Genomic DNA, 112,156 nt, shown 5'->3' on the forward strand with positions numbered 1-112,156 from the left:
CCAAACATAAAACACGCCAGACGGTGTTTTAGTTTTTGGTTTCCCAGAAACGATATCTGTATCTAAAACAGTTTCCCCGTCTTTATAATACCACATATGTTGATTTTTTAAGTCGACCTCTACATAAGTATCATCAACTAAGGGTTCACTTGGATCAGCACTACCTTCAACAATAGGGGAGCGTTCAAAATCTTCGCCTGCTAAGACATTTTCACTTAATGCTTCTGTTTCTTGATCTGTAGCAATCGTCCAACTTAAAGTTCCCGGTTCGACTGTTACTTCATCTTGTTTCGTACTATCAAATTCTGTGTCATTTTCGCTTGTATTGTAATTATCGCCTAGTTCTTCCACATATGCTTGAACTTTTTCTTGGTTTACATCAACTTTTCCGTCTTCGTCGTTGTATTCAACCCAATCCATAATTTTTTCTTGCGGAATTTCAACGTCTTCCCCGTTAATTTTATAGGTACCCTTTATTTGAGCTACACTATTTAACTGATCGAGTTTTTTGTTTAAATCTTCGTCATTTGAAGTGACCTCAGGTTCTTTTTGATAGCTGTTCAATTCTAGCTCGTTTTTACCTTCTAAAACATCTTTTTGAAGATTTTCGCTAGCTTGTTTGCTATCGATCTCATCTCCTTGTTTTTCCGGCTCGATGACAAAACCGTCGTCGTCTTTATCAATTTTAGCATTTTCAGTTTGTGTTCGGTTCTCATTGACCGCAGCCAATTCTTGTTCAATTGATTTTGTTTGCTGGTTAAGTGTTTGTTTATCAAAGGCGGCTGTATTAAGAGATAATTTTTGTTTGTTAGTTGATAAAGAAGAAAGGCCCCACTGCCAGTTGTTTTGCTTATTGATCATGGATTCTAGCTCATCAGAAAAATCCGTTTCTAGTCCTAAATCGACTTTTTTCAGTGTTTTCCATTCTTTGCCATCTTGTTCTATTGTAAATTCTTGGGCATCATAGCGTTCATGTAATACATCATTGGCCTGTTGGGCCGTTAAATTACTTACTTTTGTGCCATTAATGAAGGTATCAGGTAAAAAGTGGTCGGAATAATGCATACTACGATAAGCATACCCCCCAATTGCCACAATGAGTACTACAAGTAAACCAATGAGAATCGTACGGGTCGACTTTTTCATCTTCGAACGTTTATCTAAACGTGACATGCAGTTTGTCAGCTCCTTAAACTAAATAAATTCTTTTTCATACCATAGCATATTTGTAAGAAAAATCGAACCAATTCTTATTAAAACTAATAATAATTTAATACTTAAAGTAAGGATACTACGCCTCGCTTTTGCTCGCCCTAGTACTGTTCATCAACTACTCTTCGCTCCTCTTAGTCGCTAAATCGTAGTGATTCACAGCAAAAAAGGGAACGGCTCGAAATAGAGCCGTTCCCGATGAGATGAATTGTTTGTTAAAAGAACGAAAATTAATTTTCTTCGAATTGTTCAAATGCTTTGCTTAAAATATTGCTTAACTGTTCAGCAGAGGCTGCCATACGATCTTTTTCACCATCTGTTAAAGGAATTTCGATAATTTGTTTAACGCCTGCTTTGTTAACAACAGCAGGAGAACCAATATATAGGTCGTTTAGACCGTATTCACCATCCATATGAACAGAAAGTGGTAGTACAGCATTTTCATCATTTAAAATGGCTCTTGTGATCCGTGCTAATGCAGCAGCAACGCCGTAGAAAGTAGCGCCTTTTTTCTCTATGATCGTATAAGCGGCATCGCGTACACTAAAGAACAAGTTAACCATTGCTTCTTCATCAATCTCAGGATTGTTTTTTACCCACTCATAAATTTGTAGTCCAGCTACATTAGCGTGAGACCAAACAGGAAATTCTGAATCACCATGTTCGCCTAAGATATATGCGTGTACGTTTCTAGCATCAACATCCATTAAGCCTGCCAATGCTTGACGGAAACGTGCCGAATCTAAGGAAGTACCGGTACCCAAAACTTTTTCTTTTGGAAAACCAGAAAATTTCCAGGTGGCATAAGTTAAAATATCAACAGGATTTGCAGCGACTAAAAAGATACCATTAAAGCCAGAATCAACAATCTGAGTCACAACGTCATGATTGATTTTTAAATTTTTATTTACTAGATCTAAACGTGTTTCGCCAGATTTTTGTGGTGCACCTGCTGTAATAACTACTAGGTCAGCGTCATGAGCGTCTTCATAAGAAGCTGAATAGATTTTTTTAGGTGCGTTAAAAGCAAGCGCATCTGATAGATCTATGGCATCTCCTTCTGTTCTATTGCTATCAATATCGACAATTCCAACTTCTTGGGCAATGTCTTGCGTAACTAGAGCAAAGGCATAACTTGAACCTACAGCACCATCTCCAACGAGAATAACTTTTTGGTGTCCTTTTTTATTTGTTTGTGCAACCATAGGTGTATCATTCCTTCCAAATTTTTGTTGTAAAAAACTTAACTATGTATTTATACTAACATTTTATGACATTTTTGTCATTCAATTTATAAAACATTATAACAAGTTTGTTTATCTGTACTAGTTTTTGAGAGACTTGTGATTGCTGTGTGATAAGTGTTTCAAGCGGTTACGTTAAATATTTAAAAAAATGTCAAAGAAATTTGATTCTAAGCGAAAAAGCTTTGTTTATGTTATAATTTATACAATAATTCTGAAACTGGACAATGAAATATTTGTCCAGCATTTTGTTGTCTTAAAAATCTTTTAGTAATGGAGTCTCATCAATGAAAATGATTGTAGGACTGGGGAACCCAGGGAAAAAATACGAAAACACAAAACATAATGTCGGTTTTATGACAGTAGAGCGCTTAGCAAAAACACATGAGGTTACTTTTAAGAAAAATCCTTTTGAGGCAGAAGTAGCTGATTTTTTTGTGAACGGTGAAAAGATATTGCTCGTTAAACCGCAGACTTATATGAATGATTCAGGAAGGGCTGTAGGACCTTTGATGACCTATTTTGGTATATATAAAGAAGAACTTATAGTAGTTCATGATGATTTGGATTTGACGGTAGGAAAAATTCGCTTACGACAAAAAGGAAGCGCTGGTGGTCATAATGGTATAAAAAGCATTATTTCACATTTAGGCTCTAATGAATTTGGCCGTTTGAAAATAGGAATAGGACATCCACAAGAACACACCACAGTTGTTAACCATGTCTTACAGCCGTTTAATAAACAACAACAAGCGGTCATGACTGAAAGTATTGATAAAGCGAAAGAAGCAATAGATTATTTTATCGAAACGAATAATTTTACTCAGGTGATGAATCGCTTTAATTAAATGAGAATTAGATATAAAAGGAGTAAAGGGAACTTATGGATTTAATTGAATTAGTCACTCAAATGCCGCTCGTTAAAGATTGGCATCAAGCAATCAAAGAACATCGTCAGCGACAATTGCTCACCGGACTAGCAAATTCGGCGAAAACATTAGCTATTGCTAGTGCTTATCGTAAATTTAAGCAACAAATCATCGTCGCTTCACCTAACCTTTACTATGCTAACCAACTAGCAGAAGATTTGATGCAAGTAACAGAAGACGTATATATATTTCCGGTAGATGAAGTTCTTTCAGCTGAAATGGCATTTTCATCACCAGAGACAAGGGCACAGCGAGTGACGACACTAAATGCACTTGCGGCGAATAAAACAGGTATTTACATATTACCTGCAGCTGCCTTGCGTAAATATCTGCCTACACCCGAGTTATGGGAAAGCTATCGTTTTCATTGGCAAATTGGCTCAGAAATTAATTGGCAACAACTAGCGCAACAACTTGTTTTGATGGGCTATCAACGAGAATCGATGATCGCAAAACCAGGTGAATTTAGTATTCGTGGTAGTATTTTAGATATTTATCCTCTGACTACACCTCATCCGGTAAGAATTGAACTGTTTGATGTGGAAATTGATTCAATTCGTTATTTTGACGTGGCAACGCAACGTTCCTTAGAAAATCTAGAAGAAGTTACGATTTTACCGACGACTGAACTTATTTTTTCAAAAAAAGATTTGGAAAATGGGAGTATACAATTACAGGAATTATTGGATAAGCGTTTGTCTGTGACTACAGAACAAACCAATATAGACTTTTTAAATGATTACTTTGGACAATTGATTGCTTCTTGGAAACAAGGTGTTCCTGGAGAAGCCCCTGGGATGTATGCGGATATTTTGTATCCAGAACAAACAAATATACTATCCTATTTCCAAAATGATGCGCTTCTTTTTGTTGATGATTACGCTCGTATTTTAGAAACGAATCGTCAGATTGAACAAGAAGAAGCAGAATGGCAGACGCAAAAGATAGAGGAGTTACGTGTATTTCCTGAACAGACTTTTGGACAAAAGCTGCAACCTATTTTTCAACAAACGAAGTTTGCTGCGACATTTTTCTCTTTATTTCAAAAGGGAATGGGAAATATCCGGTTTGAAGCAATTCATAACTTTCAATATCGACCAATGCAACAATTTTTTGGTCAAATGGGTCTTCTTAAAGCAGAAATGGATCGTTGGGAAAAACAAAATCAAACGGTTGTGTTTTTGGTCAGCGATGAACAACGTGCGCAAAAATTAGCGCAAGATTTTCGCGACTACGAAATTTACGCAGTGGAAACACAGCCAGATGAGTTGCTTTTACAAGGTACGCAAATCGTACAAGGGAGTTTGCAAAGCGGTTTTGAATTGCCACAAGACCAGCTTGTCGTCGTAACGGAAAAAGAGATCTTCCAAAAAGTAAAGAAAAAACGAGCGAAAAAGCAAACTTTGTCCAATGCTGAACGCTTGAAAAGCTACAATGAGTTAAATCCCGGGGACTATGTTGTTCACGCAAATCACGGGATTGGTAAATATTTGGGTATTGAAACCTTAGAAGTTGATGGTATACATCAAGACTACATGACGATTTTATACCAAAATGATGACAAGCTGTTTATTCCTGTGTCACAGTTAAACTTAATACAAAAATATGTTGCTTCAGAAAATGCGTCGCCTAAAATTAATAAATTAGGTGGAAGCTCTTGGGAAAAAACGAAGCAAAAAGTTTCGAACCAAATTGAAGATATTGCTGACGATTTGATTCAATTATATGCACAAAGAGAAGCTGAAAAAGGCTACGCTTTTGCCCCCGATGATGCCTACCAGAAAGAGTTTGAAGATGCTTTTGCTTATACAGAGACTGATGACCAATTGCGTAGTGCCGAAGAAATTAAGCGTGATATGGAAAAAGAAAAATCAATGGATCGCCTGTTAGTGGGCGATGTTGGTTTTGGTAAGACAGAAGTTGCATTGCGGGCGGCATTTAAAGCCATTAAGGAAAGTAAGCAAGTTGCTATTTTAGTTCCAACGACTATATTGGCTCAACAGCACTATGAGACTATGATCGATCGTTTTGCAGGTCTTCCAGTAAATGTAGGATTATTAAGTCGCTTCCGTACTAAAAAACAGCAAGACGAAACAATTAGACAATTAAATACGGGACAAGTTGATATTGTTGTAGGGACACACCGTCTTTTATCTAAGGATGTTCAGTTTAGTGATCTAGGTTTATTAGTGATTGATGAAGAACAGCGCTTTGGCGTGAAGCATAAAGAACGGTTGAAACAACTAAGAGCACAAGTTGATGTGCTAACTTTGACAGCAACACCGATCCCTAGGACGTTGCATATGTCGATGTTAGGTGTACGAGATTTATCGGTAATTGAAACACCTCCAGAAAACCGTTATCCTATCCAAACTTATGTTATGGAAGCCAATCCAGGAGCTATCAGAGAAGCTATCCAGAGAGAAATCGCTCGGGGTGGCCAGGTCTTTTATTTGTATAATCGAGTTGAAAGTATTGAAAGAAAAGTTGATGAAATTCAACAATTAGTACCTGACGCTAGAATTGGTTATGCTCATGGTCAAATGACAGAAATTCAACTGGAAAATACGCTGTTTGATTTTATCAATGGACAATATGATGTGTTAATCACTACTACGATTATTGAAACAGGGGTAGATATTCCTAATGTCAATACATTATTTGTTGAAAACGCGGACTATATGGGGCTTTCCACGCTTTATCAATTAAGAGGACGCGTAGGACGAACGAACCGAGTGGCTTATGCCTATTTCATGTATGAACCACAAAAGATATTAAATGAGGTAAGTGAAAAACGGCTACAGGCGATCAAAGACTTTACTGAATTAGGTTCAGGTTTTAAAATTGCTATGCGTGATTTATCCATTCGCGGCGCTGGAAATCTTTTAGGTGCTCAGCAACATGGCTTCATCAACTCTGTTGGTTTTGATATGTATACACAGATGTTAGAAGAAGCTGTGACAAGAAAACAAGGGAAAAATACCCAAATGCAAAAAACAGCAGCTGAAATCGATCTTGCAATTGATGCTTATATTCCTGCTGATTATATTGCTGATGAAAGACAAAAAATCGAAATTTATAAACGTGTACGTGAATTGGACAGTACAGATAGTCTTGATGAATTACAAGATGATTTATTAGATCGTTTTGGAGAATTTCCTGATGAAGTCGCTCATTTATTATCAATAGGCGAAATGAAGATGAACGCTGATCGTGCTTTAGTTGAGAAAATAACTAAAGTCGATCAAACTTTGGTAGTTAGTTTAAGTAAAATTGGTACGAATAAGTTTTCTGTAGAACAATTATTTTCTGCACTTTCTTCGACTAAACTGAAAGCTACAATGGGTGTTGAAAAAGAACAAATGCAAATTAAACTGACTATACCTGCACAAACACAAGAAATGGTTTGGATACAAGAATTACAGTCATTTATTAAAGCTTTACGTGAAGAAGGATACCAGACTCAATTACAAAGCCAAAACCAATAAGTTAGTAGAAAGGGGGATTAGCGATTCGCAACCAGATGAAAACAATGATGGAAGGAGCACTTATTTTAACCATTGCTTCTTTTATCGCAAAAGTACTCAGTGCGATTTATCGCATTCCCTTTCAGAATATAGTTGGTGATGAAGGATTCTATGTTTATCAGCAAGTGTATCCTATTTATGGTATTGCCATGACTTTTGCGTTGACGGGTTTCCCACAATTTTTATCAAAATTAGTAGCTGAACAAACAGGTCCGCAAGAAAAACGGCGTATTTTGGATGAAAGTTATTCTTTGCTGTGGTGGAGCGCTTTTATTTTATGGGCGATAACTTTTTTATTTAGCCGTGGTCTTGCCAGTTCAATGGGAGATCCAGAACTGGCAATGGTCATCCGAGTCGCTTCTTTCACCTTTTTATTGATGCCAGCTTTATCTTTATATCGTGGACTATTTCAAGGAGATTTGTTAATGGTACCTACAGCAGTTTCGCAAGTAATCGAACAACTGTTACGAGTAGGGATTATTTTATTGTCGGCGGTTGGTTTTATTCGTTTTTCTTTGTCCATTTATCAAACAGGCGCTTTTGCAATGTCAGGTGCTTTTGTAGGTGGTTTGGTGGCGTGGCTTATCTTGATTTATTACGATCGAAAAATTTATGGTATTCATTTACGTCCACAATTATTTCTACCACGTATTCCTAAAAAGAGTAGGTTGATTAGACGCTTTTTTGTTGAAGGCGGTTTGGTGTCTGTTTACAGTGGTATGTTAATTTTGTTTCAGTTGGTTGACTCATTTTTAATCGTTAATTCATTAACCAGCAGTGGTTTAGCTGAACAAAGCGCTAAAGTAGCAAAAGGAATCTATGATCGCGGGCAACCGCTTGTTCAACTAGGTTTAGTTGTTGCAACAGCTTTAAGTGCTACTTTTTTACCGGCATTAACAAAATTGATCATACAAAATAACCAAAAGAAGTTTGTCATGTCTGCTAAAATATATCTACGTTTTACCTCGGCGATAGCTGGCGCAGCTTCCTGTGGGCTAGCGGTATTAGTTCCGTATTTAAACTTTGCTTTATTTAAAGATTCTTTGGGAAATACGACATTAATGGCATTTGTTTTGGCTGTAGGACTGATGGCAGAAGTTCAGGCTTATCAAAGCATTGCACAAAGCCAAGGTGTATATTTTCAAGCACTAAAAGCAGCCGCTAAGGGTTTTGTAGTAAAACTTTTAGCTACTGGCATACTGGTGTTTTATTTAGGGACGTTGGGCGCCAGTTTAGCAACACTTTTAGGATTATTTACGGTTTTGTGGTCTTTAACAAAAGCGGAAAAAAAGAGTATCAATCGTTTTAAAAAAGAACGGCATTTTGCTTGGAAATTAATCAGTTGTCTTTTTTTAATGCTCATTACTTTACTGTTATTTTTTAGTGTCATTCGTTTAACTTTTGGGGCATTGGACACTCGCTTATTTGCTTTTATTTTAAGCTTGTTGGCTGTTTTATTAGGAGCGGGTGTATTTATAAAAGCTGCTGTTATGCTTGATTTGTTTACTGTACGGGAGTGGTTGTTGTTACCTTTTGGGAAAAAGATTTTACGTATCGGAGGAAAAAATAAATGAGAATAGATAAATTTTTAAAGATTTCCAGATTGATCAAACGACGTTCGGTTGCCAAAGAGGTGGCCGATAAAGGTCGCGTTCAGGTCAATGGAAATTTAGCAAAGTCAAGTAGCAATGTTCAAATCGGTGATATAGTAAAAATTCAATTTGGTAATCGAACGATTGAATTGAAGGTCAATGCTTTGCATGAATCAACGAAAAAAGAAGATGCACAAGAAATGTATGAGATCGTTTCTGACGAAAGAAAAATTTAACTAATTTGCGTTAGACAAGCATAGAGGATGTTGGTATAATAAAGGTCAACTAAGGAGAAGACTGGAGCGGTTTGAGTGGACAAGCAAGAAAAATCAAAAGTAAAAGTCTTAGACAATGAATATGCCAAAAAACAATATGCAAAATATGCAAAAGAACAACGCCAAATTATCTTTAGACGACGTCGTTTAATGGCGATTTTTGTTGTCGCTGCTATTATTTTCTTAAGTGTGGGCATATCTTTGTTTAATGACTACCTTCGTTTGCAAAAACTAGAAGATTATAAAGAAGAAACAGTAGTTAAGCAAAAAAAAGTGGCTAAACAAAAAGAGGATTTAAAAAGTGATGTCTCTTTGCTAAAAGATGAAGATTATGTTGCAAAAATCGCCAGAAGTCGCTTTTTATACTCAGACGATGATGAAATCGTTTTTCCGCTTCCAGGAAATGAGTCTGGTGTAGCCAATGAAAGTGATGAGGAAACGGATGAATCCAATTAGCTTTTAAAGCATAGACATATCTACATAAAAGACAAAAAACGTGCCAACGGCAAGGAGTATATGCTAAAATGTAAGTAGAGGGAACTTAGGTTTGCATATCCTTAAATAAGATATAGGCTACAAATAGCGAAGCCTTAGTGCTTTTTAAGTATGAGATAAGTGATAATTATTTTAGAAATGGTAAATTTTAGGAGGAACAATTTTTTTATGTCAATCGAAGTTGGAGAAAAAGTAAAGGGAAAAGTGTCGGGGATTACAAATTTTGGTGCATTTATTGATTTAGGGGATAAAAAAACAGGCCTTGTTCATATCAGTGAGATCTCAAATGGATTTGTTAAAGATATTCATGACGTGTTATCAGTAGGTGATGAAGTTACTGTGCTTGTGACTTCCATTGGAGATGATGGGAAAATTGGTTTATCTATTCGTAAAGCAGAAGATAAGCCAAAAGAAGACAAAGGCGAACGGGGGCATTCTTCAAACCGTCCTGCTCAGAAAAAAACACAAACACGTAAACAAGATACTGGAAATGAAAAAGAAGACTTCGATGCATTAATGAATTCGTTCCTAAAAGAAAGTGACGATCGTCTGTCTTCTTTAAGAAGAAACACAGAAGGAAAACGCGGGGGTCGTGGTGGTCGCAGAAACTAAATAGTATAGCAGACTAAAATTCACTGCTTAAAAGTAGTGGATTTTATGTCTGTTTTCTTTTTTCAGGAGATTTTTGAGTTGAAGTGAGGTGGTTTAAATGCTTTTATCACAAGTTGAGTCCTTTATTGAAGAAAATCAACTTTTAAAAGCTAACGAACGGATCTTGGTTGCAGTATCTACAGGTGTTGATTCTATGGTGCTGCTACATATCTTAGAAAGATTGCAGAAAAAAAGCGACTTCACTATCGGGGTAGCTCATGTGAATCATAAATTACGTAAGGCTTCTGATGAAGAAGAAAGTTTTTTAAGGACCTACTGTCAAAAACATCAGCTTTTGTTTTATACTACTTCTTGGAAACATTCACCAACTAGTGGTATGGAGGAAAAAGCTCGAGCTTTTCGTTATAATTTTTTTAGAGAAATTATGGATGATTACCATTACCAAGTGCTTGCTACAGCACATCATAGTGACGATCAGATGGAAACTATGATTATGAAAATGGTAAGAGACGGGAATTTATTTTCAGCTAAAGGCATATTGGCAAATCAATCCTTTGGTAAAAGTCAAGCATTGATCAGACCTCTATTACACATTTCAAAAGAGGAAATTTTAAATTACAGTCAACAAGAAGGAATTGACTATTTTGAAGACCAAACAAATACTTCTTTTGACATGCAAAGAAATCGAATTAGACATCAAGTCATACCACTGTTAAAAAAAGAGAATAAGCAAACTTTACAACACTTTCAGCGACTCTCTTGCCAGATCGAGGCTGCGCAAGAAGTTATTACTGATCAGCAAAAACAATGGTATCAAACGATTACGACAGAAAATCATAATGAATTTGAAATCAATTTGCATGCTTACTTGAAGTTTTCGACAGCTCAGCAAAGTTTTTTCTGGCAAGAATTGGCGAAAAAAGCACGACAATATTATAATTTAACTATTAGCGCTAAACAAATAGAACAACTGATGAAACTTTTAGTAAAAGAAAAAGCGAACTGGGAAATTGATATTGATCAAACTTGGCAATTTCAAAAAAATTATGACCAATTATTTTTGCGTAAAAGCCAAGTTGTTTTTGATAAGAATGAGTCTTATAAGTTGTCTGTTGGTGAATCCTTATTTTTATCAGAAAACGAGTGGCTGGGTTTTTTTCCTAAAGATGAAGTGAAAATTCCCGAAAAAGTCAAATTTTGGTTAGAATATCGCCAAAATTTAACGTTAGAATTTCCTACTAGAGTGCAATTGCGCAGACGACAAGCAGGCGATCGTATTCAGTTGAACGAACAGTTGAATAAAAAGCTTTCTCGCTTTTTTATTGATAAAAAAGTTTCGCCAGCTTCACGTGAAAAAGCATGGGTTGTAACTGACTTTGAAGGAAAAGTTTTAGGCGTATTACCTCATGTATTTTCTTATTTGTGTATTGCAAAAGAAACTGCTAAAATACACTACGTACTTCTTTATAGGTACCAAAAGCTAAAGCTGGAAGGAGAAGCAAATGCTGGAAAAAGATATTGAGACAATCTTGATTACACAAGAAGAGATCCATAATCGTTGTGAAGAACTAGGCAAGGAGCTTACAGCAGCATATAAAAATACACAACCGCTTGTAGTGGGTGTATTAAAGGGTGCCATTCCTTTTATGGCTGATATTGTACGTCAAATGGATACATATATAGAACTTGATTTTATGGATGTGTCAAGTTACGGTAATGCGACGGTTTCATCTGGAGAGGTGAAAATCGTAAAAGACCTAGACACAAACGTAAAGGGACGCGATATGTTGATTGTAGAAGATATTATTGACAGCGGACGTACGCTTCGTTACTTGGTGGATTTATTTAAATATCGTCAAGCGAATTCTGTTGCAATTGTTACGCTTTTGGATAAACCTAAGGGTCGTGTTGTGGATATTGAAGCGGATTATATTGGATTTGATGTTCCTGATGAATTTGTGGTAGGCTATGGTTTGGATTTTGCAGAACAGTACCGCAATCTACCTTACGTGGGAGTATTAAAACCAAGTATATATGAAACAAAAGTTTGACCAAAACAAAGAAAGATATGCTACAATATAAAAGGTCAAAATAAGACAAACTGGCAAGGAGGGGCCGCATGAACAAGAATAATAAAGGGACAGCAAGAAACACCTTATACTATGTGCTGATTATTTTGGCCATGGTGATGGTTGTTTACTTCTTCCTAGGCGATGGTAACGATGAAACGCCGGAAATACAATATTCTACTTTTTCTGAACAATTAGAAGCTGGCGATGTTAAATCTTTTAATGTTCAACCAACAAATGGTGTTTACCAAATTACAGGAGAGTATGAAGAAGAAAAAACGGTTAATAATAATGGTGGATTAGCTGTATTAGGTTCAACAGAGTCAACGACCACACAGTTTTCCACAGTTGTTTTGCCGAATGATTCCACTTTGAGTGAAATCACTAATTTAGCAGATGAAAATGATGTACAAACTTCTATTGAAGAAGAATCAAGTAGTGGCATTTGGATGTCGCTTCTCTTTAGTTTCTTACCGGTAATAGCTATTTTTGGCTTATTTTATTTGATGATGGGCCAACAAGGTGGCGGAGGCGGTGGAGGCGGTGGAGGCGGCCGAATGATGAATTTCGGCAAATCCAAAGCCAAAGAAGCTGATAAATCAGCGAATAAGATTCGTTTTTCTGATGTAGCTGGCGCTGAAGAAGAAAAGCAAGAATTAGTTGAAGTTGTTGAATTTCTAAAAGATCCAAGACGTTTTTCTAACTTAGGCGCACGTATCCCTGCAGGGGTTCTTTTAGAAGGCCCTCCAGGAACTGGGAAAACACTTCTAGCTAAAGCAGTAGCTGGTGAAGCAGGCGTACCATTTTATTCTATTTCTGGTTCAGACTTTGTTGAAATGTTTGTAGGTGTCGGGGCAAGCCGTGTTCGGGACTTATTTGAAACAGCGAAGAAAAATGCGCCAGCTATTATCTTTATCGATGAAATCGATGCGGTCGCTCGTCAACGTGGTGCTGGCATGGGCGGTGGCCATGATGAACGAGAACAAACGTTGAACCAATTGTTAGTTGAAATGGATGGTTTTGAAGGAAATGAAGGAGTTATTGTCATTTCTGCCACCAACCGTTCTGATGTATTGGATCCAGCGCTATTACGTCCAGGTCGTTTCGACCGTCAAATTTTAGTTGGACGTCCAGATGTTAAAGGCCGTGAAGCTATTTTACGTGTTCACGCCCGCAATAAACCGATAACTGACGATGTTGATTTGAAAGTTGTAGCACAACAAACGCCTGGTTTTTCAGGTGCAGATTTAGAAAATGTATTGAATGAAGCAGCGCTTGTTGCAGCAAGGCGCGGTAAGAAGAAAATCGATGCTTCGGATATTGATGAAGCTGAAGACCGTGTTATTGCAGGACCCGCTAAAGAAGATCATGTCGTTAATAAAAAAGAACGCGAAATGGTGGCCTTCCACGAAGCAGGACACACCATCGTTGGTCTAGTATTGAGTCGAGCACGGGTCGTTCACAAAGTAACGATTATTCCACGTGGTCGTGCGGGTGGTTATATGATTGCCTTGCCCAAAGAAGATCAGAACTTAATGACAAAAGACGATTTGACTGAACAAATTGCAGGCCTATTAGGTGGTCGTGCTGCTGAAGAAATTGTTTTTGACTCTCAATCAACGGGGGCTTCTAATGACTTTGAGCAGGCGACAAATATCGCTCGTAGTATGGTTACCCAATACGGTATGAGTGACAAACTTGGTCCGATTCAATATGAAGGAGGCAATCAAGTATTTGTTGGTCGTGACTATGGGCAAACGAAGTCTTACTCTGAACAATTTGCTTATGAAATCGATGATGAAGTGCGTAAAATCGTAAATGATGGTCATGATAAAGCACGTGAAATTATCGAATCTCATCGCAATAAGCATAAGTTGATAGCAGAAAAACTGTTAGAATATGAAACACTTGATGCTAAAGCTATCAAATCATTATTTGAATCAGGCGAAATGCCAAAATCTTATGAGGAAGAAAGCGAATTTCCAAGTGAAAACGGCCGATCTTATGAAGAAGCAAAACGTACTTTGGAAAAGAAAGAAGAACAAGGTCGGGTGAATGATAAAGAGGAAGATTCTACAGCGGCTAATGAAGACAATAGCCAAGGATCAAATGAATCTTCATCAAAAGAACAAGATGATCATTCAGATAAGACAGATGAATAATTGTACAATAAAAGCTGTGGTGTTAGCATCACAGCTTTTCCCTTGTGCAAACATAAAAATTGCGTCTTGTAATATTTATTAGTAAGATACTTAAATAAACATAAGGAATGATTGTGTGCAATTGAACCAAAAGGAGAAAGGAACAATGGAAGATTATTTAGTAAAAGCAATGGCTTACGATGGTTTTGTCCGGGCTTATGCGATGAATGCTACTCAAACTGTGGATCAGGCGCAAAGGAATCATGATACTTGGAATACATCCTCAGCTGCGTTAGGACGTACTTTAGTTGGTGCCCTATTATTAGGGAGTACAGTTAAAGGTGAGGACACCATAACTGTTCGTGTTGAGGGAGATGGACCAGCAGGCGCGATCATTGTAACAAGTGATGGTAGCGGAAGCGTCAAAGGCTATATCCAAAATCCTCATGTTAGTTTGCCTTTAAATGAACAAGGTAAACTCGACGTTAGTGGTGCGGTAGGCACGCGGGGGATGTTTTCAGTAACTAAAGACCTTGGCTTAAAAGAACCGTTTTCTGGGCAAACGCCGATCGTATCAGGAGAAATTGGGGCGGATTTCACTTATTATCTTGCTGTATCAGAACAAATTCCTTCTTCTGTGGGATTGAGTGTATTGGTTGATACTGATGACTCTATTAAAACAGCGGGAGGCTTTATGATACAAATGATGCCCGGTGCATCCGAGGAAGTAGTGAATGCTTTAGAAGAACGTTTACAACATCTGCCCAATATTTCTGCTATGTTGGACGAAGGAAAAGCGCCAGAAGAAATTTTAGATTTTATTTTTGCAGACGAAACGGTAGCTATTCTTGATGAAATGCCAGTTCAATTTCAATGTGATTGTTCTAAAGAACGTTTTGCAGCAGGATTGATTTCATTAGGTGCACAAGAAATTCAAGAAATGATTGAAGAAGACCATGGGGCAGAAGCTGTTTGTTCGTTTTGTGGTAATAAGTATTACTTTAGCGAACAAGATTTGGTAGAACTTAAAAAAGAAGCAGCAGAAGAATCCTAAAGAATTATTGTTCGAATCAACGTTAGAAATTAATGAAAAATAGCTAATTTGTGAAAAAATCAAGCCATGTTTCTTTTTCGGCTTGCTTTTTTTTCTTATCATTGGCATTATAAAAAGGAAAGCTATCAGAGAATGGAGGAAGACTTTTGGCAGGAGAACATGAAAACCAAGATGAATTAAATGATCAAATGCTGGTTCGCCGGCAAAAAATGGAAGAACTACAAGAAAAAGGGATAGATCCATTTGGCCATCGTTTCGACCGCACCCACAGTTCAAATGAAATTCATGAAGAATTTGATGATAAAACGAAAGAAGAACTGAATGAGATAGGACTTGCAGCTAGCGTTGCAGGGCGGATGGTTTCAAAAAGAGGCAAGGGTAAGGTTGGCTTCGCCCATTTGCAAGACCGAGAAGGTCAGATCCAGATTTATGTCCGCAAAGATGAAGTCGGCGAAGATAACTATGATATCTTTAAAAAAGCCGATTTGGGCGACTTTTTAGGTGTTACTGGTGAAATAATGAAAACAAACACGGGTGAGGTTTCAGTTAAGGCTGAAAAAGTTACACTTTTAACGAAAGCCTTACGTCCCTTACCAGAAAAATATCATGGGTTGACAAATGTTGAACAACGTTATCGCCAAAGATATTTAGATTTAATCAGTAATCGCGATAGTTTCGAGCGGTTTAAAAAACGTAGTCAAATTATTAGTGAGATTCGACGCTATTTAGATCATCGTGGATATTTAGAAGTTGAAACACCTGTATTACACAATCAGGCAGGAGGCGCTGCAGCACGTCCATTTGTGACACACCATAATGCTTTAGATATAGACTTATATCTTCGTATTGCTTTAGAGTTGCATTTGAAACGCTTGATTGTAGGCGGAATGGAAAAAGTTTATGAAATCGGACGTGTCTTCCGTAATGAAGGGATCGATACAACCCATAATCCGGAATTTACTATGTTGGAGTGCTATACAGCTTATGCAAATTTTGGTGATGTTATGGACCTAACAGAAGGTATTATCCGAAATGTTACTAAAAACGTACTAGGAACAACGCAACTTTCTTACGATGGGCAAACTGTGGACTTAGGGACAGATTTTGCCCGACTTCACATAGTCGATGCGATTAAGGAATATACAGGAGTTGACTTCTGGCAAGATATTTCATTGGAACAAGCAAGAGAACTTGCTAAAAAACATAAAGTGGCGATTACAGACGCAATGGGCGTAGGTCATATTATCAATGAATTTTTTGAAACATTCGTAGAAGATAACTTGCAACAACCGACCTTTGTTTATGGCCACCCGGTAGAAGTCTCTCCACTAGCTAAGAAGAGCCAAGATGATCCTCGCTTTACTGATCGTTTTGAACTGTTTATAGTAAATCATGAATTTGCTAATGCTTTTACTGAATTAAATGATCCAATCGATCAACGTAAACGTTTTGAAGAACAAGAAAAAGAACGTATTGCTGGTAATGAGGAAGCACATGGCGTGGACGAAGATTTCTTAGAATCATTGGAATATGGTATGCCCCCTACTGGAGGTTTGGGCATTGGAATTGATCGTTTAATTATGTTGTTAACAGACGCGCAGTCGATTCGGGATGTTTTGCTTTTCCCAACCATGCGATAATAAAAAATGCGGCTTTTATAGCCGTATTTTTTTATGATGGAAACATGTGAGAAACAAAAAAGCTTTGCACGGGATTTATCTTGATTATAAAGAAAATTATAGGCTATAATGATTGACCTAAAGGGTAGTTATTGATATATTATTAGTTGGCTGTGATAGTGAAAAACTTTTTCATTTTTTTACAAAAATGATTGACGCACGTTTGCAGTTTTGATAAGATTATCAAGTCGTCGAAAAAAGCAATGTTGTTTTATTTGATTAATGAAAAGAGAGTTTCAAATCAATAAATAGAAAGTTAAGATAAAAATTAGCTAACTTGCAAAAAGATATTGACAAACACTTGTCGAATTGATAAGATATAAAAGTTGCTACGGCAACAAGCAGTAGACCTTTGAAAACTGAACAAAGCAAGCAAACGAACCAATGTGTCGGGCGCTTCTTTGAAAGAAGAAGCAACCAAGCAATAAACGCGAACAACACGCGAGCAAAAAGTTGAAGACCTAAGTAAGATCAACGGTGTTGATCGATCAAATTCAAGATGAGAGTTTGATCCTGGCTCAGGACGAACGCTGGCGGCGTGCCTAATACATGCAAGTCGAACGCTGCTTAAGAAGAAACTTCGGTTTTTTCTTAAGCGGAGTGGCGGACGGGTGAGTAACACGTGGGGAACCTATCTATCAGCGGGGGATAACACTTGGAAACAGGTGCTAATACCGCATATGGCTTTTTTTCACCTGAAAGAAAGCTCAAAGGCGCTTTACAGCGTCACTGATGGCTGGTCCCGCGGTGCATTAGCCAGTTGGTGAGGTAACGGCTCACCAAAGCAACGATGCATAGCCGACCTGAGAGGGTGATCGGCCACACCGGGACTGAGACACGGCCCAGACTCCTACGGGAGGCAGCAGTAGGGAATCTTCGGCAATGGACGCAAGTCTGACCGAGCAACGCCGCGTGAGTGAAGAAGGTTTTCGGATCGTAAAGCTCTGTTGTCAGCAAAGAACAGGAGAAAGAGGAAATGCTTTTTCTATGACGGTAGCTGACCAGAAAGCCACGGCTAACTACGTGCCAGCAGCCGCGGTAATACGTAGGTGGCAAGCGTTGTCCGGATTTATTGGGCGTAAAGCGAGCGCAGGCGGTGATTTAAGTCTGATGTGAAAGCCCCAGCTCAACTGGGAGGGTCATTGGAAACTGGATCACTTGAGTGCAGAAGAGGAGAGTGGAATTCCATGTGTAGCGGTGAAATGCGTAGATATATGGAGGAACACCAGTGGCGAAGGCGGCTCTCTGGTCTGTAACTGACGCTGAGACTCGAAAGCGTGGGTAGCAAACAGGATTAGATACCCTGGTAGTCCACGCCGTAAACGATGAGTGCTAAGTGTTGGAGGGTTTCCGCCCTTCAGTGCTGCAGTTAACGCATTAAGCACTCCGCCTGGGGAGTACGACCGCAAGGTTGAAACTCAAAGGAATTGACGGGGCCCGCACAAGCGGTGGAGCATGTGGTTTAATTCGAAGCAACGCGAAGAACCTTACCAGGTCTTGACATCCTTTGACCGCCCTAGAGATAGGGTTTCCCTTCGGGGGCAAAGTGACAGGTGGTGCATGGTTGTCGTCAGCTCGTGTCGTGAGATGTTGGGTTAAGTCCCGTAACGAGCGCAACCCTTATTGTTAGTTGCCAGCATTGAGTTGGGCACTCTAGCAAGACTGCCGGTGACAAACCGGAGGAAGGCGGGGATGACGTCAAATCATCATGCCCCTTATGACCTGGGCTACACACGTGCTACAATGGGAAGTACAACGAGCAAGCCAAGCCGCAAGGCCTAGCGAATCTCTGAAAGCTTCTCTCAGTTCGGATTGCAGGCTGCAACTCGCCTGCATGAAGCCGGAATCGCTAGTAATCGCGGATCAGCATGCCGCGGTGAATCCGTTCCCGGGCCTTGTACACACCGCCCGTCACACCACGAGAGTTTGTAACACCCAAAGTCGGTGCGGCAACCCTTCGGGGAGCCAGCCGCCTAAGGTGGGACGAATGATTGGGGTGAAGTCGTAACAAGGTAGCCGTATCGGAAGGTGCGGCTGGATCACCTCCTTTCTAAGGAAAAATACGGAAGGTCGACACATCGTTTGCGCTTTGTTCAGTTTTGAGAGGTCTACCCGTAGGGGGCCTTAGCTCAGCTGGGAGAGCGCCTGCTTTGCACGCAGGAGGTCAGCGGTTCGATCCCGCTAGGCTCCATAAACGATCGATTTTGGGTCGTTTGTTTGGTTCTTTGAAAACTGGATAGAAAAACAACAATCAACACCAACCGAGAATCCGCGTTGAACACGTTTTTTAACGAAGTTTACGCACATGTTCGAAGGGCTTTGATCGCTCAAAGCAAGAACCTTCGAGAAACCCTTGACCGCAAGGTCAAGTCAGGTTAAGTAAGAAAGGGCGCACGGCGGATGCCTTGGCACTAGGAGCCGATGAAGGACGGGACCAACACCGATATGCTCTGGGGAGCTGTAAGTAAGCTAGGATCCAGAGATTTCCGAATGGGGAAACCTCGCATTTTTCATCGAATGCGGCTTGTTCTGTGAATAGATAGCAGGCAAGCGGAAGACGCAGTGAACTGAAACATCTTAGTAACTGCAGGAAGAAAAAGAAAAATCGATTCCCTGAGTAGCGGCGAGCGAAACGGGAATAGCCCAAACCAGGATGCTTGCATTCTGGGGTTGTAGGACGTTTATGAACGGATGGGAATGTTAGCCGAAGGCTTTGGGAAAAGCCGCCGGAGCGGGTAAGAGCCCCGTAGGCGAAAACAGTTTTGTCCGTAAACGGATCCTGAGTACGACGGGACACGTGAAATGCCGTCGGAAACCGGGAGGACCATCTCCCAAGGCTAAATACTCCCTAGTGACCGATAGTGAACCAGTACCGTGAGGGAAAGGTGAAAAGCACCCCGGAAGGGGAGTGAAAGAGATCCTGAAACCGTGTGCTTACAAGGAGTTAGAGCCCGTTAATGGGTGATAGCGTGCCTTTTGCAGAATGAACCGGCGAGTTGCGCTGGCTGGCGAGGTTAAGTCTGAAAAGACGGAGCCGCAGCGAAAGCGAGTCTGAAATGGGCGTTGAGTCAGACGGCGCAGACCCGAAACCAGGTGATCTACCCATGTCCAGGTTGAAGGTGCGGTAAAACGCACTGGAGGACCGAACCCACGTACGTTGAAAAGTGCGGGGATGAGATGTGGGTAGCGGAGAAATTCCAAACGAACTTGGAGATAGCTGGTTCTCTCCGAAATAGCTTTAGGGCTAGCGTCAAGGAAGCAATGATGGAGGTAGAGCACTGTTTGGACGAGGGGCCCGTCTTGGGTTACCGAATCCAGATAAACTCCGAATGCCATTGATTGACCCTTGGCAGTCAGACGGTGAGTGATAAGATCCATCGTCGAAAGGGAAACAGCCCAGACCACCAGCTAAGGCCCCTAAATGTATGTTAAGTGGAAAAGGAGGTGGGGTTGCTTAGACAACTAGGATGTTGGCTTAGAAGCAGCCATCATTGAAAGAGTGCGTAATAGCTCACTAGTCGAGTGACCCTGCGCCGAAAATGTACCGGGGCTAAACATACTGCCGAAGCTGTGGAAAACACCTTAGGTGTTTTGGTAGGAGAGCGTTCTAAGGGCGGTGAAGGTCGACTGAAAAGACGGCTGGAGCGCTTAGAAGTGAGAATGCCGGTATGAGTAGCGAAAGACAGGTGAGAATCCTGTCCACCGTAAGACGAAGGTTTCCTGGGGAAGGCTCGTCCGCCCAGGGTTAGTCGGGACCTAAGCTGAGGCCGAAAGGCGTAAGCGATGGCCAACAGGTTGATATTCCTGTACCTGTTATCTTCATTTGAGTGATGGAGGGACGCAGGAGGCAAAAGAAAGCAGACGAATGGAAAGGTCTGTCCAAGCAGTACGTCGGAGAAAGAGTCAAAGGCTTTTTCTTATTAACGATAAGCTGTGACGGGGAGGGAAATTTAAGTACCGAAGTTCTGGCGTCACACTGCCAAGAAAAACTTCTAGCAAGAAGGTAATGGCCCGTACCGCAAACCGACACAGGTCGTCGAGGAGAGTATCCTCAGGTGAGCGAGCGAACTCTCGTTAAGGAACTCGGCAAAATGACCCCGTAACTTCGGGAGAAGGGGTGCTGCTCTAACGAGCAGCCGCAGTGAATAGGCCCAAGCGACTGTTTATCAAAAACACAGGTCTCTGCAAAATCGTAAGATGACGTATAGGGGCTGACGCCTGCCCGGTGCTGGAAGGTTAAGAGGAGTGCTTAGTGTAAGCGAAGGTACGAATTGAAGCCCCAGTAAACGGCGGCCGTAACTATAACGGTCCTAAGGTAGCGAAATTCCTTGTCGGGTAAGTTCCGACCCGCACGAAAGGCGCAACGATTTGGGCACTGTCTCAACGAGAGACTCGGTGAAATTTTAGTACCTGTGAAAATGCAGGTTACCCGCGACAGGACGGAAAGACCCCATGGAGCTTTACTGTAATTTGATATTGGGTGTCTGTGATGCATGTACAGCATAGGTAGGAGCCGTAGAATTCGGGACGCGAGTCTCGAAGGAGGCATCCGTGGGATACTACCCTTGCATTATGGCCACTCTAACCCGCGCCACTGATCGTGGCGGGAGACAGTGTCAGATGGGCAGTTTGACTGGGGCGGTCGCCTCCTAAAAAGTAACGGAGGCGCCCAAGGTTCCCTCAGAATGGTTGGAAATCATTCAAAGAGTGTAAAGGCAGAAGGGAGCTTGACTGTGAGAGCAACAACTCGAGCAGGGACGAAAGTCGGGCTTAGTGATCCGGTGGTTCCGCATGGAAGGGCCATCGCTCAACGGATAAAAGCTACCCTGGGATAACAGGCTTATCTCCCCCAAGAGTCCACATCGACGGGGAGGTTTGGCACCTCGATGTCGGCTCGTCGCATCCTGGGCTGTAGTCGGTCCCAAGGGTTGGGCTGTTCGCCCATTAAAGCGGCACGCGAGCTGGGTTCAGAACGTCGTGAGACAGTTCGGTCCCTATCCGTCGCGGGCGTAGGAAATTTGCGAGGCGCTGTCCTTAGTACGAGAGGACCGGGATGGACCTACCGCTGGTGGACCAGTTGTCGTGCCAACGGCATCGCTGGGTAGCTAAGTAGGGCAGGAATAAACGCTGAAAGCATCTAAGCGTGAAGTCCCCCTCAAGATGAGATTTCCCCTTTCTAAAAGAAAGTAAGATCCCTGAGAGAAGATCAGGTAGATAGGTTCGAAGTGGAAGACCCGTGAGGGTTGGAGCGGACGAATACTAATCGATCGAGGACTTAACCACAAAGGTTTGGATTTTCGGTGAAGCGAAGCAGTTGTTTTTCATCCAGTTTTGAGGGAACCAAAAGGTTCACTCAACGTCAAGTTGTGTGGTGATGATGGCAAGAAGGAGACACCTGTTCCCATGCCGAACACAGTCGTTAAGCTTCTTAGCGCCAATTGTAGTGAGGGGCTTCCCCTTGTGAGAGTAGGACATCGCCACGCAGCAAGCGGAGGTTTAGCTCAGCTGGGAGAGCATCTGCCTTACAAGCAGAGGGTCATAGGTTCGAGCCCTATAACCTCCATTGAGTCGTTAGCTCAGTTGGTAGAGCATCTGACTTTTAATCAGAGGGTCACAGGTTCGAATCCTGTACGACTCATTTCACAAAATCAGCGGGTGTGGCGGAATTGGCAGACGCACTAGATTTAGGATCTAGCGCCGCAAGGCGTGGGGGTTCAAGTCCCTTCACCCGCATGTAGGAAAAAGCCGGCTTAGCTCAGTTGGTAGAGCATCTGATTTGTAATCAGAGGGTCGAGGGTTCAAGTCCTTTAGCCGGCATCCGACAAGTTGCGGAAATAGCTCAGCGGTAGAGCACCACCTTGCCAAGGTGGGGGTCGCGGGTTCGAATCCCGTTTTCCGCTTGATGCCAAAACCACGCCGGGGTGGCGGAACTGGCAGACGCACAGGACTTAAAATCCTGGGGTAAGTAATTACCGTACCGGTTCGATTCCGGTCCTCGGCATTGAACAAAATATGCGCCCATAGCTCAACTGGATAGAGTGTCTGACTACGGATCAGAAGGTTGAGGGTTCAAATCCTTCTGGGCGCGTAACGGGAAGTAGCTCAGCTTGGTAGAGCACTTGGTTTGGGACCAAGGGGTCGTAGGTTCGAATCCTGTCTTCCCGATGGATTTTAATGAAGGGGCCTTAGCTCAGCTGGGAGAGTGCCTGCTTTGCACGCAGGAGGTCAGCGGTTCGATCCCGCTAGGCTCCATGTCATTTGATAAAATGGTTTTCGCGGTGTAGCTCAGCTGGCTAGAGCGTCCGGTTCATACCCGGGAGGTCGTGGGTTCGATCCCCTCCACCGCGATTTTGATTAAGAGCTTGGACCTTTAGCTCAGTTGGTTAGAGCAGACGGCTCATAACCGTCAGGTCGTAGGTTCGAGTCCTACAAGGTCCATTGCGTCATTATCATTTTATTTATTTGATGGAGGATTACCCAAGTCCGGCTGAAGGGAACGGTCTTGAAAACCGTCAGGCGGGTAAAACCGTGCAAGGGTTCGAATCCCTTATCCTCCTTTGCTAAAATTATTTATAGATATTATAATAATATTTAGTTTTATTATCGCGGGATGGAGCAGTCTGGTAGCTCGTCGGGCTCATAACCCGAAGGTCGCAAGTTCAAATCTTGCTCCCGCAATTATACTTGTTTTTCAAGTATTGAAGATACAACAAAAATTGGTCTGGTAGTTCAGCTGGTTAGAATGCCTGCCTGTCACGCAGGAGGTCGCGGGTTCGAGTCCCGTCCAGACCGTCATGCGGGTGTAGTTTAGTGGTAAAACCACAGCCTTCCAAGCTGTTGTCGCGAGTTCGATTCTCGTCACCCGCTTGTTGTGTTTATTGCTTGGGCCTATAGCTCAGTTGGTTAGAGCGCACGCCTGATAAGCGTGAGGTCGATGGTTCGAGTCCATTTAGGCCCATTTATTAAATAAAGGTCCGTTGGTCAAGAGGTTAAGACACCGCCCTTTCACGGCGGTATCACGGGTTCGAATCCCGTACGGACCATGCGTCTTGGGGTTATGGAGGATTACCCAAGTCCGGCTGAAGGGAACGGTCTTGAAAACCGTCAGGCGGGTAAAACCGTGCAAGGGTTCGAATCCCTTATCCTCCTTTGCTAAAATTATTTACAAATATTATAATAATATTTAGTTTTATTATCGCGGGATGGAGCAGTCTGGTAGCTCGTCGGGCTCATAACCCGAAGGTCGCAAGTTCAAATCTTGCTCCCGCAATTGTACTTTGTATGCAAGTACTTATTATATTTACAACAAAGCGGGTCTGGTAGTTCAGCTGGTTAGAATGCCTGCCTGTCACGCAGGAGGTCGCGGGTTCGAGTCCCGTCCAGACCGTTTTGGATCGATAGCTCAGTCGGTAGAGCAACGGATTGAAGCTCCGTGTGTCGGCAGTTCGATTCTGTCTCGATCCATCAATATATAAGGCGGGTGTAGTTTAGTGGTAAAACCACAGCCTTCCAAGCTGTTGTCGCGAGTTCGATTCTCGTCACCCGCTTTTGTTGTAGTTATAATAAGGGCCTATAGCTCAGTTGGTTAGAGCGCACGCCTGATAAGCGTGAGGTCGATGGTTCGAGTCCATTTAGGCCCATGAAAATCAATATTTTTTGGTTTTGGGGAAGTACTCAAGTGGCTGAAGAGGCGCCCCTGCTAAGGGTGTAGGTCGTTTACGCGACGCGAGGGTTCGAATCCCTCCTTCTCCGTATCAGCGATCCGTTGGTCAAGAGGTTAAGACACCGCCCTTTCACGGCGGTAACACGGGTTCGAATCCCGTACGGATCATCGAAGCATTCAGTAATGGATGCTTTTTTTTAAGTTAATTTGAGGACTTTTGCTGACAGTTTCGGTTTCAACTCATTTTGGCAAAAAGTGAGGATAGATCGTTCTTATTATCTATTAGAATCAGACCGTTGCAAGTTCCCGAAAGGATTCATTTGAAAATCAAGTGAAGATGCCTTGTAACCGAAAAATTATTTTAGGGGGAATCATCGTGAAAGAAAGGCGTTTGTTTACTTCTGAATCTGTTTCAGAAGGACATCCAGACAAGATTGCTGATCAGATCAGTGATGCTATTTTAGATGCACTTTTAGCGCAGGATCCAATGGCACGCGTTGCTTGTGAAACATCTGTTACAACAGGTTTGGTATTGGTCTTTGGGGAAGTTTCTACATCGGCATATGTTGATATGCAAAAGGTTGTACGTCAAACAATCAAAGATATTGGTTATAATCGTCCAGAATATGGCTTTGATGGCGATAATGTAGCGGTCTTAGTTGCAATTGATGAACAATCACAAGATATCGCACAAGGTGTGGATACATCTTTAGAAGCAAGAGAAGATAGAGAAAAACGTATTAATGCAATCGGAGCTGGTGACCAGGGCTTAATGTTTGGCTTTGCGACTAACGAAACTGACGAGTTGATGCCTTTACCTATTTCATTAAGTCATAAAATCGTCGCTCATTTAGCAAAATTAAGAAAAAAAGCAGAAATTAGCTACTTACGTCCGGATGCAAAATCACAAGTTACTGTGGAATATGATGAAAATGATCAACCCAAAAGAGTAGATACGATTATTATTAGTACACAACATGATGACGAAGTTGCAAATGAAACAATTAGACGTGATATGATTGAAAAAGTCATTAAAGAAGTCGTTCCTAATGAACTTTTAGACGAACAAACGAAGTATTTCATTAACCCTACCGGTCGTTTTGTCATTGGTGGACCACAGGGTGACGCTGGTTTGACCGGAAGAAAAATTATTGTAGACACTTATGGTGGCTATGCGCGTCATGGTGGCGGTGCATTTTCCGGTAAAGATGCTACAAAGGTGGATCGTTCGGCAAGTTATGCTGCCCGTTATATTGCAAAAAATATTGTTGCAGCAAAATTAGCTGATAAAGCTGAGGTGCAACTGGCATATGCTATTGGGGTGGCTGAACCTGTATCTATTTCAATTGATACTTTTGGAACCTCTAAAGTTAGTCAAGAAAAATTAATTGAAGTTGTACGGCAGAATTTTGATTTAAGACCAGCTGGCATTATTGAGATGTTGGATTTACGATGTCCTATTTATAAGGATACAGCTGCTTATGGACATTTCGGCAGAACCGATATTGATTTGCCTTGGGAAAAAACAGATAAAGTTAAAGCTTTGCAAGAAAATACAAAATGATCAAAAGATCCTATTGGTTTTATTCAATAGGATCTTTTTGATTTTAGGCAAAGTCTGCTACAATGAATGATAAATAATAAAGGACGTGAAAAAATAATGGCTCTTTTACAAGTAAATGCTTTTTCCAATGTGTTAGAAATGGAAGTGATGTTGGATGTCATTTTACCACAAGAAACCAAAAAAACCTTTGGAACAAGTACTAAAGGAACAACTGAGGATGTAGCAGTACTTTATTTACTGCATGGTATGAATGGTAATCATAGTGTATGGCAAAGACGAACAGCAATTGAGCGTTACGTATCTGATAAGGGCTTAGCTGTGATTATGCCTTCTACTGATTTAGGGTGGTATACAGATACTACCTATGATATGAAGTATTGGACATTTATTGCTGAAGAGTTACCTAATATTTGTCATGAATTATTCCCTCAACTAACGAAAAAAAGAGCCAAAACATTTGCAGCGGGTTTATCAATGGGTGGCTATGGCGCTGTAAAATTGGGTTTAAAAAAACCTGAAAATTTTGCAGCAATTGCTTCACTTTCAGGCGGTTTAACGATTGCTGAAGGAATAAACCAATTACTAGAAATAAGAAGTAAAGCATACTGGGAAGGAATTTTTGGTCCTTTAGAGGAAATCAAAGGCTCGGAAAATGACTTGATACATTTGATTGAGACATTAGATGGATCACAAGCGCCTAAATTTTATCTTACATGTGGTACTGAAGATTTAATATATCAAGCAAGTGCTTATACCACTAAGAAAATGAGAGAGAGCGGCTATGATGTGGTTTTTGAAGATGGCCCTGGTGAACATGATTGGTTATTTTGGGACGATTGGATTCAACGGGTTTTAAATTGGTTACCCCTTTAAAGTATTTTATCAACCAGTTAAACAGAAGTGTTGTTTAGCTGGTTTTTTTGTTTGATTAATGATTATTTTACTAATTTTCAAGAAACAATATTTCGAAATAACACAATTACTGTTTTATTTATTGAAATATTGTTTCTTTTAAGATATAATGAAAGCGAATTAATAAGGATGGTGTAAATGATGCTAGGATTTTCGGTTTTCTTGGGAGAAGGGTTATCAAAAAATAAGCAACAGTATATTGAAGCCATGAATCGTGCAGGCTTTACACGTATTTTTACTTCTTTGCATATTCCAGAGGATGACCCAGAAGAAATTATTTATACTTTAAAACAACTTGGTGAATTAACTCAGCAATTTCAAATGGAATTAATGGCGGATGTATCAAGTGATGGCTTACAGTATTTAGCGACCGATTTTAATCAAGTGGAAGCTTTTGACCAGTTAAAAGAATTAGGCGTTACAGGCGTACGTATGGATTATGGCGTTGATAATCAAACGATTGCAGCTATTTCAAGACACATGCAGGTGGGATTGAATGCATCAACTTTAACAGACGAAGATGTAGCCGAATTAAGTTCTCTTCAAGCGGATTTTACGAATATGGAGTTATGGCATAATTATTATCCACGTCCGGAGACAGGCTTATCAAGAGACTATTTACAAAGAGTAAACCATAAATGGCGTGCTTACGGTTTTAAGATCGTTGCTTTTGTTCCAGGGGATGAAAATCTGCGGGGGCCATTACATGACCACCTTCCTAGCTTAGAAATCCATCGACGGCAACATCCATTGGCAGCAACCCTTGATTTGTTTTACAACTATGATTGTGATGCAGTTTATATTGGAGATGGTGGACTTACAAAAAAAGCAAGGGAACAGTTTATTGCTTATTTCCAACATAAAAAAATGTTACTTGAAATTGATTTGCTGACGAAAAATTATCACTCCTTATTCTTGGGTGAACATACAAATCGGATCGATGAAGCGGAGTATGTGGTGCGAAGTCAAGAGGCGCGGAAAAATAATCAAGAAATCATTGAAACTGAAAATATTCAATCACGAGAAAAAGGTAGCATAACTGTGGATAATAAAAAGTATCTGCGTTATATGGGAGAATTACAAATTACTAAAGATGATTTACCTGCTGATGAGAAGGTAAATGTGCTAGCTAAGGTAATAGAAAAAGACCGTAACTTAATTGATTATATCGACTCAGGATGTCGGTTTGAACTAAAGGAAGGGAGAAAAATCTAGTGAGTGAATTAGAAAAATTAGCGACAGAAACTAGAAATCAAAAAACGATGGCTTTGGATGATATGGATATCATGGAAGTTTTACAAACGATGAATGATGAAGATAGAAAAGTTCCTTTGGCTATTGAAGAAGCACTACCACAAATTAAAAAGGTTGTCGAACAAATTATCCAAGCATTCAATAAAAAAGGAAGACTATTTTATATTGGTGCTGGTACAAGTGGACGCCTAGGCGTTTTAGATGCAGCAGAGTGTGTCCCAACATTTGGAACAACCCCCGAAATGGTACAAGGGTTGATCGCCGGTGGAATAAAAGCTATGACTGTTGCCGTTGAAGGAGCAGAAGATTCCAAAGAACTTGCAAAAAAAGATTTAAGCCAAGCTTCGTTATCACAAAATGATCTTGTAGTGGGAATCGCTGCCAGCGGAAGGACACCTTATGTCATTGGTGGTTTGGATTACGCAAAAGAAATTGGTGCGACCACAGCTTCAATAGCTTGTAATAATAAAGCGCAAATTAGTCAGCATGCGCAGTTTCCTATCGAAGTTGAAGTCGGTCCAGAAGTTTTAACCGGATCTACTCGTTTGAAATCAGGTACAGCGCAAAAATTAGTATTAAATATGCTTTCAACAGCATCGATGATTGGTATTGGCAAGGTCTATAAGAATTTAATGGTAGATGTCCGGGCGACCAATGAAAAATTAGTTGAAAGATCTAAAAGGATTATTATGCAAGCAACAGAGTGTAGCTATGAACAAGCAGATAAAGCTTTTTATCAAGCAGATGAAAATGTCAAACTTGCTATTGTTATGATTTTAACTGGGGTAAAAAAAGATGAAGCTGCAGAAAAATTAGTTGCGGGTAATGGGTTTGTAAGAAATACACTTTAAAAAGGAGGAAGAAAAAGTGGCAGATAAAGTAACAAAGTTAGCAGAAGAAATTTATGAATATGTCGGCGGTGTAAATAATGTGAATAAAATTGTTAACTGTATGACACGTATTCGTATGGGTGTGATCGATGGCAGCAAGGTAGACCTTGATGGCTTAAGAGCTGTTGACGGTGTAATGGGTGTTGTCGAAGACGAAACGCTACAAATTGTACTTGGACCAGGTACTGTAAGTAAAGTTGCCCAAAAAATGGCTGATATGGCTGGTGTGGAACTGGGAGAAGAACGTCCGGATGGCACAGCTGTGGAAGAGCCCCCAACTAGTACAAGCGGGAAAGAAGATGTTAACGCCAAAGCAGAAGAAGTTCATGCGGAAGTAAAAAAGAAAAATCAAAAGCCTTGGTCAAAGGTTTTAAAGTCAATTGCTAATATTTTCGTACCTTTAATTCCAGCTTTTGTTGGTGCTGGGATCATCGGTGGAATTGCTTCGGTTTTAACAAATATGCTAGAAGCTGGAACAGTTTCTGGTGATGCTTGGGTCAATATCGTAAGTGTTGGTTCGATTATTCAAAGTGGTGTATTTACTTATCTAGTGATTTATGTAGGGATTAATGCTGCGCGCGAATTTGGCGCTTCACCCAGCTTGGGTGGTGTTATTGGCGGTGTCACCATGCTAACTGGAATGAGTGAAGACATGCCACTTCCTAACATTTTTACTGGTGAACCTTTAGCAGAAGGTCAAGGTGGCGTAATCGGCGTTATTATAGCGGTTTTTTTGATGGCGCAAGTGGAAAAATGGTTGCATAAAGTAGTGCCAGATACAGTTGACATTATTGTCACACCAGTACTTACCTTAGCTGCTATGGGTATCGTTACAATCTTCTTTATTATGCCTCTAGCAGGATGGATTTCTGATGGACTTGTAGGTGGTATTACTTGGGTTCTAGGCGTAGGTGGTGGCTTTGCTGGTTTTGTATTGGGTACTTTATTCTTACCAATGGTTATGTTTGGCCTTCACCAAATATTGACACCGATCCATTTATCATTGATTGAGACCTATGGTAGTACCTCTTTATTACCCATTTTAGCAATGGCTGGTGCAGGACAAGTTGGGGCAGCATTTGCTTTGTGGTTACGTTGTCGTAATAATAAAAAGTTGACTGAGATGATAAAAGGTGCGTTACCAGTCGGCATTCTAGGTATTGGTGAACCCTTAATTTATGGTGTTACTTTGCCTTTAGGCCGTCCATTTATCACTGCTTGTTTAGGTGGTGGGATTGGCGGCGCCGTTGTTGGTTTGCTTGGCGGTGTTGGCTCAATTTCCATTGGGCCAAGTGGCTTAGCTTTGATTCCTTTGATTGCTGAAGGTGGATGGTTTGTTTATGTCATCAGTTTAATTGCAGGTTATATTGGTGGTTTTGTATTGACTTACTTCTTTGGTACTAATGAAGATATTCGGGAAGGTAGAATTATATGAGAAGAGCAGTTATTTTTGATGTAGATGGTGTTATTGTTTTCTCAGAGAAAGCTTATCAGAAACGACGTGCGGCTTTCTTTGAACAAAATAACGTGTCGGTTGCCCAAGAAGTGCAAGACTATTTCGTAGGTTCCAATGCCTACGATATGTTTGAACAGTTATTTCCAGAAGATATTGATAAGCGTACAGAGTTATTACAAGCTTACAAAGAATTTCGTCAGCATTATCCGATGGACTATCAAGAAATGTTTAATCCTGATATTTTACCTACTCTGGATAAGTTGGCCAGTAAAAATATTCGTATGGCTGTGGCATCCTCTGGTCCTTTGGAAAATATTTATCGAATTTTAGAAGTCAACCAAATAAAAGAATATTTTGAATTGATTACCAGTGGTGATATGTTTGCTCGTAGCAAACCTAACCCTGAAATTTATCAATATACACTTTCTCGTCTTAAACTGCGCCCTAGTGATTGTTTAGTTATCGAAGATTCGACATTTGGTATTGAAGCTGCTCGTCGAGCAAATTTGACTGTAGCAGCTTTAAAGAGCCCACAATTTAATATCGATCAATCACAAGCTAACTATCAAATCGAATCGTCTCAGCAATTATTGGATTTAGTTTAAATAAAAGCAATCGTTTTGATTTAACGAAACGATTGCTTCACTTTTATCACTTTTGAAATCGGATACGAAAACGAAGGAAGGTATCTAAATATGAAAAAGTGTTGGAAAAAATTATGATGTCTAGTGTAATGTTTTGTATCTTATTTTTTATGAGTGCATGCGTACTAGAAGACAAAACGGATGTGAGAGAAATTAGTAGTCCTAAAGGTTCGTATCAACTTAGTCAAAGCTATCCAATCCCAGCAACTGATGAAGCCTTTGATAGTTCTCTTTTAACAAATCAAATGGAGACATTTTATGGATATAAAGGGCAAGGACAGTTATTAATAAAAACAAACGATAAAGAAGCCTTCAAGATTTATGTCAATGGCCAGGAAATATTTGCTGATTTGTCGAATAAAAAATGGCAGCAGATCGATATCTCAGATTTTACTAAAAATGGAGATAACAATTTACAAGTCAGCCGAGTTGCTAGCAATAATAAGGCAACAATGAATATAAAAATTCCTTACCCTGTTTTAAAGGATAATACAAAAGAATACACTGATGATGATAATTTTAAGTTGATCGATCAACTGATTAATGCTGAAATAAAAAATGGTTTTACCTCGGCTCAATTAGTGGTGGCAAAAAATGGAAATATCATTAAATCAAGTGCTTATGGCAATGTAAATGCCTATGATCAACAAGATAGACCACAAAAGGATAGTCAACAAGTTACGAAAAACACCTTATATGATTTGGCCAGTAATACGAAGATGTATGCAACGAATTACGCTATCCAAAAATTAGTTTCAGATGGAAAATTAAACATTGAGCAAAAGGTTAGTGAAATTTTCCCAGATTTTAAAGACAAAAGGTCAGATGAAATTAAAGGAAAAGATGATTTGACGATTAAAGAAATACTACAGCACCAAGCAGGATTTCCAGCAGATCCACAGTATCATAATAAAAACTATGACCCGGATGCAGAGGATCAAACGACTCCGGATGCTAATAAAGAACTGTATACACAAGATAGAAATGAAGTTATGGAAAAAATCATTGCTACGCCTTTGGAGTATACACCAGGTACAGAAACAATGTATTCAGATGTGGACTATATGTTACTTGGGTTTATTATTGAAGAAGTAACAGGGCAACGCTTGGATGAATATATGAAGCAAAATTATTATCAACCGTTAAACTTGCAGCATACGACTTTTAAGCCTTTGGAACATCATTTTTCAAAAGAACAAATCGCTGCAACCGAATTACATGGAAATACGCGAGATGGGGCGGTTGATTTTGATAATATTAGAAAAAACACAGTGCAAGGAGAAGTGCATGACGAAAAGGCTTTTTATTCAATGGATGGTATCAGTGGACATGCCGGCCTGTTTTCTAATGCAAAAGATTTGGCAGTATTAACTCAAATTACTTTGAATAAAGGCGGTTATGGAAATCAACAGTTCTTTTCTGAAGATACAATGGATCAATTTATTAAAGCTAAAGATACTGATCCAAGTTTTGGTTTAGGTTGGCGTCGTAAAGGGCAACAGTTATATTCTTGGGCCTTTTCTCCTTTAGCTAATTCAAGTACTATCGGTCATACTGGTTGGACTGGGACATTAACTGTGATCGATCCAGTTAATCACACTTCTGTTGTACTACTGACGAATACAAAGAATTCTCCAGTTGTTGATAAAAAGAAAGACCCTAATGATTTTATAGGGGATCACTTTTTAACAGGACAATATGGGCTGATAGCAACGCTAGCTTTTGATAGTCAAAAGGATGATCAAGCAGCTAATAATAGTAAATTAGTGGATATGGTCGATTCGAAATACCGTTATATGAAAGCAAATCAAAAAGCACAAACTTCAGCAGATTACGCGCAGCTACAATCCTTACTTGATGTAGTAGATGAACGTAAAAACGGTAAGGAAATTACTGATTTTATGAAGACTAAACGTTTTAAAGAAATTACAGCGTTTGTGGCTAATGATTAACCAATCAAAGGCATTACTAAGGTGTAAATTTAGCAGGATAAGTTGAGGGATAAAGAGATGAATATTTTGTTTACAATGCAATATCATTTGAATAAATTGTCAAAAGCAGAAAGAAAATTAGCAGAATGGATCCTTGAGCAACCAGAAAAGGTCATTTATATGAGCGCTAAAGCTTTATCACAAGCTTCTAATACAAGCCCGGCGACCGTTGTACGATTATGTTATTCACTAGGTTTAGAAGGATTCACAGACCTGAAATTAAAACTTTCTGCGAATCAAACAACTATCGAAGAAGATTTATATACAGATATTGTTCCCAATGAAGATGTTGGTACAATTAAACAAAAATTATTGTTAAAAATGACTGATGGTCTAGAAAAAAATTGTGAGGATCTTGAAGTGAATCCGATCGAACAAGTAATTAATTTGCTCGAATCAACAGACGCTATATTTACTTATGGAATTGGTGCTTCGGGCATCGTGGCTGATGATTTTGCCCAGAAATTTTTACGGATTGGAAAAAAAGTGATTTATAGTAAAGACTATCATTTGCTTACAACAGTGATCGTAACCAATGAAGCCCCCAGCTGGGTTTTTCTAGTTTCTAATTCCGGGGAAAAGCAAGAAGTTATCAATTTAGCTTTACTAGCAAAAGACAAAGGGATTTCAGTAGTATGTATGACAAGTAAAGCACATTCAACATTGGCCACGATTTCTGATGTATTGTTACATACAGCTGATGGTGGTGAAGCTCCTTTAAGAAGTTCGGCAACAAACTCTTTACTGGTACAATTATATACTGTTGATGTGTTATTTTCTGCCTACGCAAGTAAGCACTATGATGAAATACTAGGGAAATTAGAACAGACAAAAACGATGGTACAAATTATTGAACAAAATGATTAAAATGCAAGCTCATGTATTTTATTTTTTCATTGCTAATAAATAGCTGTTAAAAATAAGATACATGGCGCTTGCTTTTTGTTATACTTATAAAAAAATACATATAGTCTCAGTTTAAAGCTTTGTTGAACTAAAAAACATGTATTAGGCTATATTAAGGAGAAATAAATGAAGACACAAAAATTAGCGATTATTGGGGTGGGGCATGTAGGGTCTAGCGTGTTAGCAACTGCTTTACAAACAGAGCTCTTTGGAGAGATTGTTTTGCTTGATCCTAAAGATAAAGTTGCTTGGGGAGAAGGGTTAGATCAAATGCATGCTGCTGGTCTATTGTCTCGAAAAAACATTGCAGTTCATATAGGAGATTATACAGATTTAGCGGATGCAGATATTGTTATTGTTGCCGCTACCCATGTCTATCCAAACGGTGAAATTCCCGCAGATCGCCAAGAGTTACTTACTGAAAACCTCCCGATCATTCATGAGATTATGACAAATATTGTACAAAATACGCAATCAGCGATGTTAATTTTTATTACAAATCCGGCTGATACAATCGTTTATATTGCAGCGACTTATGACTATCCTAGAAATTTACTTTTAAGCACTGGAACTATGCTAGACTCTTCAAGGCTACGCCAGCTGCTTGGTCAGCGCTATCAGGTAGATCCTAAGTCTGTTTCGGGTTATATGATGGGTGAACACGGGTTTGCTGCTTTTCCTGTACTTAGCCATTTAACAATTGCTGGCATTTCTTATGATAAACTGAGTACTTATTTTCCTGAGGTAGCCTTACTTACAGCTGAAGAGATAAAAGAAAAGGTAGTGCAAGCGGCTTATGATGTTTTTGCTGCCAAAAACGGGGTGACCAACGTTGCTGTTGCACAAGCGGCAATTGATATTGCACGTTGTATTTTATTGGATGAAAAAAGTATTTTTCCTGTGAGTGTACCAATGACTGGACATGAATATCATTTTGCAAAGCCTTGTGCCTATAGCATTCCGTGTGTGTTGGGAAAAGAGGGTGTAGAAAAGAAATTACTTGTTTCCTTGAATTCTTGGGAAAAGGAAAAACTAGCAGAGTCAGTCGCTAGCATACGAAAATCAATTATACTAACAGAATAAGAAGTTTATCTTTAAGTTAACTTTTATAAAAACAGCTTAGTCATTGATTAACCTTGACTAAGCTGCCTATTTATAAAATTGTGTCTATCGATTAATTTGCAAACGAGTAATAAATTCGGCGATCTCTTCTATCGACATATCATCAATCTGTACTGTTTTTGCGTCTAATTGATTATAAATATTTTGCGCATAATCCATTTCTTCTTTAATATGTGTAACATCGGTATAAGACGTACTACCACCTAAGCCAAGTGAGTTTAAGCGCTTCTGACGTGTGCGTTGGATGATCTCAGGTGTTGCTACTAAGCCAATTAGCTTTTCTTTTGGAACATCAAAAATCTCTTTAGGTAAGGGGATTTCTGGTATTAAAGGCAGATTGGCTACTTTATATGATTTGTTAGCTAAATACATGCTTAAAGGTGTTTTTGACGTACGTGAAGGGCCTAAAATAATATAGTCTGCTTTAAAAAAGCCTTTTGGATCTTGTCCATCATCATATTTCACAGCAAAGTCAATGGCCTCTATTTTTTCAAAATAATCAGGCGTTAATTTATGCTGGGCGCGAGCTTCACCTTTAGGCACAAGACCTGTCTTACCTTGGATCAATTCCATCATAGGAGTCATGAAATCGACATAGCTTAAAGAAGTGCGTCTTACAAATTCTTGTGCGGTTTCATTAAAAGAATCTTTGACTAAAGTACTAACAACAATTGCGTGCTCCTGCAGAGCGTCTCCTAAGATTTTAATCAGTTCTTCTTTAGAGTCGATAAAAGCAAAACGTTGCGTTTCGATATTGGTTAATTCTGGAAATTGGGCAAGGACAGCGTTAGTGACTTTTTGGGCTGTATCTCCGATGGAATCTGAGATAATAAATAATTTTAGTGAATGTTTGTTATTCATTGTGTGCTTTCACCTTAATCCCTTCTTCGATAAAATGGTTCATGATACGTGTTTTGGTAATTTTACCAATGATTTTATCGTTTGTTCCTTTCTCAACAACAGGAAGCGAGTCAATTTGCTGTTGCATTAGCTTACTACCAGCAGACAAAATCGTCTTATCTGGTGTGATCGTGACAATATTTGGCATTCGGCTCATTACAACCGCTACTGGAATACTCTCTTCACTGTTTGTCAAAACACTGCGTAAAAGGTCTTTTCTTGAAAGAAGGCCGACCAATCGTTTACCTTCATTAACGACATACAAAGAACCTACGTCATACATAAATAAATCAGTAATCGCTTCTTTTAATGATGTGTCTTGCTTAATAAATACGGCTGGAATCATAATATCATCGACTTTTTTGGTATATAATTTTTCAAATAGTAATGGCTCAATTGTTTGTCCTGAATAAATGTAACCGACTTTGGGACGGGCATCTAATACACCTGTCATCGTTAATAACGATAAATCATTACGTAATGTGGGCTTAGTGAGATTGAGCTTTGCAGCGATGTTATCTCCGGTGATTGGCTCATTCTCCTTAACAATGTCGATAATCAACTTTTGTCGAGCAGAAAATTCCAAGGCAACACCTCCCTTGTTTTTTTACCTACTCTTATCATAGCGTAACTTTAGCGAATCGGCAATCATTGAGCGTTGCTTGGGCGCAAGCTAAGCGAGCAGCAGGGATTCGATAAGCTGAACAGGAAACATAATCTATGCCAATTTGTTGAAAAAAGGCGATTGATTGAGGATCTCCGCCAACTTCTCCGCATACACCGATCTTCATGTCAGATTTTGTTTGACGAGCTTTTGTTACGGCTGTTTGAATCAACTGGCCAACACCTGTTTGATCTAAGCTTTGGAAAGGATCTTCTGGTAAAATTCCTTTTTCTTTATATATAGACAAAAATTTACCAATATCATCACGTGAGAAACCATAGGTCATTTGTGTGAGATCATTTGTACCAAAACTGAAAAAATCTGCTTCTTTAGCTAATTGATCGGCTGTCATGCAAGCTCTAGGTAATTCAATCATCGTACCGATTTCAAAAGGAAAGGGTGTTACATCATATTTTTTAAATAAATCTTCAATCGTTTGCAGCAAAGATCGTTTCACTTCAATTAGTTCTTTTTCTTCTGCAATCAACGGAATCATTATTTCGGGTTTCACATTGTAACCATTTTGATTTAATTGAATAGCACTTGTAAAAATTGCTTCAACCTGCATTTGATAAATTCTCGCTTCTGTAATACCTAAACGACAGCCACGATGACCTAACATAGGATTGGTTTCGTGTAGTTGGTTGATTTGTTTGTTTATTTTTGTTGGAGACTTATTAAGACTAGCAGCCAATTCGGCGATCGTTTGTTCATCTTTTGGTAAAAATTCGTGCATAGGTGGATCTAAAAGTCGGACGATCATAGGTTTTTCATTTGTTATTTCTAACATATGATAAAAATCATCTTGCTGAAAATGAAGTAATCGTTGTAGAGCTACTTCGAATTCCTGATCATCTTCAGCTAAAATTAGACGACGCATCTCTAAAATTCGGTTTTCCCCAAAGAACATATGCTCCGTGCGTGCTAGACCTATTCCAGAGGCGCCAAAATCGATCGCCGCTGTTAAGTCTTGTAATGTTTCAGCATTAGTACGTACTGACAAATCAGCTTGTTCATCTGCCCAACTTAATAAAAGTTGTAATTTTTGATTGCTTATAGGAGTAACGGTTTGAAGTTTACTTTGATAGATCCTACCTGTAGAACCATCTACAGAAATAATATCGCCTTCTGTCAATACTTGATTATCACAAGTAATCATTAGATTTTCTTCGTTTACAGTTAATGCTTCACATCCGGCTACACAGCAAGTGCCCATGCCACGAGCAACCACAGCAGCATGGGAAGTCATTCCGCCCCTGGAAGTAACGATTGCTTCACTTACAACCATTCCTTCAATATCTTCTGGAGAAGTTTCTTGACGTACTAAAACAACTTTTCTCCCTTTTTCATGAAATTCTTTAGCTTTTTCTGCTGTAAATACAATTTGACCGCTTGCAGCTCCTGGACTTGCGGGGAGTCCCTCAGCTAACAAGCTAGCTTCTTCTAGTGCTTTTGGATCGAATACAGGATGGATTAACTGTTCTACCATAGTAGGTGTCACTTGTAAAAGAGCTTCTTTTTTAGTTATGACCTTGTCTTCAACTAGTGCTAAGGCGATAGATAAAGCTGCCTGTGCAGTACGCTTCCCATTTCTTGTTTGCAGAATAAATAACTGTCCTTTGTCAATTGTAAATTCAATATTTTGCATATCTCTATAGCGTGATTCTAATATTTCTGCATAATGAATAAAATCTGTATAAGCATTTGGTTGTAACTTTTTTAGTTCACTTAGCGGTTGCGGTGTGCGTATTCCTGCAACGACATCTTCACCTTGAGCATTACGTAAAAATTCACCAAATAATTTCTTTTCACCAGTGGCCGGATTCCGAGTAAAAGCTACACCTGTCGCACTTTCTTCCCCACTGTTACCAAAAACCATCGTTTGTATATTTACAGCGGTTCCTAGGTTAAACGGGATGTCGTGTAATTGCCGATAAACTTTTGCTCGTGGGTTTTCCCATGAGTGAAAAACCGCTTTGATTGCAATAAAGAGTTGTTCTATAGGATCTTGCGGGAATTCCTTTTGTTGAATATAGTAAAGGTCTTTATAAGCTTCTATTACTCTTTCTTGTTCTATGATGGAAAAATCTGTCGCATTCTTAGAAAATGACGCTTCATATTTTGCTAAGATTTTATCAAAACTTTCCTTAGCTATGCCATAGACTACATCTCCAAACATTTGTATGAGACGGCGATAACAATCATAAGCAAAGGAAGAATCCGTTAATTTGGCAAAAGCTTTTACTTTAATATCGTTTAAACCCAAATTAAGAATAGTATCCATCATTCCCGGCATAGAAAACTTCGCACCACTACGCACAGAGACTAACAGTATAGGTTCATTCGTTAAAAATGATTTTCCAGTTTCGTTTTCCAGCTGATGAATCGCTTCCAAAATATCTTTTTTCAAATTTTGTTCAAAATAATTTTCTTGCTTTAAAAATTGTACACAGGCCGTGGTCGTAATGGTAAACCCCGCGGGAACAGGTAAACCTAAGCTGGTCATTTCTGCTAGATTTGCTCCTTTTCCTCCTAAAAGATCTTTCATGTCAGCATTACCTTCGTTAAAACGATAGATTTGTTTCAATTAATACACACCTTTCTTTATTTATTACGTATCATATGATATAAATAAAATATATATGACTCATATATATTTGTCAATAAATAAAATAAAGCGTGTTAAATTTATTTATTATTTTATTAGAGTAAAAAGGCTTTTTAATTTAATTTTTTCGAGCTTTGTTTTATTATAAATATGTAAGGTTGTTTTTTAACAACGAATAAAAATTAGGAGGAAAAAGCATATGGCAGATCAAAAAGGTACAAACGTTCCAACTAGTGAAGTAAAAGAAACAAACGGACAAGTTTCAGGGGAGTTAACATTTGAAGATAAAGTAATCCAAAAGATCATTGGTATTGCTTTGGAAAAAGTTGACGGTTTGTTACAAGTTGACGGTTTGTTACAAGTTGACGGTGGCTTTTTCTCAAATATGGCTGAGCGTATTTCAAATTCAGACAATGTAACAAACGGTATCGAGACTGAGGTCGGCAAAGAACAAGTTGCTGTAGATTTAGATGTTGTTGTTGAATATCGTAAAGACGCTCAAAAAATTTATGAACAAATTAAAAAAGTGGCTGCAGAACAAGTCAAAAAAATGACTCATCTAGATGTAGTTGAAGTAAATGTTCATATAGAAGATATCAAAACAAAAGAAGAAATTGAACAAGATAAAAAATCTGATGAAAAACAATCGGATAACTCAGATGAATCAGATAACTAAAATAAAGGTCGATTTATCACTGAATTCAACGAGCGTGTGTAGCTAGGAAGTTTTAGTATTCTTTTTGCTAAGTTCGTATCGTTGGTAGAGAGGGTGAAGCTATGGGTAAGCTAGGTAAAAGCTTAATCAGCATCCTGTTGTTGCTTTTGGTTTTCATATCTTTTTTTGTGTTGATAGAAAATCAAGATGCTGTGCAACTACCGATACGTTTTATTTCAATGTATGACTATCCATGGATTGGTATGTATATGCAGCAAACGTTATTCTGGTTAAGTATCTTATTGTCTGTGTTAGCGATCTTGTTATTAATTATCACAATTTTTTATCCTAAAAAGAAAAATAATTTAATTTTAGAACAAGAACAAGGTTCATTAAAAATTCAAAGAAAGGCAGTAGAAAATTTCGTACTGCAAATTGTGAATAAAGAACCTTTTGTTGAAAACCCCAGCATAAAAGTGAAGATGTATAAGAAAAAGATTCGGATCAAAGTTGCAGGTTATATGAGAAAAGCGATGGCGATTCCGGAAAAGCAAAATGAATTAGTGGATGAGATTCAAACAGAAGTATCTTCACTGTTGGGAACAACCGAAAACATCAAGACAGATGTATATCTTGAAAATTATCGAAAACCTGAAGAAAAAAAAGAAGCGCGTGTAACATAAAGGAGGTTGCCAAATGCAAGAATTTTTACAGCGGTATCGTGATGGAATCATTGGCGGTGGAATTGGATTGATTTTGGCAATTCTTCTGCTAACGATTGGTTTTGCAAAAACATTGTTAGTTATTGTGTGTACGATTATAGGAGCATTTATTGGCCTTTATCTGAACCAAATTGGTTTTTTTGATCGTTTCAAAGGGCCTAGAAGATAGAAGATTAGGGGGATGTCAAGATGGAAAAACAAGAAAATAAAGTAAATATAAACGATATTTCTGGAGAGTTAACTTTTGCAGAAAAAGTCGTTAAAAAAATTATTGGTTACGCGATGGATAATATTGATGGTTTGTTAACAATTAATGGTGGTTTTTTCTCAAATATTGCTGAAAAACTAGTGAATACTAATGACGTTACCACAGGAATCAATGCGGAAGTAGGGAAAAAACAAGTCGCTGTTGATATGGATGTGGTTGTTGAATACGGCAAAGACAGTCGTCATATTTATGAAGAAATCAAACGTATAATTGCAAAAGACATTCGCGAAATGACTCATTTAGAAGTGGTTGAAGTTAATGTAAATGTTGTAGATATTAAAACCCAAGAACAATATGAAGAAGAAAGCGAAACTGTGCAAGATAAAGTAACAAGCGCTGGAAAAACGACTGGACATTATATTTCACAACAAACTAGTAAAGCCACTCAAAGTGTCAATGAAAGTGTTGAAAACATTGAAGAAAATCGCGAACCTAGAGTGGAATAACAAAAAAGTAAAAGAGGCTGGGATTGTTCATCCCAGCCTCTTTTTAAGGTTGCAATAATTCAGTGGGGGAAGTATCTCGAGCATAATTAATATAAGTTAAAAGCAGCTCTGGAGATTCTTCACCTCCTTTTTTCATCCATAGCAAAAGAATAGAAATTGTACTTGATAGTAAAATCTCTTCGGCATAATCATTTGGAATCTTTTCAATCATTAATTGATCTTTTTCATGAGCTATGTACTTTTTTACAGTGTTGGTTAATAATTTTTTAAAAGTAGAGACAAATTTAGGGTCCCCATTTTCCTCTACTAAAGCTTTAATAAAAGCTAAATCATCTTTTACATAATAGAGCGCATTGAGAATCAATCTATCCGGAATTAAGGGATTTTCTTCTCCTTTTTCAACAGGCTGATCAAATATTTGCTGAATATTTGTTAAAATGTCTTCTTCTAGTTTTTCAATTAAATCATATTTATCTAGGTAATGGAGGTAAAAAGTTCCTCGATTAATTTGTGAATGACGAGTAATATCACTTACGGTAATTTCTTCTAATTTTTTTTTATTAAGCAGTTGGACCAGTGCTTGTTTAATTTTATTCTTTGTTTGTGTATTGCGTTGCATAGCTATCTCCTTCTTTTGATTATAGTGTACAATGGAAATGGAACTAAAATCAACATCATGTATAATTAATTACTTAAATCGACAAAAAAATACAAGTTGTTTATAGAAAATTTTCTGTAAGCATACTATAATACTATATGGAACTCAACAAGTTGTTCATATAAGGAGGAGCTTTTAGATGTCTTACATTGAAATAAAAGACAGTACGAAAAAATTTAAAACAGGTGCTACAGAAATTATTGCCAACGATGCTTTAACTTTTTCGATTGAAAAAGGAGAGTTGGTAGTGATTTTAGGCGCCTCTGGAGCAGGAAAATCTACACTGTTGAATATCTTAGGGGGTATGGACACCAATACTAGCGGCCAAGTGATGATTGACGGAAAAGATATTTCTGCGTATTCTGACAAAGATTTGATCACTTATCGTCGTCATGAGGTGGGTTTTGTTTTTCAATTTTATAATTTGGTGCAAAATTTAACCACTAAAGAAAATGTAGAGTTAGCTTCAGAAATTGCAAAGGATCCTCTGGAGGCTGTAGATGTTTTAAAAGAGGTCGGTTTGAATGACCGTATCGATAATTTTCCTGCACAACTTTCTGGTGGTGAACAACAACGGGTCTCAATTGCTCGAGCAATTGCCAAAAACCCCAAAATCCTACTTTGCGATGAGCCTACCGGAGCACTAGACTCACAAACAGGAAAACAAATATTACAGATCTTGCAAGATCGCAGTAGAAAACAAGGCGCAACAGTTATTATTGTCACGCACAATTCGGCAATTGCACCTATTGCTGATCGTGTTGTTCGTATGAGCGACGCTAAGATCAACGAAGTTGAAACAAATGAACAACCAAGCGATATTGCCGCTATTGAATGGTAGGTGAAAAGGATGCACAAGAAAAAACTTTGGAAAGACATTAGGCGATCAGTTACCGGTTCTTGGGGAAGATTTTTTTCCATTTTAAGTTTAATGGCTTTGGGAACATTTGCCTTTGTAGGCTTAAAAGTTACGGGTCCTGATATGCGAGCTACAGCTGAGAATTTTTACGATCAAACGAATTTAGCTGATATGACGCTGACTTCGACCTGGGGGTTAGATGATTCTGATCAAGATCTTTTAGCTAAAGCTGATAAACTAGACGAGGTAGAATACGGTTATCTAGAAGATGTGACAGTTAAAGATACGGATACAAGTATGCGCATCTTTTCGGCACCAGAAGATCTTTCACAATATGAAGTTGTCAAAGGAAACATGCCCCAAAATAAAAACGAAATTGTTTTAGACTACCAACAACAAGGGAATTATAAAATAGGGGATGAAATCAAGCTCAGTCAAGAGGAATCAGAAGACTCCGATGATAACGAAGAATCTGCACAAGATATTCTAGATAGAACTTCTTATAAAGTTGTAGGTTTTGTTAAATCCAGTGAAATCACAGAAACATCAAACATTGGGCAAACCACAGTTGGTACAGGACAGTTAGACAGTTATGGTGTGGTACCAGAAGAAAACTTTGATTCTGATGTTTATATGATCGCTCGAATGGATTTTTCTGATACACAAAATTTAAATGCCTATAGCGATAATTATGATCGATTGATTCGTAAGCATCAAAAATCTGTGGAAGAGTTATTTGCAGATCAAGATGAAAAACGTTTAAATGACGTTAAAGAAGATCAACAAAAAGAAATAGATGACGGCTGGGACGAAATAAATGATACAAAACAAGAATTAGCAGACGCCCAATCACAATTAGAAGATGCCAAAGACCAGATCCAAGACGCACAAGCCGAAATCGATGATAATCAAGCAGAACTAGATGAAGAGGTTACACAAGCGCAAAGCCAAATTGACGATAGTCAACAACAACTTGAGCAAGGAAGATCGTCTGTTGCCACAGCACAAAACCCAGCGGTTGCAGAAGAAGAACTCAGAAATAAAGAAGCAGAATTGACGCAAGCCAAAAATAATTTGGCGAATGAACAAGCTCAAGGCCAACAACAACTTGACCAAGCGCAAGAAGAATTAGCTGATCAACAAGAAGAATACGAAGAAAACAAAGCAGACTATGAAGATCAAAAACAAGAAGCAGATGAAGAGATACCTGATAAAGAGCAAGACTTAAGAGACGCTCAAGATGAACTTGATGACTTAGAAGCACCGGATTATACTTTTGAAGACCGTAAAGATGGGAATCCAGGTTATAAGCAATATCTAGAAAACTCTCAACGGGTGGACATTTTATCTAATATATTCCCAGTATTCTTATTTGCTATTGCAGTTTTAGTAAGTTTAACGACAATGACGCGTTTTGTAGATGAGGAGCGCATTAATTCAGGAACATTAAAAGCGCTAGGTTATAGTAATTGGGATGTTAAGAAGAAATTTGTTGTGTATGGCATCGTTTCTAGTGCCCTTGGTGCATTAATAGGAACAGCTTTAGGTCATACATTACTACCGACAGTTATTTTTGAAGCATATGCAGCTTCTTCTACTTTTGACCAAGTCACACTAAACTTTTCACCCTTTTATACATTCATCGGTTTTGGAATTGCGATAATATGTACGACTTTACCGGCATATCTAGTGGCAAATCGGGAACTAAAAGAAAAGACAGCACAGTTATTAGTCGCTAAACCACCTAAAAAAGGCTCTAGAATTTTATTGGAACGTATTACACCCATTTGGAATCGTATGAGCTTTACTTATAAAGTGACGGCTCGTAATTTATTCCGGTACAAAAAACGTATGTTTATGACGATCTTTGGCGTAGCTGGGTGTGCCGCATTATTGGTCACGGGTTTTGGAATCAGGGATTCTTTAACAGGTATTGTGGATCATCAATTTGATGATTTAGTTAAATACGATTTAATTGTTAGCAAAACTGATGATTTATCTGATGATGAACAAGAACAATTAGATGAAAAATTAGATCAATCTGACATCAGTAATGATACTGACGTGCATTATGAGGAATTAAATGTACGGGCTGGCGAAAATAATGACACACAAGATATTACAATGTTAGTTCCTGATGATGAAAAAGCCTTTAATCAAGATGTTGAAATAATTAATCGTCAGTCACAAAAACAATTATCCTTGCCTGATGATGGGGCCATTTTCTCTGAAAAACTGGCCGATTTACTAGGGGCCGAAAAAGGTGATACTGTAAGCTTGGATGATGAAGACGGACAAAGTCATAGCGTAAAAGTCGCCGGTGTTACTGAAATGTATATGGGACATTATATATATATGAATCAAGAAGCTTATCAAAACTCTTTTGATTCTGCTGGTGATCCTAATGGTTATCTGGTAACCTTAAATAATACGACACAAGATAACATTGATGAACAATCATCCTCATTTATGGATTTAGATGGTGTTCAAGGTGTAGTTCAATCTAGTGCGATTAGCGAACAGATAGATAATGTGATCGATGGTTTGAATAACGTGATATTAGTATTGATCACTTGTGCTACTTTACTTGCTTTGGTGGTTATTTATAATTTAACAAATATCAATGTTTCCGAACGTATCCGTGAATTATCCACGATCAAAGTATTAGGATTTTACGATCGAGAAGTTACGATGTATATTTATCGGGAGACTATCCTACTTTCTATCTTAGGGATTCTAGCCGGCTATGTTGTGGGTTATTACTTACATGGCTTTATTATGCAGACACTACCTCCAGATGAAGCAATGTTTAGTTCTGGCTTACAGCTTTCTAACTTCATTTTATCTGCCGGTATTACACTATTGATTACTTTCATTCTAATGTTTGTTATCCATAGGAAATTAAAAAATATCGACATGTTAGAAGCACTGCAATCCGCAGATTAAATATGAAAAATGCCGCATTCTCGAAATTGAGAATGCGGCATTTTTTTAAAATAATCCCCAAGGATGTAATTGCTTACTATATTTTTTATATAGTTTGTCATTAAATTTACCTTCTACTAAGTAGCTATAAATCAATACATTGGGGAAATAAATACCTAAATTAAGTAATTTTTGATAATCTTCAGGGGCTAATTCTTTGGCAATCGCTAAAGCTGTAGCAGAGCTGCGGCTTACGCCGGCATCGCAATGAACCACAAAATGACTATCTTTGTACTTTTCGATAAAATCATGTGTTTTTTTGAAATCATCTTCATCAAAAATATGATAGTTATTATCAGGGTATAGACGATCAAACATTGCTCGGATTTTTCCACTTTTTTGATCAATATCATCGATCGGAAGTTCTAAAACAGCTTTATAACGGTTTTTTACACTATCAGGCATCGGTGTTGCCATCTGTCCTCGATCGTATCCGGCGTAAGAAATCAAAACAGAATTTGATAAAGGCTCATAATCAAGAGCTTCTGGATGCGATAGTGCGATAGCCTTCATATCTTTATTGATTTGATGGCCACGAAGGTTATAAGTTGTATCCATAAAAATCGCTCCTTTCCTAAATTGAAAACGTATCCTATATTTCTATGGTATCTGTTTCTAAACAATTGTTCAAATTTGTGAATTAAATGGCTCTTTTTGGCATTTAACTTATGGCCGTGATAGGATAAAAATAAAGGAGATGAAGAGAATGAAAACCTTAACGGCAGACGAAATGTACCAATACGAAAACAAAGTCATAAATGAAAAGGGCGTTGCCTCTATTGTGTTGATGGAGTGTGCTTCGCGTGCAACTGTGGTGCAGATGAAACAAAGGATAACTAAAAAAGATACTATCGTTATCGCTGCCGGAGGTGGAAATAACGGCGGCGATGGTATAGCAGTAGGACGAATTTTACATAACGAAGGATTTCAAGTGGAAATTTTGCTAGTAGGAAATCCTGATCATTATTCTGACCAAAATCGTCTGCAGCAAAAAATAGCGAAAGAATATGGGGCTATGATTAAAACGGATTTGGCAGAAGTTGATTTTACCAAGGGAACAGTGATCGTTGATGCTTTATTTGGTATTGGATTAAACCGGCCAGTAAAAGGCGAGGCGTTAAAAGTTATAGAGAAAATAAATGCGGTTAAACAAGCTCGTACGTACGCTATTGATGCACCATCCGGCCTATCTTCTGTAGAGGGGAAAGTCCCAGGAACTTGTGTTATAGCAGATGAAACGATTACCTTTGGTTTTTATAAATATGGAATGGAGAAAAAAGAATTAGAGAATTATTTTGGATATATCACAGTGGATGATATTGGATTTTTCTATGAGGAGTGAGCAATGATGGAACAAGGATCACTTTTTTCAAATCGGAAAAGCACAACCCCTTTAGCTAGTAGAGTACGTCCTAAAACAATTGGTGATTTTGTAGGGCAAGAACAGCTATTGGGCCAAGGAAAAATTTTACGTGAAATTATTGAACAAGATCAAGTATCTTCTATGATTTTTTGGGGACCCCCTGGTGTCGGAAAAACCACCTTAGCAGAAATTATTGCACGACAAACCAAAACAAATTTTATTACGGTCAGTGCAGTAAATAGTGGAATTAAAAAAATAAAGGATTTGATGGAAGAAGCAGAAACGAATCGTGATTACGGCGAAAAAACGATTATTTTTGTAGATGAGATTCATCGTTTTAATAAAGCGCAACAAGACGCCTTTTTACCTTATGTAGAACAAGGAAGTATTATCCTAATAGGTACAACAACGGAAAATCCATCTTTTGAAGTTAATTCTGCTTTACTGTCACGTTGTAAAGTATTCGTTTTAAAGGAACTAACTGTTTCTGATATTGTTGAATTATTAAAAAGAGCTATCAAAAATCCTGATGGTTTTGGTGACTATCAAATAACAATTGATGATGATGCGATAGAAGCTATTGCTCGTTTTGCTAATGGCGATGCAAGAAATGCTTTAAACACATTGGAAATGGCAGTTTTAAATGGTGAAAAAGATGGCAACAGTATTTCTATAACGACAGAAGCTTTGGAACAAATTATCAACAAAAAGTCACTACTTTACGATAAATCCGGGGAAGAGCATTATAATATTATTTCAGCTTTGCATAAATCGATGCGTAACAGCGACGTTAATGCAGCGATTTACTGGCTAGCGCGTATGCTCGAAGGCGGAGAAGATCCCCTTTATGTTGCCAGGCGTCTCGTTCGTTTTGCAAGTGAAGATGTCGGATTAGCAGATACCAATGCATTAAACGTTGCTGTAAATGTTTTTCAAGCTTGTCAATTCTTAGGAATGCCTGAGTGTGACGTTCATTTGACAGAACTTGTGATTTACTTATCGCTTGCTCCTAAATCAAATGCTGTGTATAAAGCTCGGTTGAATGTCGAACAAGATATCAAAGATTCTGTCAATGAGCCCGTTCCTTTACAAGTCAGAAATGCTCCTACTAACTTGATGAAGGATCTAGGCTATGGAAAAGATTACCAATACGCACACGAACAAGAAGATAAATTGTCGACAATGAAGACGATGCCTCCTTCATTAGAAGGTCATGAATATTACTTTCCAACAGAAGAAGGAAAAGAAGACCGTTTCAAAAAACAATTGGAATATATCAAAAAATGGCATGAAGAGCATGATTAAGAGAATATAAATTAGTTTATAGTTTATTGGCCTAAAGTCAGCTGAAATAAAGTCCAAAGGCAAAGCAGTTGGCCCAAAGTAGTACTAAGTTTAGGACAATGGTAAAGCAAATGGCCCAAAGTAGACCTAAGAAAGGGCCGTAAGTTAAGTATTTGGCCCAAAGCTGGCTTAAGGAGGGGCCTACAATTGCTTTATTGGCCCAAAGTTAGCCTGAAAAAAGGCCAAGATCCAAGTCATTGACCTTAAATTAAACCTAAAAATTTAAAAAAATTGCTGATCCTAAATTATACCAAGTAAAAAAGTAACTCTTCCGATGCTTTTACCACCGGAAGAGCTTAGTATAGTTTTATCATCATTACTTCCAATACTTTCTTTGTTCAAGTTTTTCGAAGTAGTCTGATTTATTTTCAAACCAATAAGGAAATTGACAGCCTTTATTGACATAACGTATATGTCTTTTACCAAAATTTTTTTCTGGTTCGAAATGTTTATTCAATATATTTTTAATCACTAGTGGTGCATGAAACATTTTAAATTCACTTATTATGTTTCACGCTATTTCCATCCATAAAAAAATCCTTTATACTGAGCTTGGATGACTTATCCAAGACCAATACAAAGGACAACAACATGGATAAGTATAAAACAATTTCAGCTTTTAATAAATGGTTTTCGAATATTATTTTAAAAAAATTACCTTTTTCTATTCGTGAAAAAATTTCTCAAGCCGACAAGTATCATAAAAAGTTTGATTTTGAACACTTTTTGAAAGTGTTTCTCTATGGCATCGACAATGAGTGCGAAAGTTTACGTGAAATAGATACAGCGTTTGTTTCGCCTGATCTACAACAGACCATGGCGTTAGATGCCATTAGTCATTCGCAGCTTTCCCGTGCACTCGCCCAGATGGATGACGAAATTTTGTGGGCGATTTTCGCACAGTTACTGGAAAAAGCACGGTCAAAAATACCGGTGACCAAACGAAACGCACTCTATCTCGTGGATTCTTCCACTTTTTCGTTAAATACCACTCGGTACCCTTGGGCAGACTTTCGCTCAACCAAAGCGGGGATCAAGCTTCACTTAAAACTCTGTTTTATGGATAAAGAGCATTTTTATCCGGATCAGTTTGAAGTCACGAATGCGGTAGAACATGATGACAATCACTTAGAAGTTTTTGTCAATCAACCGGAAGCGACCTATATCTTTGATCGTGGCTATATTGATTACGAGCGACTGGACGAGATGGAAGCTGACGGCTACTTTTTCGTCACAAGAGTGAAGAAAAACGCCAAAGTTCATGTCCTAGAAACTTATGAACCTTCTCAGAGTAAAAACATTTTGCGTGACCAAATGGTAGTGTTAGGCACTCAGGTTTATTTAACTTCCCCATTTCGCTTGGTCACGATTCAGGATGAAAAAGGAAAACAATTACGCTTTGTCACCAACCGTTTTGATGTGACCGCCCAAGAAGTGGCCGACATGTACAAAGCGAGATGGCAAATTGAACTATTTTTTAAGCACATCAAGCAACATATGACGATTAAAAAGCTATTTTCACACAGTGAAAAAGGGGTAAGCAATCAAATCATTCTTGCCATGATTGCCAGTCTATTGACGTATTTAATCAAAGTAGAGACAGGAAGTAGGAAATCCCTGTTCCAAATCAAGCGCCTATTAAAACATCTGCTTTTTCAACCTTTTGAAGAATTGTGGGTGTTACTCGTTCCTACGTGACGAAATAGCATTTGTCGTCGTTGCAATAGTATTCAGATAAATAATGAAAAAATTTTTTCTGGAAAAGTCATCCCTTGCGTAAGCATTTGATTTTTTTGTCATTTTTTAGAAAAAAGTTAAAATCTGAATATTCTGATTATATTAATGCACCACTAGTGCTTAAACATATACTCAATATTAAAGGTCCACACAGCTTTTTTTTTGCTCAAGCCATACAAAAAAAGAACTTCCAGCGCTGAATGACCAATTTTTTTATAATGTCCTTATATATACTTCAAAAGCTTGCGAAGGTCGTGGAGTAATAAAGCTTAGAATATTCCTCCCATTTTTAAAGATCATTCAAGATTAAGACTAGAAGAGTTTATAATCTTAGCTACATCTGTTCTTTCAGATATAGTATTTTCAACTAGCACCTTATTTCATTGAGAGACTTTGTATACAATGTTATCGACGGATACGATCTAATAAAGGATTCGCATACTTGAGGAATGTCTCCAAGTGGGGCGATACCACTAATAATTTATTTTGTTGTTCAATAACCTAAGCACGCACTTTAGTTAATTGTGTATAGTAAGATGGTAATTGTTGAAAATAAGGATTAAATAACTTGTTTCTAGTTTATCTAAACCAGCTAAGATCAAAAAATTGAATCAATTGAACCAATTTTTCATTGTCATTTTCTTATGAAGTTCTAATAGCTATTGAAGTGCTTCTTGTTCTAATATTTTTCTAGTCTGTTAAGTAATCAAGCATAATCTGCTAATAATTATATAAATTTCTTTTAAAAATGTTTATTTTTGTTTTAAATTCTTGTTTGTTTTTGTAAAATGTAGACTAAAGAGAATTATAGTTGGGAGTAAATTAATGTTAAAAGAAGAGCGTTTGGATGCGATTGTTGATTTAGTCGATCAAAAAAGGGCGATCAAAGTTAATGATATTGTGAATAAGTTGGAAGTCTCCGACATGACTGTGAGACGAGATCTAACCGAATTAGAGAAAGCGGGACGTATAAAAAGGGTACATGGCGGGGCTCAAACATTAAATATATATCGTCCCGAGGAACTCTCACATGCTGATAAACAAATTATTAATAAAAATGAGAAACGAGAAGTTGCCCAAAAAGCACTTCAATTGATGCATGAAGAGGAAGTAATTTATTTAGGACCTGGAACGACAATTGAATTATTAGCGGATATTATGGAATTTGATAATCTGCGAGTGGTAACTAATTGTTTACCAGTATTCCAAACTTTAAGAAAAAAAACGGGAAATATTAAGGTTTACTTAGCTGGGGGAGAGATGCGTGATTTAACACAAGCTTTTTTTGGTGAGATAACAAACAAAGCTTTACAAGATATGCATTTTCATCACGCTTTTTTTAGTTCTAATGCGGTTAAAGGAAGCGAGATAATGACAGCAACTATTGAGGAAGGACAAACACAAGCGATTGCTTTAAATAACTCTGTGAATAAATATCTGTTACTTGACTCATCAAAAATAGAAAAAGAAGATTTTTATACCTATTATAGTTTGCGTAATGTGACGGCTGTAGTAATGAATCAAGATAGTTATAATACTCATCAAAAAATAGAAAAAGAAGTCCCAGTGATTGTTTAATACTATTTTTAGTAAAAAAAGCTCACAAATTGCTGTTTTATTTACCAGCAATTTGTGAGCTTTTTATAAAGAATTAGTTTGAATTTTTTTCAGCTGCATAGGCTGCATTACGTTTGCGCATTTCACGTCTATACCACATAAAAATTAATAAATAAGCAATAAGAGCAAGAGCTGCATAAATCATAAATTCAACTTGTCCTTGTGAAGCGTTACCTACAAGATAGCCTAAAAATTTCTCTATTGGACCTTCCATGGTTGTTTGAGAAATTAATTGACTGTCAGCCACACCTTCGGGAAAGGCACCAATGTTTTTAGCCATATTAGTAACAAAAGGCGCTGCTAAGGTACCAGCCCATAAGAATATAGGTAACTCAATAGCACCTATGACAATCATTCTTATAATTCGACCTCGAGTTACCACAAGTAATGCAGGAGTAACACCCATAGCTATAATACCTCCTAGTGGTAGTAGGGCATTTCCAGGCAGTATCATTGCTTCTAGTAACATAATTGGGGCTAAAACATTTGCTGCTGCCCAAATTTCGGCACGTCCAGCTAAAAATGGCCAATCTATTCCAATATTTAAAGTGCGTCCCTTTAAACGTTTGGAAGTGAAATCAGTAATCCCTTGTGAAAGGGGCTCGATAGCATCGATAAACCATTGACCAATAAGTGAAAATAGTTCTAGACTGACAGCGGCAGTAAAGGATAATTCAAAGATTTCAGTTGCACTTTGTCCAGAAAGTAATCCCACAAAAATACCTAGATAAATCCCTATGGCAAATTTAGATCCCCAAAAACCTATTTTGTTATTCAATTTAGCGGCATCGAAATCATATTTATCCAACCAAGGGAATAATTTATCAAAAATTTTATCAAAAACCATGATGATAGGATTCATCATATAGTTCATATGTGTCGTTGTCATTACACTGCTTTCCGGTGCATTTAGTAAATCATTGAATGTTGGTTTCATTAAGTCGGCGTTGATAATTTTTAAAACACCAATAAAAGTAACCAACACTGTAGCGATCAACAAGTTAGCACCGGCCCAAATGGAAAATAGCCCAACAAAAGCTAGATGCCAAACATCAAAAATATCAACATCCAATGTATTTGTTTTTTTCCATATAAGCATAATAACGTTTACAATAACTAAAATTAATAGGAAATAAAGTGTGTAAGGTGATCCCCAGGTAATTGTTGCTAGTGGCGCCCAGCCGACATCAGTGATATTTAAAGAAAGTCCAGTAAGCTCGACAAAGTCTTCCATAGCTCCTGAGAATGCATTGGTCAACATGTCAATAATTGCGCCGATCCCAGTAATGGCGATCCCTAATTTTAAACCACCTTCTAGTGCACGAGAAGGTTTTACCTTAAAAAGCAAGGCGATAAGTGTTAAAACGATCGCCATCATTGGTGCTGCACCTAAATCAATTAGCGGTTGAAAAATTTTATTGGCTATATCTATAATAAAATCCATGTTATGCCCCACCTCCTTTCATTCATGTTACTTTCCATTGAGTTCTTTAATTTTATTTTCTAAATCTTGGTAAACAGGTTCTGCCATTGCAGGAACACGATAGAGGATAGCGCCAGCATCAACAACAGGGATGGTAACATCAAAACCAAGGTCAGTGTTAGCAATTTGTGCGAAAATATCATAATGACCTAATTTGTCTTGATTAATGTCTTTGATCATAGTCGTATCCACCGAGACTTGATAGCCTCTTTTTTTCATTTCGTTTTCTAATGCGCTCTTAATTTGATGGCTGGTGTTTACTCCGGCTCCGCAAGCAGCTAAAATTTTAATCATTTGCAATTACTCCTCTAAAATTATTTTTTAAAAAATTAAATAGTTGTTCAGGATCTTCCATTTGAAAAAAAGCATCTAATTCATTTTTATCGCATGAATTAATAAAATCCATGATGGAAGCAAGTAGTCCTGTTTGTTCTTGCCCATTTTGATTTAATATCATAAATAAAAATGAAACAGGAATCTTTTCTTCTGGGTTAATCATATTATAAAAGTCTACAGGATGGTTTAATTTTATTGGAACGATTCCACTAGTTTTAACAAATTGACTCTCAGTATGGGGAATAGCTATATTAGGAAGTCCTGAATCTATTGGTTTTAAATCTATCCCCGTGGGGTAATTTTGTTCCCGTTCACATAAGTTTTCCAGAAAATCTTTTGTTACACAATCCTGCTTTAATAAATCTTCATAAACTTCTGTAAATACATCTCCTTTTTTTTTCTTGTTTGAAATATAAATACGTGTCTTTGTAAATAAATTATCGAACGTAATCATTGAAAACCTCCTTTCGTAAAAGTCCGATTATGTTTATAACGAACACTCTACTATCATTTTAAACCGTTTTCGTTGTTTGTCAATAATAATATTCAATCAAAGTTAAGCATTATTTACGATGATATTGTTTACATCTGATTGTTTTAGTTTTATAATTGTAGTTGAAACTTGAAAAAATTATGAAGGAGGAAGTAAGATGAGAGTTGTAATCGGTTCAGATGAGCAAGGGATGGAATTGAAAGACACAATTAAGTCGTATTTAATAGATGAAGGATATGAAGTAGTCGACAAAAGTGAACAAGCTGCTAGTGACTTTGTTGAGTCAACTTTAGCTATTGCCCAAGATTTATTAAAAGATGAGGATAGCTTAGGGATTGAGATCGATGGCTACGGAGCTGGTAGTTTTATGGCAGCTACGAAAGTTAAAGGAATAATAGCAGCTGAAGTTTCTGACGAACGTTCTGCATTTATGACACGTAAACATAATAACTGCCGGTTAATTACATTAGGTTCTGCTGTTACAGGTCCAATTTTGGCAAAAAACATTGTCAAAGAATTCTTACAAGCAGGTTATGATGGTGGAAGACATCAAGTTCGTGTTGATATGTTAAACAAAATGGCATAAAAATAAAGTAAAGAAAGAGGGATTGAATCATGAAAATTGCAATAGGTAATGATCATATTGTGACAGATACTAAAATTGCTGTATCAGACTTTTTGAAAGATGAAGGATATGAAGTATTAGATGTAGGAGCTTATGATTACACTCGCACACATTATCCAATCTACGGGAAAAAAGTAGGTGAAGCCGTAGCAAATGGAGATGCTGACTTGGGAGTATGTATTTGCGGTACAGGCGTTGGAATTAATGTTGCAGCAAATAAAGTTCCTGGTATTCGTTCTGCTCTGGTCCGTGATATGTCTAGTGCAGTTTATGCTAAAGAAGAATTAAATGCTAATGTTATTGGATTTGGAGGGAAAATATCTGGTGAATTTTTGATTTGCGATACAATCAAAGCTTTCATTGAGGCAAAATATAAAGAAACGGAAGAAAATAAACAACTGATTGCTAAAATCGACCAGATAGAAGAAAATCGTCCTGAACAAGAAGATTCTCATTTCTTTGATGAGTTTATCGAAAAATGGAATCGTGGAGAATATCACGATTAATGAAAGAGTTAAAACACCAAAAAGAGATCTTCTTTTTCGATATGGATGGCTTATTATTTGATACTGAAAAGCTTTATTATGAAACACGATATCAAGTTCTAAGTAAATATGGCTATTCTTATAGCATGAAAGAGCATATACGTTATATCGGAAGAGGTTTTGACGATACAGTTTATAAGCTACAGAAATTAACTGGTGATAAAAAACTAGGCCAAAAAATTTTTAATGAATCGATGGCTCTTTTTCAGCTAGCTATTGAAAAAGGTCACTTATCTTTAAAAAAGGGAGCGTTAGATTTTTTAACAGAGTTAAATGAAAAGGGTAAGAAATGCTACATTACTACTTCTTCTTCAAAAAAAGTGGCGATGAGAGTATTGCAAATAGCAAAAATTGAAAACTTTTTTTGTGAAATTATCAGTGGGGAAGAAGTCTGTAGTAATAAGCCGGCCCCAGATATTTATTTGCGTGCTTTAACAATAGCTCAAGCAAGCAAAGAAGAGACGGTAGTATTCGAAGATGCCAAAAGTGGAGTCGAGGCGGCTATACAGGCTGGAATCAATGTGATTATGATACCAGATTGGGTAACGCCAGACGAAGAAGATAAGAGAAGAACTATAGCTGTAGCGCCCAGCTTGTATGAAGCCGCTGCACTTTTTCATTAAAAATATCAGGAGGTAAAGATATGATTATATCTGTGACAATGAACCCTTCAGTTGATATTTCCTATCCTTTGGAAAATTTCAAGTTGGATACAGTGAATCGTGTCACCAATACAACAAAAACAGCCGGAGGTAAAGGATTAAATGTTGCTAGAGTCTTGCAGCAAGCTGGAGCGAATGTTTTAGCAAGTGGCATGATTGGCGGCCATTTAGGTGAATTTATTCAGTCAGAGTTAGAAAATAATAAAATTTCCCATGACTTTTTTACAATTAATGGTCAAACGCGTAATTGTATTGCGATATTGCATGAAGGAAAACAAACGGAAATTTTAGAAAAAGGACCAATAATCTCAGAAAGTGAAGAAGAACGTTTTTTATCATATTTTGCACACTTAATCACGCAAGCAGACATATTATCTTTTTCAGGTAGTTTGCCTGCTGGGCTGCCAGAGGATTACTATGAAAAAATGATCAGTTTGTGTAATAAGCAACACAAGCCCGTAGTGTTGGATAGTTCGGGTACTAGTTTGCAAAAAGTATTAGCCAGTAAAGCAAAGCCCTTATTAATTAAACCTAATATTGAAGAATTGGCTGCTTTACTTGGAAAATCAATTGAAAACGATTCAGAAAGTTTAAAACATGTTTTAACAAATCCTTTATTTAATGGGGTCGAATGGATTGTTGTTTCAATGGGGGCGGATGGCGCATTTGTTAAACATTTTAATACATTTTATCAAGTAACAATTCCTCAAATTGATGTAACTAATCCAGTAGGATCAGGTGACGCCACTGTTGCGGGATTAACACAAGCTCTAGAGATGCAACAAAGTGATGAGGAGATATTAAAACACGGGAATGTATTGGGAATGCTGAACGCGCAGGAAAAAAGAACTGGGCATGTGAATATGCAAAATTATTCAGCATTAATAAAACGAGTTCAAGTAAAAGAAGTTTAATTAAAAGAGGTACGAAATGATGGATAAACAAAAATATATGAAGAAATTAAGCGATGAAAATCATATTATTAGCGCCTTAGCAATCGACCAACGAGGTGCTTTAAAAAAAATGATAAATAAATTCCAAGATGAACCAGTAACTACTAAACAGATTGAAAACTTTAAGGAAATCGTTTCTTCTGAGTTAACGCCGTATACTTCAGCAATTTTATTGGACCCGGAGTACGGTTTGTCAGCAGCTAAGGTCAAAGATGTTAATGCAGGTGAGTTGTTAGCTTATGAACAAACGGGTTATGATACAACGGTTCCTGGACGATTGCCTGATCTTTTACCTGGATGGTCTGTCCAACGTCTCAAAGATCAAGGCGCAGATGCTTGTAAATTTTTACTTTATTACGATGTGGATGAAACTGAGAAAATTAATCAACAAAAACAAGCCTTTGTTGAAAGAATCGGCACAGAGTGTCAAACCGAAGAGATACCTTTTTTCTTAGAGTTAGTTACTTATGATGCTTTTGATCCCGATAATAGCACAAAAGAATTTGCTTTAAAAAAGCCGCATAAAGTTAATGAAGCAATGAAAGAATTTTCGAAGTCTTGTTACGGTGTCGATGTATTAAAAGTAGAAGTTCCCGTAAATATGGCTTATGTTGAAGGCTATGCCAAAAAAGAGTCAGCTTACACACAAAAGGAAGCTCTTGGATATTTTGAAGAACAAGCGCGATCAACTACTCTTCCTTTTATCTTTTTAAGTGCAGGTGTTACTGCTGATATGTTTCAAGAAACGTTGCGCTTCGCTAAAAAAGGAGGCTCCACTTTTAATGGCGTATTATGCGGCCGTGCGACATGGGCGGATGGTGTAGAAGTATTTGTAACAGAAGGAGAAAAAGCAGCTAGAGAATGGATGAGAACTAAAGGTAAAAAAATGTCGAAGAATTAAATGAAGTGTTACAGAAAACAGCAGTTCCTTGGCAATTTAATCATTAAGATAGTGTATTTAATGAATTTGAATGAATTTTAAAATTCTATGAATAACTAATTTGGGTGATCAATGATGTATTTTTTCTGCGATATGGAATAGTTGATAGTAGGCCTTATCAATCGTTGTATCATCGGATTATTGATATATCCATTTGATCTAGACTTGGTAAATTAAACAGATATTATCACTAGTGGTGCATGAAACATTTTAAATTAGCTCTTTATGTTTCACACTATTTTCATTCATAAAAAAATCCTTTATACTGAGCTTGGATGACTTATCCAAGACCAATACAAAGGAACTTAATATGGATAAGTATAAAACAATTTCAGCTTTTAATAAATGGTTTTCGAACATAAATTTCAAAAAATTACCTTTTTCTATTCGTGAGAAAATTTCTCAAGCCGACAAGTATCATAAAAAATTTGCTTTTGAACACTTTTTGAAGGTGTTTCTCTATGGCATCGATCATGAGTGTGAAAGTTTACGTGAAATGGATACGGCATTTGTTTCCCCTGATCTACAACAGACCATGGCGTTAGATGCCATCAGCCATTCGCAGCTTTCCCGTGAGCTCGCCCAGATGGATGACGAAATTTTGTGGGCGATTTTCGCACAGTTACTGGAAAAAGCACGGTCAAAAACACCGGTGACTAAACGAAATGCGCTCTATCTCGTGGATTCTTCTACCTTTCCGTTAAATACCACTCGATATCCTTGGGCGGACTTTCGCTCAACCAAAGCGGGGATCAAGCTTCACTTAAAACTTTGTTTTATGGATAAAGAACACTTGTATCCGGATCAGTTTGAAGTCACGAATGCGGTTGAACATGATGACAATCACTTAGAAGTTTTTGTCAATCAACCGGAAGCGACCTATATCTTTGACCATGGTTATATTGATTACGAGCGACTGGATGAAATGGAAGCCGATGGCTATTTTTTCGTCACAAGAGTGAAGAAAAACACCAAAATCCATGTCAGAGAAACTTATGATACTTCTCAGAGTAAAAACATTTTGCGTGACCAAATGGTGGTGTTAGGTACGCAGGTTTATTTAACCTCCCCGTTTCGCTTAGTGACGATTCAGGATGAAAAGGGAAAACAATTACGTTTTGTCACTAACCGTTTTGATGTGACCGCCCAAGAAGTGGCCGACATGTACAAAGCTCGTTGGCAAATTGAACTATTTTTTAAGCACATCAAGCAACATATGACGATAAAAAAGCTATTTTCCCACAGTGAAAAAGGGGTAAGCAATCAAATCATTCTCGCCATGATTGCCAGTCTACTGACGTATTTACTCAAAGTGGAGACAGGAAGTAAGAAATCTCCTTTTCAAATCAAGCGTCTATTGAAACACTTGCTTTTTCAACCTTTTGAAGAATTATGGGTGTTGCTCGTTCCTACGTGACGAAATAGCATTTGTCGTTGTTGCAATAGTATTCAGATAAATAATGAAAATTTTTTTCTGGAAAAGTCATCCTTTGCGCAAGCATTTGATTTTTTTGTCATTTTTTAGAAAAAAGTTAAAATCTGAATATTCTGATCATATTAATGCACCACTAGTGATTTTTAATATATTTTTCTTTATAGTCATCACCCACAAATGCTAGTATGTCTGATCTTTTGAGTGAACGATTATGCATAATTGTGCCATATTCACAAATTGTTCGAGCATAGGCTGTTTCTTTTGGTTCAATAAAGCTGCAAGAAGCGCAACTTAAGGTATAACGTTTTTGTATCATATGAAAACTGCCGCAGTTTTGACATCGAATGCCTTTTTTTAATTGTGCTAGTCTTTTTTCTGAACAGATGTAATCAGTCCGGTAGGAAGGGATGGTATGATTTTGTATCACAGTGTGCCAACCGTTTGCTGGACATTTTCGGTAATTCTCATTTAAATTCATTAACCATAGGGGAATTTTTTCGTAGGTTAATGTTGTTTCAGTTACTTCGTCTTTGATCGTAATTTCTGATTGGGGATTTATAAATATCAAGACACCTTCAACTTTCATATTAATATGAAAGTCATCCAACAAACGTTTGGTGATTCTCTTAGCGCGACGCAGCTGTTCATAAATATCATGAGGTAAAAGTTTTTGTGTATACCATGCATTATTAACGTAAGTGTATTGTCCATGATAATTTTTAATATCAATAAGGATAATCGTGTGATCGTTGACGATTATTTTGTCCATTTGCAAAATATTTTCTTGATAACTTAATGTTATATCATTAATAATGGAAAAAGGTTTGTCTAAAAAGTAAGAACATAATTTATCAAAATCCGTTTCCCCCTTGTGGCCAAGTTTCGATCGGTGATAAACATTTGCTTCTTCTTTTGTTAATTCACCTCGATGGTTCATTTCTTCCAACCATTGTAGTTTATGACTCTTTTTGCGCATAATATCCTCTCCTAACAGGGCTTTATTTACTAGTACGCAAAAAACGTTAGTTTCTTTTTATAAACTTTTTTCAATTCTAATAAAAATAAGACGATTTTTTGGGATTTGACCAAGGAAATCGCTATAATAAAAGAAAAGAGAGGAAAGGAGATTATTATGGGATTATTAGTAGATGGCAAGTGGTACGATCAATGGTATGATACCGAAAGTACAGGTGGGCGTTTTATTCGTAGTGATTCGCAGTTTCGTAATTGGGTAACCAAAGATGGTAGCGCAGGACCAACAGGCGAAAGTGGCTTTAAAGCAGAGCCAGATAGATATCATTTATATGTTTCTTTAGCTTGTCCTTGGGCAAGTCGTACGTTAATTATGCGTAAGTTAAAAGGTTTGGAAGAGATGATTCCGCTATCTGTCGTAAACCCATATATGGGAGAAAACGGTTGGACTTTTGCAGAAGATAAAGGCGTTATTAAAGATCCGATAATCAACGCGGATTATTTGTATCAAATTTATACCCATGTAGATCCAGACTATAGTGGTCGTGTCACAGTTCCTGTTTTATATGACAAAAAACAAAATAAAATCGTTAGCAACGAATCTTCCGAAATTATGCGAATGTTCAATTCAGCTTTTGACGATATCGGAGCTGAAGCTGGCGATTATTATCCTAAAGAACTGCGAGCAGAAATTGATGCGATCAATGATAAAGTTTATAACAATGTAAATAATGGTGTATATAAAACAGGATTTGCGACAAAACAAGAAGTTTATGAACAGGAAGTTAAAAATTTATTTACTGTTTTAGATGAACTAGAAGAACGTTTGAGCCAACAGCCATATTTAGTAAGTGATCAATTAACAGAAGCTGATTGGCGCTTGTTTACCACACTCGTTCGTTTTGATAGTGTTTACTTTGGTCATTTTAAATGTAATATCCATGCGTTGACAGATTATAAAAATCTATGGCGCTATACCAGAGAATTATATAATTATCCAGGAATTAAAGAGACAGTAGATTTTTATCATATTAAAAATCATTATTACAGAAGCCATCCAACGATTAATCCTAATGGAATCGTGCCTGTAGGACCTAAATTGGATTGGCGTTTGTCCGAAGAAGATAGGAAAAAATAGAAGACGTAAAAGCGCACCGGCACTTTTTTTGTTCGGTGTGTTTTTTATTCTTAAACTTTTAGAAAGCGTTTGACATGAACCCTAGTTCATACAGTATAATAAAAAGACTAGAAGAGATCTATTTTTTCGTAAGGAAGAAGGTGTTATTATGCAAGAAGAAATAACAGGTAAAATTCCACGTTTAATTGATGAGGTCGAAAAGGTCATTTTTGGCAAACGGGAATCTATTCGGCTAACGATTGCTGCTTTATTAGCAGGAGGCCATGTTCTTTTTGAAGATGTTCCAGGCGTAGGTAAGACGATGATGATTAAAACATTAGCTAAGGCAATAAGTGGTACGTTTTCACGCGTTCAATTTACCCCAGACTTGTTGCCTAGTGATATTACAGGAGTGACCATTTTTAATTCACAAACGAATCAGTTTGAATTTCGACAAGGTCCGATTTTTACTACAATTTTATTGGCAGATGAAATCAACCGGACGACGCCTCGCTCCCAGGCAGCTCTTTTAGAAGCCATGTCAGAAAGAGCAGTAACTATTGATAATCATACCCACCTACTTTCTTCACATTTTTTTGTTCTAGCGACGCAAAATCCGATTGAATTTGAAGGGACGTATCCTTTACCAGAAGCACAATTAGATCGTTTCTTATTTCGTTTATCGATTGGTTATCCTTCTTTTGATGATGAATTAAATTTGATGTTAAAACCTCAGCAAGAAGAAGTTGAAATCAATCAAGTGATTACATCAGAAGAAGTTGAGGAACTAAAAAATATCGTTGCTCAGGTATATGTGGATAAGCAAGTCGCTAAATACGGGCTAGAACTCATTACTGCTAGTCGTAATCATCCAGAAATTGTTTTAGGTATTAGTCCTAGAGGAAGTTCAGCTTTTATTCAAGGGGCACGCGCTTATGCATTAACACAAGGGAGAACTTATGTTACGCCTGAGGATTTACAAAATATTTTACCTGCGACATTTGGTCATCGATTACGATTAGAAGGTGGCTATTATGATGAACAGCGGCTTAACTCTGTGATGGAGCAATTGATAGAGGAAGTGCCTGTACCTATACGGCAGGTGAGAAGATGAAATACCTTCAGCAAACTTGGCACTTTTTAGCTTTTTTATGTGTCTATTTATTATTTGTTAGTTATGCTTTAGCTTTTCCTTCTGACACTGCATGGACCTTACTTCTGTTTTCTACATTGGTGGTTTTATTAGAGGTTTTTAGCCTAATAGGAAGTCTTCAAAATCTTGAATTTAAAGCGTCGCATTATCTATTGGCTCATGTAGACGAAATAGTTCCAGTAGAAATTACGATGAATAAACAGCCAAAAAAATTACTCTGGCTAATGGTCTGTAAAGTGTCTTCACCTCAGTATTTAGAAGATTTTACTTATTCATTTTATTATGGTCAGAAAAAGTCATTACAGATAACTTGGCAACCCTATACACGTGGTATCGTACAAAAACAGACGATGCATATTACAGCTTCCGATTTGTTTAGTTGGTTAAAAAAAGAAAGCACAAATTCATTTACGGTACATTGGTTGGTATTGCCGGCTGTTCATCCTTTAGGAAAAGTAGCGGCAAATTTTTTTCAAAAACAGTTAATACTTAATAAACAAAATTTTGGCGAACCTTCCTTTAAAATTAAGAAATTTCGGCCCTATCAATCAGGAGATCGACTAAACCAAATTGATTGGAAACTTTCAAGTAAGCAGCAAGAATTAGTTTTACGCGAATACGAACAAGAACAACCAATAGAAACTATTTTTTTATTTTACGGCAAGAATAGCGCCTCCTTTGAAGCTATGTTAAGTTTATTTTATTCTTTTTGGCAAGAGTTTCAAAAGGATAAAGCGCGATTTGTCCTTTTAGGAGAACAAGGAGCTAGCTCAACTAATTTAACACAAGAGGACTTTTCAACTATTCAACCTTTAAATGAGGAAGTTGAACTTCCTGATTTTGGAAAAAAACAGATCATCCATTTTATTCCAGAAATGAACCAGCAAGCAGAAGTTTTTTCTGCCAGTCGTTGGGTTCAAGTGTATGATTACCAGCAGCTGTTGCAACAACTGAAGGAGTGAGGCGATGCGTAGAAGAATTTATGACAAAATAGCTCCAATGGTTCTTTCTTTTCTTACCTTTTCATTGGCGTTTTACCAACTTTTAAAGATTTACCATATGGAAAGCTTATTTAGTCAGAATCTTGTGATTATTGCTCTTTTTTGTTTAGTTGCGGGATTACTTTCTAAATGGTTTATAAAACTTCCTCTTTATTTTTTTATATTATGTGGGGGATTGTTTTTAAATTTTTCGCAAAACTTAGTGTTTTCGGTGACATGGGCAAATGTTTTTTGGCAACGTATAGTAAATTTGAGTGGATTATTTTTAGATGGAAGGATTGGTTATCTTCCAGAAGAAATTGCTGTTAGTTTAGTCCTTCTAATCGTGAGTTTACTAGCAGAACTGCTCATCGAATACGAACGTGTAGTAATCAGTTACCTCATTATTATTGGCTACATGTTGTTTTTAATTATTTATAATGATATCGAATTACCTTTAGAGATTGTACTATTTGCTAGTTTTGGGCTGGTGCATCGTTTTTTGTTTGTTCATAAGAAAAATAAAAGAAATTTTCTTATCGTTGCTACGTTATTAGCTACATTTTTACTAATTACATGGGGGATTCCTAGTGATCTTATAGAAACAAGAATGCTTGCTCCTAGTGCTACGTTTAGAAACTATCTAAATGAAAAAGGATTTTATCAATTTATCGAAGAAACCGGAGCTGGTAACTTAACGCGAAGTGGCTTCAGCGAAGATGATGAAACGTTAGGCGGTCCTTTATTAGATGACAATCAAGTTGTTTTTGAAGCCCAACAACAATCACCCCATTATTGGCGAATAGATAGTAAGACTTACTATTCAGGATCTGGTTGGGAAAGTCCAGCACCTGGCAATACACGGATAGATTCTTATAGTGGAGAAGAAGTTGATTTGTTTGATGCTGATTATCAGGCAGCATTTGCTGAAGAAGAGGAAATTAATTTTAATCGTGAAGTTATGGATTCTTATGTTCCCTTACCTTATGGCAATAAACAAATCAAGCTTGAAGAACCGTCCACTGAGCTGTTTGTGAACCAAGAAACCCAGCGTGTTGACTTCCAAAATAGCGAACAATCTCGTTCATTTCAACTAGCTTGGCAAGATTTTAATTATACATTAGAAGAACTAGCAGATGTTTCTTTGTCAACACCTGAGACGGCAGTTGATTATTTACAGCTGCCTGAACAATTACCTCAACGAGTGGTAGACTTGGCAGAAGAATTGACAGCTGAAGAGGAGACGTTAATAGGAAAAGTTACAGCTATAGAAGATTACTTGAAGTACTCAGAAAATTTTCGTTATTCTAAAGTTGATGCAGGTTTTCCTACAGAAAATCAAGACTATGTGGATCACTTTTTGTTTGATTCTCAAGTGGGTTATTGCGATAATTTTTCTTCTGCGATGGTGGTGATGTTACGAGTTGTGGGAATACCCGCACGTTGGTCTAAAGGCTTTTCTGCCGGCGAAAAAGTAAAAGAAAACCAATTTGTCGTACGAAACAGTGACGCTCATTCTTGGGCGGAAGTCTATTTTGAGGGATACGGTTGGTTGCCTTTTGAAGCGACGCCTACATTTAGTCAGCCTTTACAACAAACGACTACATCTTCTGAAACCACAGAGAGTTCTTCTTCAGAAAGTACAACAACTCAAGAAACATCAGATACTACGACAGAAGAAAGTAGCAGCACCACAGAAGAAGACAGCAGTATGATAAGCACTAGTACTACAGAGACACCAGCAAATCATCGTTCTTTTGCCATTTCTCCTGTAGTGAAAAACGCTCTTTTTATTCTTTTGTTTGTTATCTCTTGTGGATTTATCTATATATTATGGCGTTGGTATTTTTATTTGTATATTTTCTTTCTTGTTAAGATTAGTCAGGCCAATATTTTAAAAGTCTATCCTATTTTATTAAAAAAGGCCGAAAAATTTGTCTTTCGAGCTTCCAAACAGCCGTTAAGCCATTATACACAAATCTTTGAAGCAAACTATCCTGAATTTCAACAGACTTTTATTTATTTGACTTCAAGTTATGAGCAAGTCTTGTATGGCGGTAAACAGGAGGATAAACAGTCATATGGTCAGTTGCTTCTTGCTGTTGCTTGGCATTTGTCTCAGGCAAAAAAGCGGAGAAAAACGTAATCGACACTATTTGTTTTGATAACGCTTCTGATTTATTTATATTTTATTAATATCCTATAGAAAACTGTAAATTCAAAATGAAAAGTATTGCCTTAAAGTAGACATTAAAGGTTAAAATACAAAATAAGGTATAATAGTAAGTGACAAAGTATTTTTGAGAAGATGGATCGATTTGTAATAGTAGAAGGTGAGGAACTATTTTTAAAAAATTAGCGAAATTAGCAGTGATCGTTCTCATTGCGTTTTTTACTAAACCTCTTTGGGAAGAGCCTGTAGAAAATTTTACCACACAAGTTTTTGATCAGGGGTTAAACTTTAATTCTATGAGAGAACAGGCAGTATCGCTGTATGATTCGATCACTGGAAATGAAGAAACTGACGAGCAAAGCCAAACAAAAGCATTAGAACTCTCGCAACCTGAAGCGCAAACTTTTTCAATAGGTAATATTGAAATCGGCGACCAAAGAGAACAGCTAGAAGAAAGCCTTGGAGAACCTGCGCGCGAAACGACCAACGAATACGGCCTGCAATGGTCGAGTTATCATGACAATTATCAAAATTTTTTGATGGTTACTTATGATCAGCAAGATACAGTTCAAGGACTATACACCAATCAAGATTTAGTGGCGGCGCAAAATGATATTGCTCTGGGGACAACAAAATCAGAAGTTCATGAAGAACTAGGTGAAGCGGAAAATGCAATCCGCCACAGTGGTTTTAATATGCAGACAAATAATGACGGAGAATATGATATTTATCGCATTGACGGCAACTATGTAACGATTTTTTACGACATACATGAAAATGATGAAGTGACAGCCATGCAAATCGTAAAGGAGCCATTAGAAACAGAAAAAAGTTCTCCTTACGCAGAGGCTAGTGACGATTTAAAAGAAGGATTTGAATATCAATTGTTTGATATCACGAATGCTGAACGTTTAAAACGAGGGTTAAATGTATTGGATTGGAATGAAGAGGTAAGACAAACTGCTAGGAAACATAGTACAGACATGGCAGAAAATCATTATTTTGATCATACCAACCCAGAAGGTCAATCACCATTTGATCGGATGCAAGCAGACGGTATTACTTTTATGAGTGCCGGTGAAAATTTAGCTCAAGGACAAACCAGCAGCATTTTTGCTCATCAAGGGCTTATGAATTCTGCAGGCCATCGTAAGAATATTGTCAATGATGGTTTTTCTGAGCTAGGAGTTGGCGTTGATTTTAACGAAGATAACCAACCTCTTTATACTGAAAATTTTCTTACGCAATAAATTAAAAAATGTCTTTTTTGTGGGGATCACAGAAAAGGCGTTTTTTCTTTTAATATAAACAAGTTTATTTTTATATGGTAAACTTAAAAAAATAATCACAGAAAACGTGTATAAAATAAATGAGAAAATTTTCAGGAGGGCAAGCATATGAATCATATGGGTACACAACAATTAATAACGAAAAGATTAAATTTGCGCAGATTAAAACTGGAAGATTGTCACTCGATGTTTAACAACTGGGCGAGTGATGAAAAAGTAGCAAAATATACTACTTGGTATGCACACCAATCTGAAAAAATTACCCAAGAATACTTGAAAACGATTGTTCACTCTTATGATCAATTAGATTATTATTGTTGGGGAATTGAGTATCAAGAAAATTTGGTTGGTATGATTTCAGTTATCCCTGTTGAGGAAAAAGCTGAAGTATGCGGTATTGCTTATGTTTTAAGCAGAGATTATTGGAACTTAGGATTGATGACTGAGACAGCAGATGCCGTAATTAGGTTCTTATGTAAAGAAGTAGAATATCGTCGTATTATCGCTTGGTGTGATGTCGCTAATACGGCTTCTGATCTTGTTTTAAGAAAAATTGGCATGCGATTAGAAGGCAAATTACGTCAACATATCGCGCGAAAAGACGGCAGTTATGGCGATGAATATCTATATGGCATTTTAAAAGATGAAATAGGGTGAACGTGAAAGCATTAGAAGGGATTTTATTTCCAAGAAATAGTGTCTAAACAAGACAAAATTAGCTGTGTTATGCTATGATTTTGTTTGTCTTATTTAGGCTTTTTTTTATGAAATATGGGAGCAAATAAAGGAAGGTGACATTTAAAAGTTGCATAAAAAGAAAGACTAATGAAACTACGATGAATGAGGGAAGAAAGATAATGGCAAAAGATTATAAGAAGTTGGCAAAGGATATTATTGAACATATAGGAGGAGAAAGTAATGTAGCGCAATTACAATATTGTATGACACGCCTGCGTTTCTATTTAAAAGATGAAAGCAAAGCGGATACAGAATACCTGAAAAATTTGTCAGGGATTGTGACTGTAATGAAAGCAAGTGGGCAATATCAAGTGGTTATTGGAAGTGACGTTGGTGAAGTTTACGAAGCAATTCTGAATGTTTCTAATATCAACGGTGAACAAACGTCAAACACTAATAAACAAAATGGGCAAAAAAAGTTACTTAATAATTTTATTGATTTGATCTCTAGTATCTTTCAACCATTCATCCTAGTGCTAAGTGCCACAGGAATGATTAAAGGTTTAGTTGCTTTACTAGGTGTTTTTGGATTAGATGAAGCAAATAGTGGTTTTTATGCAGTGTTGAATGCGGTCGGAGATGGCTTTTTTCAATTTCTACCTGTCATTATTGCACTAACTGCAGCTAAGAAGTTTCGTATGAATGTTTATACGGCTTTGGCCATTGCTTTTGCTTTAGTATATCCTTCATTGAGTGACATGGCAGAGGGAACGCCGCTTTATACTTTGTTTGAAGGAACGCAATTTAGCGCAGATGTATTTACAACTTTTCTAGGTATTCCTGTCTTATTACCACCTGGAGGCTATTATGCTACTGTGATTCCAGCTATTTTAGCAATTTGGTTGGGAGCAAAAGTTGAAAAAGGATTTAAAAAAATTATTCCTTCGGTAGTTAATTCATTTTTAACCCCCTTTTTTACAGTGTTAGTTACTGCGACATTAGCTATTTTAGTTATTGGTCCTATAGCTACTTGGGGCTCTGATTTGATCGGTTTAATCTTTATGGCAATTTATAAAATCAGTCCAACAATTTTTGGTGCATTGATCGGTGGATTATGGCAGTTGTTAGTGATGTTTGGTCTACACTGGGGTTTAGCACCTATTGGTATATTGCAACTCACCGAACAAGGATTTACACCAATTTTGTCTAATTCAGGAAGTGCAAGCTTTGGTGTATTAGGTGTTTTACTAGCGATTATCATAAAAAATAAAGATAAAAACGTTAGAAATATTGGTATTCCTGCAACGATTGCTTCTGTATTTGGGGTGACAGAACCAGGTATCTATGGATTATTATTACCAATGAAAAAACCTTTTATTATTGCCTTGATTTCTAGTGCAATAGGAGGAGCATATACTGGATTTTTTGATGTAGTTGTTTATCGTATAGGCGGTCTAGGTGTTTTTTCTATTACTAATTATATTACCGATAGCGGTCAACTTACGATGAACTTCTGGCATCGTGTGATTTCGTTTATTTTGGTCACAGTCATTGCTTTTGCTATTCAAATGTTTATGAAAACACCACAGTTAGACTCCTCAGTAGATAGTATTGAAAAGAAAAATAAAAACCAAACGCTAAACAATGCTGAACTTGAAAAAAGTCGTAAGCAAGATATTATTGCTAGTCCATTAAATGGAGAGGTTAAAAATTTATCGGAAGTCAATGATAAAGTGTTTTCTAGTGGATCTATGGGTAAAGGAATTGCGATAGTACCTAAAAAAGGAATAGTCTATGCTCCGACGAATGCTACAATCCGTATGGTTTTTAAAACCGGGCATGCGATCGGTTTGACAACAGAATTGGGAACAGAAATTTTAATTCATATTGGATTAGATACAGTCGAGTTAAAAGGAGAAGGATTTGAAAAATTAGTTCAAGAAGGAGATGAAGTTTTAGCTGGGCAACCATTGATCATTTTTGAAATAGATAAACTACAACAAAAGGGTTATGAAATAGATATTCCGATTGTTATTAGCAATATAAGTGAAAGCTCCGATATATTCATTACTGATGAAAAGCAACTAGAACATGGAGATTATTTATTTACCGTAGTGAAATAGTTCAATCATTGAAGAAAAAGTTTATTTTTATCGGGTTTATATTAGGCTTTTTCCCTATGTCAATAAAAAATTTCAGTAATGAATGAAGAAAAATGAAGGAATTCGTTGATGAAGGTCTTATAGCAAAAGATTGATTTCATGGTGTTTTGGAAATGTAAGAAAAGAAAATTTTTCAATCTGTTTTCGCATTGTCATAAAAGTAATGAATTGTTATTTCCCTTTAACACACAAAGCCTCTCTGTATGTTAAATTAGCAATCGTGGTTGGTAGCCACGTAGTTAAAAAATCTTGGAGGTATTAACTCATGAAATTTAAAAAGTTACTACTAGGAACAGCACTAACAGCAGGAACTGTTTTCGCAGTCGGCACAACAAGTGCAAATGCAGATGAAATTCATACAATTCAAACAGACGATACATTAGCAAAAATTTCTAAACAATATGTTGGAGACAAAAGTTTAATTGATTCCATCGTCGAAGCTAATGATATTAAAGATAAAAACATGATTTATGTTGGCGAAGAATTAACGATTCCAACAGACGGAAATAGTGGACAAGAACAAGCTCCTGTACAACAAGAAGCACCAGTACAAGAAGAACAACAAGCCCCTGTTCAAGAAGCGCAACCAGCTGAACCAGCACAACCGGTTGAAGAAGAACAAACACCGGAACAACCAGTAGAAGAACCAGCACAAGCGGAAGAACCTGCTACTGAAGAAGCAGACAATTCTGGTGATTCATCTGTTGAAGTTAACGACCATTTGAAACAAATCGCGCAACGTGAATCAGGTGGAGATATCCATGCAACTAACCCATCTTCTGGCGCATCTGGTAAATACCAATTCTTGCAAACTACATGGGATTCTGTAGCACCAGCAGAATATCAAGGTAGCCCTGCTGCCAATGCTCCTGAAGAAGTTCAAGACGCAGCAGCACAAAAATTATATGATACAGCTGGCGCTTCCCAATGGGTAACTGCATAAACCTAGTAAGTTTTTCACGAATAAATTAGTATTAAATGAACGACAATTTCTAAAATAGAAAATGTCCGAAACGAAGACAAATCGAATGTTCTCTTCTAAAATTGAAGAGTTTGCATCGATTTGTCTTTTTTTAGTTTGTTACCTCATTCTTATATTGTGTTTTACTTATATTTTTTTAATTTATGCAATTGCCTAGTGATATCGAATTTCAAATAAAGTACAATATCATTAGATTGTTTGATTAATCTATCTAAGACATGTAAGAAGAAAGGAATTAAAAATGGCGTCTTTAACTAATTTGTGGACATTGTTCCAGTATTTTATTCTTGGGATTGTTCAGGGGGTTACCGAACCTATTCCGGTGTCTTCTAGTGGACACTTAATTATTGCAAGAGAGTTGTTTAACATTGAAGCTAGGGGACTTTCTTTTGAAATCTTTGTGAATTTTGCTTCTTTGCTAGCAGTTATGCTAATTTATCGGCAAGATATCGTACGTTTAATCGTGAATACTTGGAAGTTTTTATTTAAAGGAGATAAAACCGTTAAAAGTGACTTTATGTTTGTCGTTTATCTTATTATAGCGACTATTCCAGTTGGGATCATTGGTGTATTGTTTGGAGATGTCCTTGGTGAGGTGTTAAGTGGAACAAATGTTGTTGGGATTACCTTGTTGATTACGGCACTTTTCCTTTGGTTGATTCGTAATCTACAAGGACGTAAACAAGATGGGGATCTATCAGCAAAAGATGCTGCTATTGTCGGTCTTGCACAAGCAGTGGCCACAACGCCAGGGATAAGTAGATCGGGCGCTACAATTGTTGCTTCTATGTTGGTCGGAATGAAAAAAGAGACTGCTTTGCGCTTTTCTTTCCTTCTTTATATTCCCGTAAGCCTGGGGACAGGTATTCTTGAAATTCCTGAAATTGTTCAAGATCCGGCAATGGGCCAATTATGGGCACCATACTTGCTGGCATTTATTACTACCTTTGTTGCTAGCTATTTTGGGTTGAAATTATTCATGAACGTCATGCGTCAAGGAAAATTAGAATATTTTGCCTATTATTGCGTCGCTGTCGGTCTTTTGGTATTGTTCTTTTTGTAGAATGAACGAATCATGATCTACGTAGACCAAATGGAATAGAATAGGGTAGAGGGGAAATAAGATTTCCGCCCCTCCCGTCGCACCGTACGTACGGTTCTCGTATACGGCGCTCCATTTGTATTGTTTTCACGCTTGATTAAGATAGTAATTTAAAGGATTGACCAATCCAGGTCGATCCTTTTTCTTTATGGCTAAAACTTTCGGACTTAGGGTAAAATTGACGACGTCCATGCCACATTTCCTATACCAACCTAATCTCGAATTTGCCACCTTATAAATATTTTCTTTGGTAAAATGGCATTTGAATAATCGGTTTAATTGTTGTAGATTCGTATAGATTCGTTGTGGCAGTTTCCATTGCTTTATGATGATCACTCGGACTTTATGTCGTAACCATTGCCCAAACTTTGCTAGATAGGTTTTCATATTCCCGATACGGTAGTAATTGATCCAGCCTCTTATCGTTTGGTTGAGTTTCGTGAATGTCACCGCTAAGGGTCGTGACACAGCCTGTTTTCTTTTAAGGATGGCTTTCGTTTTATCATAGAGCTTTGTTTTACTGACTTTGCTCGGTTTACACTGCCAACCCTTCTGGTTCTTCCAGAAGGTAAACCCTAAAAATTGACTCTGTGTCGGTCGTACCACCTTGGTTTTTGTGACGTTCACTCGTAAGAAAAGCTTTCTTTCAATCCAACTCGTAATAGATTTCATTACACGATTGGCTGCCCGCTCACTTTTGACAAAGATATCCGTATCATCCGCATAACGGACAAAATAGAGTCCTCTTGCTTCTAGTTCTTTATCCAATTTGTCCAGATAAATATTCGCTAAAATGGGACTTAAAGGTCCGCCTTGCGGAACGCCCGTTTCATTCGGACGAACAAAGCCATTTTCCATAATCCCTGCTTTTAAGAAAACACGTATTAAGTGAAGCGTTTCTCTATCTTTGACCCGTTCTCTAAGGGTCGAGATTAATTTATCATGATGAACCGTATCAAAATATTTCTCAATGTCCATATCAATGAGCCATTCATAACCTTCATTCAAGTAATCAAGAACTTTTTCAATCGCTTGATGTGCACTTCGATTGGGACGAAAACCATAACTGCTTTCACTGAAGTGAACATCGAAAATGCGACTCAGCTGTTGCGCGGTTGCTTGTTGTACCACACGGTCCACGACACTTGGAATCCCTAAAGGTCTTTGTTTTCCATCGGGCTTAGGGATATAAACTCGTTTGACTGTTTTCGGACGGTAAGTCATCGATCGAATCTCTTGAACAAGGGAATGTCCGTGTTGATAGAAATAATGGTCAAGTTCGTCGACTGTCATTTTATCAACACCCGGAGCGCCTTTATTCTTTTTGACCTGCTCGATGGCTTGTCTCATGTTTTGCTGGCTCGTGATCTTTTCAATGAATCTCATGCGCTGTTCCTCCTCTAGGTGTAGATGGATCCAAGATCGTCCTCACTACTTTTCCCATCGATAGTTACGTTCTACCGTTCTAGGGTATCCTCGTTTCCGGACTGCTTGGATATTTTCTTCTAGCGATTCACACTATACAAACATTCAGCCCTTCACTACATGTAATATCATAGCTACTATGGCCTCGGCTGACTTCTTACGACAAACCTTTTTCGACCGTTCGCAAACGTCCGTAAGATCTCCCAGGGTAAGACACTTATCTTTCTCTCCACAACCTCTTGATTTACTGTCTTGGTTTTACGTTTACCTTTTGGACTTCGGCTTGATATGCAGCCTTATCCACCATTTAGCCTCATCAAGTTCCTGTGCGTAGGTTCAAGAGATTTGCGCCACCACTTCCTTCACCCCATCATCGCTGATTTCGGCTTGTGGCTCGCTACACTTGGCGGTAACTACCCGTGACTAGACTTTCACTAGCTAGATAAATGCCATGCCTGGCACACATACAAAAAAGACTGGGGATTTCCAGTCTTTTTTTAAGAAGGATTCCATGAACGTGACAGACTTATAACAGAAAAAGCTAATGTTACAGCGCAATCATTTGCTAAAATAGAAAAAGTAGTTTTAAATTTCAATAGTTAGAACCGATGGAATAATAGTAAACATTGTTGTGAAAAAGCAGCTTATAAAATCGGCAATTTATTAGAGCATGATATAAAAAGGTAACTGCTTAAGTATGAGCAAAACTAACTGAAAGTAGGTTTGAAAGTATGGCAGATTCAAAATTTAACAGGCAATTTTTTATTCATTTAATGATTCCTGTAGTCGTTGGTTTCATCATTTGGTTTTTCCCTTGGAGGCCTGAAGAAGTGCCAGTAGAGGGCTGGCAAATGCTAGCGATATTTATTGCTACAATTGTGGCCATTATTTTGAAGCCTTTACCGATGGGCGCAGTAGCTTTAATAGGGTTAACAGTAACAATATTGGTTGGCCCATTAAGTACAGAAACTGCATTGGACGCGTTTTCAGGTACAAGCGTCTGGTTGATCGTTTTAGCTTTTTTCTTATCTAAAGGGATTATCAAAACCGGGCTAGGACACCGAATTGCCTACAATTTAATTGAACGTTTTGGGAAGAAAACGATTGGTTTGGTTTATGCTATGATGGGAGTAAATATTGTTGTTGGCCCTGCTATTCCAAGCAGTACTGCGCGAACTGGGGGTGTAATGTTACCCATTGTTCAAGGATTAGCGGATATATACGATTCAAAACCACAAGATGGAACCCGTCGAAAGCTAGGGGCTTTTTTGATTACTTGTCTTTATCATATAGATACTATTGTAGCGACGATGTTTTTAACAGCAGGAGCAACTAAGCCCTTAGCACAAGAATTAGCCGCTGGTTTTGGCATTGAAATTACTTGGATGAACTGGTTTTTAGGCGCTTTGGTTCCGGGCATTTTGTCATTAATTGTGATTCCACTTATTTTATTTAAAATTTATCCGCCTGAAATAAAAGAAACACCTGGTGCGCCAAGTTGGGCTAAAGAAAAGAAAAGTGAAGTGGGTCCAATGACGTTTGATGAAAAAAATATGTCCTGGATTTTTATTCTGGCTATTATCTTATGGATATCCGGACAATTTATTGCTTTAAGCGCGGTGACTGTCGCGTTAATTGCGATTTCATTGCTCTTAATACTTAAAATCTTGGCATGGAATGACATCACACAAGAAAAAGGCGCGTGGAATACCTTAATTTGGTTTGCTATTTTGGTGATGATGGCAGGACAATTAAATGAACTCGGTTTTATCTCTTGGTTTAGTGAGGCGATTGCTTCTGCGGTTACTGGGTGGAGCTGGGTTGCGATTTTTATAACCCTTTGTTTAGCATTTTTCTACAGCCATTATTTCTTTGCCAGTCTAACAGCACATGTTACAGCGATGTATCCAGCCTTTTTAGGGGTTGCGTTAGCTTCTGGGACACCGCCTTTATTTGCCGCTTTAATGCTGGCTTATGTTACTAACATTTGCGGAGCTACGACACATTATGCTAGCGGACCTGCAGCTGTTCTCTTTGGCGAAGGCTATGTGACGCAAAAGGAATGGTGGAAAATATGCTTTATTATGGGACTGGTTTACTTATTTATTTGGTTAGTTATTGGTTCTGCTTGGTTAGGCTTTATCGGCTTTATGTGAGAAAAGATTTATTTATATATAGAAGTACGTGGAAAGTAAAATTTTCAAGAAAGAGGTTAGCATATGAAAGTAACAATGATTACTGGAGATGGGATCGGTAAAGAAATTTCACAAAGTGCAATGGATGTAATTGATGCCTCAGGTGCTGATATTGTTTGGGATATTGTTCATGCAGGAGAAGACGTTTATGAAGAAACGGGAACGCTTATCCCGGATGGTGTTTTTAAAAGTTTAGAAAAGAACAAGGTGGCTTTAAAAGCGCCTATGACTACCCCTATAGGCAAAGGTTTTCGTAGTGTAAATGTAAGTTTACGAAAAAAATATGATTTATACGCAAATATCCGTCCGGTGCAATCTATCGGTACTATAGAAACATTATTTGAAAATTTGGATTTAGTTTTATTTCGAGAAAATACAGAAGATTTATATGCAGGTGTAGAGAAAAAAGTTTCTGATGACGAAATGCATAGTATAAAAATGATCACTCGAAAAGCTTCTGAACGAATTATCCGTCGTGCCTTTGAGTATGCCAAAGAAAACAAGCGGAAAAGTGTTACAGTCGTGACAAAAGCCAACATCATGAAGCTTTCTGATGGTATGTTTTTAGAAATAGCACGAGAAATTGCAGAGGAATTTCCAACGATTGAGTTTAAAGAAATTCTAGTAGATAATATGGCGATGCAATTAGTGATTAATCCATACCAATTTGATGTGGTAGTGACAGAAAACTTATATGGAGATATTTTATCTGATGAAATGGCAGGACTTATCGGTGGTTTAGGGCTTGTTCCTGGCGCAAATATTGGAGATGACATGGCGATATTTGAAGCTGTCCATGGTTCTGCGCCAGATATTGCTGGTAAAAATTTAGCCAACCCTACTGCGATTATTTTAGGTGGTTGTATGATGTTGGATTATTTAGGAAAAACAAAGGAAAGTAACAATATTCGGCACGCTTTGAATGAGGTATTAAGTAAGCCGGAAAATTTTACACACGATTTAAAGGGAACAGCTACAACAAGCCAATTTACGCAAGCAGTGATCCAACAGATGAAGCGATAATCATTTTGCCTTACTTAATAAATGTTATAAAAGACCAGAGACAGTATCAAAATTGTTTCTGGTCTTTTATTTTGAAATCATTTATTTTAATAAAGTTATAACAGCTAAAAGGTTAAAAAAATGTAACACGGGTAGTTTTTATATTTACGCATTGACAAATCCTTAGAAAGAATGTATTATAATGAATGATTATAAAAATAATTCATTCATTGTTTGAGAGGTGAAAATTGGATGCAGATAGATAAAGAACAGACACTTTTTGCTGCAGCTAGAGAGCTCTTTTTAGAACAAGGCTTTAAGAAAACGAATATTGCAGCAATAACAAAACAAGCAAATGTGGCAGTGGGGACGTTTTATAAGTACTATTCCTCTAAAGAAGAGATTTTCTATGAAGTTTATCAAGCAGAAAATGAAGCAGCTAAATATAAAATTGTGTCACAAATCGATACAAGACAACCACCAAAGGAAATCATCAAGCAATTTATCACGACAATCATTCAAACGAGTAAGCAAAATCCGATTTTAGCAGAGTGGTATCGAAATTCCGAAGTGAGTCAACTAATTACAAATCATGATAAAAATAAAAATGCTTGGCAAGATAGCTTGGTTTATAGTTTTTTAATTGAAAATATTGAACGTTGGCAAGCAAGCGGCGAGTTTCGACAAGATATTGATAGGAAGACTACATTAGCTTTGTTTAATGCTCTAGTGGTTGTTGATAATCATAAAGAGGAAATTAGAACAAATAATTATCCGCAAGTTTTAGAAATATTGGCTGATATGATCGTGGATGGACTTAGCGCAAACAAATAAACGCCACTAAAAACAGTGGTGAATTATTTTAAACTTAAATGAATGAATTTATAAAATATTCATTCAAAAAGAATTGGATTTAAAAAATGAAAGGGGTGAATATAATGGGACTACAGATACTAGGCTGGACTATGGTGGTTGTTGGTTTAATTGTAGATGCCTGGGGTTTTGTCGAATTTCCAGTAAATGAGTTTCTAAAATCCGATTTCTTGAGTTTAATAGTAAGTGGTGCCGTACTAATCGCTGGCGGTTTAGCTGTTTTAAAAATGCCCGCATGGCTTACTATAGCAGCAATTATTGTCGCAACAATTGTATTAGCGTTATATATTTGGAGCTTTCGTATGGGTATCGCTAATACACTCATCAGCTATATTATAATGTTGGCCATTGTCGGTTGGTTGATTAGCTTGTTATTGAAGTGAAAATGGGTAGTATATGAATGAAAAGGAATGAATAAAAATCCTCATTGCAATGATTTTAGTGAGGATTTTTTTGCCGTAAAAACTTTTATTTTTATCTTTGTAAAGGAAAATTTCTAAAAAAAATAATTTTTTTCATTGGAAAAAAAGATACAAACTACATAGGTAGATATGTGGGAAATGCTGAATTGACAATGTTTATATACTGAAATATTTCAATTTGTTTTCATTTCGTTATAAATGTAATGAAATGTTATTGACGCTTAACACACGAAAACTCAATTTATGGTAAATTAATGAGCGTGGAAAGACCACATAGTTAAAAAATCTTGGAGGTACTATTTAATGAAACTTAAAAAATTATTACTAGGAACAGCACTAACAGCAGGAACTGTTTTCGCAGTTGGTACAACAAGTGCAAATGCAGATGAAATTCATACAATTCAACAAGACGATACATTAGGTAAAATTTCTAAGCAATATGTTGGAGACAAAAGCTTAATTGATTCTATCGTCGAAGCCAATGACATTAAAGATAAAAATATGATTTATGTTGGCGAAGAATTAACGATTCCAACAGATGGTAATGGTGAACAAGCGCCTGCACCTGCACAAGAAGCACCCGTTCAAGAACAACAAGCGCCTGTTCAAGAAGCGCAAGCAGCTGAACCAGCACAACCGGTTGAAGAAGAACAAACACCTGAACAACCAGTAGAAGAACCAGTTCAAGAAGAAGCTCCTGCACAAGCAGAACAACCAGCAGCAGAAGAAGCTTCAAGTTCTAATGGTGGATCTACAAAAGATCAATTCTTAGCAGCAGGTGGTACAGAAGAAATGTGGAGCACTATTGTAATGCCAGAATCTGGCGGTAACCCTAATGCAGTGAACCCACTTGGATATCAAGGTTTAGGCCAAACAAAAGAATCTTGGGGAACTGGTAGTGTAGAAGAACAAACTAAAGGTATGATTGAATACGGTACTAGTCGTTATGGTTCTATGGCAGAAGCCATGAGTTTTAGAGCGCAAAACAACTGGTGGTAATTCGGCAATAAATAAATGGTATAGTAAAAGGTCCTTGTCTGTGTGATGAGGGCTTTTTTATGCTTTATTAAAATAACAAATGAGATTTTCATAGTTTATTTTGTATATTAGAAGAAGCTATGATAGGTTGGTTTGTTTAATTATATTGGGTAGATATTGCTTTAGGTGGAATAGTTTGTATAGTTTATGTTGTTTTGACACTAAAAATGAAAATAAAAATAAGTAGTAAATAAGAAGGTATCTAAAATGGAGTATCCAACTAAATTAAAAAAAGAAATTATGGAGCAAAGCAAAAAGTTTCAATTAGAAGGGTTTTTACCTGGTAGAGGAGCAGAAGATGCTGCGATTATGCTCGTAGCTGAAGCGCCTGGTCAAACAGAAATTAAAACGCAAATCCCTTTTAGCGGTCAAGCGGGAAAAGGTTTGGATAAAGCCCTTGCAAAAATTAACTTACATAGAGAAGATATTTACATGACAAGCGTAGTTAAAAGTCGACCTTATAGTGTAAAGAAAAGAACGAATAAGAGCAGGGAGGAAAAAAAGAGCTATCCGAACCGAACGCCTAATAAAACAGAAATCAAACTTTTCGCGCCATTTTTGGATTTTGAAATAAAGAGTATAGCGCCTAAGATTATTGTTACATTGGGAAATAGCGCAATGAATCGCTTATTAGGAAATCAGTATACCGTCTCTAATTACCATGGACAAACGCTTCAACAACCGATCTATAAGTTATCAAAAGACCGCAAGAATTATGAGAAAACAGAAGAAAATTATTATATTTATCCAATGTATCATCCTGCTGCAATGCTTTATAATCGTGATTTAGAAAAAACAATTGATCAGGATTGGGATAATCTATCTGCACTTATTAAGAAAAAGAAGTAGGATGATTGGCCCTAGATTTAGCTAGTGAGAGACCAAAGGCAAAACGATTGGTCCAAAGGTAGCTGAAATAAGGGACATAAGTGGATTGCTTGGCCTAAGGTTGACCTAAGGAAGGGCCATAAGTGATGCTATTGGCCCTAAATTAGTTTAAGAAGGGGCTAAAAGTCTCGTTGTTGGTCCTAACTCAGTAAAAGTAACGTCCGTATTAAATTATAAAAACTATAAAAATTTGTGATTTTTGTCATAATAACAGTATAAGCATGTAAAATGTGGTTCATAGAAATAAAAGTTTAAAAAGAAGAGATGAATGCCTTGGCAATAAATAGGAAAGGAAGAAACTAGAATGATATTAACGTTGCTCATTTTACTTATTTTAGTCGGTGGTTTCTTTATTGGGCTGAGAAGTGGCTTGGTATTACAAGTTGTCGGCTTAACCGGTTTTATTATTGCGATTGCTGTTTCGTATTTATATTTTGATAGACTATCTCCATATTTACGATGGATTCCTTTTCCCGGCTCAAGCGGTGGAAATTCAGAGTTATTTTATTATCAAGCACTTGCTTTTGTGATTTTATTTATTGGTATAAGAATCTTATGGAGTATTATAGGATCGTCGCTCAATTTTTTGGCCAGCTTACCTTTGTTGAATATTTTAAATCGCTGGTTAGGTGGTGCGTTTGGTGTCGTAAAAGTATATTTAGCTGTCTTTTTATTATTAAATTTATTTGCTTTTGTTCCCAATGCGTTTGCGCAACAAACTGTTTCAGATTCAACACTAGCTCAGAAAATTGTGGAAGACACCCCAGTTCTTTCAGAAAAAGTAGAAGAACTTTAAACAACTTTCGTATAAAAAACGACTTGATAGTTCATATCAAGTCGTTTTTTAGCATGTACAAGGGCGATAATAGAAAGAATTGCGATCATTTTCCAATTGAATGTTTGATCGTTTCTAGCCTTAAGATAGTAAAAATTTTATCATACTTTTGTATTAATCTTTAGCATACTTAACAATGGCATCATGTAAAATTGAAACGACATTTTTTCCTGCGCGGTTATTGTAATAATCGACAAAACGGTTATCGGCAAGGTACATATCTACTAAACCTTTGTGTGCTTCTGCTGAATAGTTTGACCAGGAATACATAAGCCATTGTCTATGCAAGCTGTATACTTCTTTAGCTTCCTGTGAAATTAAATCTTGTGAAATAGCTAGTTGATCTAGTTTTTCGAATAGTTCATCTTCTACTTCTTGCATTTTTTGGAAATCTGCTTTGCTAAGATTCATGAATTTTTTGTTAGATTTTTCAATTGTTTCTTCGCCATACTTCTCCCTAATTTCTTCTCCGTATAGTTTTTCATTTTCAGTTAGACGTTCTTTTTTAAATCCCTCAAATTTTTCTGCTGTGTTCATATTAATTTCTCCTTTTGTATACTGGATCGTTTTTTTAACGGTAGTTAGTAATTGGTTAATCTTTTCTCTTTCCTCTTCTAAATTACTTTGGTGTTCTTTTAAAGCAGCTAGCGTATTGAATGTTGGATCATCCAATATGGATTGAATTTGTGCTAATTTTAAACCCAAAGAACGATAAAGAAGTATCTGTTGTAAACGATCAATTTCTTTTTCTCCATAAAGGCGATACCCTGAAGCTGAAATTGTTGTCGGCTTTAATAAAGCGATTTGATCGTAATATCGAAGTGTTCTTGTGCTGATATTGGCCATATCAGCGATGTCTTTAATGGTATACGACATTATTTGTCCTCCTTTCAATTTTGACTATAAGGCTTTACGTAACGTAAAGGTCAAGTTATTTTTTATTAGACGCTCTTTTATTATTTTTAGAACAATTAATTAGTTAACTTGAATTAACAATAATTGTAAAGTGTGGTTGCTTGCTTTATTATTATTTTAATTTACTAAAACTTGAAACCTACTTTTCGATACGTATCCCTTGGTATACCAAGGATCTCATGCACAAAATTAACTTCAACCTGCTTGCTTGAGCTGTTTTTGTATAGAGGAAGGTAGTTTTTCAAGGAACTGTTCGATAATGTTATTTAATACGGCTTCATCCAAAACATATTCATCCGCAAAAGCTTCTTGGAATAAAACGAGTAATTGCAGAATGGCTTCCGATACAGAAAGCTCAGAAAGCTCATCAATGAGAAGATAAAATAACTCGCCAAGCGTTCGGTCGTCTTTACTTTCACGTTCTTGCACCGCTAGGATCATATAACCGATAGCTACCAGTGTCGTATGCGCAAAGATCCCGTCATAAGAAATCCCTTGGTACTTGGCTAATTTTAAGTATTGTTTGCACATCTTGAAGTAGACTTCCACCGACCAGCGTCTAGCATAGAGCTGAATGATCTCGTCTTCGGTCAGATCGATATCGGTCGAAGCTAAGACCAAATAGTCGTTTCGTTTATTGCGATTGCGAATATATACCAACTTAATGGGAAGGATTTTCCCTTCTACGACAGCTTCTACTTGGACACTCAAAAGATAGCGAGAACGACCGCGGCGCTTTTTATTTCGTTTGAAGATTTCTTTGACATCCATCTTTTGGCCTTGATAACGGTAGTAGATCTTTTGACTACGTTTAACCATCGCTACGCAGTGGCATTTCAGGTCACGGATCTGTTGGAACATTTTGGGACTGGAAAACCAAGTATCGAATAAGACATAATCCGCATGGATCCCTTGGTTCAAAGCCGATCGAAGCAGTTCCAGTGTCACTTCCGTGCCTTTACGAAGCGCTTGAGCTTTACGTTTCCCCCTATTCGTGCGTTGATCCCCGATATCAAGATCAGATTGGAGCTTTCTTTTCCCGGAGAGCAAGGAAAAAGCGACGGGGACAAAGCTGTTGCCATCACTCCAGCCTAATTGTAAATAACGAAATCCTTTGAAATATTTTTTCTTGGCATGGTCGTATTGTAAAGCGGCACACGCCACTTTTTTCGCATTCAAGCGAGAATACATGGAGTCATCCACGATAAACGTGGTCTTTCGGGCATCATCCGTCAATGGACGTAGGAAAGTAATGACGGATTTAGCCACTAAGATCAGTAATTTTTGCCAATGAGTGTGCGGATCATTCAAAACGTTGCGAAATGTTTTATCTGAAAATGATAGCTGTTCCTTTTGCTTTTGGTAAAACCGATAGGTAGAACCGTTGGTAAAGATCGAAGCTAATAGGAACGAAAAAATAACAGAAACGGAGAAACCCTTCCTGTGCACGGCATTCGATTTTTTAAGAGCAGAAGCTACATGGAACTGATGAAAAAAATCAGACACAGAGGTAGAAATTTTTTCTGAATTTGACGTTTTTTGTGTTATAATTGACATGGCATGAACACTCCTTGGTTAGTGGTTTTTCGTTGATTCTATTATACCAGGATTTGAGTGGTTCATGCTATTTTTGTATAAAAAAACGTTTATTTATCAAGGGATGAACTGTATTTTTGAACTTTCAAGTTTTAGTTAATTTAGACTAAAGCTAGGAAAGAAGTGTAAGGGTATGACGGAATATGTAAATAAGTCAATTCACATCCATAAAAATTTAATTTTTTTACGAAAAAGTTGTGATCTGACAATTGAAGAATTTGCAGAAAAGCTCGACGTTTCTAGACAAACAGTCGCAAAATGGGAAAAGGGTGCAACCATTCCAGATATTATCAAGTGTGATGCAATTGCAGCTTTTTATAACATAACTATTGACGATTTACTACATTATGATGGAAAAACTTCAGTAATGCCAATTGCTCCAAGAGGGAAATATTTCTTTGGTACAGTTACTATAGATGAAAAAGGACAAATTATTATTCCCCAAAAAGCAAGAGAAATATTCAGCTTAAAAACAGCTAGCCAGTTGGTTGTTTTAGGAGATGAAACGCAAGGAATAGCATTAGTGACTGACGATACTTTTATGGATTCAATGCAAGACTTATTGGATCATTTTTATCCGAAATAATATGCAAGAGAACTAAAAATTTTTTTGGGGGATAAAATGACAATTTTATTTTTTATCTTAGCGATAATTATTATCTTACTTCTTTTTTATGCTTATCAAAATATGAATTATGATAAAAAGAAGGATAAACTTATCAAACAAGCAAATATGCATGAAAAACAAGTAACTTTACCGGATGGATCTGTTTTAAATTATGGAGAAAATTCCAGCAATAATACACCTTTATTACTATTACATGGTCAGATGGTATCTTGGGAAGATTATGCAAAAGTCCTTCCTGCCTTAGCCAAAGAATACCACATTTATGCAGTAGATTATTATGGACATGGTGGCTCCAGTAAGGATCCCAATAAATATTTTGCTAATGCTATTGGGAATGATCTTATTTGGTTTATCGAAAATGTGATCAAAAAACCTGTTATTATTTCGGGACATTCTTCCGGTGGTCTTTTAACTGCCTGGCTTTCTGCGAATTCTCCGGAAAATGTGCTAGGTGTTGTGATTGAAGATGCGCCCTTTTTTTCAACCGAACCAAATCGTGCAGAAAATACTTATGCAGGTAAAGGGTTTAAAGTTAACCATGATTTCTTGTATCAAGAGACGAAAAAAAATTATACAAAATATAGTCTTGAGCATGATTACATGCAAACTTTTTTTAATAAAAATGGAAAAGACAATTGGGCAAAGATTGTAAAAAAACCTGCTTTTTCTTACATGAAAAAATATCCGAATCAGCTTCCTCGTATTTGGTATTATCCGCCTCGACTAGCTGTGAACCTTATCTATGACTTAACTGCTAATATACAAGATGGGACAGGGGAATATGATTTGCGTTTTGGCGATGCTTTTTATAATTATTCATGGTTTGATAACTTTGACCAAGCCGAAACTTTGTCTCGTATTCGCGTCCCGACAACTTTACTTCATGTTGCCCCAAGTAATGAAAGTGCCCCAAGTTACTATGATAATAATGGCATTTTACTTTCAGCAATGGATGAAAAAGATGCTACTTATGCAACAGAACTCATAGAAGGTGCAGAATTGATCGATGGTTTTAAATCAATGCATAATATCCACCAAGACCAACCACAACAGTTCGTAAAAGTTTTAGTTGATTTTAAAAAACAATTGACTAAATGAAGACTGCTTCTCCTATAAAATAAAAGAGAAGCAGTCTTCATTTTTATAATTTATTCTTTAATATTGTCTGACTAAAGGAGGCTCATAATTTTCTATAAAGGAGTTGATTTCATCAAAAGAAGAGGAGAAAAAAATTTTGCTGCGGTCTTCTTTTGTTAAAAATTCATTTATTACCATATTGTCGTAAAAGTTTTTAATTGCACCATAGTAATTATTTACATTATAAAAAATACATGGATTGGGATTTTGTCCAATTCTTGCCCAAGAAACCATTTCAGTAATTTCTTCCAGAGTTCCAGGACCACCTGGTAGAGCGATAAATGCCTCTGCTAAGGAAGCCATTTTATTTTTTCTTTCAGACATGGACTCAACGACGTATAATTTCGTTAAATTTTGGTGTGCCAGTTCTCTATTTTTTAAAAATATAGGAATAACACCAATAGCTTTACCGCCAGAATGAAGAACTGTATCAGCTAAGCTCCCCATTAAACCTGCCTTTCCGCCGCCATAAACCAGTGTATTATTGTTTTTAGCGATCCACCTTCCTAATTCAATAGCAGATTGTTCAAAAATCGCTTGGTTTCCTCTGTTTGCTCCGCTGTATACCGTGATATTCAAATAAAAACTCCCTTCTATTTCCATTAAAAATAGTATATCATAGAAGAAAATTTAGATTGTAAAAAACTAAAAAGTAGGTGTTAAATTTGGATATTCGTGAGTATCAGTTATTTATTAGCGATTTTTATAAACAAAGGAAATGGTATCAGTATGGTCCGTTCATACGTTCTAACTTTCTTTCTGAAGAAGTTGGAGAGGTCAGTCGAGCGATTAGGACATTAGAAATTGGACGTGATAGACCAGATGAGAAAACTTCTGCATACAACGAACAGTTAGAAAATTTGATAGAAGAATTAGGAGATGTATTAGATAATATTTTTGTAATAGCGGATAAGTATGATATTTCCTTGGAAAGGATTATGCTAGCTCATAAAGAAAAATTGCTTTCAAGATATGAAAAATAATATATCAAAGATTTACGATTATATGCTTTAAACAATTTTTTTTTTAAAGGAGCGGACCTTTATTTGTATTATCAAAGCTTAATTGATGAATTTTCTGCTAAGTGTAAAGAGGTATTTAATAGCCATTTAACGGGCGTATATTTACATGGTTCTATGGCGATGAATTGTTTTAATGCAGAAAAGAGCGATATTGATTTAATTATCATAGTCGAAAACAATATCACGAATAGCCAAAAAATAAAATTTATGGATGATGTAATGAAATTAAACGAACAAGGACCAGCAAAGGGACTGGAATTTAGTGTTGTACGAAGAAAATACTGCCATCCATTTGTTTATCCAACGCCTTTTGAATTACATTTTTCTCAAATGCATGTTAAGCAGTATAAACATAATCCAATAAAGTATATAGAAAATATGAAAGGTAAAGATAAGGATCTTGCAGCTCATTTTACCATGATAAATCATTGTGGAATTGTTTTATATGGAGAACCGATTAAAGAGGTGTTTGGTAAAGTACCAACAAAAGATTATGTAGATAGTATCTGGTGTGATATAAAAAATGCTAGAAAAAATATAGTCAATGAACCAATGTATATGGTGCTAAATTTGTGTAGAGTACTGGCATTTCTAGAAGATGGTTTATATCTTTCAAAGCAGCAAGGTGGTAAATGGGGGTTGACGCATATTTCTACAAAGTATCATCCCTTAATTGCAGAAGCATTGTATTGTTATAAAACAAAACATGCGATGCAAGTGGATAAGGCATATGCAAAAGACCTTGCAGATCAAATGTTGCACAATATCGAGTACAAGAGGGGGGCAGTTTAAAAATTGATGTGAAGAAAAAGTTGAAATTTTGATGAAGTGTCTGTAAATATTTCTTTACTTTCAGCTGGAGCTCCATTTTTTAAAATAAACCCATGCTCCATCCAGTAATGGTTCATTCATTCAGTTATCGACAGTTCTTTACAGTAAATCATATAAGATGAAATAGCACTTAACTGCATGGCCAACTGATTATCTAGTACTGTTCTTCAACAACTTCAGCTTTCTTTTGGTCGCTGAATCGCTGTGAATTACAGCAAAAAGCCGGTTCTATTTGAATTAGAACCGGCTTTTTAGCTTGAGATATTTGTATTTTAACGATGATATTTTTCCATCACTTTAATCAGCTCTGGCAAATAGTCAGGTAAATCAGGAGGTCTTCTACTTGAAACAAGTTGTCCGTCGGTAACAACAGCTTCATTGACCCAAGTTGCACCAGCATTTGTCATATCGTCTTTAATTCCAGGTGTACTTGTGACTGTTTTTCCTTCCAAGATACCAGATGAAATTAATACCCAACCAGCATGGCAAATTTCACCAATAGCTTTATTGTTATCTTTCATATGTTTTACAATCTCTTTAACTTCAGGGAAGCGACGAAGTTTATCCGGCGCCCATCCACCAGGTACAATAACTGCATCGTATTCTTCAGGGTTAACATCGGCAAAAGCATAATCAGATTCAGCTGGAACACCATTTTTCCCAATGTAAGTTTGTTTGGCTTCTTGTCCAACTAAATCTACTTGAGCACCTTCTTCACGCAAGCGAAGAACTGGATACCATAGTTCTAAATCGTCAAAATCATGATCGACTAGCGAGATAACTTTATGATTTTCTAAACGCAAGCTAATCCCTCCATTTTTATTTAATAAGTTGTATATTAAACTTAGCAAGTGTAAAATTTAATATCAACTCTGTTAAAATCAGTCTAACAGAGGATGGAAAGAACAACAATTGAAAAGCTTTTTTAGAAAAAGTATATTGGACTTGTCATACACTGATAAAGTTATAGAAAATCTTGGCAAGAAACTAAAAGATCGATTTTTTTCCATTGTACTTCTTCATCAATCGAATTTCCTTCTTCAACTGAAGCAAAACCACATTGTGGGGATAAAGCAATATTATCACCTACGACAGATTTGGCTTCTAGGAAACGCTCTTTAATTTCATCGTGTGTTTCCAGGCGAGGATTTTTCGTTGAGATTAAACCTGCGACAAAAGTAGCGTCACTTTTCTTTAAAACTGCCCAGGGTTCAAAAGACCCAGAGCGTTCATCATCGTATTCAACAAAGAAGCCATCATAAGGGATGGTACTAATCACTGCCGCAACTGAGTCGTAAGAACCTGCAAATAGTGGATTTCCTTTGAAGTTTCCCTTACAGAAATGAGTAGCAATCGTCATGTCAGCAGGCTTATTTTCTAGGGCTTTTGTCGAAACTTTTCTAAACCATTCCAATACTTCATCTTTGGTATAACCGAGTGAAGATACTTTTTTCATGAATTCATCATCAATTAGATAAGTCCATGAAGTATCATCAATTTGTAAATAACGACAACCATGTTCATATAAATCTTGAATAGCAGTTTGATAAGCTATAGCAATATCTTCGATCACCGCATCAATATCGTCGCCATAGTAAGGTGTATCTTTAATACCTAATTGTAGATAATGGTCAACTAAAATCATATTAGGCCCAGAAATAGATTTTTTTGCCTCGATGCCCTCATATTTATTTGCTAATTGATGTAGGTAGTCCCAAGCTGCGATTTCTGGATGATGTTTATTTTTATCGTAAAAGATTTTTCCTTGGATATAGCCCAATTCGATATGATTATTCACGCCGTTGATTACTTTATCAAAGTGCTTTGTAGAGAAACCATCAAATTCTTTTAACCAATCAAGATGCCACCACCTACGTCGAAACTCACCATCTGTAACGAAATTCAGACCATGTTTCACTTGTTTTTCCACTAAATCTGTAATTGCTTGATCTTCTACTTTTCTTAATTCTTCTAGACTGATTTCACTATTGAAGTAGCGAGCACGTGCAGATTTAATTTCTTCAGGACGTAAAAAAGAACCCACTACATCGTATTTGATATTTAACATTGCTACAACTCCTTTATTTTTCTCAATATAATATCTGGAAATTATACTTATTATATGGTAATTGAAGATGTCTGTAAAATAGCTAAAGACTATCAAGGCTTATAAGTAAAACCAGTATCCTTTTGAAAAAGTTGATTATAAAGAGCTTCTTGGTTTAAAATATATTTAATAGTCGATAGACTAAAAGTACAAGGAGGGGTAATATGTCAGATTATACAATTCCAAAAATATGGGAATGGAATCAGGACGAGAAAAATCAATTTGGCAATCAACCAGTAGCAGGGAGTCGATTTGAACAAAAACTTCCGGTAGGAGAACAACCGTTACAAGTTTATTCATTAGGGACACCGAACGGGATGAAAGTTGCAATTATGTTGGAAGAGTTAAAAGAAGCTGGCGTGAAAGATGCACAATACGATTTATATAAAATTAATATTGGCGAAGGAGATCAGTTTGGTAGTGATTTTGTCAAAATTAACCCAAATTCTAAAATTCCAGCGATGGTGGATTATTCACACGAAGAACCTATCCGAGTATTTGAATCAGCTTCCATTATGCTATATTTAGCTGACAAATTTGATAAGTTCATCCCTCATTCACTCGCTGAAAGAACAGAACTTATGAATTGGCTATTTTGGCAAACTGGAGCAGCGCCATTTGTAGGAGGTGGTTTTGGACACTTTTATTATTATGCACCATTTGCCCAAGAGTATCCAATCGACCGTTATACAATGGAAACCAAAAGACAGCTTGATTTACTTGATAGACATTTGGCAGATAAAGATTTTATTATGGGTGATGAATATACGATTGCTGATATGACTATTTGGCCATGGTACGGACGTCTTGTCCAAGGCGAATTATATGGAGATGCTGACGAGTTTTTAAAAGCTAAAGAATATAAAAACTTAAAAGCATGGACAGATCGTATTGCTCAAAGACCTGGGGTTCAACGTGGTATAAACGTAGAATATCAAGCGATTAAATAATTAAAAAAATACAATCAACAATGAAAAGATTAAATAAGTGATTACTTACATAACGCTTATTTAATCTTTTTTTGTCGTAATAAAATAAAGCGGTGCATAAAAATTCAAAAAAATTAGACTTTTTAATTGTAAATTATTTAAAAGATGGTGGAATAAATGCTAAACAAATTGCATATTTATACAAAAGCAAAAAGCTAGGAGGATCCTATGAAAAATAAGCTTTTATTAGGAGTGACATTGCTTCTATCATCTATTTTTTTTATTTTTACAACAACGGTACAAGCACAAGAAGACAATTCCTTACAAAATGTATTAGATAGTGGCACATTAACTGTCGGTACTTCTGCGGATAATCCGCCGAAAGAATATATCCGAATGAATGACGGACAAGAAGAGATTGTCGGGTTTGATATCGACGTTGCCGAAAGGATTGCTGAAGAACTAGGCGTAGAATTAGAAAGTACCAACATGAAATTTGATGGATTAATTCCAAGCGTACAAGAAGGCGAATTCGATATGGCTTTAGCGGGTTTTAATCCGACACCGGAAAGAGAAGAAGTGGTTAGTTTTTCTGATAGTTATCATGACTTACCCTTTGTGATTTTAACGACGAAAGATAAAGAGGATACTTTTAACTCTATTGAATCTTTAGCAGGTCAGGAAGTCGCTGCGCAAAAAGGTTCGACACAAGAAACAATTTTAAATGATTATATTGAAGAAGCCCGACCTGTTGCTTTAGGAAAATTACCTGAAGTGATTTCCGAAATCAATGCAGGAACGGTAGATGCAGGGGTTGTTGGTTATTTATCTGCTCGTAATTATTTAGATACCTACCCGAATTTGACTATTGCAGATATTGACATTGAAGTGCCGGAAGAGGAAACAGCGCAAACGATTGCTTTTCCAAAGGAAAGCCAAGCGCTAATTACAGAAGTCAATCAAATTATCGCTGAGATGCAAGAAAGTGGCGAAATAGACGATTTATTAGAAAAAAATATTGAAGTGGCGCAAGCAGGAGATACGGATTCACGAAATACCTTAGAAGTCTATGGACCATTGTTTTTAAAAGGAGCGGCTACGACTATTGGCGTTGCAGTCGTCTGTGTGATTGTGGGGACACTACTGGGAGTTTTTGTTGCGATGCTGCGCCTTTCTTCCAATAAGTTTATCAATACCATCGCATTTTTCTATATTCAAGTATTACGAGGGACGCCAGCCTTGCTACAAGTTTTTATTTTCTATTTTGGACTATCCGCTATTTTGACAATTCCGGCGATTCATGTTTGGGATATCAATCTTGCGCGTTTAATTCCAGGATGTATTGCATTGGCCATTAATTCCAGTGCTTATGTTGCTGAAATTATTCGTTCCGGGATTAACGCAGTAGATAGTGGTCAAATGGAAGCTGGCTATTCTTTGGGTTTAAACCGACGAATTACCATGAGAGAGATCATTTTGCCACAGGCAGTTCGTAATATCTTACCGGCTTTAGGAAATGAATTTGTCTCAATGATCAAAGAAACATCTTTACTTTCAGTGATCGCTGTATCAGAGTTAATGTTTGTGGCTGACACGGTCAAAGCAGCGACTTATCGGACAATGGAATCTTTATTTATTGCAGCAGTTATATACTTTATGATCACGTGGTTTGTTTCATGGCTAGTTTCGCTCCTTGAAAAAAGGCTTGAAAGATCAGCGAAAGGTTAAGGAGGAAATGATATGTCGGAATTAATGGAAATTGTGAATTTACACAAAGCTTTTGGTACAAACCAAGTATTAAACGGTATCGATACAACCATTCAAAACGGGGAAGTTGTCGTAGTTATTGGTCCTTCTGGATCGGGAAAGAGTACCTTTTTACGCTGCTTAAATTTATTGGAAGTACCAACAGAAGGATCTATTATATTTGAAGGAATCGATTTGACAGACCCTAAAACTGATATTTTTAAAGTAAGAGAGAAGCTAGGCATGGTGTTTCAATCTTTTAATTTATTCCCGCATAAAACGGTAATGGAAAATATCTGTCTTGCTCCGGTCAAGGCCGGATTGAAAAAAGAAGACGCGGCAAAAGAAAATGGTATGCGCTTGTTGCAACAAGTGGGGCTAGCAGATAAAGCAGAAGCCTATCCCAGTTCCTTGTCAGGAGGACAAAAGCAGCGGATTGCGATTGCCCGTGCTTTGGCGATGGAACCCGACGTGATGCTATTTGACGAACCAACTTCCGCCCTTGATCCTGAGATGATTGGAGATGTCTTGCAGGTAATGAAAGATCTAGCTAGAAAAGGAATGACAATGGTGATTGTGACCCATGAAATGGGATTTGCCAAAGAAGTTGGCGATCGTGTTTTATTCATGGACGAAGGGAAAATCGTGGAAGAAGGATTGCCGACAGAACTTTTTGATCATCCGAAAAATCCTCGCACGATTGATTTTTTAAGTAAAGTATTACATTAATAATAAAAGGAAAGAAGTGAAAGAATGTATATTAAACCCTTTGGTGTTGAACGTTGGCTATCAAAATATGAAACAACGGTTGACTATAATCTGACAAGCACCTCAATTATGCCGCTTTCTATCAATGAGTTGTTGGAAATAACCGGAGAAGACGAAGAAAAAGTGAAAGAAGACCTATTTTCCTTGAAACTAAATTACGGGTCAATTGAAGGACGTCCTGAATATCGTTTGGGAATTGCCAGTTTATATCAAACAATACAAAAAGAACAGGTGATTTCAACAAATGGTGGAGTAGGGGCTTCCCACCTCACCATGGTGACGGTCGTTGAACCTGGTGACCATGTAGTGGCAATACTGCCAGCTTATCAGCAAATTTATTCTGTGCCAGAATCGATTGGCGCGAAGATGGACTACGTGTTTTTGGAAAAAACAGCAAGCGGGTATGTACTTGATTTAAATAAATTAGCTGCTTTGGTTACCCCTCAAACCAAGGCGATTGTCTTTAATAATCCGAATAACCCAACCGGAGATGTTATGACGGATGAAAGATTGGAAAAAATGGTAGAAATCGCCAGAGTAAATGATTCCTATTTAATTTGTGATGAAGCCTACCGAGGCCTGACTCATGATGTGGGCTTTTCAGCTTCTGTCGCTGACTTATACGAAAAAGGAATCAGTCTAGGCAGTATGTCCAAAGCCTTTGCGATGGCAGGAGTCCGTTTAGGCTGGATTGCTTGTCGTGATGCAAAATTTATGCAAGATGTACATGTTTATCGTGATTATACCATGATCAGTAATGGCGGTATCGATGAATATGTCGCATCCCTTGCTTTAAAACACAAAGATGCCGTACAACAACGAAATATGGAAATTACACAAAGAAGAGCGGCCTTATTTAAGAAATGGCTAGATGGAGAGCCTAAATTAAGTTACGCACCTTTTAAAGGCGGAACAGTCGCTTTGCCTTATTTCGAAAGTAATTTATCCTCAGAAGAATTTTGTGCAAAGATTATTGAAGAAAAAAGTGTATTACTAATGCCAGGTTTTGTATTTGATTTAGAAAAATGCTTTCGTATGGGCTACGCTCGAGAGCCAGAAGAAAAAATGCTTGCAGGTTTAGAGCGTATTTCCGTTTTTTTAACAAAATTAAAGCAGTAAGGCTTAGGAGCTACTGGTCTCAAGAATAGCTCCTGGTTTTTTTATGAAATTTTGTTTCCATCTTTTTTGTGTTCTTAATCATGTTACAGTAGGAATGAAAGAAACAAAAAAGTATAAAAAAAGAAAGGTTTTTTATTGATGAATTTTCCTAAAATCCAACTGGTGATGAGTGATATTGATGGCACAATTTTGAACGATCAGCACCTTGCTGATGAAAATTTAAGTGAGAGTATACAATACTTGAAAGAAAAAGAAATTCCCTTTGTTTTAGCTTCTGCAAGGTCTCCTCTTGGTATGTTTCCTTTAGCTGAAGAACTTGATATAGGAAGGAATCCTATTGTTTGCTATAATGGTGCACTTATTTTGGAAGGGACACAAAATAGTTATCGAACAATCAATGAACATTTGGTAGAGCAAGAAGAAGCAAAATTGGTGTTAAATGGGATAAAAAAATATTTTCCACAAGTATCGATCAATTTATATTCAGGTAAGCAATGGCTTACGGATAAATGGGACAAATGGGTTGATATTGAAGCATCAATTACCAATGAAACACCAAAAGAACATAACTTACAAACACTGTTATTAGAAGAAAATGTGTCCATTCATAAATTGTTATTAGTGGAAGAGGCAGAAATAATTCAAGAGTTATATGAATTTTTACAAAGCTTGGAATTAAAATATAGTTCGTTTTATTTATCTAAGGATAACTATTTAGAACTCACAGCAAAAGAAGTTTCTAAAGAAAAAGCATTGACTGAAGTTGCTAAGCATTATGGCATTTCTTTAGCTCATACTATGGCTATTGGAGATAATTTTAACGATATTCCTATGTTAGCTTTGGCCGGGGTCGGCGTGGCTATGGGTAATGCACCACAGAAAGTTAAAGAAAGCGCCGAGGTCGTAACTTGTAATAACAACGAACATGGCGCTTCTCAAGCGATTCGAGATTATGTTTTATAAAAGTCTTACCAAATGCCGATAATTTTGGTCCATGCGGTTCCTACACCAAGCCAAATGATAATATAAACGAGCCCTAAAATGAAGTTCATTTTCCACCATTCAAATTGGGTCACAAATTTTGAACCAAAGTAAATCGGTGCGGGTCCTGATGAATAATGGGTCGTAGAGCTAACCAAGCTACCAAAGAATCCAAGCATCAATGCTGCTAGTTGCCCCGGGACATCAGCTGCTAAAGCTACACCTAGTAAAGCTGCATACATTGCACTAACATGGGCTGTTGCGCTAGCAAATAAGTAATGGCTATAAAAATAAATCACACATAATAAACATAAAACAAGGAACCAATTCATATTGCCTAGATTAGAAACGATTAAGTGACTAAACCATGGAATAAATCCTAACTCATTTAATTGGGTGGCCATCATAACTAAAACAGAGAACCAGGTTAGCGTATTCCACGCCCCCCGTTTCTTGTAAAACATCTTGCCAGTTTAAAACGCCTGTGAGTAATAATAAAGCTAACGCAATAAAGGCTGTTAAGGTAGCGTCTATGCCAGTTAAACTACTGGTCATCCATGAGATAAGTGCTAAGATAAAAATTATACTCATCATTTTTTCTGGAAGAGAAAATGTCCCCATATCTTTTAACCGCTTATCCGCCCATTGTTTAGCATTAGGCGTTTCTTTGATTTTTGGCGGATATATTTTATAAATAAAAAAAGGGATAACTATTAGAGAAACAATGCCTGGAAGTAAAGCAGCTAAAAACCAAGTTATCCAACTAATGTTAATATTAGCATCGCTGGCAAATGCTTGTGCCAGTGGGTTTCCAGCCATAGCAGTCAAAAACATAGCTGAAGTGATGGTATCACCATGAAATTCTGCAAACATCAAAAAAGCCCCTATATCTTTGCGGCTTTCATCGTTTGGACTAGAATGAAATGCGTCGGCCAAGGATTTAATAATCGGATAAACGACGCCGCCAGCACGTGCTGTATTACTTGGTGTTGCTGGAGCTAAAACTAAATCAACACCAATAATTGAATAAGCTAGTCTCAGTGTTCTTTTACCAAATAAGGAGACGAAATTAAGCGCGATTCTTTTTCCAAGCCCTGTTTTAATAAATCCTCGTGAAATAAAAAAGGCCATCGCAATTAACCAAATACTGCTATTACCAAACCCGGCAACCGCTGTATCAATATCAATTACCCTTGTCAAAGTGGCAGCGACAAAACCAATAATAGAAACTGCTCCGATAGGTAAAGGTTGTGTAATACAACCGACGATTGTAGCTACAAATATGGCAAACATTTGCCAAGCTGAAGTAGTTAAAGCTACTGGACGTAGCGGTGTGCAAGACCATAAAATGAGGCCTACAAGTACTGGCCATAGAAACTTTTTGTATTGTTCTTTACTTAATAACAACGATAAATTTCCTTCCTTTAAACAAAAATTTTCCTTTTAAAATTAATATAACACTTTTTCATGTTACATTTAATTATATGAATTTATCTATTTATTATGTTATGGTTTTTGGAAATAGTAACAATTATTATCATACTAAAATCATGATGTTAAAAAAGACGATCGTTTTCAATTAAAAGGAGTGCAAAGAATGAAAAATACACGCTGGATTAAGTTTCTCGGCGGGAGTAATGTTTTATATACCGTTACTGTCGGTTTATTATTATGTATTTTTATTATTACAATGACCAAACTGGATTTTATTTTCGGAACATTAGCCGTTATCATTTCTAATATTCTTATGCCGGTTATTATTGCCTTGTTACTTTATTATTTATTTAACCCGGCAATCGATTTTATGGAACGGCATAAGATCAAAAGAGTTTGGGGAATTGTTATCTTATATGCAAGTGTACTTTTATTGTTGGCAGGTGGCATTGTTCTTGTTATTCCCTTATTAGAGAATCAAATTTCAACACTAACCGAAACATTTCCTCTTTTTATAGATAATTTCATTGATTTTGTCAAAACTTTCGTCGATGATTTTTCTGGCAACGAGATCGCAGATAATGTAATTTCTCAAGTTGAAGGGTTTGTCGATAGTTTTAGTGCAGATATAGGAAATTATGTATCAGAAGGGCTTACCCGGTTTTCCTCCGTAGTTACAAGTATTACGAGTGTGGTGATGACTATTGTGATTGCCCCTATTATTTTGTTTTTCTTATTAAAAGATGCTGAAAAATTTACAAACGGGGTGCTAGCTGTAACGCCTCCTAAATGGCGTGCAGATTTGATCCGCGTAGCAACTGAGATCAATGTTAAAGTAGGGTCATATATCAAAGGGCAACTAGTTATTGCGGTGGCAAATGGTGTAATGATATTTATTGGATTTACAATTATAGGACTAGAATATAGTGGTATCCTAGGCCTTGCCGGAGGAATTTTATCTCTTGTGCCTTACATTGGCCCAACATTAACATTTATCCCGGCGTTTATTATTGCGTTACTTACTTCATGGACTGAAGTGTTTTTACTAATTGTGGTATGGATTGTGGTTCAATTTGTGGAAGGCAATTTTGTCGAACCGAATATTATGGGAAGACAGTTAAATATCCATCCATTAACTATTATTATCATTTTACTCATTATGGGAGATTTATTGGGCTTATTCGGACTGGTTTTCGGGGTTCCTATTTACGCCATTTTACGTGTGATCGTCAATTATATTTTCCAAAAATTCAAATTGCGTTATAACAAATATTACGGCGATGTAGCTGGAAGATACCATATTGATACGTCTGAGATCACAGATTTTGGCGATGATAATATATATGAGGCTAGAGATAAATTAGTGGAAGAACTAGTCGAAGAACGAAAAAGTGAGCCTAAAAAAAAGCATAAATAATGATTCAAAGTGTAATCAATTGATGTCCCGTGTTAGTATGATATGTAAATAAAGTTTTTTTAAAATTTTATATACAGGAGAGAAAAATCGTGAAATTAATTTCGTGGAATATTGATTCTTTAAACGCTGCTTTAACAAGTGATTCAAATCGTGCTCAATTATCAAGAGATGTTTTAGACACAATCGCTGAGTATGATGCAGATGTGATCGCCATTCAAGAAACTAAATTATCTGCTAATGGACCCACTCAAAAACATATAGATATTTTAGCTGAAAGACTGCCAGATTATGAGATCGCTTGGCGAAGCTCAGAAGAACCTGCCCGTAAGTCTTATGCTGGCACGATGTTTTTATATAAAAATATGCTTGAACCAACGATTACTTTTCCAGAAATCGGAGCTCCCGATACCATGGATCAAGAGGGTCGCATTATCACATTGGAATTTCCAAACTGTTTTGTGACCCAAGTTTATACGCCAAATGCTGGCGGTAATTTAGATCGCTTAGAAAAACGAGAAGCTTGGGATGAAAAATATAGAGAATATCTAGTCGCTTTGGATGAACAAAAACCGGTGATTGCTTCTGGTGATTACAATGTGGCTCACACAGAAATTGATTTGGCCCATCCCGATCGGAACCATTTTTCCGCCGGATTTACAGATGAAGAACGCACTAATTTTACAACATTATTAAATAATGGCTTTGCGGATACATTTCGTTATGTTCACGGTGATATTGAAGGGCACTATTCATGGTGGGGGCAACGTGTAAAAACAAGTAAGATTAATAATTCTGGTTGGAGAATTGATTACTTTTTAGTTAGTGACCGTTTAAAAAATCAAGTAATCACTTCTGAAATGATCGATTCAGGAAAACGGCAAGATCATACACCTATTTTCTTGGAAGTTGATGTGTAAGAATTATAAGAAAGATTTGAGAATATAGCTAAAAAGTAAGGAAGTAACCGAAACTTCCCTTCATTTTTAATAAAAAGGAGGGAAGTACAAGAAACAAGCCTTCTTTCTGTGTAAAAAGAAGGGAAGTATAAGGAGCTAACCTTCTTTTTTGGCAGAGTAAAGGGAAGTATAGCGTATTTCCCTTCTTTTGTGTTTTTTTACATTAATGAGAATAAATAAACTCTGCAATGCTAAACCAATTATTAAAGCGATAGTAATGTTTAATTTTATATTTTCTATAATGAAAATATTTTAAATTGTTATTTTCTTCAATAATTGCCTTTGTTTTCATTCCTTAGAAAGCACAATTGAATTGTAAATTATAAAAAAGTAGCAAAACTAGCACTTAACAAGAAATCGAGTGCTAGTTTTATTTATCTTTTTTAGAAGTTATACATTGTATTTATCTAAGGAAAATTGGACGATTTTCTCACATAAATCAGAAAAATGAATACCATGAGCTGCAGCTTCTTGTGGAAGTAAACTAGTAGGTGTCATTCCAGGTAAACTGTTGGCTTCAATGCAATAGATCTTAAATTCAGAAGTTACCATAAAATCGATTCTAGAATAAACGGACAATCCTAAAGTATTATGGGTTAAAAGGGCTAGATCGCTCAATTTTTTTGTTAATTCCTCAGAAATTTCTGCAGGAGTAATCTCGGTAGTTGCACCTTCTTGATACTTATTTTCATAGTTATAAAAACCGTGTTTAGGGATGATTTCAATGACAGGTAAAACAGAGTCACCTAAAATACCTACAGAAAACTCTCTTCCAGTAATTTTTTCTTCAATCATTATTTTACTTTGAAACTTTTCAGCTGCTTTTACTGCTTCATCTAAATGAGTATCTTCTTCTAACATTTCTACGCCAATACTTGAACCATTATCAATCGGCTTTACTACGCAAGGAGCAGAAATTTTTCTTTGATAGAATGAATCGATCATTTCCCAATTAGGCGTTAATATATGATTTGATACCATCAATTTTTTTGAAACTTCTTTATCCATCGCTAATAAACTACTCTTATAATCACTGCCTGAATACTTAATATTATAAATATCAAAAAGGGCTTGTAGTTTTCCATTTTCGCCAATACCGCCATGTAATGCTAAAAAGCAAAAATCAGCACTTTTACAAATAGAAATGACATTATTTCCAACTAAGTCGTTTTGTTGTTGACTGAACTTAGTTAAATTTTCTAAAGCTGGTTCTTTTTTACCAATAGAATAGTCTCTGTTTTTATTATTTTTTGTTTGCTTTTGTAAGGATTCTTCGAAATTATTTGCATCCATGCCTAAATAAATATCTAACAGTAAAACGCTATGACCTTTTTCTTCTAAAGCTGTTGCTATTTTTCCACCTGAAGATAAAGACACGTCTCTTTCATAACTCAAACCGCCTGCAAGTACCACGATATCCATCTTTTCTATCTCCTCTCGAGCTTATATAAACTCACTAGTGGTGCATGAAACATTTTAAATTCACTCATTATGTTTCACACTATTTCCATCCATAAAAAAATCCTTTATACTGAGCTTGGATGACTTATCCAAGACCAATACAAAGGACAACAACATGGATAAGTATAAAACAATTTCAGCTTTTAATAAATGGCTTTCGAACATAAATTTCAAAAATTTACCTTTTTCTATTCGTGAGAAAATTTCGCAAGCCGACAAGTATCATAAAAAGTTTGATTTTGAACACTTTTTGAAAGTGTTTCTCTATGGCATCGACAATGAGTGCGAAAGTTTACGTGAAATAGATACAGCGTTTGTTTCGCCTGATCTACAACAGACCATGGCGTTAGATTCGATTAGTCATTCGCAGCTTTCCCGTGAGCTCGCCCAGATGGATGACGAAATTTTGTGGGCGATCTTCGCCCAATTACTGGAGAAAGTACGGTCAAAAATACCGGTGACCAAACGAAACGCACTCTATCTCGTGGATTCTTCCACCTTTCCGTTAAATACCACTCGGTACCCTTGGGCGGACTTTCGCTCAACCAAAGCGGGGATCAAACTGCACTTAAAACTCTGTTTTATGGATAAAGAACACTTGTATCCGGATCAGTTTGAAGTCACGAATGCGGTAGAACATGATGACAATCACTTAGAAGTTTTTGTCAATCAACCGGAAGCGACCTATATCTTTGATCGTGGCTATATTGATTACGAGCGACTGGACGAGATGGAAGCTGACGGCTACTTTTTCGTCACAAGAGTGAAGAAAAACGCCAAAGTTCATGTCCTAGAAACTTATGAACCTTCTCAGAGTAAAAACATTTTGCGTGACCAAATGGTAGTGTTAGGCACTCAGGTTTATTTCACTTCCCCGTTTCGCTTGGTCACGATTCAGGATGAAAAAGGAAAACAATTACGCTTTGTCACCAACCGTTTTGATGTGACCGCCCAAGAAGTGGCCGACATGTACAAAGCGAGATGGCAAATTGAACTATTTTTTAAGCATATCAAGCAACATATGACGATTAAAAAGCTATTTTCATACAGTGAAAAAGGGGTAAGCAATCAAATCATTCTCGCCATGATTGCCAGTCTATTGACGTATTTACTCAAAGTAGAGACAGGAAGTAAGAAATCCCCGTTCCAAATCAAGCGCCTATTAAAACATCTGCTTTTTCAACCTTTTGAAGAATTGTGGGTATTACTCGTTCCTACGTGACGAAATAGCATTTGTCGTCGTTGCAACAGTATTCAGATAAATAATGAAAAAATTTTTTCTGGAAAAGTCATCCCTTGCGTAAGCATTTGATTTTTTTGTCATTTTTTAGAAAAAGTTAAAATCTGAATATTCTGATTATATTAATGCACCACTAGTGATATAAACTGTATTTTATACTTTTTAATCAATCAGAGCAAACGCTTTTTGGGTCTTTAACAGATTCAAACGTACTCGGATTTTTTATGAACTTCTATTTATTTTTTAAGGGAATAGATTGACAAAGCGATAAATTAAAGTTACTCTTTAGAAAAGAATCTAATTAGATATTTTTCTAAATAGTTGATTGGAGCTAAACAAATGAGTTTTGAAGCTAGTTTTAAGGCGCTTTCGGATCCTGTGAGAAGAGAAATTCTACAAATGTTAAAAGATGGGCGTTTATCGGCTGGAGAGATCTCCCGTCATTTTGATATGACAGCTGCTACTGTTTCTTATCACTCAAGTTTCGCACACCAAATTCGGTAGATAAGCCTTGATATAATTGGGCAGCGTATCGATCCAGAGCTGCAGTTGACTTTCAATGAAGTCTTGTAGTTTATGACTCGCTTTTTCACTGACTGCTTGCAAAATGTCCATTAGTTCTAATAAAGCCACCGACCAGTCAAGTTCTTTTATTTGGTCAGCAAGTTCATAAAATAAGCCGCCTAAGGTCCGCTCGTCATTGGCACAGCGTTGTTGCCAACTTAATAAGATGTAGCGCGTGAACACAATGGTGGTATGACAAATCAAGGCTTGATAATTGCGCGTTTGGGTTTCTTGTGACAAATGAAGGAGAGATTTGGAAACTTTAAAGAACGTTTCTATGTCCCAGCGAACCGAGTACGTCTTCACGATTTCTTGGGATGACAAAGTCAGGTCATCTGTCATAAGGGCTAACCAAGCACTTTGGTTATTCCGATTTTTGACAAAAACGATTTTGACGGGGGTCTTCCCGCTGCTTGGCTGAACAATAATAGAGGAAATGATGGCTTCTTGACAGTATTCCTTTATTGACTTTTGGTAGAGTTCGCTTAATTTATATAAACGTCTTTGATAAAAATATTGGGTCTTGCCATTTTTTGCCATACCTAGGGTATGGATGCCTAAATCATGCAAACGATCGATCATTTTAGGAGAGGTAAACCATTTATCCATTAACACATGACTGGCGTAAACGCCTTGATCAAGGGCTCTTTGCACCATCTCAATGGCCACATCAGGCATAGATCGTTGGGCTTCTTTGAAGCGTTTTGCCCCACTCGTTCTTTGATCACTTTCCGCTTGTTTTTGATTGACTTGGTTTTTGCCTGAAAGCAATCCAAAATCAATAGGAATAAAAGAGTACCCATCAGAAAAGCCTAAAGTTAGCATGCGATAGCCTTTATAACCTTTTTGTAAAGCATGATCCCAAAGGCGCGCCAAACCAGGCACTTTCTGACTTCGATTTCGATAGAACGTTGAGTCATCCAAAACAAGCGTACGTAGATGGGTACTTGGATCTGTTAATCGATGGATCTTTTCGATCACAGAAGCACTAAAACGAAGCAGAAAGCTACGCCAATTATTGTGCGGATCGTTCATCAAACGGTAAACGGTATCTTTCTTCATATATTGATCTGCTTCACGTCCGCTGAGGACTTGGTTCAAGGTCTTGCCCTTAAACACTAAACTGAAAAGAAAAGTAAAAATAATGGCGGGAGAATAGCCTTTTTGCTTACAAATAGAGGTTTGTCGTAAACATTTCAGGACGTTCAGTTCAGAAAAAATTGCGTTCATTTCATTTGGTAATTGATTTTTGATGTTTTTTAAGTGTATCATAAGAGCAAGAACTCCTTGTTTTTAGATTTGTCGTTAAATCCATTATAAAACAAAAGGAGTTCTTTTTGTATCCTTTGAACAAAAGTCAAGCGAACCATTATTTTACTATCAGCGTTGTTCTATCAAAGGGACATCATCATTTTGGGTATGCGAAACTTGAGTATATAAGTATACACTTGCAGAACAAGAATACAAATTTTAAAGGTGGAGTGTTTTTAATGTTAGAAAAGAAAACGTATGATAAGCTTTTAGGTCATGCTTTTGATATTCCAGTAAAGGTAGAGTACTGGGACGGAACAAGCGAAGTTTATGGCGAAGGCACGCCTGAGACTGTGATCCAATTAAAAAAGGCGATCCCTATTAAAGAGCTAACTTCACTTCCTACATTAACTTTAGGTGAAGCGTACATGAACGGTGATATTGAGGTGAAGGGTGACCTACAAGAACTCGTTGCTTCTGCTTATCGAAGTGTAAACAGCTTTGTAACAGATAACAGTGGATTTTTGAAGTTCTTACCTAAAATTTCTCATTCAGAAAAAAATTCCAAAGAAGATGTGCAAAGTCATTATGATATCGGTAATGATTTTTATCGTCTGTGGTTAGATAAAACGATGACTTATTCTTGTGCTTACTTTAAAGATGAAAATGATACGCTTGAACAAGCGCAAAAAAATAAAGTACGTCATGTTTTAACAAAATTAAACCCGGAACGCGGAAAAACTTTAGTAGATATTGGTTGTGGCTGGGGCTCTGTACTTTTTATGGCAGCTGAAGAATTTGGACTTAAAGCTACTGGGATTACCTTAAGTCAAGAACAATATGACCAAGTTAAAGAAGAAATTAAAACTAGAGGCCTAGAAGGTCAAGTGGACGTTTATTTAGAAGATTATCGTGAAGTTGAAGAAAAATTTGACTACGCAACATCTATTGGTATGTTTGAACACGTAGGCAAAGAAAACTTACCTAAGTACTTTGAACAAGTGCAAAAACTACTTGTTCCTAATGGCCGTGCGTTGATTCATGGTATTACTGGTCAGCATGAGGGCGTAGGTAGTGATCCATTTCTTTCTAAATATATCTTTCCAGGTGGATATATCCCAAATGTTGCCGAAAACTTGACAAATATTATGAACGCAGGTTTACAATTGACAGATCTTGAACCATTAAGACGTCATTATCAAAAAACACTTGAAATTTGGTATCAAAATTATTTAGAACATATTGATACGGTTGTCGATCGATATGGCGAACCGTTCTCACGTATGTGGTCATTGTATCTACAAGCTTGTGCAGCTTCTTTTGAAGCAGGTAATATTGATGTTATGCAATATCTATTGGTCAACGGCACAAGTGGTTACGGTCTACCAATGACTAGAGAATATATGTACAAAAATTCGTAAGATAGATGTGGTATTAAAATCTAAACAAATAAAAAATTAGCCAGACAGCATGTTGTCTGGCTAATTTTTTATCTATAAATCAAGTTGCATATAAATAGAATTTCCTATTGGATTATCATTATAACTTTCTATTTCATAAAAGCCATGCTTTTTATAATTAACAATTGCTGCTTTTAAGTGAGGCAAAGTATCCAACAATATATGTTGATAACCAATTTGGCGACTTTCTTCAATAATTGTATCCATTAAATGTGTGCCGATATGTTTCCTTCTAAATGCGGGACGAACATAGAATCGTTTTATTTCACAATAGTGGTTGTCCAACTTTTTCAAACCAATACAACCAGCTAGTTTGCTGTTATAGTAAGCTAAGTATAAGCGACCATCAGGCAAACCATATTTCTTTTCTAAATTTTCTAGTTCATCACTATAATTTTGCATTGCTAAATAGTTATTTATTTGTTTATCTTGCGTGATTAACATATTCGTATATTCGTTAAATAATTTTTTTATTTCATAGGGATAATCATAGGCAGATATGATTTTAATTGCCATTTTCGCCACCTCCACTATCTATCGTAAACACTATTCGTTAAATGCATCTAAATAACAAATTGTCCCTTGTACATTTTTTAAGCTGGCCGGATATAATTCTTTAACAAAGTAGGCATCATCAGGAACAGGAAAAGGCGCTTGTATATTAAAATGACTGGCTAATTGATAACCAAATTTTGAATAATATGCTGGATGACCTAAGATACTGATAAAAGGATAATTTTCTTTTTTAGCTCGTATTTCTAGTTCTTCTAACAACATAGCACCGATTCCTTGTTTTTGCATTTCTGGTAGAACAGCAAGTGGCGCTAGGCAGAGTCCTGTGCTAAGAAGATTACTATCTTCATAAACATCTACTTCACTTAAAAGTCCATGACCGACAATAGTATTATCTTTTAAAGCAACTATTTCGAGATAATTTTGGTAAGTGGCATCTTTTCGTAAATTAGCGGCTAGTTCTGCTTCATTTCCGTAACCTTCTTCAGTATTTGTAAATGCTTTGCGAATTAAACTGTCTACCGTTTGGTAATCTGAGTGTTCAATTGTTTTTAATGTAACCATTATTTACTCCTTTATCTAACAACTTTTTGTTCATTTTACTTATTCATTCTACTAATTTTCGGTAAAAAAATAAAGCTACACAACGGTATTTTGCTTATATTTAGTCTTTGTGTTAAGTTGAATAGTATGTGAATGCGAAAATGGCGCATTATTGTGGCACTGCAAATTTGAAACTTTCAAAACTTTTGAAATTATACTAAGTAATATAAAAGATTTATATTACTTACTAAAACTTGAAACCTACTTTTCGATACGTATCCCTTGGTATACTAAGCATCTTATGCACAAAATTAACTTCAACCTGCTTGCTTGAGCTGTTTTTGTATAGAGGAAGGTAGTTTTTCAAGGAACTGTTCGATAATGTTATTTAATACGGCTTCATCCAAAACATATTCATCCGCAAAAGCTTCTTGGAATAAAACGAGTAATTGCAGAATGGCTTCCGATACAGAAAGCTCGGAAAGCTCATCAATGAGAAGATAAAATAACTCGCCAAGCGTTCGGTCGTCTTTACTTTCACGTTCTTGCACCGCTAGGATCATATAACCGATAGCTACCAGTGTCGTATGCGCAAAGATCCCGTCATAAGAAATCCCTTGGTACTTGGCTAATTTTAAGTATTGTTTGCACATCTTGAAGTAGACTTCCACCGACCAGCGTCTAGCATAGAGCTGAATGATCTCGTCTTCGGTCAGATCGATATCGGTCGAAGCTAAGACCAAATAGTCGTTTCGTTTATTGCGATTGCGAATATATACCAACTTAATGGGAAGGATTTTCCCTTCTACGACAGCTTCTACTTGGACACTCAAAAGATAGCGAGAACGACCGCGGCGTTTCTTGTTTCGTTTGAAGATTTCTTTGACATCCATCTTTTGGCCTTGATAACGGTAGTAGATCTTTTGACTACGTTTAACCATCGCTACGCAGTGGCATTTCAGGTCACGGATCTGTTGGAACATTTTGGGACTGGAAAACCAAGTATCGAATAAGACATAATCCGCATGGATCCCTTGGTTCAAAGCCGATCGAAGCAGTTCCAGTGTCACTTCCGTACCTTTACGAAGCGCTTGAGCTTTACGTTTCCCCTATTCGTGCGTTGATCCCGATATCAAGATCAGATTGGAGCTTTCTTTTCCGGAGAGCAACGAAAAAGCAACAGGGACAAAGCTATTGCCATCACTCCAGCCTAATTGTAAATAACGAAATCCTTTGAAATATTTTTTCTTGGCATGGTCGTATTGTAAAGCGGCACATTCCACTTTTTTCGCATTCAAGCGAGAATACATGGAGTCATCCACGATAAACGTGGTCTTTCGGGCATCATCCGTCAATGGACGTAGGAAAGTAATGACGGATTTAGCCACTAAGATCAGTAATTTTGCCAATGAATGTGCGGATCATTCAAAACGTTGCGAAATGTTTTATCTGAAAATGATAGCTGTTCCTTTTGCTTTTGGTAAAACCGATAGGTAGAACCGTTGGTAAAGATCGAAGCTAATAGGAACGAAAAAATAACAGAAACGGAGAAACCCTTCCTGTGCACGGCATTCGATTTTTTAAGAGCAGAAGCTACATGGAACTGATGAAAAAATCAGACACAGAGGTAGAAATTTTTTCTGAGTTTGGCGTTGTTTGTGTTATAATTGACATGGCATGAACACTCCTTGGTTAGTGGTTTTTCGTTGATTCTATTATACCAGGATTTGAGTGGTTCATGCTATTTTTGTATAAAAAAACGTTTATTTATCAAGGGATGAACTGTATTTTTGAACTTTCAAGTTTTAGTTACTTAGTTGATGGGGGTGGTGAAAGCAAAAAGTTCGGATCCACTAAAATTAAAAATGGCTTCAGTAAGACAATTGTTTTTGAAAGTTTTGTTATCGCTAACACAAGGGTTATGATGCTAAACCCGATGGATCTGATGATAAAGAAGTCCTAAAAATGTAATATTTTGTTTAAAAAAATAGTAACAAATAACAATCGGAAAGGTGTTGTGTTTTGTGAATAAATTAAAAAAATCATTGATTTTTGGGCTATCGCCTATTTTTTTACTAGCTGCTTGTGATAATGGAGAGACAGAAAATGCTACTGAGGCTCAAGGTGATGTTAATTATAGTGAGGAAGTGGATTATACAATTACAGGGATTGAGCCTGGGGCAGGTATTACGGAAGTTTCTTACGATACAATCGATAGCTAATCTTGCTGGATGGAATCTTGAAGAAAGCTCAACTGATGGAGATAATGGTGAAATTTACGTAGATGTCTACAATAAAGTTAAGACTCTCTCTCGTAAGATCTAGTTTTTTTGTTTTAAATAAATAATCAGAAGTAAAACAGGAAGAATGAAAGAGGTAATTTAATTCGAAACTGTTTTACTCCTGTTTCTTGTTTTTGTTAAAGATGTTTAGACTTCTATCATTCCGGCATAGCTCAGTTGGTAGTAGCGCATGACTGTTAATCATGATGTCGTAGGTTCGAGTCCTACTGCCGGAGTATTTAACAAACAGCGCCTAGGATTTTGGACGCTGTTTTTTTAGTTTTATTTAATTTATCGTTAAAATTTTTGATGTTTTTTCATAAAAATGCAACTGAATTGCAATAATCTTCAGGTATAATAACAAATAGTTTGTAGAGAAGTTGGTGATTGAGTTATATGGCAGAGAAAAAACGGGATCCTTATTTTGACAATGCCAAATTTTTATTAATGATCTTAGTGGTTTTTGGGCATATGATGCAACCGTTTATTGAAAATGAACAATGGAATCATGATTTATATTATACGATTTTTGCTTTTCATATGCCGGCTTTTATTTTCATTTCAGGTTTTTTTGCAAAATCGTTTGATCCACAAAAAAAAGCGCCTGTTGCAACGAATTTTCAAAAGTTTATTGTACCTTATATATTCTTTCAATGGTTATATTCGCTTTTTAATCGTTTATCAGGAGCAGAGGAGCACTTTACTTTTCAACTTGACGTTCCCAATTGGTCACTGTGGTTTTTGATCAGTTCTTTTTTTTGGCAAATTTCTTTATATTTTTTCAGAAGAATACGTCCAACGGCTGGTATCACAATCAGCATATTAATTAGTTTACTTGTCGGCTATACGCCATTTATTGGTCGTGAGTTGACTTTACAGCGTACGGCTGTTTTCTTGCCGTTTTTTATTATTGGTTATTATCTTCCCAAAGGTTTTTTCGATTGGTTTAAAAACTTTAAATATAAAAAACTATTTGCAGTTGGTTTGTCATTATTTATGCTTTAGTGAATTACTTGAATGAAGTAAATAAATATATGTTCTTTGGTTCAAAGCCTTATGATGATTTCTTAAATTTCCCAGAATGGGGCTTTTTAGTGCGTATTGTTACCTTTATGTTAGCCATTATTGGCATGTTGGCTTTCTTTTCTTTGGTACCGACTAGAGAAACTAGTTACACTAAAGAAGGGAAATATACACTAATTGCTTATCTCTTACATGGTTTCTTTATCAGAGGAATGCGCGCTTTTGATTTAGAAAATATCCATTTAGGTTTTCCTGGTTTTATCGTATTAGCCCTAGCCAGTATTTTACTGACTACTGTACTTGCAAGTGAACCTGTAGGAAAAGTTTATAATAAAATTGAACGTTACTTTTTGGGAAATAAGAACAAGACTAAACCAACCTACAACGGATAGTAGTTGTCTTTACTAAAGGGAAAGAGTAGAATAAATAAGTAAGTTTTAAAAGGAGATGAAAGAATGGCTGAAATAACAAATGAATTAACAGCAAAATTTGCTGCAGAATTTAAAGAAAATGATAAGCAACAAGTAGCACAAAATGCTGTAGTTAAAAATGGTATTACCAATTCAGCGGAAAATATCGTGGCTCAAAGCAATAATGTACCTGTATTTTCAATTGATTTAAAAACAGGAAATGTATCTAATCAAAAACAATCAGGTCGTTGCTGGATGTTTGCAGCGCTTAATACTTTTCGTCATAAGATTTTAGATAATTTTGATTTAAAAGACTTTGAATTATCCCAAAATTATACGAATTTTTGGGATAAGTATGAAAAGTCCAATTATTTTTATGAAAACATTTTAGCGACAGCAGACCAAGAAGTAACAAGTCGTAGGGTAGCCTTTTTGTTAGAAACACCTCAACAAGATGGTGGACAGTGGGATATGATGGTTTCACTTTTTAATAAGTATGGTGTTGTCCCTAAAGCAGCGATGCCTGAAAGTAGTAATTCTTCGAACTCTCGTGACTTGAATAATTATTTGAACAAAAAACTTCGCAAAGATGCAGCAACTTTACGTCAATTAGTAGCTGATGGTGCTTCTGCAAATGATATTCAAGCTAGCAGAGAGGATATGCTACAAGAAGTGTATAATATTTTAGCTATCTCATTGGGCACACCGCCGACTACTTTTGCTTTTGAATATCGTGATGAAAATAAGGAATACCATATTGATCGTGATTTAACACCGAAGTCTTTTTATGATAAATACGTAGGAGTAGATTTAAATAACTATGTTCCTATTATCAACGCACCGACAGATGACAAACCTTATAATCAATCTTACACAGTAGAAATGCTAGGTAATGTCGTAGGTGGCAAACAAGTGAAGTATTTAAATCTTGATATGGATACCTTTAAAAAATTAGCGATTGCACAATTAGAACAAGGTGAATCTGTTTGGTTTGGTTGTGATGTAGGTCAATCTTCGAATAGACAAAACGGTATCATGTCACTTGATACTTATGACATGAACGAGTTATTTGATGTTGACTTTACGACTACAAAAGCACAGCGTTTAGACTATGGTGAAAGTTTAATGACCCATGCAATGGTATTAACCGGCGTAGATATTGTCGATGACAAATCTACGAAATGGAAAGTTGAAACAGCTGGGGCGATAAAGTCGGCGATAAAGGTTTCTTTGTAGCAAGCGATGCTTGGATGGACGAATACACTTATCAAATCGTTGTCAGAAAAGATCTATTGACTGCTGAACAATTAAAAGCTTACGAAAAAGAGCCAACTGTTTTAGCACCGTGGATCCTATGGGCGCATTGGCGTAAAACTGATTTAGAATAAAAATTAAAAGCCAAGCGTTTCTTCAGTTGCTGAAAGAAACGCTTGGTTTTTAACTTTATGAATAGCACAAAGAAAGCAAAAACTAATGTTAAACCTATTCTGATCACTCAAGGAAGCAGAAAACGCTGTTGAATCTGCTCCATAAAGCTCACTGATCTTGCTTTTTAAAAACAACAAAGTGGAAAATCATCGCTAATAATTGAAAAGATAGAGCGGTCAAAGTGACGCCAACCCAACCAGCTTGTCCCCACATTGTTGTTCCTAGGAAAGAACCAAGTGCGCCTCCTATAAAATAAGAAAACATGAACACAGTGTTGTTACGATTGCTGACTTGTTCTCCTAAATTCTGTACTCGAGTTTGGTTAGCTACTTGACCAAATTGATTGCCGATATCTAATAAAATAATAGATAGAATTAACGAAGAATATGCGCAGCAAAAAGTGTAGAATAATAAAGCTAACTGTCTGCATGATAATTCCCATCCACACGATCGTTCGTTGTGCGTATTGATCGGATAGTTTTCCGACAAGTGGTGCTGCTACAGCTCCGGCTAAACCAAAAATAGCAAGTATTCCTGCTTCAAAAGTTCCCCAATTGTAAATAGGACTACTAATATAAAAAATTAGCGTAGACCAAAAGATTGAAAAAGTTCCGAACATAAAAAATCCGGAAACAGCTGCTTCACAAAGGACTCTTTGTTTTTTTATTAATAAAGGGATACTTTTCAATGAATCCATATAAGAAAGTGTGGCATTTTTAACTGGATCTTTTGGCATTTTAAATGTAAGTAAAACGGTCAACAGGATAATCAATAGTGGTGCAATGAGGTAAATAGAACGCCAAGGCAAAAAACTAGCTACGACACCAGAAAACGTGCGTGATAATAAAATTCCTACCAAGAGCCCACTCAAAAGTTTTCCCATGACTTGGCCCCGTTTTTCGGGTCCAGCTAATACTGCGCCATAGGGAATAATAATTTGTGGGACTACTGAAAGTAATCCGATAATAAAGGCCGCCAGGATAAATAATTGAAAATTTGGCGCAAAAAAAGCGCCTAATAATGATAAGGAGGATAGGGCAGCCATTGAGATAATGAGCCTTCGTTTATTTAAAACATCTCCTAAAGGAACAATGAATAGTAAACCTAGGGCGTAGCCTACTTGTGTTAGCATCGTTACACTGCCAATCGAGCTGGTACTTACCTGAAAACTTTCAACGACTTGTGTGCCAATTGGTTGGACATAATACATATTAGCAACCACAATACCGCAAGTTGCTGCCAGTAAAAAAATGAACTGTTTTGTTAAATCATTGGATTGTTTTTCCACAAAAAATGCCTCCTTTACTGCATGCTTATCTACTATAGCACAACTTTTCAATAGCTAACAGTTGCTAACTTACTAAATACAAGAACAAATATTAGACATTCGATATGTGTCCGTTTATAATGAAACCGTCACTAATGAATCTTTCACACGCATTTTCATTAGAGTGTACTGTTGAAGAATGGTCACTAGGAACCTTTACTTCCCTTGACGGACTTGTCATTATACGTAGAAATTAAAGGAGGAAGTTAAATGACAAATCTGCTCACTGTAATTGTTTTACTTTTATTTGTTG

General features: G+C 37.0%; 88 protein-coding genes, 27 tRNA genes, 3 rRNA genes, 6 pseudogenes and 1 riboswitch (1 of these 125 running past the window's edge). Of the genes and pseudogenes, 100 read left to right on the plus strand and 24 right to left on the minus strand.

All coding sequences use genetic code 11. The annotated features are described in order from the left end of the window. Positions 1 to 1,173: the 5' portion of a L,D-transpeptidase family protein gene (locus C7K42_RS09010; RefSeq protein ID WP_014125801.1), read on the minus strand. The gene continues 231 nt to the left of window position 1, outside the view; the window shows 1,173 of its 1,404 coding nt (coding positions 1-1,173); its start codon is at positions 1,171 to 1,173; the stop codon falls past the left edge of the window. 269 nt (positions 1,174 to 1,442) lie between these two features. Continuing rightward, positions 1,443 to 2,417, minus strand: coding sequence for an L-lactate dehydrogenase (locus C7K42_RS09015; protein ID WP_014125800.1), 975 nt, complete (start codon positions 2,415 to 2,417; stop codon positions 1,443 to 1,445). 326 nt (positions 2,418 to 2,743) lie between these two features. Between C7K42_RS09015 and pth the strand changes: the two genes are divergently transcribed. The 49 genes from pth (at position 2,744) to C7K42_RS09260 (ending at position 35,192) form a co-directional block, all read left to right on the plus strand. Continuing rightward, positions 2,744 to 3,304, plus strand: coding sequence for an aminoacyl-tRNA hydrolase (gene pth / locus C7K42_RS09020; RefSeq protein WP_014125799.1), 561 nt, complete (start codon positions 2,744 to 2,746; stop codon positions 3,302 to 3,304). A 35-nt stretch (positions 3,305 to 3,339) separates the two neighbouring features. Next, positions 3,340 to 6,873: a transcription-repair coupling factor gene (gene mfd / locus C7K42_RS09025; protein WP_014125798.1), complete on the plus strand. Its 3,534-nt coding sequence runs from the start codon at positions 3,340 to 3,342 to the stop codon at positions 6,871 to 6,873. Positions 6,874 to 6,920: 47 nt separating this feature from the next. Then, positions 6,921 to 8,486 (plus strand): putative polysaccharide biosynthesis protein, encoded by a 1,566-nt coding sequence (locus tag C7K42_RS09030; RefSeq protein WP_041592033.1) that lies wholly within the window; start codon positions 6,921 to 6,923, stop codon positions 8,484 to 8,486. Further along, positions 8,483 to 8,740 (plus strand): RNA-binding S4 domain-containing protein, encoded by a 258-nt coding sequence (locus C7K42_RS09035; RefSeq protein ID WP_014125796.1) that lies wholly within the window; start codon positions 8,483 to 8,485, stop codon positions 8,738 to 8,740. Before C7K42_RS09030 ends, C7K42_RS09035 begins: the two co-directional genes overlap by 4 nt. A gap of 75 nt (positions 8,741 to 8,815) precedes the next feature. Next, positions 8,816 to 9,235 (plus strand): FtsB family cell division protein, encoded by a 420-nt coding sequence (locus C7K42_RS09040; protein WP_014125795.1) that lies wholly within the window; start codon positions 8,816 to 8,818, stop codon positions 9,233 to 9,235. A 207-nt stretch (positions 9,236 to 9,442) separates the two neighbouring features. Then, positions 9,443 to 9,886, plus strand: a complete 444-nt coding sequence (locus tag C7K42_RS09045) for a S1 domain-containing RNA-binding protein (protein ID WP_014125794.1) — start codon at positions 9,443 to 9,445, stop codon at positions 9,884 to 9,886. 97 nt (positions 9,887 to 9,983) lie between these two features. After that, positions 9,984 to 11,408 carry a tRNA lysidine(34) synthetase TilS gene (tilS, locus tag C7K42_RS09050; protein ID WP_014125793.1) on the plus strand — a complete coding sequence of 475 codons (1,425 nt, stop codon included), beginning with the start codon at positions 9,984 to 9,986 and terminating at the stop codon, positions 11,406 to 11,408. Further along, positions 11,389 to 11,937: a hypoxanthine phosphoribosyltransferase gene (hpt, locus tag C7K42_RS09055; RefSeq protein ID WP_014125792.1), complete on the plus strand. Its 549-nt coding sequence runs from the start codon at positions 11,389 to 11,391 to the stop codon at positions 11,935 to 11,937. Before tilS ends, hpt begins: the two co-directional genes overlap by 20 nt. Positions 11,938 to 12,005: 68 nt before the next feature. Then, complete coding sequence (gene ftsH / locus C7K42_RS09060; protein WP_103099776.1) at positions 12,006 to 14,117, plus strand: ATP-dependent zinc metalloprotease FtsH; 2,112 nt, start codon at positions 12,006 to 12,008, stop codon at positions 14,115 to 14,117. A 145-nt stretch (positions 14,118 to 14,262) separates the two neighbouring features. After that, positions 14,263 to 15,150, plus strand: a complete 888-nt coding sequence (gene hslO / locus C7K42_RS09065) for an Hsp33 family molecular chaperone HslO (RefSeq protein ID WP_014125790.1) — start codon at positions 14,263 to 14,265, stop codon at positions 15,148 to 15,150. A 146-nt stretch (positions 15,151 to 15,296) separates the two neighbouring features. Then, positions 15,297 to 16,790, plus strand: a complete 1,494-nt coding sequence (gene lysS, locus C7K42_RS09070; protein WP_014125789.1) for a lysine--tRNA ligase — start codon at positions 15,297 to 15,299, stop codon at positions 16,788 to 16,790. Between the two features lie 534 nt (positions 16,791 to 17,324). Then, a 16S ribosomal RNA gene (locus C7K42_RS09075) occupies positions 17,325 to 18,879 on the plus strand. A 68-nt stretch (positions 18,880 to 18,947) separates the two neighbouring features. Next, a tRNA-Ala gene (locus C7K42_RS09080) sits at positions 18,948 to 19,020 on the plus strand. Positions 19,021 to 19,202: 182 nt separating this feature from the next. Beyond that, positions 19,203 to 22,112: ribosomal RNA gene (locus tag C7K42_RS09085) — 23S ribosomal RNA — on the plus strand. Positions 22,113 to 22,196: 84 nt separating this feature from the next. Continuing rightward, positions 22,197 to 22,312: ribosomal RNA gene (rrf, locus tag C7K42_RS09090) — 5S ribosomal RNA — on the plus strand. Together the 16S, 23S and 5S rRNA genes with 26 tRNA genes alongside form the textbook arrangement of a ribosomal RNA operon. Positions 22,313 to 22,319: 7 nt before the next feature. Next, positions 22,320 to 22,392: transfer RNA gene (locus C7K42_RS09095), tRNA-Val, on the plus strand. A 2-nt stretch (positions 22,393 to 22,394) separates the two neighbouring features. After that, positions 22,395 to 22,467, plus strand: a tRNA-Lys gene (locus C7K42_RS09100). A 13-nt stretch (positions 22,468 to 22,480) separates the two neighbouring features. After that, positions 22,481 to 22,562, plus strand: a tRNA-Leu gene (locus tag C7K42_RS09105). Positions 22,563 to 22,573: 11 nt separating this feature from the next. Further along, positions 22,574 to 22,646, plus strand: a tRNA-Thr gene (locus C7K42_RS09110). A gap of 11 nt (positions 22,647 to 22,657) precedes the next feature. Beyond that, positions 22,658 to 22,729 (plus strand) — tRNA-Gly (locus C7K42_RS09115). A 15-nt stretch (positions 22,730 to 22,744) separates the two neighbouring features. Further along, positions 22,745 to 22,830: transfer RNA gene (locus C7K42_RS09120), tRNA-Leu, on the plus strand. Between the two features lie 13 nt (positions 22,831 to 22,843). Then, positions 22,844 to 22,917: transfer RNA gene (locus tag C7K42_RS09125), tRNA-Arg, on the plus strand. A gap of 3 nt (positions 22,918 to 22,920) precedes the next feature. After that, a tRNA-Pro gene (locus C7K42_RS09130) sits at positions 22,921 to 22,994 on the plus strand. 14 nt (positions 22,995 to 23,008) lie between these two features. Then, a tRNA-Ala gene (locus tag C7K42_RS09135) sits at positions 23,009 to 23,081 on the plus strand. 22 nt (positions 23,082 to 23,103) lie between these two features. Then, positions 23,104 to 23,177 (plus strand) — tRNA-Met (locus C7K42_RS09140). Positions 23,178 to 23,193: 16 nt separating this feature from the next. Then, a tRNA-Ile gene (locus C7K42_RS09145) sits at positions 23,194 to 23,267 on the plus strand. A 29-nt stretch (positions 23,268 to 23,296) separates the two neighbouring features. Beyond that, positions 23,297 to 23,386 (plus strand) — tRNA-Ser (locus tag C7K42_RS09150). Between the two features lie 47 nt (positions 23,387 to 23,433). After that, positions 23,434 to 23,507, plus strand: a tRNA-Met gene (locus C7K42_RS09155). A gap of 40 nt (positions 23,508 to 23,547) precedes the next feature. Beyond that, positions 23,548 to 23,621: transfer RNA gene (locus C7K42_RS09160), tRNA-Asp, on the plus strand. Between the two features lie 4 nt (positions 23,622 to 23,625). Next, positions 23,626 to 23,696: transfer RNA gene (locus tag C7K42_RS09165), tRNA-Gly, on the plus strand. A 17-nt stretch (positions 23,697 to 23,713) separates the two neighbouring features. Further along, a tRNA-Ile gene (locus tag C7K42_RS09170) sits at positions 23,714 to 23,787 on the plus strand. 13 nt (positions 23,788 to 23,800) lie between these two features. Continuing rightward, positions 23,801 to 23,872: transfer RNA gene (locus tag C7K42_RS09175), tRNA-Glu, on the plus strand. Positions 23,873 to 23,888: 16 nt separating this feature from the next. Next, positions 23,889 to 23,978: transfer RNA gene (locus tag C7K42_RS09180), tRNA-Ser, on the plus strand. A gap of 47 nt (positions 23,979 to 24,025) precedes the next feature. Beyond that, a tRNA-Met gene (locus C7K42_RS09185) sits at positions 24,026 to 24,099 on the plus strand. A 43-nt stretch (positions 24,100 to 24,142) separates the two neighbouring features. After that, a tRNA-Asp gene (locus C7K42_RS09190) sits at positions 24,143 to 24,216 on the plus strand. A 4-nt stretch (positions 24,217 to 24,220) separates the two neighbouring features. Beyond that, positions 24,221 to 24,293 (plus strand) — tRNA-Phe (locus C7K42_RS09195). A gap of 12 nt (positions 24,294 to 24,305) precedes the next feature. After that, a tRNA-Gly gene (locus C7K42_RS09200) sits at positions 24,306 to 24,376 on the plus strand. A gap of 19 nt (positions 24,377 to 24,395) precedes the next feature. Beyond that, positions 24,396 to 24,469, plus strand: a tRNA-Ile gene (locus C7K42_RS09205). A gap of 24 nt (positions 24,470 to 24,493) precedes the next feature. Continuing rightward, positions 24,494 to 24,581: transfer RNA gene (locus C7K42_RS09210), tRNA-Ser, on the plus strand. 7 nt (positions 24,582 to 24,588) lie between these two features. Beyond that, positions 24,589 to 24,660 (plus strand) — tRNA-Glu (locus tag C7K42_RS09215). 123 nt (positions 24,661 to 24,783) lie between these two features. Then, a riboswitch (SMK box riboswitch) is annotated at positions 24,784 to 24,871 on the plus strand. After that, positions 24,869 to 26,056: a methionine adenosyltransferase gene (metK, locus tag C7K42_RS09220; protein ID WP_014125788.1), complete on the plus strand. Its 1,188-nt coding sequence runs from the start codon at positions 24,869 to 24,871 to the stop codon at positions 26,054 to 26,056. Its footprint overlaps the riboswitch before it by 3 nt. A gap of 96 nt (positions 26,057 to 26,152) precedes the next feature. Beyond that, positions 26,153 to 26,929: an alpha/beta hydrolase gene (locus tag C7K42_RS09225; protein WP_014125787.1), complete on the plus strand. Its 777-nt coding sequence runs from the start codon at positions 26,153 to 26,155 to the stop codon at positions 26,927 to 26,929. 177 nt (positions 26,930 to 27,106) lie between these two features. Next, positions 27,107 to 28,183 carry a DUF871 domain-containing protein gene (locus C7K42_RS09230; RefSeq protein WP_014125786.1) on the plus strand — a complete coding sequence of 359 codons (1,077 nt, stop codon included), beginning with the start codon at positions 27,107 to 27,109 and terminating at the stop codon, positions 28,181 to 28,183. Then, positions 28,183 to 29,073, plus strand: a complete 891-nt coding sequence (gene murQ, locus C7K42_RS09235) for an N-acetylmuramic acid 6-phosphate etherase (RefSeq protein WP_014125785.1) — start codon at positions 28,183 to 28,185, stop codon at positions 29,071 to 29,073. The genes C7K42_RS09230 and murQ overlap by 1 nt, the downstream gene beginning before the upstream one ends. A 16-nt stretch (positions 29,074 to 29,089) precedes the next feature. Then, positions 29,090 to 30,547, plus strand: a complete 1,458-nt coding sequence (locus C7K42_RS09240; RefSeq protein ID WP_014125784.1) for a PTS transporter subunit EIIC — start codon at positions 29,090 to 29,092, stop codon at positions 30,545 to 30,547. Continuing rightward, on the plus strand, positions 30,544 to 31,173 hold the full coding sequence (locus C7K42_RS09245) for an HAD family hydrolase (protein ID WP_014125783.1): 630 nt from the start codon (positions 30,544 to 30,546) through the stop codon (positions 31,171 to 31,173). Before C7K42_RS09240 ends, C7K42_RS09245 begins: the two co-directional genes overlap by 4 nt. 113 nt (positions 31,174 to 31,286) lie before the next feature. Then, positions 31,287 to 33,164, plus strand: a complete 1,878-nt coding sequence (pbp4b, locus tag C7K42_RS09250; protein WP_014125782.1) for a penicillin binding protein PBP4B — start codon at positions 31,287 to 31,289, stop codon at positions 33,162 to 33,164. Positions 33,165 to 33,221: 57 nt separating this feature from the next. Next, on the plus strand, positions 33,222 to 34,070 hold the full coding sequence (locus tag C7K42_RS09255; RefSeq protein WP_094244114.1) for a MurR/RpiR family transcriptional regulator: 849 nt from the start codon (positions 33,222 to 33,224) through the stop codon (positions 34,068 to 34,070). Between the two features lie 165 nt (positions 34,071 to 34,235). Beyond that, positions 34,236 to 35,192 (plus strand): lactate/malate family dehydrogenase, encoded by a 957-nt coding sequence (locus tag C7K42_RS09260; RefSeq protein ID WP_014125780.1) that lies wholly within the window; start codon positions 34,236 to 34,238, stop codon positions 35,190 to 35,192. Between the two features lie 84 nt (positions 35,193 to 35,276). On the opposite strand, the gene C7K42_RS09265 is transcribed toward C7K42_RS09260, so the two are convergent. Genes C7K42_RS09265 through ppdK form a run of 3 tightly spaced genes read right to left on the minus strand, consistent with a single transcriptional unit; the run spans position 35,277 to position 39,382 of the window. Then, entirely contained in the window at positions 35,277 to 36,092 is an 816-nt protein-coding gene (locus tag C7K42_RS09265; protein ID WP_014125779.1) for a pyruvate, water dikinase regulatory protein, read from the minus strand. Further along, on the minus strand, positions 36,085 to 36,717 hold the full coding sequence (locus C7K42_RS09270) for a helix-turn-helix transcriptional regulator (protein WP_014125778.1): 633 nt from the start codon (positions 36,715 to 36,717) through the stop codon (positions 36,085 to 36,087). The genes C7K42_RS09265 and C7K42_RS09270 overlap by 8 nt, the downstream gene beginning before the upstream one ends. Before the next feature lie 34 nt (positions 36,718 to 36,751). Continuing rightward, positions 36,752 to 39,382 (minus strand): pyruvate, phosphate dikinase, encoded by a 2,631-nt coding sequence (gene ppdK / locus C7K42_RS09275; protein ID WP_103099921.1) that lies wholly within the window; start codon positions 39,380 to 39,382, stop codon positions 36,752 to 36,754. A gap of 220 nt (positions 39,383 to 39,602) precedes the next feature. Here ppdK and C7K42_RS09280 point away from each other — a divergent pair, with 220 nt between their 5' ends. The 4 genes from C7K42_RS09280 (at position 39,603) to C7K42_RS09295 (ending at position 41,494) form a co-directional block, all read left to right on the plus strand. Next, complete coding sequence (locus C7K42_RS09280) at positions 39,603 to 40,079, plus strand: Asp23/Gls24 family envelope stress response protein (RefSeq protein WP_069029313.1); 477 nt, start codon at positions 39,603 to 39,605, stop codon at positions 40,077 to 40,079. Between the two features lie 101 nt (positions 40,080 to 40,180). Continuing rightward, positions 40,181 to 40,741, plus strand: coding sequence for an alkaline shock response membrane anchor protein AmaP (gene amaP, locus C7K42_RS09285; protein WP_103091645.1), 561 nt, complete (start codon positions 40,181 to 40,183; stop codon positions 40,739 to 40,741). A 13-nt stretch (positions 40,742 to 40,754) separates the two neighbouring features. Beyond that, positions 40,755 to 40,949 carry a DUF2273 domain-containing protein gene (locus C7K42_RS09290; protein ID WP_014125774.1) on the plus strand — a complete coding sequence of 65 codons (195 nt, stop codon included), beginning with the start codon at positions 40,755 to 40,757 and terminating at the stop codon, positions 40,947 to 40,949. 20 nt (positions 40,950 to 40,969) lie between these two features. Beyond that, positions 40,970 to 41,494 (plus strand): Asp23/Gls24 family envelope stress response protein, encoded by a 525-nt coding sequence (locus tag C7K42_RS09295; RefSeq protein ID WP_014125773.1) that lies wholly within the window; start codon positions 40,970 to 40,972, stop codon positions 41,492 to 41,494. Between the two features lie 43 nt (positions 41,495 to 41,537). Here C7K42_RS09295 and C7K42_RS09300 read toward each other — a convergent pair whose 3' ends face one another. Beyond that, positions 41,538 to 42,113 (minus strand): TetR/AcrR family transcriptional regulator, encoded by a 576-nt coding sequence (locus C7K42_RS09300; RefSeq protein ID WP_014125772.1) that lies wholly within the window; start codon positions 42,111 to 42,113, stop codon positions 41,538 to 41,540. 178 nt (positions 42,114 to 42,291) lie between these two features. Here C7K42_RS09300 and C7K42_RS09305 point away from each other — a divergent pair, with 178 nt between their 5' ends. Next, on the plus strand, positions 42,292 to 42,993 hold the full coding sequence (locus C7K42_RS09305) for an ABC transporter ATP-binding protein (protein ID WP_014125771.1): 702 nt from the start codon (positions 42,292 to 42,294) through the stop codon (positions 42,991 to 42,993). A gap of 9 nt (positions 42,994 to 43,002) precedes the next feature. Next, positions 43,003 to 45,957 carry an ABC transporter permease gene (locus C7K42_RS09310; RefSeq protein ID WP_014125770.1) on the plus strand — a complete coding sequence of 985 codons (2,955 nt, stop codon included), beginning with the start codon at positions 43,003 to 43,005 and terminating at the stop codon, positions 45,955 to 45,957. Between the two features lie 45 nt (positions 45,958 to 46,002). Here the strand turns inward: C7K42_RS09310 and C7K42_RS09315 are convergent, their stop codons facing one another. Next, positions 46,003 to 46,554: a hypothetical protein gene (locus C7K42_RS09315; RefSeq protein WP_014125769.1), complete on the minus strand. Its 552-nt coding sequence runs from the start codon at positions 46,552 to 46,554 to the stop codon at positions 46,003 to 46,005. Positions 46,555 to 46,702: 148 nt separating this feature from the next. Here C7K42_RS09315 and C7K42_RS09320 point away from each other — a divergent pair, with 148 nt between their 5' ends. The 4 genes from C7K42_RS09320 (at position 46,703) to C7K42_RS09335 (ending at position 52,018) form a co-directional block, all read left to right on the plus strand. After that, positions 46,703 to 47,338, plus strand: a complete 636-nt coding sequence (locus C7K42_RS09320) for an NAD(P)H-hydrate epimerase (RefSeq protein ID WP_014125768.1) — start codon at positions 46,703 to 46,705, stop codon at positions 47,336 to 47,338. A gap of 6 nt (positions 47,339 to 47,344) precedes the next feature. After that, on the plus strand, positions 47,345 to 48,664 hold the full coding sequence (locus tag C7K42_RS09325) for a replication-associated recombination protein A (protein WP_041591862.1): 1,320 nt from the start codon (positions 47,345 to 47,347) through the stop codon (positions 48,662 to 48,664). Between the two features lie 630 nt (positions 48,665 to 49,294). Beyond that, a complete protein-coding gene (locus C7K42_RS09330) occupies positions 49,295 to 50,401 on the plus strand; it encodes an IS4 family transposase (protein ID WP_014123838.1) in 1,107 nt (368 codons plus the stop codon). An 864-nt stretch (positions 50,402 to 51,265) separates the two neighbouring features. Next, positions 51,266 to 52,018 carry a DeoR/GlpR family DNA-binding transcription regulator gene (locus C7K42_RS09335; RefSeq protein ID WP_014123839.1) on the plus strand — a complete coding sequence of 251 codons (753 nt, stop codon included), beginning with the start codon at positions 51,266 to 51,268 and terminating at the stop codon, positions 52,016 to 52,018. 73 nt (positions 52,019 to 52,091) lie between these two features. Here C7K42_RS09335 and C7K42_RS09340 read toward each other — a convergent pair whose 3' ends face one another. Genes C7K42_RS09340 through C7K42_RS09350 form a run of 3 tightly spaced genes read right to left on the minus strand, consistent with a single transcriptional unit; the run spans position 52,092 to position 54,330 of the window. After that, on the minus strand, positions 52,092 to 53,501 hold the full coding sequence (locus C7K42_RS09340) for a PTS galactitol transporter subunit IIC (protein ID WP_103099715.1): 1,410 nt from the start codon (positions 53,499 to 53,501) through the stop codon (positions 52,092 to 52,094). 27 nt (positions 53,502 to 53,528) lie between these two features. Then, entirely contained in the window at positions 53,529 to 53,834 is a 306-nt protein-coding gene (locus C7K42_RS09345; RefSeq protein WP_014123841.1) for a PTS sugar transporter subunit IIB, read from the minus strand. Continuing rightward, a complete protein-coding gene (locus C7K42_RS09350) occupies positions 53,827 to 54,330 on the minus strand; it encodes a PTS sugar transporter subunit IIA (protein ID WP_014123842.1) in 504 nt (167 codons plus the stop codon). Before C7K42_RS09350 ends, C7K42_RS09345 begins: the two co-directional genes overlap by 8 nt. Positions 54,331 to 54,526: 196 nt before the next feature. Between C7K42_RS09350 and lacA the strand changes: the two genes are divergently transcribed. The 6 genes and pseudogenes from lacA (at position 54,527) to C7K42_RS09380 (ending at position 59,511) form a co-directional block, all read left to right on the plus strand. Next, entirely contained in the window at positions 54,527 to 54,955 is a 429-nt protein-coding gene (gene lacA / locus C7K42_RS09355) for a galactose-6-phosphate isomerase subunit LacA (protein ID WP_014123843.1), read from the plus strand. A gap of 29 nt (positions 54,956 to 54,984) precedes the next feature. Then, on the plus strand, positions 54,985 to 55,500 hold the full coding sequence (lacB, locus tag C7K42_RS09360) for a galactose-6-phosphate isomerase subunit LacB (RefSeq protein ID WP_014123844.1): 516 nt from the start codon (positions 54,985 to 54,987) through the stop codon (positions 55,498 to 55,500). Continuing rightward, complete coding sequence (locus C7K42_RS09365; RefSeq protein ID WP_014123845.1) at positions 55,500 to 56,162, plus strand: HAD family hydrolase; 663 nt, start codon at positions 55,500 to 55,502, stop codon at positions 56,160 to 56,162. Before lacB ends, C7K42_RS09365 begins: the two co-directional genes overlap by 1 nt. A 20-nt stretch (positions 56,163 to 56,182) precedes the next feature. After that, positions 56,183 to 57,115: a tagatose-6-phosphate kinase gene (locus C7K42_RS09370; RefSeq protein WP_014123846.1), complete on the plus strand. Its 933-nt coding sequence runs from the start codon at positions 56,183 to 56,185 to the stop codon at positions 57,113 to 57,115. Between the two features lie 16 nt (positions 57,116 to 57,131). Then, positions 57,132 to 58,102: pseudogene (lacD, locus tag C7K42_RS09375) on the plus strand (tagatose-bisphosphate aldolase). 302 nt (positions 58,103 to 58,404) lie between these two features. Further along, positions 58,405 to 59,511 (plus strand): IS4-like element ISTeha5 family transposase, encoded by a 1,107-nt coding sequence (locus C7K42_RS09380; RefSeq protein ID WP_124175419.1) that lies wholly within the window; start codon positions 58,405 to 58,407, stop codon positions 59,509 to 59,511. Positions 59,512 to 59,662: 151 nt separating this feature from the next. On the opposite strand, the gene C7K42_RS09385 is transcribed toward C7K42_RS09380, so the two are convergent. Continuing rightward, complete coding sequence (locus C7K42_RS09385) at positions 59,663 to 60,505, minus strand: nuclease-related domain-containing protein (protein ID WP_014125764.1); 843 nt, start codon at positions 60,503 to 60,505, stop codon at positions 59,663 to 59,665. A gap of 156 nt (positions 60,506 to 60,661) precedes the next feature. On the opposite strand from C7K42_RS09385, the gene C7K42_RS09390 reads away from it, so the two are divergent. From C7K42_RS09390 to C7K42_RS09430, 9 genes are all read left to right on the plus strand, one after another. Further along, positions 60,662 to 61,639: a glutathione S-transferase family protein gene (locus tag C7K42_RS09390; RefSeq protein WP_014125763.1), complete on the plus strand. Its 978-nt coding sequence runs from the start codon at positions 60,662 to 60,664 to the stop codon at positions 61,637 to 61,639. A 148-nt stretch (positions 61,640 to 61,787) separates the two neighbouring features. Then, positions 61,788 to 62,732 carry an AAA family ATPase gene (locus C7K42_RS09395; RefSeq protein WP_061841308.1) on the plus strand — a complete coding sequence of 315 codons (945 nt, stop codon included), beginning with the start codon at positions 61,788 to 61,790 and terminating at the stop codon, positions 62,730 to 62,732. Next, positions 62,729 to 63,733, plus strand: coding sequence for a DUF58 domain-containing protein (locus tag C7K42_RS09400; protein ID WP_014125761.1), 1,005 nt, complete (start codon positions 62,729 to 62,731; stop codon positions 63,731 to 63,733). The genes C7K42_RS09395 and C7K42_RS09400 overlap by 4 nt, the downstream gene beginning before the upstream one ends. Before the next feature lie 4 nt (positions 63,734 to 63,737). After that, positions 63,738 to 65,897: a transglutaminase-like domain-containing protein gene (locus C7K42_RS09405; protein WP_014125760.1), complete on the plus strand. Its 2,160-nt coding sequence runs from the start codon at positions 63,738 to 63,740 to the stop codon at positions 65,895 to 65,897. Between the two features lie 323 nt (positions 65,898 to 66,220). Continuing rightward, positions 66,221 to 67,174, plus strand: coding sequence for a CAP domain-containing protein (locus C7K42_RS09410; protein WP_231960494.1), 954 nt, complete (start codon positions 66,221 to 66,223; stop codon positions 67,172 to 67,174). Between the two features lie 147 nt (positions 67,175 to 67,321). Next, positions 67,322 to 67,870, plus strand: a complete 549-nt coding sequence (locus tag C7K42_RS09415) for a GNAT family N-acetyltransferase (protein ID WP_103099753.1) — start codon at positions 67,322 to 67,324, stop codon at positions 67,868 to 67,870. A gap of 200 nt (positions 67,871 to 68,070) precedes the next feature. Further along, complete coding sequence (locus tag C7K42_RS09420) at positions 68,071 to 70,014, plus strand: beta-glucoside-specific PTS transporter subunit IIABC (RefSeq protein ID WP_014125757.1); 1,944 nt, start codon at positions 68,071 to 68,073, stop codon at positions 70,012 to 70,014. A gap of 304 nt (positions 70,015 to 70,318) precedes the next feature. Then, positions 70,319 to 70,996 (plus strand): transglycosylase family protein, encoded by a 678-nt coding sequence (locus tag C7K42_RS13315; RefSeq protein WP_014125756.1) that lies wholly within the window; start codon positions 70,319 to 70,321, stop codon positions 70,994 to 70,996. 280 nt (positions 70,997 to 71,276) lie between these two features. After that, positions 71,277 to 72,098: an undecaprenyl-diphosphate phosphatase gene (locus C7K42_RS09430; protein ID WP_014125755.1), complete on the plus strand. Its 822-nt coding sequence runs from the start codon at positions 71,277 to 71,279 to the stop codon at positions 72,096 to 72,098. Between the two features lie 126 nt (positions 72,099 to 72,224). Here the strand turns inward: C7K42_RS09430 and ltrA are convergent, their stop codons facing one another. After that, complete coding sequence (gene ltrA / locus C7K42_RS09435) at positions 72,225 to 73,523, minus strand: group II intron reverse transcriptase/maturase (protein WP_014124169.1); 1,299 nt, start codon at positions 73,521 to 73,523, stop codon at positions 72,225 to 72,227. A gap of 770 nt (positions 73,524 to 74,293) precedes the next feature. Here ltrA and C7K42_RS09445 point away from each other — a divergent pair. The 7 genes from C7K42_RS09445 (at position 74,294) to C7K42_RS09475 (ending at position 80,776) form a co-directional block, all read left to right on the plus strand. Further along, the gene (locus tag C7K42_RS09445) at positions 74,294 to 75,718 is read left to right on the plus strand and encodes a DASS family sodium-coupled anion symporter (RefSeq protein ID WP_061841248.1); all 1,425 of its coding nucleotides are present in this window, start codon (positions 74,294 to 74,296) and stop codon (positions 75,716 to 75,718) included. Positions 75,719 to 75,781: 63 nt separating this feature from the next. Beyond that, entirely contained in the window at positions 75,782 to 76,780 is a 999-nt protein-coding gene (locus C7K42_RS09450; protein WP_014125752.1) for an isocitrate/isopropylmalate dehydrogenase family protein, read from the plus strand. A 231-nt stretch (positions 76,781 to 77,011) separates the two neighbouring features. After that, positions 77,012 to 77,593, plus strand: coding sequence for a TetR/AcrR family transcriptional regulator (locus tag C7K42_RS09455; protein ID WP_014125751.1), 582 nt, complete (start codon positions 77,012 to 77,014; stop codon positions 77,591 to 77,593). Positions 77,594 to 77,697: 104 nt separating this feature from the next. Further along, positions 77,698 to 78,015, plus strand: coding sequence for a hypothetical protein (locus C7K42_RS09460; RefSeq protein WP_041591861.1), 318 nt, complete (start codon positions 77,698 to 77,700; stop codon positions 78,013 to 78,015). Between the two features lie 342 nt (positions 78,016 to 78,357). Then, a complete protein-coding gene (locus tag C7K42_RS13195; RefSeq protein WP_014125749.1) occupies positions 78,358 to 79,053 on the plus strand; it encodes a LysM peptidoglycan-binding domain-containing protein in 696 nt (231 codons plus the stop codon). Positions 79,054 to 79,299: 246 nt separating this feature from the next. Continuing rightward, positions 79,300 to 79,941: a uracil-DNA glycosylase gene (locus C7K42_RS09470; RefSeq protein ID WP_014125748.1), complete on the plus strand. Its 642-nt coding sequence runs from the start codon at positions 79,300 to 79,302 to the stop codon at positions 79,939 to 79,941. A gap of 343 nt (positions 79,942 to 80,284) precedes the next feature. After that, positions 80,285 to 80,776 carry a CvpA family protein gene (locus C7K42_RS09475; RefSeq protein WP_014125747.1) on the plus strand — a complete coding sequence of 164 codons (492 nt, stop codon included), beginning with the start codon at positions 80,285 to 80,287 and terminating at the stop codon, positions 80,774 to 80,776. Between the two features lie 153 nt (positions 80,777 to 80,929). Here the strand turns inward: C7K42_RS09475 and C7K42_RS09480 are convergent, their stop codons facing one another. After that, positions 80,930 to 81,691, minus strand: a complete 762-nt coding sequence (locus tag C7K42_RS09480) for a MerR family transcriptional regulator (protein ID WP_014125746.1) — start codon at positions 81,689 to 81,691, stop codon at positions 80,930 to 80,932. A gap of 234 nt (positions 81,692 to 81,925) precedes the next feature. Then, complete coding sequence (locus C7K42_RS09485) at positions 81,926 to 83,287, minus strand: IS4 family transposase (RefSeq protein WP_124175420.1); 1,362 nt, start codon at positions 83,285 to 83,287, stop codon at positions 81,926 to 81,928. A 172-nt stretch (positions 83,288 to 83,459) separates the two neighbouring features. Between C7K42_RS09485 and C7K42_RS09490 the strand changes: the two genes are divergently transcribed. Continuing rightward, positions 83,460 to 83,912: a helix-turn-helix domain-containing protein gene (locus C7K42_RS09490; RefSeq protein ID WP_094244126.1), complete on the plus strand. Its 453-nt coding sequence runs from the start codon at positions 83,460 to 83,462 to the stop codon at positions 83,910 to 83,912. Positions 83,913 to 83,948: 36 nt separating this feature from the next. Next, a complete protein-coding gene (locus C7K42_RS09495; protein ID WP_180991187.1) occupies positions 83,949 to 85,052 on the plus strand; it encodes an alpha/beta hydrolase in 1,104 nt (367 codons plus the stop codon). A 57-nt stretch (positions 85,053 to 85,109) separates the two neighbouring features. Here the strand turns inward: C7K42_RS09495 and C7K42_RS09500 are convergent, their stop codons facing one another. Next, entirely contained in the window at positions 85,110 to 85,670 is a 561-nt protein-coding gene (locus tag C7K42_RS09500; protein WP_103099542.1) for an LOG family protein, read from the minus strand. An 86-nt stretch (positions 85,671 to 85,756) separates the two neighbouring features. Between C7K42_RS09500 and C7K42_RS09505 the strand changes: the two genes are divergently transcribed. Both C7K42_RS09505 and C7K42_RS09510 read left to right on the plus strand, forming a co-directional pair. After that, entirely contained in the window at positions 85,757 to 86,074 is a 318-nt protein-coding gene (locus tag C7K42_RS09505) for a MazG nucleotide pyrophosphohydrolase domain-containing protein (RefSeq protein ID WP_094244128.1), read from the plus strand. A gap of 63 nt (positions 86,075 to 86,137) precedes the next feature. Continuing rightward, a complete protein-coding gene (locus tag C7K42_RS09510) occupies positions 86,138 to 86,905 on the plus strand; it encodes an aminoglycoside adenylyltransferase domain-containing protein (protein ID WP_061841242.1) in 768 nt (255 codons plus the stop codon). A gap of 311 nt (positions 86,906 to 87,216) precedes the next feature. Here the strand turns inward: C7K42_RS09510 and C7K42_RS09515 are convergent, their stop codons facing one another. Both C7K42_RS09515 and C7K42_RS09520 read right to left on the minus strand, forming a co-directional pair. Further along, a complete protein-coding gene (locus C7K42_RS09515) occupies positions 87,217 to 87,747 on the minus strand; it encodes a type 1 glutamine amidotransferase domain-containing protein (protein WP_103083640.1) in 531 nt (176 codons plus the stop codon). Positions 87,748 to 87,908: 161 nt separating this feature from the next. After that, positions 87,909 to 89,012: a 5-methyltetrahydropteroyltriglutamate--homocysteine S-methyltransferase gene (locus tag C7K42_RS09520; protein WP_103083641.1), complete on the minus strand. Its 1,104-nt coding sequence runs from the start codon at positions 89,010 to 89,012 to the stop codon at positions 87,909 to 87,911. Positions 89,013 to 89,215: 203 nt separating this feature from the next. Between C7K42_RS09520 and yghU the strand changes: the two genes are divergently transcribed. From yghU to C7K42_RS09545, 5 genes are all read left to right on the plus strand, one after another. After that, positions 89,216 to 90,001, plus strand: a complete 786-nt coding sequence (yghU, locus tag C7K42_RS09525) for a glutathione-dependent disulfide-bond oxidoreductase (protein WP_014125737.1) — start codon at positions 89,216 to 89,218, stop codon at positions 89,999 to 90,001. A 207-nt stretch (positions 90,002 to 90,208) separates the two neighbouring features. Then, positions 90,209 to 91,708 (plus strand): ABC transporter substrate-binding protein/permease, encoded by a 1,500-nt coding sequence (locus tag C7K42_RS09530; RefSeq protein ID WP_014125736.1) that lies wholly within the window; start codon positions 90,209 to 90,211, stop codon positions 91,706 to 91,708. A gap of 12 nt (positions 91,709 to 91,720) precedes the next feature. Beyond that, positions 91,721 to 92,455, plus strand: coding sequence for an amino acid ABC transporter ATP-binding protein (locus tag C7K42_RS09535; protein WP_014125735.1), 735 nt, complete (start codon positions 91,721 to 91,723; stop codon positions 92,453 to 92,455). Between the two features lie 24 nt (positions 92,456 to 92,479). Further along, positions 92,480 to 93,613, plus strand: coding sequence for an aminotransferase class I/II-fold pyridoxal phosphate-dependent enzyme (locus tag C7K42_RS09540; RefSeq protein ID WP_014125734.1), 1,134 nt, complete (start codon positions 92,480 to 92,482; stop codon positions 93,611 to 93,613). A 138-nt stretch (positions 93,614 to 93,751) separates the two neighbouring features. Further along, complete coding sequence (locus tag C7K42_RS09545; protein ID WP_014125733.1) at positions 93,752 to 94,576, plus strand: Cof-type HAD-IIB family hydrolase; 825 nt, start codon at positions 93,752 to 93,754, stop codon at positions 94,574 to 94,576. Positions 94,577 to 94,581: 5 nt separating this feature from the next. On the opposite strand, the pseudogene C7K42_RS09550 reads toward C7K42_RS09545, so the two are convergent. Beyond that, positions 94,582 to 96,001: pseudogene (locus C7K42_RS09550) on the minus strand (anion permease). 190 nt (positions 96,002 to 96,191) lie between these two features. Between C7K42_RS09550 and C7K42_RS09555 the strand changes: the two are divergent. After that, positions 96,192 to 97,445, plus strand: coding sequence for an AI-2E family transporter (locus tag C7K42_RS09555; RefSeq protein ID WP_014125730.1), 1,254 nt, complete (start codon positions 96,192 to 96,194; stop codon positions 97,443 to 97,445). Positions 97,446 to 97,534: 89 nt separating this feature from the next. Further along, positions 97,535 to 98,362 carry an exodeoxyribonuclease III gene (locus C7K42_RS09560; RefSeq protein WP_014125729.1) on the plus strand — a complete coding sequence of 276 codons (828 nt, stop codon included), beginning with the start codon at positions 97,535 to 97,537 and terminating at the stop codon, positions 98,360 to 98,362. A 429-nt stretch (positions 98,363 to 98,791) separates the two neighbouring features. Here the strand turns inward: C7K42_RS09560 and C7K42_RS09565 are convergent, their stop codons facing one another. After that, positions 98,792 to 99,823: a D-alanine--D-alanine ligase family protein gene (locus tag C7K42_RS09565; protein ID WP_103099541.1), complete on the minus strand. Its 1,032-nt coding sequence runs from the start codon at positions 99,821 to 99,823 to the stop codon at positions 98,792 to 98,794. Positions 99,824 to 99,977: 154 nt separating this feature from the next. Between C7K42_RS09565 and C7K42_RS09570 the strand changes: the two genes are divergently transcribed. Beyond that, positions 99,978 to 101,084, plus strand: coding sequence for an IS4 family transposase (locus C7K42_RS09570; RefSeq protein WP_069029288.1), 1,107 nt, complete (start codon positions 99,978 to 99,980; stop codon positions 101,082 to 101,084). Positions 101,085 to 101,441: 357 nt separating this feature from the next. Further along, positions 101,442 to 101,579 (plus strand): annotated as a pseudogene (locus tag C7K42_RS09575) (helix-turn-helix domain-containing protein); the annotation flags it as partial. Here the strand turns inward: C7K42_RS09575 and C7K42_RS09580 are convergent. Next, on the minus strand, positions 101,580 to 102,938 hold the full coding sequence (locus tag C7K42_RS09580) for an IS4 family transposase (protein ID WP_124175371.1): 1,359 nt from the start codon (positions 102,936 to 102,938) through the stop codon (positions 101,580 to 101,582). Between the two features lie 218 nt (positions 102,939 to 103,156). On the opposite strand from C7K42_RS09580, the gene C7K42_RS09585 reads away from it, so the two are divergent. Next, complete coding sequence (locus C7K42_RS09585; protein WP_014124328.1) at positions 103,157 to 104,338, plus strand: SAM-dependent methyltransferase; 1,182 nt, start codon at positions 103,157 to 103,159, stop codon at positions 104,336 to 104,338. 72 nt (positions 104,339 to 104,410) lie between these two features. Here C7K42_RS09585 and C7K42_RS09590 read toward each other — a convergent pair whose 3' ends face one another. The 3 genes and pseudogenes from C7K42_RS09590 to C7K42_RS09600 all read right to left on the minus strand — a co-directional run bounded on the left by C7K42_RS09590 (position 104,411) and on the right by C7K42_RS09600 (position 106,743). Beyond that, complete coding sequence (locus C7K42_RS09590; protein ID WP_014124329.1) at positions 104,411 to 104,893, minus strand: GNAT family N-acetyltransferase; 483 nt, start codon at positions 104,891 to 104,893, stop codon at positions 104,411 to 104,413. A 30-nt stretch (positions 104,894 to 104,923) separates the two neighbouring features. Then, positions 104,924 to 105,454 (minus strand): GNAT family N-acetyltransferase, encoded by a 531-nt coding sequence (locus C7K42_RS09595; RefSeq protein ID WP_014124330.1) that lies wholly within the window; start codon positions 105,452 to 105,454, stop codon positions 104,924 to 104,926. A 296-nt stretch (positions 105,455 to 105,750) separates the two neighbouring features. After that, positions 105,751 to 106,743: pseudogene (locus C7K42_RS09600) on the minus strand (IS4 family transposase). 714 nt (positions 106,744 to 107,457) lie between these two features. Between C7K42_RS09600 and C7K42_RS09605 the strand changes: the two are divergent. The 5 genes and pseudogenes from C7K42_RS09605 (at position 107,458) to C7K42_RS09620 (ending at position 110,520) form a co-directional block, all read left to right on the plus strand. Beyond that, positions 107,458 to 107,655 (plus strand): hypothetical protein, encoded by a 198-nt coding sequence (locus tag C7K42_RS09605; protein WP_041591783.1) that lies wholly within the window; start codon positions 107,458 to 107,460, stop codon positions 107,653 to 107,655. A gap of 222 nt (positions 107,656 to 107,877) precedes the next feature. Beyond that, positions 107,878 to 107,951 (plus strand) — tRNA-Asn (locus C7K42_RS09610). A 160-nt stretch (positions 107,952 to 108,111) separates the two neighbouring features. Next, positions 108,112 to 108,720, plus strand: coding sequence for an acyltransferase family protein (locus C7K42_RS13200; protein WP_249038030.1), 609 nt, complete (start codon positions 108,112 to 108,114; stop codon positions 108,718 to 108,720). A 29-nt stretch (positions 108,721 to 108,749) separates the two neighbouring features. Further along, positions 108,750 to 109,130 (plus strand): hypothetical protein, encoded by a 381-nt coding sequence (locus C7K42_RS13205; RefSeq protein WP_249038031.1) that lies wholly within the window; start codon positions 108,750 to 108,752, stop codon positions 109,128 to 109,130. 63 nt (positions 109,131 to 109,193) lie between these two features. Continuing rightward, positions 109,194 to 110,520: pseudogene (locus C7K42_RS09620) on the plus strand (C1 family peptidase). Between the two features lie 164 nt (positions 110,521 to 110,684). Here the strand turns inward: C7K42_RS09620 and C7K42_RS09625 are convergent. Then, a pseudogene (locus C7K42_RS09625) lies at positions 110,685 to 111,864 on the minus strand (MFS transporter). Between the last annotated feature and the right edge of the window lie 292 nt (positions 111,865 to 112,156).

Origin of the sequence: Tetragenococcus halophilus subsp. halophilus DSM 20339 (genome assembly GCF_003841405.1) — a bacterium.
Classification (GTDB): domain Bacteria; phylum Bacillota; class Bacilli; order Lactobacillales; family Enterococcaceae; genus Tetragenococcus; species Tetragenococcus halophilus.

Bases quoted from the DNA above. Each gene is read 5' to 3' on its own strand.
- C7K42_RS09015 (WP_014125800.1), bottom strand. From the start codon at position 2,417: ATGGTTGCACAAACAAATAAAAAAGGACACCAAAAAGTTATTCTCGTT.
- pth (WP_014125799.1), top strand. From the start codon at position 2,744: ATGAAAATGATTGTAGGACTGGGGAACCCAGGGAAAAAATACGAAAAC.
- mfd (WP_014125798.1), top strand. From the start codon at position 3,340: ATGGATTTAATTGAATTAGTCACTCAAATGCCGCTCGTTAAAGATTGG.
- C7K42_RS09030 (WP_041592033.1), top strand. From the start codon at position 6,921: ATGGAAGGAGCACTTATTTTAACCATTGCTTCTTTTATCGCAAAAGTA.
- C7K42_RS09035 (WP_014125796.1), top strand. From the start codon at position 8,483: ATGAGAATAGATAAATTTTTAAAGATTTCCAGATTGATCAAACGACGT.
- C7K42_RS09045 (WP_014125794.1), top strand. From the start codon at position 9,443: ATGTCAATCGAAGTTGGAGAAAAAGTAAAGGGAAAAGTGTCGGGGATT.
- tilS (WP_014125793.1), top strand. From the start codon at position 9,984: ATGCTTTTATCACAAGTTGAGTCCTTTATTGAAGAAAATCAACTTTTA.
- hpt (WP_014125792.1), top strand. From the start codon at position 11,389: ATGCTGGAAAAAGATATTGAGACAATCTTGATTACACAAGAAGAGATC.
- ftsH (WP_103099776.1), top strand. From the start codon at position 12,006: ATGAACAAGAATAATAAAGGGACAGCAAGAAACACCTTATACTATGTG.
- hslO (WP_014125790.1), top strand. From the start codon at position 14,263: ATGGAAGATTATTTAGTAAAAGCAATGGCTTACGATGGTTTTGTCCGG.
- C7K42_RS09225 (WP_014125787.1), top strand. From the start codon at position 26,153: ATGGCTCTTTTACAAGTAAATGCTTTTTCCAATGTGTTAGAAATGGAA.
- C7K42_RS09230 (WP_014125786.1), top strand. From the start codon at position 27,107: ATGATGCTAGGATTTTCGGTTTTCTTGGGAGAAGGGTTATCAAAAAAT.
- C7K42_RS09245 (WP_014125783.1), top strand. From the start codon at position 30,544: ATGAGAAGAGCAGTTATTTTTGATGTAGATGGTGTTATTGTTTTCTCA.
- pbp4b (WP_014125782.1), top strand. From the start codon at position 31,287: ATGATGTCTAGTGTAATGTTTTGTATCTTATTTTTTATGAGTGCATGC.
- C7K42_RS09255 (WP_094244114.1), top strand. From the start codon at position 33,222: ATGAATATTTTGTTTACAATGCAATATCATTTGAATAAATTGTCAAAA.
- C7K42_RS09260 (WP_014125780.1), top strand. From the start codon at position 34,236: ATGAAGACACAAAAATTAGCGATTATTGGGGTGGGGCATGTAGGGTCT.
- C7K42_RS09265 (WP_014125779.1), bottom strand. From the start codon at position 36,092: ATGAATAACAAACATTCACTAAAATTATTTATTATCTCAGATTCCATC.
- C7K42_RS09280 (WP_069029313.1), top strand. From the start codon at position 39,603: ATGGCAGATCAAAAAGGTACAAACGTTCCAACTAGTGAAGTAAAAGAA.
- amaP (WP_103091645.1), top strand. From the start codon at position 40,181: ATGGGTAAGCTAGGTAAAAGCTTAATCAGCATCCTGTTGTTGCTTTTG.
- C7K42_RS09290 (WP_014125774.1), top strand. From the start codon at position 40,755: ATGCAAGAATTTTTACAGCGGTATCGTGATGGAATCATTGGCGGTGGA.
- C7K42_RS09295 (WP_014125773.1), top strand. From the start codon at position 40,970: ATGGAAAAACAAGAAAATAAAGTAAATATAAACGATATTTCTGGAGAG.
- C7K42_RS09300 (WP_014125772.1), bottom strand. From the start codon at position 42,113: ATGCAACGCAATACACAAACAAAGAATAAAATTAAACAAGCACTGGTC.
- C7K42_RS09305 (WP_014125771.1), top strand. From the start codon at position 42,292: ATGTCTTACATTGAAATAAAAGACAGTACGAAAAAATTTAAAACAGGT.
- C7K42_RS09310 (WP_014125770.1), top strand. From the start codon at position 43,003: ATGCACAAGAAAAAACTTTGGAAAGACATTAGGCGATCAGTTACCGGT.
- C7K42_RS09315 (WP_014125769.1), bottom strand. From the start codon at position 46,554: ATGGATACAACTTATAACCTTCGTGGCCATCAAATCAATAAAGATATG.
- C7K42_RS09320 (WP_014125768.1), top strand. From the start codon at position 46,703: ATGAAAACCTTAACGGCAGACGAAATGTACCAATACGAAAACAAAGTC.
- C7K42_RS09325 (WP_041591862.1), top strand. From the start codon at position 47,345: ATGGAACAAGGATCACTTTTTTCAAATCGGAAAAGCACAACCCCTTTA.
- C7K42_RS09330 (WP_014123838.1), top strand. From the start codon at position 49,295: ATGGATAAGTATAAAACAATTTCAGCTTTTAATAAATGGTTTTCGAAT.
- C7K42_RS09335 (WP_014123839.1), top strand. From the start codon at position 51,266: ATGTTAAAAGAAGAGCGTTTGGATGCGATTGTTGATTTAGTCGATCAA.
- C7K42_RS09340 (WP_103099715.1), bottom strand. From the start codon at position 53,501: ATGGATTTTATTATAGATATAGCCAATAAAATTTTTCAACCGCTAATT.
- C7K42_RS09345 (WP_014123841.1), bottom strand. From the start codon at position 53,834: ATGATTAAAATTTTAGCTGCTTGCGGAGCCGGAGTAAACACCAGCCAT.
- C7K42_RS09350 (WP_014123842.1), bottom strand. From the start codon at position 54,330: ATGATTACGTTCGATAATTTATTTACAAAGACACGTATTTATATTTCA.
- lacA (WP_014123843.1), top strand. From the start codon at position 54,527: ATGAGAGTTGTAATCGGTTCAGATGAGCAAGGGATGGAATTGAAAGAC.
- lacB (WP_014123844.1), top strand. From the start codon at position 54,985: ATGAAAATTGCAATAGGTAATGATCATATTGTGACAGATACTAAAATT.
- C7K42_RS09365 (WP_014123845.1), top strand. From the start codon at position 55,500: ATGAAAGAGTTAAAACACCAAAAAGAGATCTTCTTTTTCGATATGGAT.
- C7K42_RS09370 (WP_014123846.1), top strand. From the start codon at position 56,183: ATGATTATATCTGTGACAATGAACCCTTCAGTTGATATTTCCTATCCT.
- C7K42_RS09380 (WP_124175419.1), top strand. From the start codon at position 58,405: ATGGATAAGTATAAAACAATTTCAGCTTTTAATAAATGGTTTTCGAAC.
- C7K42_RS09385 (WP_014125764.1), bottom strand. From the start codon at position 60,505: ATGCGCAAAAAGAGTCATAAACTACAATGGTTGGAAGAAATGAACCAT.
- C7K42_RS09390 (WP_014125763.1), top strand. From the start codon at position 60,662: ATGGGATTATTAGTAGATGGCAAGTGGTACGATCAATGGTATGATACC.
- C7K42_RS09395 (WP_061841308.1), top strand. From the start codon at position 61,788: ATGCAAGAAGAAATAACAGGTAAAATTCCACGTTTAATTGATGAGGTC.
- C7K42_RS09400 (WP_014125761.1), top strand. From the start codon at position 62,729: ATGAAATACCTTCAGCAAACTTGGCACTTTTTAGCTTTTTTATGTGTC.
- C7K42_RS09405 (WP_014125760.1), top strand. From the start codon at position 63,738: ATGCGTAGAAGAATTTATGACAAAATAGCTCCAATGGTTCTTTCTTTT.
- C7K42_RS09410 (WP_231960494.1), top strand. From the start codon at position 66,221: ATGAGAGAACAGGCAGTATCGCTGTATGATTCGATCACTGGAAATGAA.
- C7K42_RS09415 (WP_103099753.1), top strand. From the start codon at position 67,322: ATGAATCATATGGGTACACAACAATTAATAACGAAAAGATTAAATTTG.
- C7K42_RS09420 (WP_014125757.1), top strand. From the start codon at position 68,071: ATGGCAAAAGATTATAAGAAGTTGGCAAAGGATATTATTGAACATATA.
- C7K42_RS13315 (WP_014125756.1), top strand. From the start codon at position 70,319: ATGAAATTTAAAAAGTTACTACTAGGAACAGCACTAACAGCAGGAACT.
- C7K42_RS09430 (WP_014125755.1), top strand. From the start codon at position 71,277: ATGGCGTCTTTAACTAATTTGTGGACATTGTTCCAGTATTTTATTCTT.
- ltrA (WP_014124169.1), bottom strand. From the start codon at position 73,523: ATGAGATTCATTGAAAAGATCACGAGCCAGCAAAACATGAGACAAGCC.
- C7K42_RS09445 (WP_061841248.1), top strand. From the start codon at position 74,294: ATGGCAGATTCAAAATTTAACAGGCAATTTTTTATTCATTTAATGATT.
- C7K42_RS09450 (WP_014125752.1), top strand. From the start codon at position 75,782: ATGAAAGTAACAATGATTACTGGAGATGGGATCGGTAAAGAAATTTCA.
- C7K42_RS09455 (WP_014125751.1), top strand. From the start codon at position 77,012: ATGCAGATAGATAAAGAACAGACACTTTTTGCTGCAGCTAGAGAGCTC.
- C7K42_RS09460 (WP_041591861.1), top strand. From the start codon at position 77,698: ATGGGACTACAGATACTAGGCTGGACTATGGTGGTTGTTGGTTTAATT.
- C7K42_RS13195 (WP_014125749.1), top strand. From the start codon at position 78,358: ATGAAACTTAAAAAATTATTACTAGGAACAGCACTAACAGCAGGAACT.
- C7K42_RS09470 (WP_014125748.1), top strand. From the start codon at position 79,300: ATGGAGTATCCAACTAAATTAAAAAAAGAAATTATGGAGCAAAGCAAA.
- C7K42_RS09475 (WP_014125747.1), top strand. From the start codon at position 80,285: ATGATATTAACGTTGCTCATTTTACTTATTTTAGTCGGTGGTTTCTTT.
- C7K42_RS09480 (WP_014125746.1), bottom strand. From the start codon at position 81,691: ATGTCGTATACCATTAAAGACATCGCTGATATGGCCAATATCAGCACA.
- C7K42_RS09485 (WP_124175420.1), bottom strand. From the start codon at position 83,287: ATGTCAATTATAACACAAAAAACGTCAAATTCAGAAAAAATTTCTACC.
- C7K42_RS09490 (WP_094244126.1), top strand. From the start codon at position 83,460: ATGACGGAATATGTAAATAAGTCAATTCACATCCATAAAAATTTAATT.
- C7K42_RS09495 (WP_180991187.1), top strand. From the start codon at position 83,949: ATGACAATTTTATTTTTTATCTTAGCGATAATTATTATCTTACTTCTT.
- C7K42_RS09520 (WP_103083641.1), bottom strand. From the start codon at position 89,012: ATGTTAAATATCAAATACGATGTAGTGGGTTCTTTTTTACGTCCTGAA.
- yghU (WP_014125737.1), top strand. From the start codon at position 89,216: ATGTCAGATTATACAATTCCAAAAATATGGGAATGGAATCAGGACGAG.
- C7K42_RS09530 (WP_014125736.1), top strand. From the start codon at position 90,209: ATGAAAAATAAGCTTTTATTAGGAGTGACATTGCTTCTATCATCTATT.
- C7K42_RS09535 (WP_014125735.1), top strand. From the start codon at position 91,721: ATGTCGGAATTAATGGAAATTGTGAATTTACACAAAGCTTTTGGTACA.
- C7K42_RS09540 (WP_014125734.1), top strand. From the start codon at position 92,480: ATGTATATTAAACCCTTTGGTGTTGAACGTTGGCTATCAAAATATGAA.
- C7K42_RS09545 (WP_014125733.1), top strand. From the start codon at position 93,752: ATGAATTTTCCTAAAATCCAACTGGTGATGAGTGATATTGATGGCACA.
- C7K42_RS09555 (WP_014125730.1), top strand. From the start codon at position 96,192: ATGAAAAATACACGCTGGATTAAGTTTCTCGGCGGGAGTAATGTTTTA.
- C7K42_RS09565 (WP_103099541.1), bottom strand. From the start codon at position 99,823: ATGGATATCGTGGTACTTGCAGGCGGTTTGAGTTATGAAAGAGACGTG.
- C7K42_RS09570 (WP_069029288.1), top strand. From the start codon at position 99,978: ATGGATAAGTATAAAACAATTTCAGCTTTTAATAAATGGCTTTCGAAC.
- C7K42_RS09580 (WP_124175371.1), bottom strand. From the start codon at position 102,938: ATGATACACTTAAAAAACATCAAAAATCAATTACCAAATGAAATGAAC.
- C7K42_RS09585 (WP_014124328.1), top strand. From the start codon at position 103,157: ATGTTAGAAAAGAAAACGTATGATAAGCTTTTAGGTCATGCTTTTGAT.
- C7K42_RS09590 (WP_014124329.1), bottom strand. From the start codon at position 104,893: ATGGCAATTAAAATCATATCTGCCTATGATTATCCCTATGAAATAAAA.
- C7K42_RS09595 (WP_014124330.1), bottom strand. From the start codon at position 105,454: ATGGTTACATTAAAAACAATTGAACACTCAGATTACCAAACGGTAGAC.
- C7K42_RS13200 (WP_249038030.1), top strand. From the start codon at position 108,112: ATGGCAGAGAAAAAACGGGATCCTTATTTTGACAATGCCAAATTTTTA.
- C7K42_RS13205 (WP_249038031.1), top strand. From the start codon at position 108,750: ATGTTCTTTGGTTCAAAGCCTTATGATGATTTCTTAAATTTCCCAGAA.